The organism is Antarcticimicrobium luteum (assembly GCF_004358185.1).
GTDB classification, from domain to species: Bacteria; Pseudomonadota; Alphaproteobacteria; order Rhodobacterales; family Rhodobacteraceae; genus Antarcticimicrobium; species Antarcticimicrobium luteum.
Genome location: NZ_SMUV01000071.1, coordinates 167,187 through 277,750, shown reverse-complemented (window position 1 = coordinate 277,750; position 110,564 = coordinate 167,187). Strand labels below are relative to the sequence as shown.

General features: G+C 66.7%; 110 protein-coding genes and 1 tRNA gene (1 of these 111 only partly in view). 67 read left to right on the top strand and 44 right to left on the bottom strand.

Features of this window, described 5'->3' with window-relative positions; translation table 11 throughout:
• On the top strand, positions 1 to 215 hold a 215-nt coding region (locus E1832_RS17120), incomplete at its 5' end, for a tyrosine-type recombinase/integrase (RefSeq protein WP_165978919.1).
• A 71-nt stretch (positions 216 to 286) separates the two neighbouring features.
• On the opposite strand, the gene E1832_RS17115 is transcribed toward E1832_RS17120, so the two are convergent.
• A tRNA-Pro gene (locus E1832_RS17115) sits at positions 287 to 363 on the bottom strand.
• A gap of 125 nt (positions 364 to 488) precedes the next feature.
• Here E1832_RS17115 and E1832_RS17110 point away from each other — a divergent pair.
• Positions 489 to 2,084, top strand: coding sequence for a Na/Pi cotransporter family protein (locus E1832_RS17110; RefSeq protein WP_133360981.1), 1,596 nt, complete (start codon positions 489 to 491; stop codon positions 2,082 to 2,084).
• 134 nt (positions 2,085 to 2,218) lie between these two features.
• On the opposite strand, the gene leuB is transcribed toward E1832_RS17110, so the two are convergent.
• Positions 2,219 to 3,322 carry a 3-isopropylmalate dehydrogenase gene (leuB, locus tag E1832_RS17105; protein WP_133360980.1) on the bottom strand — a complete coding sequence of 368 codons (1,104 nt, stop codon included), beginning with the start codon at positions 3,320 to 3,322 and terminating at the stop codon, positions 2,219 to 2,221.
• 188 nt (positions 3,323 to 3,510) lie between these two features.
• A complete protein-coding gene (locus E1832_RS17100) occupies positions 3,511 to 4,392 on the bottom strand; it encodes a LysR family transcriptional regulator (RefSeq protein ID WP_133360979.1) in 882 nt (293 codons plus the stop codon).
• A 105-nt stretch (positions 4,393 to 4,497) separates the two neighbouring features.
• On the opposite strand from E1832_RS17100, the gene E1832_RS17095 reads away from it, so the two are divergent.
• Positions 4,498 to 5,460: an NAD-dependent epimerase/dehydratase family protein gene (locus E1832_RS17095; RefSeq protein WP_206021072.1), complete on the top strand. Its 963-nt coding sequence runs from the start codon at positions 4,498 to 4,500 to the stop codon at positions 5,458 to 5,460.
• Here the strand turns inward: E1832_RS17095 and E1832_RS17090 are convergent.
• The 4 genes from E1832_RS17090 to leuC all read right to left on the bottom strand — a co-directional run bounded on the left by E1832_RS17090 (position 5,344) and on the right by leuC (position 9,671).
• Positions 5,344 to 6,432, bottom strand: a complete 1,089-nt coding sequence (locus E1832_RS17090; RefSeq protein WP_133360978.1) for an endonuclease/exonuclease/phosphatase family protein — start codon at positions 6,430 to 6,432, stop codon at positions 5,344 to 5,346. The genes E1832_RS17095 and E1832_RS17090 overlap by 117 nt on opposite strands.
• A complete protein-coding gene (locus E1832_RS17085) occupies positions 6,429 to 7,268 on the bottom strand; it encodes a hypothetical protein (RefSeq protein ID WP_133360977.1) in 840 nt (279 codons plus the stop codon). Before E1832_RS17085 ends, E1832_RS17090 begins: the two co-directional genes overlap by 4 nt.
• A gap of 310 nt (positions 7,269 to 7,578) precedes the next feature.
• Positions 7,579 to 8,184, bottom strand: coding sequence for a 3-isopropylmalate dehydratase small subunit (gene leuD / locus E1832_RS17080; protein WP_133360976.1), 606 nt, complete (start codon positions 8,182 to 8,184; stop codon positions 7,579 to 7,581).
• An 83-nt stretch (positions 8,185 to 8,267) separates the two neighbouring features.
• Positions 8,268 to 9,671: a 3-isopropylmalate dehydratase large subunit gene (leuC, locus tag E1832_RS17075; RefSeq protein WP_133360975.1), complete on the bottom strand. Its 1,404-nt coding sequence runs from the start codon at positions 9,669 to 9,671 to the stop codon at positions 8,268 to 8,270.
• A 277-nt stretch (positions 9,672 to 9,948) separates the two neighbouring features.
• On the opposite strand from leuC, the gene E1832_RS17070 reads away from it, so the two are divergent.
• From E1832_RS17070 to rlmH, 3 genes are all read left to right on the top strand, one after another.
• Entirely contained in the window at positions 9,949 to 11,325 is a 1,377-nt protein-coding gene (locus E1832_RS17070) for a mechanosensitive ion channel family protein (RefSeq protein ID WP_133360974.1), read from the top strand.
• Between the two features lie 177 nt (positions 11,326 to 11,502).
• Positions 11,503 to 11,859, top strand: a complete 357-nt coding sequence (gene rsfS / locus E1832_RS17065) for a ribosome silencing factor (protein WP_133360973.1) — start codon at positions 11,503 to 11,505, stop codon at positions 11,857 to 11,859.
• Positions 11,860 to 11,906: 47 nt separating this feature from the next.
• Positions 11,907 to 12,377, top strand: a complete 471-nt coding sequence (gene rlmH, locus E1832_RS17060; protein WP_133360972.1) for a 23S rRNA (pseudouridine(1915)-N(3))-methyltransferase RlmH — start codon at positions 11,907 to 11,909, stop codon at positions 12,375 to 12,377.
• 38 nt (positions 12,378 to 12,415) lie between these two features.
• On the opposite strand, the gene E1832_RS17055 is transcribed toward rlmH, so the two are convergent.
• Positions 12,416 to 12,781: a hypothetical protein gene (locus E1832_RS17055; RefSeq protein ID WP_133360971.1), complete on the bottom strand. Its 366-nt coding sequence runs from the start codon at positions 12,779 to 12,781 to the stop codon at positions 12,416 to 12,418.
• Positions 12,782 to 12,817: 36 nt separating this feature from the next.
• Positions 12,818 to 13,528: a DUF599 domain-containing protein gene (locus E1832_RS17050; RefSeq protein ID WP_133360970.1), complete on the bottom strand. Its 711-nt coding sequence runs from the start codon at positions 13,526 to 13,528 to the stop codon at positions 12,818 to 12,820.
• Positions 13,529 to 13,611: 83 nt separating this feature from the next.
• Between E1832_RS17050 and E1832_RS17045 the strand changes: the two genes are divergently transcribed.
• The 6 genes from E1832_RS17045 (at position 13,612) to E1832_RS17020 (ending at position 19,668) form a co-directional block, all read left to right on the top strand.
• A complete protein-coding gene (locus tag E1832_RS17045; RefSeq protein ID WP_133360969.1) occupies positions 13,612 to 15,060 on the top strand; it encodes an FAD-linked oxidase C-terminal domain-containing protein in 1,449 nt (482 codons plus the stop codon).
• A 49-nt stretch (positions 15,061 to 15,109) separates the two neighbouring features.
• Positions 15,110 to 16,219 carry a glycolate oxidase subunit GlcE gene (gene glcE / locus E1832_RS17040; RefSeq protein ID WP_133360968.1) on the top strand — a complete coding sequence of 370 codons (1,110 nt, stop codon included), beginning with the start codon at positions 15,110 to 15,112 and terminating at the stop codon, positions 16,217 to 16,219.
• A complete protein-coding gene (gene glcF / locus E1832_RS17035; RefSeq protein ID WP_133360967.1) occupies positions 16,219 to 17,538 on the top strand; it encodes a glycolate oxidase subunit GlcF in 1,320 nt (439 codons plus the stop codon). The genes glcE and glcF overlap by 1 nt, the downstream gene beginning before the upstream one ends.
• Before the next feature lie 115 nt (positions 17,539 to 17,653).
• On the top strand, positions 17,654 to 18,445 hold the full coding sequence (locus E1832_RS17030; protein WP_133360993.1) for a trypsin-like serine peptidase: 792 nt from the start codon (positions 17,654 to 17,656) through the stop codon (positions 18,443 to 18,445).
• Between the two features lie 167 nt (positions 18,446 to 18,612).
• Complete coding sequence (locus E1832_RS17025; RefSeq protein WP_133360966.1) at positions 18,613 to 19,092, top strand: Hsp20 family protein; 480 nt, start codon at positions 18,613 to 18,615, stop codon at positions 19,090 to 19,092.
• Positions 19,093 to 19,272: 180 nt separating this feature from the next.
• On the top strand, positions 19,273 to 19,668 hold the full coding sequence (locus E1832_RS17020; protein ID WP_133360965.1) for a globin: 396 nt from the start codon (positions 19,273 to 19,275) through the stop codon (positions 19,666 to 19,668).
• On the opposite strand, the gene E1832_RS17015 is transcribed toward E1832_RS17020, so the two are convergent.
• Complete coding sequence (locus E1832_RS17015; protein WP_133360964.1) at positions 19,665 to 21,140, bottom strand: NAD-dependent succinate-semialdehyde dehydrogenase; 1,476 nt, start codon at positions 21,138 to 21,140, stop codon at positions 19,665 to 19,667. The genes E1832_RS17020 and E1832_RS17015 overlap by 4 nt on opposite strands.
• Positions 21,141 to 21,409: 269 nt before the next feature.
• Between E1832_RS17015 and E1832_RS17010 the strand changes: the two genes are divergently transcribed.
• Complete coding sequence (locus tag E1832_RS17010; RefSeq protein WP_133360963.1) at positions 21,410 to 22,630, top strand: aminopeptidase P family protein; 1,221 nt, start codon at positions 21,410 to 21,412, stop codon at positions 22,628 to 22,630.
• A 316-nt stretch (positions 22,631 to 22,946) separates the two neighbouring features.
• On the opposite strand, the gene E1832_RS17005 is transcribed toward E1832_RS17010, so the two are convergent.
• Positions 22,947 to 23,378: a MarR family winged helix-turn-helix transcriptional regulator gene (locus E1832_RS17005; RefSeq protein ID WP_133360962.1), complete on the bottom strand. Its 432-nt coding sequence runs from the start codon at positions 23,376 to 23,378 to the stop codon at positions 22,947 to 22,949.
• Between the two features lie 106 nt (positions 23,379 to 23,484).
• Between E1832_RS17005 and E1832_RS17000 the strand changes: the two genes are divergently transcribed.
• The 5 genes from E1832_RS17000 (at position 23,485) to E1832_RS16980 (ending at position 30,276) form a co-directional block, all read left to right on the top strand.
• The gene (locus E1832_RS17000) at positions 23,485 to 24,342 is read left to right on the top strand and encodes an FAD binding domain-containing protein (RefSeq protein ID WP_133360961.1); all 858 of its coding nucleotides are present in this window, start codon (positions 23,485 to 23,487) and stop codon (positions 24,340 to 24,342) included.
• On the top strand, positions 24,339 to 27,071 hold the full coding sequence (locus E1832_RS16995; RefSeq protein ID WP_206021071.1) for a molybdopterin-dependent oxidoreductase: 2,733 nt from the start codon (positions 24,339 to 24,341) through the stop codon (positions 27,069 to 27,071). Before E1832_RS17000 ends, E1832_RS16995 begins: the two co-directional genes overlap by 4 nt.
• A gap of 337 nt (positions 27,072 to 27,408) precedes the next feature.
• Positions 27,409 to 28,857, top strand: a complete 1,449-nt coding sequence (locus tag E1832_RS16990; protein WP_133360960.1) for a 6-hydroxynicotinate reductase — start codon at positions 27,409 to 27,411, stop codon at positions 28,855 to 28,857.
• A 2-nt stretch (positions 28,858 to 28,859) separates the two neighbouring features.
• The gene (locus E1832_RS16985) at positions 28,860 to 29,702 is read left to right on the top strand and encodes a UPF0280 family protein (protein WP_133360959.1); all 843 of its coding nucleotides are present in this window, start codon (positions 28,860 to 28,862) and stop codon (positions 29,700 to 29,702) included.
• Complete coding sequence (locus tag E1832_RS16980; protein WP_133360958.1) at positions 29,695 to 30,276, top strand: amino acid synthesis family protein; 582 nt, start codon at positions 29,695 to 29,697, stop codon at positions 30,274 to 30,276. Before E1832_RS16985 ends, E1832_RS16980 begins: the two co-directional genes overlap by 8 nt.
• Positions 30,277 to 30,422: 146 nt before the next feature.
• On the opposite strand, the gene E1832_RS16975 is transcribed toward E1832_RS16980, so the two are convergent.
• The 4 genes from E1832_RS16975 to E1832_RS16960 all read right to left on the bottom strand — a co-directional run bounded on the left by E1832_RS16975 (position 30,423) and on the right by E1832_RS16960 (position 34,513).
• Positions 30,423 to 31,370 carry a fatty acid desaturase family protein gene (locus tag E1832_RS16975; RefSeq protein WP_133360957.1) on the bottom strand — a complete coding sequence of 316 codons (948 nt, stop codon included), beginning with the start codon at positions 31,368 to 31,370 and terminating at the stop codon, positions 30,423 to 30,425.
• A gap of 73 nt (positions 31,371 to 31,443) precedes the next feature.
• On the bottom strand, positions 31,444 to 32,403 hold the full coding sequence (hemC, locus tag E1832_RS16970) for a hydroxymethylbilane synthase (protein WP_133360956.1): 960 nt from the start codon (positions 32,401 to 32,403) through the stop codon (positions 31,444 to 31,446).
• A gap of 422 nt (positions 32,404 to 32,825) precedes the next feature.
• On the bottom strand, positions 32,826 to 34,148 hold the full coding sequence (locus E1832_RS16965) for an ammonium transporter (RefSeq protein ID WP_133360955.1): 1,323 nt from the start codon (positions 34,146 to 34,148) through the stop codon (positions 32,826 to 32,828).
• Positions 34,149 to 34,174: 26 nt separating this feature from the next.
• A complete protein-coding gene (locus E1832_RS16960) occupies positions 34,175 to 34,513 on the bottom strand; it encodes a P-II family nitrogen regulator (RefSeq protein ID WP_133360954.1) in 339 nt (112 codons plus the stop codon).
• A gap of 255 nt (positions 34,514 to 34,768) precedes the next feature.
• On the opposite strand from E1832_RS16960, the gene E1832_RS16955 reads away from it, so the two are divergent.
• Positions 34,769 to 36,964, top strand: coding sequence for a transglycosylase domain-containing protein (locus E1832_RS16955; protein WP_133360953.1), 2,196 nt, complete (start codon positions 34,769 to 34,771; stop codon positions 36,962 to 36,964).
• 78 nt (positions 36,965 to 37,042) lie between these two features.
• Here E1832_RS16955 and E1832_RS16950 read toward each other — a convergent pair whose 3' ends face one another.
• Together E1832_RS16950 and E1832_RS16945 are read right to left on the bottom strand one after the other, a co-directional pair.
• Positions 37,043 to 37,648: an MlaC/ttg2D family ABC transporter substrate-binding protein gene (locus E1832_RS16950; RefSeq protein WP_133360952.1), complete on the bottom strand. Its 606-nt coding sequence runs from the start codon at positions 37,646 to 37,648 to the stop codon at positions 37,043 to 37,045.
• Positions 37,649 to 38,410: an MlaA family lipoprotein gene (locus E1832_RS16945; RefSeq protein ID WP_133360991.1), complete on the bottom strand. Its 762-nt coding sequence runs from the start codon at positions 38,408 to 38,410 to the stop codon at positions 37,649 to 37,651.
• 190 nt (positions 38,411 to 38,600) lie between these two features.
• Between E1832_RS16945 and E1832_RS16940 the strand changes: the two genes are divergently transcribed.
• The 6 genes from E1832_RS16940 (at position 38,601) to E1832_RS16915 (ending at position 44,614) form a co-directional block, all read left to right on the top strand.
• Positions 38,601 to 40,349 (top strand): type I secretion system permease/ATPase, encoded by a 1,749-nt coding sequence (locus E1832_RS16940; protein ID WP_133360951.1) that lies wholly within the window; start codon positions 38,601 to 38,603, stop codon positions 40,347 to 40,349.
• A 179-nt stretch (positions 40,350 to 40,528) separates the two neighbouring features.
• Complete coding sequence (locus E1832_RS16935; protein ID WP_133360990.1) at positions 40,529 to 41,785, top strand: HlyD family type I secretion periplasmic adaptor subunit; 1,257 nt, start codon at positions 40,529 to 40,531, stop codon at positions 41,783 to 41,785.
• A 71-nt stretch (positions 41,786 to 41,856) separates the two neighbouring features.
• Positions 41,857 to 42,318: a RidA family protein gene (locus E1832_RS16930; RefSeq protein ID WP_133360950.1), complete on the top strand. Its 462-nt coding sequence runs from the start codon at positions 41,857 to 41,859 to the stop codon at positions 42,316 to 42,318.
• Complete coding sequence (locus tag E1832_RS16925; RefSeq protein WP_133360949.1) at positions 42,315 to 43,091, top strand: glycerophosphodiester phosphodiesterase family protein; 777 nt, start codon at positions 42,315 to 42,317, stop codon at positions 43,089 to 43,091. Before E1832_RS16930 ends, E1832_RS16925 begins: the two co-directional genes overlap by 4 nt.
• A gap of 45 nt (positions 43,092 to 43,136) precedes the next feature.
• A complete protein-coding gene (locus tag E1832_RS16920) occupies positions 43,137 to 44,324 on the top strand; it encodes a GNAT family N-acetyltransferase (RefSeq protein ID WP_133360948.1) in 1,188 nt (395 codons plus the stop codon).
• A complete protein-coding gene (locus E1832_RS16915; protein ID WP_133360947.1) occupies positions 44,321 to 44,614 on the top strand; it encodes a 4a-hydroxytetrahydrobiopterin dehydratase in 294 nt (97 codons plus the stop codon). The genes E1832_RS16920 and E1832_RS16915 overlap by 4 nt, the downstream gene beginning before the upstream one ends.
• Positions 44,615 to 44,651: 37 nt before the next feature.
• On the opposite strand, the gene E1832_RS16910 is transcribed toward E1832_RS16915, so the two are convergent.
• Positions 44,652 to 45,140, bottom strand: a complete 489-nt coding sequence (locus tag E1832_RS16910) for a peroxiredoxin (protein ID WP_133360946.1) — start codon at positions 45,138 to 45,140, stop codon at positions 44,652 to 44,654.
• 93 nt (positions 45,141 to 45,233) lie between these two features.
• Here E1832_RS16910 and E1832_RS16905 point away from each other — a divergent pair, with 93 nt between their 5' ends.
• From E1832_RS16905 to E1832_RS22585, 3 genes are all read left to right on the top strand, one after another.
• The gene (locus tag E1832_RS16905; RefSeq protein ID WP_133360945.1) at positions 45,234 to 46,445 is read left to right on the top strand and encodes an NAD(P)/FAD-dependent oxidoreductase; all 1,212 of its coding nucleotides are present in this window, start codon (positions 45,234 to 45,236) and stop codon (positions 46,443 to 46,445) included.
• Positions 46,442 to 47,002 (top strand): 16S rRNA (guanine(966)-N(2))-methyltransferase RsmD, encoded by a 561-nt coding sequence (gene rsmD, locus E1832_RS16900; protein WP_133360944.1) that lies wholly within the window; start codon positions 46,442 to 46,444, stop codon positions 47,000 to 47,002. The genes E1832_RS16905 and rsmD overlap by 4 nt, the downstream gene beginning before the upstream one ends.
• Before the next feature lie 172 nt (positions 47,003 to 47,174).
• Positions 47,175 to 47,336: a hypothetical protein gene (locus tag E1832_RS22585; protein ID WP_165978917.1), complete on the top strand. Its 162-nt coding sequence runs from the start codon at positions 47,175 to 47,177 to the stop codon at positions 47,334 to 47,336.
• 73 nt (positions 47,337 to 47,409) lie between these two features.
• Here the strand turns inward: E1832_RS22585 and map are convergent, their stop codons facing one another.
• Both map and sfsA read right to left on the bottom strand, forming a co-directional pair.
• Entirely contained in the window at positions 47,410 to 48,222 is an 813-nt protein-coding gene (map, locus tag E1832_RS16895) for a type I methionyl aminopeptidase (protein WP_245514022.1), read from the bottom strand.
• 78 nt (positions 48,223 to 48,300) lie between these two features.
• Entirely contained in the window at positions 48,301 to 48,993 is a 693-nt protein-coding gene (sfsA, locus tag E1832_RS16890; protein WP_133360942.1) for a DNA/RNA nuclease SfsA, read from the bottom strand.
• A gap of 62 nt (positions 48,994 to 49,055) precedes the next feature.
• Between sfsA and E1832_RS16885 the strand changes: the two genes are divergently transcribed.
• From E1832_RS16885 to E1832_RS16870, 4 genes are read left to right on the top strand one after another with little or no spacing between them, the layout of a single operon-like run.
• A complete protein-coding gene (locus E1832_RS16885; RefSeq protein WP_133360941.1) occupies positions 49,056 to 49,778 on the top strand; it encodes a competence/damage-inducible protein A in 723 nt (240 codons plus the stop codon).
• On the top strand, positions 49,775 to 50,515 hold the full coding sequence (locus E1832_RS16880) for a GNAT family N-acetyltransferase (protein WP_133360940.1): 741 nt from the start codon (positions 49,775 to 49,777) through the stop codon (positions 50,513 to 50,515). Before E1832_RS16885 ends, E1832_RS16880 begins: the two co-directional genes overlap by 4 nt.
• Positions 50,512 to 51,084, top strand: coding sequence for a peroxidase-related enzyme (locus E1832_RS16875; RefSeq protein ID WP_133360939.1), 573 nt, complete (start codon positions 50,512 to 50,514; stop codon positions 51,082 to 51,084). Before E1832_RS16880 ends, E1832_RS16875 begins: the two co-directional genes overlap by 4 nt.
• Positions 51,081 to 52,037 (top strand): OmpA family protein, encoded by a 957-nt coding sequence (locus tag E1832_RS16870; protein WP_133360938.1) that lies wholly within the window; start codon positions 51,081 to 51,083, stop codon positions 52,035 to 52,037. Before E1832_RS16875 ends, E1832_RS16870 begins: the two co-directional genes overlap by 4 nt.
• Before the next feature lie 61 nt (positions 52,038 to 52,098).
• Here the strand turns inward: E1832_RS16870 and E1832_RS16865 are convergent, their stop codons facing one another.
• Positions 52,099 to 53,004 carry a LysR family transcriptional regulator gene (locus tag E1832_RS16865; protein ID WP_133360937.1) on the bottom strand — a complete coding sequence of 302 codons (906 nt, stop codon included), beginning with the start codon at positions 53,002 to 53,004 and terminating at the stop codon, positions 52,099 to 52,101.
• A 201-nt stretch (positions 53,005 to 53,205) separates the two neighbouring features.
• Between E1832_RS16865 and E1832_RS16860 the strand changes: the two genes are divergently transcribed.
• On the top strand, positions 53,206 to 53,553 hold the full coding sequence (locus tag E1832_RS16860; protein ID WP_133360936.1) for an antibiotic biosynthesis monooxygenase family protein: 348 nt from the start codon (positions 53,206 to 53,208) through the stop codon (positions 53,551 to 53,553).
• A 79-nt stretch (positions 53,554 to 53,632) separates the two neighbouring features.
• Here the strand turns inward: E1832_RS16860 and E1832_RS16855 are convergent, their stop codons facing one another.
• The gene (locus E1832_RS16855) at positions 53,633 to 55,657 is read right to left on the bottom strand and encodes an NADPH-dependent 2,4-dienoyl-CoA reductase (RefSeq protein ID WP_133360935.1); all 2,025 of its coding nucleotides are present in this window, start codon (positions 55,655 to 55,657) and stop codon (positions 53,633 to 53,635) included.
• Between the two features lie 128 nt (positions 55,658 to 55,785).
• Between E1832_RS16855 and E1832_RS16850 the strand changes: the two genes are divergently transcribed.
• Both E1832_RS16850 and E1832_RS16845 read left to right on the top strand, forming a co-directional pair.
• Complete coding sequence (locus E1832_RS16850) at positions 55,786 to 56,271, top strand: RNA pyrophosphohydrolase (protein WP_133360934.1); 486 nt, start codon at positions 55,786 to 55,788, stop codon at positions 56,269 to 56,271.
• Positions 56,272 to 56,343: 72 nt separating this feature from the next.
• Entirely contained in the window at positions 56,344 to 56,538 is a 195-nt protein-coding gene (locus E1832_RS16845) for a hypothetical protein (RefSeq protein ID WP_133360933.1), read from the top strand.
• Between the two features lie 25 nt (positions 56,539 to 56,563).
• Here E1832_RS16845 and E1832_RS16840 read toward each other — a convergent pair whose 3' ends face one another.
• From E1832_RS16840 to nth, 3 genes are read right to left on the bottom strand one after another with little or no spacing between them, the layout of a single operon-like run.
• Entirely contained in the window at positions 56,564 to 57,166 is a 603-nt protein-coding gene (locus E1832_RS16840; protein WP_133360932.1) for a GNAT family N-acetyltransferase, read from the bottom strand.
• Positions 57,166 to 58,155: an adenosine kinase gene (locus E1832_RS16835; protein WP_133360931.1), complete on the bottom strand. Its 990-nt coding sequence runs from the start codon at positions 58,153 to 58,155 to the stop codon at positions 57,166 to 57,168. Before E1832_RS16835 ends, E1832_RS16840 begins: the two co-directional genes overlap by 1 nt.
• On the bottom strand, positions 58,152 to 58,796 hold the full coding sequence (nth, locus tag E1832_RS16830) for an endonuclease III (protein ID WP_133360930.1): 645 nt from the start codon (positions 58,794 to 58,796) through the stop codon (positions 58,152 to 58,154). The genes E1832_RS16835 and nth overlap by 4 nt, the downstream gene beginning before the upstream one ends.
• A 156-nt stretch (positions 58,797 to 58,952) precedes the next feature.
• On the opposite strand from nth, the gene E1832_RS16825 reads away from it, so the two are divergent.
• The 3 genes from E1832_RS16825 (at position 58,953) to E1832_RS16815 (ending at position 61,269) form a co-directional block, all read left to right on the top strand.
• A complete protein-coding gene (locus E1832_RS16825) occupies positions 58,953 to 59,828 on the top strand; it encodes a methylated-DNA--[protein]-cysteine S-methyltransferase (RefSeq protein ID WP_133360929.1) in 876 nt (291 codons plus the stop codon).
• 165 nt (positions 59,829 to 59,993) lie between these two features.
• Positions 59,994 to 60,656, top strand: coding sequence for a YiaD family glycine zipper/OmpA-like lipoprotein (locus E1832_RS16820; RefSeq protein ID WP_133360928.1), 663 nt, complete (start codon positions 59,994 to 59,996; stop codon positions 60,654 to 60,656).
• 70 nt (positions 60,657 to 60,726) lie between these two features.
• Entirely contained in the window at positions 60,727 to 61,269 is a 543-nt protein-coding gene (locus E1832_RS16815; protein ID WP_133360927.1) for an NADPH-dependent FMN reductase, read from the top strand.
• 12 nt (positions 61,270 to 61,281) lie between these two features.
• On the opposite strand, the gene E1832_RS16810 is transcribed toward E1832_RS16815, so the two are convergent.
• Complete coding sequence (locus E1832_RS16810; protein WP_425358984.1) at positions 61,282 to 61,689, bottom strand: VOC family protein; 408 nt, start codon at positions 61,687 to 61,689, stop codon at positions 61,282 to 61,284.
• A 13-nt stretch (positions 61,690 to 61,702) separates the two neighbouring features.
• The gene (locus tag E1832_RS16805; protein ID WP_133360925.1) at positions 61,703 to 62,746 is read right to left on the bottom strand and encodes an NAD(P)/FAD-dependent oxidoreductase; all 1,044 of its coding nucleotides are present in this window, start codon (positions 62,744 to 62,746) and stop codon (positions 61,703 to 61,705) included.
• Between the two features lie 55 nt (positions 62,747 to 62,801).
• Here E1832_RS16805 and mnmC2 point away from each other — a divergent pair, with 55 nt between their 5' ends.
• Both mnmC2 and E1832_RS16795 read left to right on the top strand, forming a co-directional pair.
• A complete protein-coding gene (gene mnmC2 / locus E1832_RS16800) occupies positions 62,802 to 63,473 on the top strand; it encodes a tRNA (5-methylaminomethyl-2-thiouridine)(34)-methyltransferase MnmC2 (RefSeq protein WP_133360924.1) in 672 nt (223 codons plus the stop codon).
• Complete coding sequence (locus E1832_RS16795) at positions 63,470 to 64,345, top strand: DMT family transporter (RefSeq protein WP_133360923.1); 876 nt, start codon at positions 63,470 to 63,472, stop codon at positions 64,343 to 64,345. Before mnmC2 ends, E1832_RS16795 begins: the two co-directional genes overlap by 4 nt.
• On the opposite strand, the gene E1832_RS16790 is transcribed toward E1832_RS16795, so the two are convergent.
• Positions 64,319 to 66,310, bottom strand: a complete 1,992-nt coding sequence (locus E1832_RS16790) for a lytic transglycosylase domain-containing protein (protein WP_425358983.1) — start codon at positions 66,308 to 66,310, stop codon at positions 64,319 to 64,321. The two genes, E1832_RS16795 and E1832_RS16790, sit on opposite strands and share 27 nt — an antisense overlap.
• A gap of 139 nt (positions 66,311 to 66,449) precedes the next feature.
• On the opposite strand from E1832_RS16790, the gene dapA reads away from it, so the two are divergent.
• Positions 66,450 to 67,322: a 4-hydroxy-tetrahydrodipicolinate synthase gene (gene dapA, locus E1832_RS16785; protein WP_133360921.1), complete on the top strand. Its 873-nt coding sequence runs from the start codon at positions 66,450 to 66,452 to the stop codon at positions 67,320 to 67,322.
• A gap of 99 nt (positions 67,323 to 67,421) precedes the next feature.
• On the opposite strand, the gene E1832_RS16780 is transcribed toward dapA, so the two are convergent.
• From E1832_RS16780 to E1832_RS16765, 4 genes are all read right to left on the bottom strand, one after another.
• Entirely contained in the window at positions 67,422 to 68,291 is an 870-nt protein-coding gene (locus tag E1832_RS16780; RefSeq protein WP_133360920.1) for a dimethyl sulfoxide reductase anchor subunit family protein, read from the bottom strand.
• A 1-nt stretch (position 68,292) separates the two neighbouring features.
• On the bottom strand, positions 68,293 to 69,048 hold the full coding sequence (locus E1832_RS16775; RefSeq protein WP_133360919.1) for a 4Fe-4S dicluster domain-containing protein: 756 nt from the start codon (positions 69,046 to 69,048) through the stop codon (positions 68,293 to 68,295).
• 87 nt (positions 69,049 to 69,135) lie between these two features.
• Entirely contained in the window at positions 69,136 to 71,964 is a 2,829-nt protein-coding gene (locus E1832_RS16770) for a molybdopterin oxidoreductase family protein (protein WP_133360918.1), read from the bottom strand.
• 121 nt (positions 71,965 to 72,085) lie between these two features.
• The gene (locus tag E1832_RS16765) at positions 72,086 to 73,219 is read right to left on the bottom strand and encodes a citrate/2-methylcitrate synthase (RefSeq protein WP_133360917.1); all 1,134 of its coding nucleotides are present in this window, start codon (positions 73,217 to 73,219) and stop codon (positions 72,086 to 72,088) included.
• A 33-nt stretch (positions 73,220 to 73,252) separates the two neighbouring features.
• Here E1832_RS16765 and E1832_RS16760 point away from each other — a divergent pair, with 33 nt between their 5' ends.
• Complete coding sequence (locus E1832_RS16760) at positions 73,253 to 74,107, top strand: phosphate acyltransferase (protein WP_133360916.1); 855 nt, start codon at positions 73,253 to 73,255, stop codon at positions 74,105 to 74,107.
• 78 nt (positions 74,108 to 74,185) lie between these two features.
• Here the strand turns inward: E1832_RS16760 and xsc are convergent, their stop codons facing one another.
• From xsc to E1832_RS16745, 3 genes are all read right to left on the bottom strand, one after another.
• Positions 74,186 to 75,961 carry a sulfoacetaldehyde acetyltransferase gene (gene xsc, locus E1832_RS16755; RefSeq protein WP_133360915.1) on the bottom strand — a complete coding sequence of 592 codons (1,776 nt, stop codon included), beginning with the start codon at positions 75,959 to 75,961 and terminating at the stop codon, positions 74,186 to 74,188.
• A 110-nt stretch (positions 75,962 to 76,071) separates the two neighbouring features.
• Positions 76,072 to 77,577, bottom strand: coding sequence for a MocR-like pyridoxine biosynthesis transcription factor PdxR (gene pdxR / locus E1832_RS16750; protein ID WP_133360914.1), 1,506 nt, complete (start codon positions 77,575 to 77,577; stop codon positions 76,072 to 76,074).
• 321 nt (positions 77,578 to 77,898) lie between these two features.
• A complete protein-coding gene (locus tag E1832_RS16745; protein ID WP_133360913.1) occupies positions 77,899 to 78,861 on the bottom strand; it encodes a class I SAM-dependent methyltransferase in 963 nt (320 codons plus the stop codon).
• Positions 78,862 to 79,049: 188 nt separating this feature from the next.
• Between E1832_RS16745 and E1832_RS16740 the strand changes: the two genes are divergently transcribed.
• Together E1832_RS16740 and E1832_RS16735 are read left to right on the top strand one after the other, a co-directional pair.
• Positions 79,050 to 79,358 (top strand): ArsR/SmtB family transcription factor, encoded by a 309-nt coding sequence (locus E1832_RS16740; protein ID WP_133360989.1) that lies wholly within the window; start codon positions 79,050 to 79,052, stop codon positions 79,356 to 79,358.
• Positions 79,351 to 80,418: a permease gene (locus tag E1832_RS16735; protein ID WP_133360912.1), complete on the top strand. Its 1,068-nt coding sequence runs from the start codon at positions 79,351 to 79,353 to the stop codon at positions 80,416 to 80,418. The genes E1832_RS16740 and E1832_RS16735 overlap by 8 nt, the downstream gene beginning before the upstream one ends.
• Before the next feature lie 103 nt (positions 80,419 to 80,521).
• Here E1832_RS16735 and E1832_RS16730 read toward each other — a convergent pair whose 3' ends face one another.
• Positions 80,522 to 81,907, bottom strand: a complete 1,386-nt coding sequence (locus tag E1832_RS16730) for an aminotransferase family protein (RefSeq protein ID WP_133360911.1) — start codon at positions 81,905 to 81,907, stop codon at positions 80,522 to 80,524.
• 425 nt (positions 81,908 to 82,332) lie between these two features.
• Between E1832_RS16730 and E1832_RS16725 the strand changes: the two genes are divergently transcribed.
• From E1832_RS16725 to rplQ, 13 genes are all read left to right on the top strand, one after another.
• Positions 82,333 to 83,331 carry a taurine ABC transporter substrate-binding protein gene (locus E1832_RS16725; protein ID WP_133360910.1) on the top strand — a complete coding sequence of 333 codons (999 nt, stop codon included), beginning with the start codon at positions 82,333 to 82,335 and terminating at the stop codon, positions 83,329 to 83,331.
• Positions 83,332 to 83,455: 124 nt separating this feature from the next.
• Positions 83,456 to 84,262: a taurine ABC transporter ATP-binding protein gene (locus E1832_RS16720; protein ID WP_133360909.1), complete on the top strand. Its 807-nt coding sequence runs from the start codon at positions 83,456 to 83,458 to the stop codon at positions 84,260 to 84,262.
• A complete protein-coding gene (locus tag E1832_RS16715) occupies positions 84,259 to 85,527 on the top strand; it encodes an ABC transporter permease (RefSeq protein WP_133360908.1) in 1,269 nt (422 codons plus the stop codon). Before E1832_RS16720 ends, E1832_RS16715 begins: the two co-directional genes overlap by 4 nt.
• A gap of 130 nt (positions 85,528 to 85,657) precedes the next feature.
• Positions 85,658 to 86,362 (top strand): TetR/AcrR family transcriptional regulator, encoded by a 705-nt coding sequence (locus E1832_RS16710; RefSeq protein WP_133360907.1) that lies wholly within the window; start codon positions 85,658 to 85,660, stop codon positions 86,360 to 86,362.
• Positions 86,359 to 87,669: a phenylacetate--CoA ligase family protein gene (locus tag E1832_RS16705; RefSeq protein ID WP_245514021.1), complete on the top strand. Its 1,311-nt coding sequence runs from the start codon at positions 86,359 to 86,361 to the stop codon at positions 87,667 to 87,669. Before E1832_RS16710 ends, E1832_RS16705 begins: the two co-directional genes overlap by 4 nt.
• A gap of 2 nt (positions 87,670 to 87,671) precedes the next feature.
• Positions 87,672 to 88,433: an enoyl-CoA hydratase/isomerase family protein gene (locus E1832_RS16700; protein ID WP_133360906.1), complete on the top strand. Its 762-nt coding sequence runs from the start codon at positions 87,672 to 87,674 to the stop codon at positions 88,431 to 88,433.
• Positions 88,434 to 88,590: 157 nt separating this feature from the next.
• The gene (rplO, locus tag E1832_RS16695; protein WP_133360905.1) at positions 88,591 to 89,064 is read left to right on the top strand and encodes a 50S ribosomal protein L15; all 474 of its coding nucleotides are present in this window, start codon (positions 88,591 to 88,593) and stop codon (positions 89,062 to 89,064) included.
• 108 nt (positions 89,065 to 89,172) lie between these two features.
• Complete coding sequence (gene secY, locus E1832_RS16690; RefSeq protein ID WP_133360904.1) at positions 89,173 to 90,549, top strand: preprotein translocase subunit SecY; 1,377 nt, start codon at positions 89,173 to 89,175, stop codon at positions 90,547 to 90,549.
• A complete protein-coding gene (locus E1832_RS16685; RefSeq protein ID WP_133360903.1) occupies positions 90,546 to 91,190 on the top strand; it encodes an adenylate kinase in 645 nt (214 codons plus the stop codon). The genes secY and E1832_RS16685 overlap by 4 nt, the downstream gene beginning before the upstream one ends.
• Positions 91,191 to 91,386: 196 nt before the next feature.
• A complete protein-coding gene (rpsM, locus tag E1832_RS16680; protein ID WP_133360902.1) occupies positions 91,387 to 91,755 on the top strand; it encodes a 30S ribosomal protein S13 in 369 nt (122 codons plus the stop codon).
• Positions 91,756 to 91,770: 15 nt separating this feature from the next.
• Positions 91,771 to 92,160 (top strand): 30S ribosomal protein S11, encoded by a 390-nt coding sequence (gene rpsK, locus E1832_RS16675; RefSeq protein WP_133360901.1) that lies wholly within the window; start codon positions 91,771 to 91,773, stop codon positions 92,158 to 92,160.
• Positions 92,161 to 92,274: 114 nt separating this feature from the next.
• Positions 92,275 to 93,291, top strand: coding sequence for a DNA-directed RNA polymerase subunit alpha (locus E1832_RS16670; RefSeq protein ID WP_133360900.1), 1,017 nt, complete (start codon positions 92,275 to 92,277; stop codon positions 93,289 to 93,291).
• Between the two features lie 144 nt (positions 93,292 to 93,435).
• Positions 93,436 to 93,855, top strand: coding sequence for a 50S ribosomal protein L17 (gene rplQ / locus E1832_RS16665; protein ID WP_133360899.1), 420 nt, complete (start codon positions 93,436 to 93,438; stop codon positions 93,853 to 93,855).
• Between the two features lie 67 nt (positions 93,856 to 93,922).
• Here rplQ and E1832_RS16660 read toward each other — a convergent pair whose 3' ends face one another.
• Positions 93,923 to 94,369, bottom strand: coding sequence for a host attachment family protein (locus tag E1832_RS16660; protein WP_133360898.1), 447 nt, complete (start codon positions 94,367 to 94,369; stop codon positions 93,923 to 93,925).
• Positions 94,370 to 94,516: 147 nt separating this feature from the next.
• On the opposite strand from E1832_RS16660, the gene E1832_RS16655 reads away from it, so the two are divergent.
• The 10 genes from E1832_RS16655 to E1832_RS16610 all read left to right on the top strand — a co-directional run bounded on the left by E1832_RS16655 (position 94,517) and on the right by E1832_RS16610 (position 105,093).
• Complete coding sequence (locus E1832_RS16655) at positions 94,517 to 95,911, top strand: trypsin-like peptidase domain-containing protein (RefSeq protein WP_133360897.1); 1,395 nt, start codon at positions 94,517 to 94,519, stop codon at positions 95,909 to 95,911.
• Between the two features lie 3 nt (positions 95,912 to 95,914).
• Positions 95,915 to 97,249, top strand: coding sequence for a replication-associated recombination protein A (locus E1832_RS16650; RefSeq protein ID WP_133360896.1), 1,335 nt, complete (start codon positions 95,915 to 95,917; stop codon positions 97,247 to 97,249).
• Positions 97,250 to 97,558: 309 nt separating this feature from the next.
• Positions 97,559 to 97,939, top strand: coding sequence for a fluoride efflux transporter CrcB (gene crcB / locus E1832_RS16645; protein WP_133360895.1), 381 nt, complete (start codon positions 97,559 to 97,561; stop codon positions 97,937 to 97,939).
• The gene (locus tag E1832_RS16640) at positions 97,936 to 98,979 is read left to right on the top strand and encodes an RluA family pseudouridine synthase (protein WP_133360894.1); all 1,044 of its coding nucleotides are present in this window, start codon (positions 97,936 to 97,938) and stop codon (positions 98,977 to 98,979) included. Before crcB ends, E1832_RS16640 begins: the two co-directional genes overlap by 4 nt.
• A complete protein-coding gene (locus E1832_RS16635; protein ID WP_133360893.1) occupies positions 98,976 to 99,650 on the top strand; it encodes an HAD-IA family hydrolase in 675 nt (224 codons plus the stop codon). Before E1832_RS16640 ends, E1832_RS16635 begins: the two co-directional genes overlap by 4 nt.
• On the top strand, positions 99,647 to 100,351 hold the full coding sequence (locus E1832_RS16630) for an ATP12 family chaperone protein (protein ID WP_133360892.1): 705 nt from the start codon (positions 99,647 to 99,649) through the stop codon (positions 100,349 to 100,351). The genes E1832_RS16635 and E1832_RS16630 overlap by 4 nt, the downstream gene beginning before the upstream one ends.
• A 206-nt stretch (positions 100,352 to 100,557) precedes the next feature.
• Positions 100,558 to 101,574, top strand: a complete 1,017-nt coding sequence (locus tag E1832_RS16625; protein WP_133360891.1) for an amino acid ABC transporter substrate-binding protein — start codon at positions 100,558 to 100,560, stop codon at positions 101,572 to 101,574.
• A gap of 137 nt (positions 101,575 to 101,711) precedes the next feature.
• The gene (locus E1832_RS16620) at positions 101,712 to 102,980 is read left to right on the top strand and encodes an amino acid ABC transporter permease (RefSeq protein ID WP_133360890.1); all 1,269 of its coding nucleotides are present in this window, start codon (positions 101,712 to 101,714) and stop codon (positions 102,978 to 102,980) included.
• Position 102,981: 1 nt separating this feature from the next.
• Entirely contained in the window at positions 102,982 to 104,289 is a 1,308-nt protein-coding gene (locus E1832_RS16615; protein WP_133360889.1) for an amino acid ABC transporter permease, read from the top strand.
• A 12-nt stretch (positions 104,290 to 104,301) separates the two neighbouring features.
• On the top strand, positions 104,302 to 105,093 hold the full coding sequence (locus E1832_RS16610; protein WP_133360888.1) for an amino acid ABC transporter ATP-binding protein: 792 nt from the start codon (positions 104,302 to 104,304) through the stop codon (positions 105,091 to 105,093).
• Positions 105,094 to 105,167: 74 nt separating this feature from the next.
• Here E1832_RS16610 and E1832_RS16605 read toward each other — a convergent pair whose 3' ends face one another.
• The 7 genes from E1832_RS16605 to yidC all read right to left on the bottom strand — a co-directional run.
• Entirely contained in the window at positions 105,168 to 105,677 is a 510-nt protein-coding gene (locus E1832_RS16605) for a SixA phosphatase family protein (protein ID WP_133360887.1), read from the bottom strand.
• A complete protein-coding gene (locus E1832_RS16600; protein ID WP_133360886.1) occupies positions 105,674 to 106,327 on the bottom strand; it encodes a ferredoxin in 654 nt (217 codons plus the stop codon). The genes E1832_RS16605 and E1832_RS16600 overlap by 4 nt, the downstream gene beginning before the upstream one ends.
• Complete coding sequence (locus E1832_RS16595; protein WP_133360885.1) at positions 106,324 to 107,118, bottom strand: sterol desaturase family protein; 795 nt, start codon at positions 107,116 to 107,118, stop codon at positions 106,324 to 106,326. Before E1832_RS16595 ends, E1832_RS16600 begins: the two co-directional genes overlap by 4 nt.
• 100 nt (positions 107,119 to 107,218) lie before the next feature.
• Positions 107,219 to 108,082: an acetylglutamate kinase gene (gene argB, locus E1832_RS16590; RefSeq protein WP_133360884.1), complete on the bottom strand. Its 864-nt coding sequence runs from the start codon at positions 108,080 to 108,082 to the stop codon at positions 107,219 to 107,221.
• Between the two features lie 50 nt (positions 108,083 to 108,132).
• On the bottom strand, positions 108,133 to 108,789 hold the full coding sequence (gene yihA, locus E1832_RS16585) for a ribosome biogenesis GTP-binding protein YihA/YsxC (RefSeq protein WP_133360883.1): 657 nt from the start codon (positions 108,787 to 108,789) through the stop codon (positions 108,133 to 108,135).
• Positions 108,789 to 109,550 (bottom strand): MOSC domain-containing protein, encoded by a 762-nt coding sequence (locus E1832_RS16580; protein WP_133360882.1) that lies wholly within the window; start codon positions 109,548 to 109,550, stop codon positions 108,789 to 108,791. The genes yihA and E1832_RS16580 overlap by 1 nt, the downstream gene beginning before the upstream one ends.
• Positions 109,547 to 110,564, bottom strand: partial view of a membrane protein insertase YidC gene (yidC, locus tag E1832_RS16575; RefSeq protein ID WP_133360881.1) — the 3' portion only. Its footprint extends 824 nt past the window's final position; the window shows 1,018 of its 1,842 coding nt (coding positions 825-1,842); the start codon falls outside the window, past its right edge — the gene reads right to left on this strand; the stop codon is at positions 109,547 to 109,549. Before yidC ends, E1832_RS16580 begins: the two co-directional genes overlap by 4 nt.

The following is a 110,564-nucleotide window of genomic DNA, read 5'->3' as shown; positions in this document are numbered from 1 at the left end:
GCTTCAAGGCGGCCGCAGTTGATGCCGGGCTGTCCAACGTATCGCCCCACGTGCTGCGCCACACGGCAGCGGTCCACATGGCCGAGGCTGGCATCTCGATGGACGAGATCGCCCAGTATCTCGGCCACTCGGATTCGCGGATCACGGCCTCCACCTACGCGCGCTACAGCCCGGAACACCTGCGTAAGGCCGCCAGCGCGTTGGAGTTCGGCTAGTGCTCAGGTTCAATGAACCTAGGAGCACTGTCCTGAAAATAAAAAAGGCGCCCTGAGGCGCCTTGTTTTATTGGTCGGAGTGAGAGGATTCGAACCTCCGGCCCCTGCCTCCCGAAGACAGTGCTCTACCAGGCTGAGCTACACTCCGACCGTGCGGGCGGGGTTAAACCTGTCCCGGAAGTTTTGCAAGGGCATTATCGCTGAATTCGCGCGATCGCGCGGCTTGTCAGACAGGGGGGGGCGGGGCATTCTGCCTTGCCGGGAGTATGGCGCATGAATTCGGATATTTTCCTATTGGTCGGCGGGGTCGGCATGTTCCTGATGGGCATGGATGTGATGACCCGTGCGCTCAAGGATATCGCCGGCTCCAACCTGCGGGGGATTCTCGCGCGGTTCACCACCACGCCCTTGCGCGGGGTGCTGACCGGGGCGGCGGCGACCGCGCTGATCCAGTCCTCCAGCGCCACAACGGTTATGACGGTGGGCTTTGTCGGGGCCGGGTTGATGAGCCTGCCGCAGGCGCTGGGAATCATTTACGGGGCCAATATCGGCACCACCGCCACCGGCTGGCTGGTTTCGCTGCTGGGCTTCAAGCTGCAGCTCGAAACGGTGGCGATGGTCACGCTATTGCCGGCCAGCCTGATCAACCTGCTCGGCCGTGGCGGACTGGCGCGGGCGGGGCAGGTGGTGGCGGGGCTCTGCCTGCTGCTGATCGGGCTGGAGCTGATGCAGAATGCCATGGCGGGGGCCACCGGCCTGCTGCGCCCCGAGGCGCTGCCGCAGGGCGGGCTATGGGGCATGTTGGCGCTGGCGGTCGCGGGGCTGGCGCTGACTGTCCTGATCCAGTCCTCCAGCGCCACGGTGGCGCTGGCGCTGGTGATGCTGCAGGGGGGATCGATCAACCTGATGCAGGCCGCGGCGCTGGTGGTGGGGATGAATATCGGCACCACCTTTACCGCGCTCTTGGCCTCGGTCGGGGGCGCGCGGGTGATGCGGCAGGCGGCGGTCGCCAACCTGGCCTTCAACGTTATCACCTCGACCATCGCCTTTCCGCTGCTGCTGGTCTTGGGGCCGGGGCTGGAGCGGCTGGCGGCCGCCACCGGCCCGCTGACCGCGCTCTTGATGTTCCATACCGGGTTCAACCTGGCCGGCACCACCTTGTTCCTGCCGATGACCGGCCGGTTCACCGCGCTGGTGGCCCGGCTGGTGCCCGCGCGGGATGAGGGCGGGCTTGCCCTTGGGCTGGACCGGGCGCTCCTGTCGGATGCGCGGGCGGCGCTGACCGCCGCGCGCGGCGCCTCGGCGCTGCTCGCCACGCGGATGTTCGCCGCGCTCAGCGCGGCGCTGCAGGACCAGCCGGACTACCGGAGGCTCTCGGCGCTGGAGCCGGAGATGGCCAAGGCGATAGATGAGCTGGCGCAATTCCTTGCCAACCTCCGCCTGCCCGCCGATCTGCCGGCCGAGGAAGAGGTCTATTCCGCCCTGCTGCACGAGGCCGACCACCTGCGCCGCCTGCTGCACCGCGCCGGGCAGAAGGACCGGATCCAGTCGTTGGTAGAGGATCGCATCCTGCGCCGCCCGGCCGTTCTGATGGGGGGGATTCTGGCGCGGGCGGCCTCGGAGAGCGGCCGGTATCTGGAGTCCGACCGCCTGGCGCGGCTGGAGACGCTGATCCGGCATCGCACCGGGCGGCACCGCCGCGGGCTGCTTCTGGGCGAACATGCGGGGCTCTACACGCTGACAGAGGTGTTCGCCCATACCGATGCGATGCGCTGGCTGCAGCGCGTCGTGCATCATACGGAACGGATCGGCTATTACGACCGCACCGCTCTGCGGGGGTTGCAGCAGGAGGCCCCGCCGGCGGCCTGACGCCCAGTTACGCCACCGATCTGATTGGCCTCCGAGGCAAGTCCTCCCTGCGCGGCTTGCTCCTGTGGTACGGGCAGAAAAAAGGGGGCATCGCTGCCCCCTCGCTTCAGATATTCAGAACGCCGCTCCGGCGATCAGAGGCTGGCGTCCAGCGCCGCGACCACGGCGTCGCCCATCTGGCTGGTCGAGACCGGCTGCACGCCCTCTTCGCCCAGCAGGTCGGCGGTGCGCAACCCGTCGGCCAGCACCTTTTCCACCGCCGCTTCCACCCGGTCGGCCTCGGCGCCCTGGTCGAAGCTGTAGCGCAGCGCCATCGCAAAGCTGAGGATGCAGGCGATCGGGTTCGCCTTGCCCTGACCCGCAATATCGGGGGCCGAACCGTGCACCGGCTCATACAGCGCCTTGGGCCGGCCATTGGCCATCGGCGCCCCGAGGCTGGCCGAGGGCAGCATCCCGAGCGAGCCGGTCAGCATCGCTGCGGCATCCGACAGCAGATCGCCGAACAGGTTGTCGGTGACAATCACATCGAACTGCTTGGGCGCGCGCACCAGCTGCATGGCGCCGGCGTCGGCATACATGTGGCTCAGCGCCACCTCGGGATAATCCTCGCCGACCTTGGTGACCACTTCGCGCCACAGGATGCCCGATTCCATCACGTTGGCCTTTTCCATCGAGCACAGCTTCTTGCCGCGCTTCATGGCCAGCTCGAACGCGGCGCGCGCGACGCGGTCGATCTCGCTCTCGGTATAGCGCTGGGTGTTGATGCCGACGCGCTCGTTGCCCTCCTCGAAGATGCCGCGCGGCTCGCCGAAATAGATTCCGCTCGTCAGTTCGCGCACGATCATGATGTCGAGGCCGGCGACGATATCCTTTTTCAGCGACGAGAAATCGGCCAGCGCGTCAAAGCACTGGGCCGGGCGCAGGTTGGCGAAAAGATCCATCTCCTTGCGCAGGCGCAGCAGGCCGCGCTCGGGCTTTACGGAAAAGTCCAGGTTGTCGTATTTCGGCCCGCCGACGGCGCCCAGCAGAACGGCGTCCACCTCCTGCGCCTTGGCCATGGTCGCGTCGGCCAGCGGCACACCGTGCTTGTCATAGGCGCAGCCGCCGACCAGATCCTCGGTCACGTCGAAGGTCAGGCCGCCCTTGGCGCCGTACCAGTCGATGATCTTGCGGACTTCGGCCATCACCTCGGGGCCAATCCCGTCGCCGGGCAGGATGAGAAGCGAAGGGTTGGACATGGGGGCACTCCTTTATCTGGGTTGCGCAGGGCGTAGCGCGGCCTTTCCCCACCGTCAATATTGCCGGGCTGTAACGGCGCGGAAAATACGGAGGAGACAAGTGAGAAGGGCGGCGCCCGCCGGGGGGAGGGCGGGCGCTGCCCGGCCTGCGGCCGGGCGAAACGCTGGAATGACGACGTCCTAGCCCCTCACAGCCGCCGCAACCCCGCCGCCAGCCGGTCCCAGACCAGCCTGATGCGCGGGCTGTGGCGCAGCGCGGCGGGGGCGGCCAGCCAGACCGGCAGGGTCGGCAGATCCATCTTGGACAGCACCCGTTCCACCCCGGGCTCGTCGTCTCCGATCGCCGCCTGCATGCCGCCGATGCCGCAGCCGGCCCGGACCAGCTGCCAATAGGCCGCCTGATCGTCGCAGCGCACCCCGAAAAACCCGCGCCCCACCTCCAGCCCGGCCTCGCGCATGAAGCGGATGATCGTGTCATTGGCGTCGAAGCCGACGAAATCGAGCTTCAGCAACTCGTCCACCGTCCGCGGCCGCCCGACCCGGTCCAGAAACCCGGTCGCGGCGTAAAGGCCCATCTCCAGGTCGGTGACATGGGCGGCGACCAGATCCAGCTGCGTCGGCCGGTACATCCGCAGCGCGATGTCGGCCTCGCGGAACAGCAGGTTCTCCGAGCTGTCTGCCGGGACCAGCTCGATCTGGATCTCCGGGTGCGCGCGGCGGATCGCGGCGAGGATCGGCGGCAGGATGAAATGCGACACCACGGTCGAGGCGGTCACCCGCACCGTGCCCGCCAGCCCGGTCTCCTGCCCTTCGGCGGCAAGCCGCAGCCGCGCCGCGGCCTGCCGCATCTGGTCCGCCGGTCCGATCAGCCCGCGCGCCGCCTCGGTCGGGATCAACCCCTTGGGCCCCCGCGTGAACAGCTCGACCCCCAGCGCCGCCTCCAGCGCTCGGATGTGCCGGCCCAGCGTCGGCTGACTCTGCCCCAGCTTACGGGCCGCCGCCGACAGCGATCCGGTTTCCGCCACGGCGGAGAAGCTCTGCAACAGGGTCCAGTCCAGCGGTGCGATCATTTAATTATGAATATCATATCGTCGATTTTTGGCAATTCCTAAACGCATCTGTCTGGGCCACCTTTGTACCAGACACATCGGATAGACAAGCAAAGGAGCGATCCCATGACCAAGACTGTTCTCATCCTCGGCGCTTCCGGCAAGATCGGCCGCCACGCTGCCGCCGCCTTCCGGGCGGCCGGCTGGCAGGTGCGCCTTTTCGACCGCGCCCGCGACGACATGACCAGGGCCGCGATGGGCTGTGAGGTGATCGTCAACGGGCTGAACCCGCCCAACTATCACAACTGGGCCGGGATCATTCCCGCCATCACCGCGCAGGTCATCGCCGCCGCCCGCGCCTCGGGCGCGATGGTGGTCATTCCCGGCAATGTGTACAACTTCGGGCACGTTTCAGAGGATATCGCCGAAGACACACCCCAGACCCCCTGTTCGCGCAAGGGCAAGATCCGGGTCGAGATGGAGCGCGCCTATCGGGACAGCGGCGTGAAAACCCTGATCCTGCGCGCCGGCAACTTCGTCGACCCCGAGCGCAACGGCGACGTGATGAGCATGCTGATTCTCAGCGCGATCAAGCGCGGCCGCATCACCGCCATGGGCGACCCGGCCGCGATGCAGCCCTATGCCTACATGCCCGACTGGGCGCGTGCCGTGGTTTCGCTGGTCGAAATGCGTGACCGTCTGGCGACCTTCGAGGACGTGCCCTTTCCCGGCCACAGCTTCACCCTGAACGAGCTGCGCGCGCGGCTGGAGGTCGATCTGCGCCGCCCGCTGCGCATCTCGCGCTTTCCCTGGTGGGCGATGCGCCTCGCCTCGCCGGTCTGGGAACTGGCAAGGGAGCTGCTGGAAATGCGCTATCTCTGGGATATGCCGCACCGGCTGTCGGGCACCAAATTCAACCGTTTGTTGCCCGGCTTCGAATTCAGCGATCCGCGCGAGGTGATGCTGGCGGCGCTACCGCCCAAGATCCACCCAGACCAGCCGGTGACGACTGGCGCGCAGGGCGGCGTCCCGACCGGGGTCGCCGGGGCCGGGCCAGTGCACACTGGCGCCCTCAACCGTCCAGTCTGAGGACGGCAGGACGTAATCCACCCGCAACCGTCCCGGACCGTCCCAGTCCACGGTATCGAGGCGGTCCGGGCCCGCATGGCCCTGATCCCCGGCCCGCGCCCCGCCTTCGCTGGCCGGGCGCGGGTCTGTCACGCGCGGATCGGCCAGCAGCGCCCGGATCGCCTGATGCCGCCCGGCGCCGTCCTGCGGGTCCAGATTGGCCCCGCCGGCGAGGATGAAACGGTCCGGTGGGGCAGGGCCGAACGCCCCGTCGAGATAGAGTTTCCAGAAAACGATCTCATCGTGATTGCGCCGCCCGTTGCGATCCTCCGGCCCGTCGAACACCGGCGGCCCCGCCTGAAACGTCAGCAGCGTCAGTGTTGTGCCATCTGGCAGGGCGATGGGCACCGCCCAATGCCCGGTGGAGGACAACCGCTGGATCGCCTGCGCCTGCTGCGACGGAAACGGCGACCCGTCCGGATAGGCGGGCAACAGCGCGCCGGGCATATCGCGCCACAGAGTGCCGCTGAAATCCCGCACCGCGTCGGCGACGATCGGAAACCGGGACAGCACCGCGATCCCGCCCTGACCGGTGAAATGCCCGAACCCCTGCGAATCCCCGGGTCCGCCCGGGACGCCGTCGCCGTCCAGATCCCCCCCCGAGGCCATCCCGCTGTTGGGGCGCAGCGCCAGCCGGTGGGGATAGGGCGCCCCGGCTGCGTCCAGCCGCGCGGTCAGCGCCGTCAGCGCCCGCCCCTCGTGGTCCCAGTCGATCCCCTGCAGCGCCAGAATATCCGCGCCCGCCCGCGCGATCACCGCGACCACGGCGGCGACCCGATCGTCCTCGCCCCGCTCGATGTCGCGCAGCAGCAGGCCCGGCCCCTCGCGCTGCAATTCGGTGTTGAAGCTGGCCACGCGGACGGGCTCCGCAGGCAGCGGCGCGGCAGTCAGACACAGAAAGAGGAAACACGAAAGGGCGCCAGCCCGGCTCATGCGGTCTGCACGGCCTCGCCGTCGGCGTCGGTATAGGCGCGGCGGCGCTTTTGCTGGATCAGCTCGGCGATCCGCAGCATCGCCACCCCGCGCATCACCATGCTGGCGGGCAGAAAGGCCCAGGCGCTCATCGCCCAGATCAGCGTCTGCGGATCGTCCAGCGTCACCGGACGGAACATTTCCGATCCCAGCTTGACCAGCGCCGGGATCGCAAAGGGCAGGAGCAGCCCGATCATCACGTTGATATGCCCGTCCCGCTGCAGCCGGTGCACCACGTCGCCGCCCGCCGTCGGATCGAACAGCGGCAGGTTGATCCAGACGTTGAACGACCCGTTCATCACCGGCCAGCCCAGCACGCGCACCGCAAAGAAAAAGGCGCCAACTGCCGTCAGCGCGATCAGATAGGACACGCCGGCGGCGATCCGCACCGCGTCCAGCAGCTCCGGCGGCGCCGTGGCCGGCAGCATCAGCGCGGCCAGCCGCACCGGCGAATAGGGAAAATCGGTCAGCCCGCCGACCAGTCGCCCCACCCCGGCAAGCAGCGCGGTCAGATTGGTCGGTTCGACCTGATGCTTGGCGATCAGCGACAGCGACAGAAGCATCGCCGTCAGCGCGGCAAAGCGCATCCGGTTCAGCGGCGGTGCGCCGCGAAATTCCACGATGCTGGGATAGTTGGAATTGTATTCGGCAAAGGTCAGCAGCGCTGCCAGCAGCGCCAGAAGGGTGACGATCTCCGCCCCGCCCGAGCCCGTTCCGGGCAAAAGCAGCGATGGAATCGCCACGACCACAGCCACCAGGACTGCCCGCAATGCCGCGCCTGCGATGCGTGCAAACACTGTTCGATCCCTTCAAACTGGACAGGCCGATACGTTGCCGCGCCTTTGTTCCAACTTGACCCCGCCCAACCGGGCGGATTGCCTCATTTCGGTCATATTTGTGCCGTCTTTCGGCCGTGAGCTCAAGCTGCCCCCTGACAAAAGGCTGAATTTACGGCAAAATCATGAAGAAACTGGTGCGTCTTTGCATCAATTTAACAAGGTGACCCGCCCCCGGTCAGGGGCGGATCTAGGGTCAGCAACCCATATCTTGTGGGCGTCGGCCGGTCCTGTACAGGCACCGAACCGGCGGTCGACGGCCCCGCGGCGCTCAGACCCAGGGGCGCGACACCGCGGCCTGCGCCTCAAAGCTCTGGATCGCGGGCGCCTTTTCCAGCGTCAGCGCGATGTCGTCGAGCCCCTCCAGCAGACAGTGCTTCTTGAAGGCGTCGACCTCGAAGGGGAACGTCTCGCCGTCCGAGGTCGTCACCGTCTGCGCCTCCAGGTCCACGGTCATGCGGGCGTTCTCGCCCTTTTCCGCGTCCTTCATCAGCATGTCGATCTGCTCCTGCGGCAGGGTGATCGGCAGGATGCCGTTCTTGAAGCAGTTGTTGAAGAAGATGTCGGCAAAGCTGGGCGCGATGACGCAGCGGATGCCGAAATCCTTGATCGCCCAGGGCGCGTGTTCCCGCGACGAGCCGCAGCCGAAGTTGTCGCCGGCGATCAGGATCTCGGCGCTGCGGTAGGCGGGCTTGTTCAGCACGAAATCGGGGTTCTCGCTGCCGTCGTCCTGATAGCGCATCTCGTCGAACAGGTTCACGCCCAGACCCGAGCGCTTGATGGTCTTGAGGAACTGCTTGGGGATGATCATGTCGGTATCGACGTTGATCAGCGGCAGCGGCGCCGCGACCCCGGTGATCTTGGTGAATTTATCCATCGGTTGTTCTCCTTGGAACGGGTGGCGGACCTCGGTCCGCCCTACATCTGCGGTAGGCCGGGCGCGTGGCCCGGCACACCGTTTCACATCACCTCGCGCACATCCGTCAGCCGGCCGGTGATCGCGGCGGCGGCGGCCATCGCCGGGCTCAGCAGGTGGGTACGCCCGCCGCGGCCCTGACGGCCCTCGAAGTTGCGGTTCGAGGTGGCCGCGCAGCGCTCGCCGGGCGACAGCTGATCGGGGTTCATCGCCAGGCACATGGAACAACCCGCCAGACGCCATTCGAAACCCGCTTCGAGGAAGATGTCGGCCAGACCCTCTTCCTCGGCCTGGGCGCGGACCAAGCCCGAGCCGGGCACGATCATGGCGCGCATGCCGTCCTTGACCTTCTTGCCCTTCACGATCTCGGCGACGGCGCGCAGATCCTCGATCCGGCCGTTGGTGCACGACCCGATAAAGACCGTGTCGATCTCGATATCGGTCAGCTTCATGCCGGGCTTCAGCCCCATGTACTCCAGCGCGCGGCGCACGGCGTCGACCTTGCCGCCGGAGAAATCCTCGGGCGCCGGCACCGTCGCGGTGATCGGCAGAACGTCCTCGGGGCTGGTGCCCCAGGTGACCACCGGCGCGATCTCGCCCGCGTCCAGCGTGATCACCTTGTCCCAATGGGCGTCGTCGTCGGAGTAAAGCGTCTTCCACCACGCCAGCGCGGCCTCCCACTGGGCGCCCTTGGGGGCATGCGGCCGGCCCTTGATGTACTCGAAGGTGGTCTCGTCCGGCGCGATCAGACCGGCGCGCGCGCCGCCCTCGATCGCCATGTTGCAGACGGTCATCCGCCCTTCCATCGACAGATCGCGGATCGCCTCGCCGCAATATTCGATCACATGGCCGGTGCCGCCGGCGGTGCCGGTCCTGCCGATCACGCTCAGGGTGATGTCCTTGGCGGTCACGCCCGGGTGCAGCTTGCCGGTGATCTCGACCTTCATGTTCTTCGATTTGGTCTGGATCAGCGTCTGGGTCGCCAGCACATGCTCGACCTCGCTCGTGCCGATGCCGTGCGCCAGCGCGCCAAAGGCGCCATGGGTGGCGGTGTGGCTGTCGCCGCAGACAACCGTCATCCCCGGCAGGGTCCAGCCCTGTTCGGGGCCGACGATATGCACGATGCCCTGGCGGATGTCGTCCACCGGGTAATAGTTGATGCCGAAATCGCGCGCATTCTTGTCCAGCGCATCGACCTGAATGCGGCTTTCCTCGTTCTCGATGCCGTTCACCCGGTCCGGCGTGGTCGGCACGTTGTGGTCGGGCACCGCGATGGTCTTGTCCGGCGCATGCACATCGCGCCCCGACATGCGCAGCCCCTCGAAGGCCTGCGGGCTGGTCACCTCGTGAACCAGGTGGCGGTCGATATACAGCAGGCTGGTGCCGTCCTCGGTCGTGTCGACCAGGTGGGCGTCCCAGATTTTGTCATAAAGTGTCTTGGGGGACATCTGTCCTCTCCCGTTCTTGCATGAAAATGGCGGTCTTGGGCTGGCGGGCGGATTATAGCCGGGCCAGAACGGAACGGGCAGCCCCGAAGAACCGCTCGCGCAGCCGCGCGCGGTCCTGCAGATCGCAATCGAAATCGGGGGCGGTTTCCGGGCTCATGCGGTTTCAGATACAGCCGTCCCCGCCTTCGATCAAGGTGCGAAACCGCCGGGCGCCGGCGCCGGGGCGGCTTGTCAGCGCGCCCGATCCGTTCCACCCTGCCGACAAGGAGCGGACCATATGGACCAAGAAACCCCGGCCCCGGGCCTGACCGAACAGATCGTGGCGCTGCTCGATCAGGGGCGCGAGCTGTTGCAGATGTTCCTGACGCCGGGCTGGCGTCAGAATCAGATCCTGATCGTTCTGGGGCTGATCGCCCTGGCCTGGCTGATGCGCCTGCTGACCGAGGCGCGGGTGCAGGACTGGACCCGTGCGCGCGACGGCTGGCCGAAGTACCGGCTGCGGATGCTGGTGCAGGTCCGCCAGCGTCTGGCGCTGATCTATTTCGTGGCCGGCGCCTGGGTCGTCTATGCGGTGATGCGGCAGGTGACCTGGCCCTCGCGCAGCTATCTGATCGGAATCGCGGCCACGCTGGCCACCGCCTGGGTGGTCATCGCCTTCCTGTCGCGGCTGGTGCAGAACCGCACCCTGCGCCGGCTGCTGACCTGGGGGCTGTGGATCTACGCCACGCTCTACGCGCTGGAACTGATCGACGATGTCACGGCATTCCTCGATTCGGTCGCCTTCCGCTCGGGCGAGCTGAACATCTCCCTGCTGGCGGTGCTCAAGGCGCTGCTGCTGGTGATCACGCTTCTGGTGCTGGCGCGGATCACCACCCAGGCGGCCGGCCGCAGCCTGAACCGCAACGAGGACATGTCCCCCTCGATGCGGGTTCTGGCGATCAAGGCGGTGCAGGTGCTGATGTACGGCTTTGTCATCATCACCGGCATCCGGGCGCTGGGCTTCGATCTGACCGGGCTGGCGCTGCTGTCAGGCGCGGTGGGCGTCGGCATCGGCTTCGGGCTGCAAAAGGTGGTGTCCAACCTGGTCTCGGGCATCATCATCCTGCTTGACCGCTCGATCAAGCCGGGCGACGTGATCAGCCTGGGCGATACCTTCGGCTGGATCGATTCGCTGGGCGCGCGCTATGTCTCGGTGGTCACCCGCGACGGCAAGGAATACCTGATCCCGAACGAGGATCTGATCACCTCCCAGGTGGTCAACTGGTCCTATACCAACAAGTTCGTCCGCCTCGACATCAATTTCGGCACCTCCTATGGCGACGATCCGCACGAGGTGCGCAGGGTGGCGGTCGCGGCCGCCAGATCGGTGAACCGCGTCCTCGGCCATCCGACCCCGCCGGTCTGCCATATCACCGGCTTCGGCGACAGCAGCGTTGATTACATCCTGCGGTTCTGGATCACCGACCCGTCGGACGGGCTGACCAATATCAAGGGCAACGTGTTTCTGGCGCTCTGGGACGCGTTCAGGGAAAACGGCATTTCCATCCCCTTTCCCCAGCGCGAGGTGCGCCATCTCAACGACCCGGCGCGCACCGGCGGAGGCGACGGCGCGGACAAGGCGGCCGGTGCGGAAAAAACGACCGGTGGGGCCTAGAGCGGCCATTCGCCGCCACTGGCCCCTCTGTCATCGCGGTTTCATTGAAATCCCGCCGCCGGCTTGCTACCTTGCAACTACCCCGCGCCGGGGGTCATGCCGGCGTGCTAGAAGGAGGACATTGTCCTGGCAACCCATGCAGAAGCGGCCTTGCCCGCTGATGGCCGGGCCGGCGTGATGGCGGCCCAACCCCTGCCGAGCAGCGAAACGCTGCTTGAGCGGATTCTTTCCTCGCTCGAATCAGACAAGGCCGAAGATGTCGTGCAGATCGATCTGCGCGGCCGAACCGCCTTTGGCGACTACATGGTGATCGGCTCCGGGCGCTCCTCGCGCCAGGTCTCGGCGATCGCCGAAAAGCTGGTCGACCGGCTCAAGCAGGACTTCGGCATCATCGCCAAGGTCGAAGGCAAGGATGCCGGCGACTGGGTGCTGATCGACACCGGCGACGTGATCGTGCATCTCTTCCGCCCGGAAGTGCGCGACTTTTACCAACTGGAAAAGATGTGGCTGCCCCAGGGCGCCGCCAACGGCTGAGGCAAACCCGGCCCGCGATCCCGCGCGGGCCCCGGACTGGACGTTGAATGCGCATCCGAATTTGCGCGGTCGGCCGCTTGCGGGCCGGACCCGAGAAATCCCTGATCGACGATTACCTGAAACGGTTTGACCGGACCGGCCGCGCGCTGGGCCTCGGCCCGGCCGAGGTGATCGAGGTCGACGACCGCAAGAACGCCGGCATGGCGGCCGAGGGCGCGCTGCTGCGCCGTGCCGTTCCCGAGGGCGCTGTGATCTGCACGCTGGACGAGCGCGGCAAGTTGATCTCGTCGCCCGATTTCGCCGAAAGACTCGCCGGCTGGCGCGATCAGGGCCGGGGCGATCTGGCGCTGGTGATCGGCGGCGCCGACGGCATCGACCCGGCCCTGCGGGCCGAGGCCGATTTCAGCCTGTCGTTCGGCAGGATGGTCTGGCCGCACATGCTGGCGCGCGTGATGCTGACCGAACAGCTCTACCGCGCCGCCACCATCCTGGCCGGCTCTCCCTACCACCGGACCTGACTCACCGGACCTTGGCGCGGCAGGGAACCGCACCCGGATCAGGGCAGGGCGATCACCCTGGTCGCCGCGTTCCAGCCCTCCACAAGGCACCGCGCCTGAACCTGCACCTGGGTGGTCCCCTCGGGGATCGCCACGCCGGACAGCGAGCGGGTGAAGGGCTGTTCGCTCACATGCGGATGCGCCAACACCCGCAGGCCCAGCACGTTTCCGCCCATGTCGAGCACCCGCCAGCCATCTGCGTAGTGATCCCAGCCGGTGTCCGGGTGCGACAGGGTCACGTCGAATCGCCAGGTCGCGCCGTCGCGCTGGGCGTGGACCGCCTCGATCGCCGGCGGCTCGGCGCGAACGGGCAGGGCGGCCAGGAGGGCGCAAAGCGCCAGCGCGGAGAAGGGCAGGGGTCTCATGGCGTCAGCCTATCCGCCACCCCGGCGGGGCAGAAATCACGACCCTGTGTCCGGCGGCACCTTCAGCAGCACCGCCCGCGAGGCCGAGCTGAATTCGCGCCGGTAGATCATCGCCAGCGTCAGCAGCACCGCCGCGATCAGCGCCCCGGGCCCCAGCAGCCAGGTCGCCGAGGCCAGCCCGAAATAGGTGGTCCTGAGCCCGCGGTTGAAACTGCGCGCGGCGGTGATGTTGATCTCGGCCGCCTGATCCGCACGCGCCAGGGCAAGCGGATCCTCGGGATCGTTGGGCACCGCCCCCATCACGACCGAGCAATAGCCGAACAGCCGGTTCGCCCAGACGAATTTCAGGAACGCGCTGGTCAGGAACAGCAGCGTCACCAGCAGCTTGATCTCCCAGACGACATCGGGATGCAGGCTCAGCGCCAGATCGCTGGCCAGCGCCGCCACCGGCTCTGGATTGCGGATCAGCGCCAGTCCGCCCCCCAGCGCGATCATCGTGGCCGAGGCGAAAAAGGCCGTGCTCTGCCGCAGATTGCCGATCAGGCTGGAGTCGAAGATGCGCGGCTGCCGCGTCACCATCTGCCGCATCCAGTCGCGGCGGAACCCGCCCATGATCTCGGCGACCGAGGGGCGCCCGGCTGGCGGGTGCTCGATCAGCCAGCCAATTCCGGCCCAGACCAGAACCAGCAGGGCGAGCGCGGTGTAATCCAGCGGCGCGAACATATATAGACGGTCGACCCAAGTCATGGAATCACCCTAGGCCCGATCTATTCGGGTTGTCAGTAGGTCAAATTGGTAATAACATTTTACCAAAAGAAGGAGGGGTGACCATGCAGATGCCACAGCCCGACGCCAGCGTGCTGGCGCGCAAGGACCGGCTGGTCGCGCGCCTGTCGCAGGTGCTGGCGCCCGATGCACTGATCCACGACCCGGCCGAAACCCGCGCCTATGAGTGCGACGCGCTGACCGCCTATAAATGCGCGCCGATGCTTGCGGTGCTGCCGCGCTCGACGCGCGAGGTCGCGGACGTGCTGCGCATCTGCCATGAAGAGGGGGTGCCGGTGGTTCCCCGCGGCTCCGGCACCTCGCTGGCGGGTGGCGCGCTGCCCACCGCCGACAGCGTGATCCTTGGCGTGGCGCGGATGAACGCGGTGCTGGAAACCGATTTCGACAACCGCATCATCCGGGTGCAGACCGGGCGCACCAACCTCTCGGTCACCGGCGCGGTCGAGGAGGAGGATTTCTTTTACGCCCCCGACCCCTCCAGTCAGCTCGCCTGTGCCATCGCCGGCAATATCGGCATGAACTCCGGCGGCGCGCATTGCCTCAAATACGGGGTCACCACCAACAACCTGATGGGCGTCACCCTGGTGCTGATGGACGGCACCGTGCTCGAGATCGGCGGCGCCCATCTGGATGCCGGCGGGCTCGACCTGCTGGGGGTGATCTGCGGCTCCGAGGGGCAGCTGGGCGTGGTGACCGAGGCGACCCTGCGAATCCTGCGCAAGCCCGAGGGCGCGCGCCCCGTGCTGATGGGGTTCGACGATTCCGAGGTGGCCGGCGCCTGCGTCTCCGACATCATCAAGGCGGGCGTCCTGCCGGTGGCGATCGAATTCATGGACCGCCCCTGCATCCGCGCGACCGAGGCCTTTGCCCATGCCGGGTATCCCGATTGCGAGGCACTGCTGATCATCGAGGTCGAGGGCTCGGATCCCGAGATCGCGCATCAGCTCACCCTGATCAAGGAAATCGCCGCCCGCCACGACCCGGTCGAGTTTCGCGAGGCGGCCGATGCGGACGAGGCCGGGCGCATCTGGCTGGGCCGCAAATCCGCCTTTGGCGCCATGGGACAGATCAACGACTACATGTGCCTCGACGGGACCATTCCGGTCTCGTCGCTGCCGATGGTTCTGCGCCGCATCGGCGAGATGTCAAAGGACTTCGGCCTCGACGTGGCCAATGTGTTCCACGCCGGCGACGGCAACATGCACCCGCTGATCCTGTTCGACGCCAACAAGCCCGGCGATCTGGAAACCTGCGAGGCCTTCGGGGCCGAGATCCTCAAGCTCTGCGTCGAGGCGGGCGGCTGCCTGACCGGCGAGCATGGGGTCGGCGTCGAAAAGCGCGATCTGATGCTGCACCAGTACGATCCGGTCGATCTGGAGGCGCAGCTGACGGTCAAGGACGTCTTCGACCCCGCCTGGCTGCTCAATCCCGCCAAGGTCTTCCCGTTGCAGGTGACCGAGGCGCGCCGCGCCCGGCCGCTGGCCGCCGAGTGACGGGGGCTTTGCCCCCCTGATCCCCAGTATTTTGTCAGAGAAGAAGATGATGACACCGAAAGATGAGGCCGAGCTGGGCGAAGCCGTCCGGCAGGCAAAGGCACCGCTGGCGATCCGCGGCGGCGGCACCCGGCTGACCGGGCTGGCGGGCGAGGCGCTGAGCGTTTCGGGCCTCAGCGGTATCACCCTCTATGAGCCGGGCGCGCTGACCATGGTGGCCCAGGCCGGCACGCCGCTGGCCGAGGTCGAGGCGGCGCTGGCCGCCGAGAACCAGCGCCTGGCCTTCGAACCGATGGACCACCGTGGCCTCCTCGGCACTGAAGGTGTCCCCACCATCGGCGGCGTCTTTGCCGCCAATGTCTCCGGCCCGCGCCGGGTGCAGGCGGGGGCGGCGCGCGATTTCCTGCTCGGCGTGCGCTATATCGACGGCATGGGGCAGGCGATCAAGAACGGCGGCCGGGTGATGAAGAACGTCACCGGTTATGATCTGGTCAAGCTGATGGCCGGCAGCTGGGGCACACTGGGGGTGCTGTCCGAGGTTTCCTTCAAGGTGCTGCCGCGCCCCGAGACCGAGGCGACCCTACGCGTCGCCGTGGACGGGGCGGCGGCAGCGGTGCGCGCGCTATCCGTGGCGCTGGGTTCGCCCTTCGAGGTCAGCGGCGCCGCCTACGATCCCGATCAGGGCGCGGCGCTGCTCCGGATCGAGGGGTTCGCCCCTTCGGTTTCCTACCGCGCCGGGAGGCTCTCCGCGCTGCTCGGTGCATCGGGCGCTGTCGAACTGGTGGAGGACGCCGCGACCTCTGCCGCGCTCTGGGCCGCGCTCCGCGACGTGGCACCGTTCCGGGGGCAATCGGGCGATGTCTGGCGGCTGTCCTGCAAACCCTCCCAGGCGCCGGAACTCGCCGCGCGGCTGAAGGCCGAGGCGCTGCTGTTCGACTGGGGCGGCGGGCTGATCTGGGCGCGGGTGCCCGAGGGCACCGACCTGCGCGCCCGCGCCGGCAGCTATGACGGCCACGCCACGCTGATGCGCGCGGCACCTGAAACCCGCGCGCGTCTGGGCATGTTCCAGCCGCAGCCGGCGCCGCTGGCGGCGATCGCGGCGGGGCTGCGCGCGAAATTCGATCCACGCGGCATTTTCAATCCGGGGCTGATGGGCTGATGAAAACCGAATTCACCGAGGCGCAACTCTCCGACCCCGGCACCGCGCGTGCCAACGAGATCCTGCGCGCCTGCGTGCATTGCGGCTTCTGCACCGCGACCTGCCCGACCTATCAGGTGCTGGGCGACGAGCTGGACAGCCCGCGCGGCCGCATCTACCTGATCAAGGACATGCTGGAGAACGCGCGCGTGCCGGACGAAAAGACCGTCCGCCATGTCGACCGCTGCCTGTCCTGCCTGGCCTGCATGACCACCTGCCCCTCGGGGGTGCACTACATGCACCTCGTCGACCACGCCCGTGCCTATATCGAGAAAAACTATACCCGGCCCTGGCACGACCGCGCCCTGCGCTGGCTGCTGGCGCGCATCCTGCCCTATCCGGGCCGGTTCCGGCTGGCGCTGCTGGGGGCGAAAATCGCGCGCCCCTTCCGCCGCCTGATCCCCGACGCGCGGCTGCGCGCCATGCTCGACATGGCGCCGAAAACCATCCCGCCGGTCAGCCGCAACGACAGCCCGCAAAGCTTTGCCCCCAAGGCCGAGAAAAAGATGCGCGTGGCGCTGATGACCGGCTGCGCGCAAAAGGCGCTGAACACCGACATCAACGACGCCACCATCCGCCTGCTGCGCCGCCTGGGCTGCGAGGTGGTGGTTGCGAACGGCGCCGGCTGCTGCGGCGCGCTGACCCACCACATGGGCAAGGCGGACGAAAGCCACGCCAGCGCGGCGAAGAACATCCGTGCCTGGACGCGCGAGATCGAGGGCGAGGGGCTGGACGCCATCGTCATCAACACCTCCGGCTGCGGCACCACGGTCAAGGATTACGGCCATATGTTCGCGCAGGATGCGCTGGCCGGGGATGCCGCAAGGGTCGCCGGGCTGGCGATGGATGTCAGCGAGCTTCTGATGAAACTCGATCTGCCCGAGGCCGCCGCCCCGCGCGACATGACCGTCGCCTATCACGCCGCCTGCTCGCTCCAGCATGGCCAACAGATCAAGACCCACCCCAAGACCCTGCTGAAACGCGCCGGCTTCACCGTGGTCGAACCCGCCGACAGCCACCTGTGCTGCGGCTCGGCCGGCACCTACAACCTGATGCAGCCCGAGATTTCCGGCCAGCTCAAGGCGCGCAAGATCCGTACGCTTGAGGCGAAACGCCCGGACGTCATCGCCGCCGGCAATATCGGCTGCATGATGCAGATCGGCTCGGGCACCGGTGTGCCGGTGGTGCATACCGTGGAGCTGCTCGACTGGGCGACCGGGGGGCCGACGCCGCCGGCGATGGCCGGACGCGACCCCCAGGTTCCGGATCTGCGCGGGTAATTGCCCGCCCCGCGCCCTATTTTCGCCCAACGGCCCGACTAGACCGGAGCCAGGAACAGGCCGAACGGGACAAAAGACGGAGGGGCGCGTGCGACACTGGTTTGCGGCATTGGCGATGGCGGTACTGCCCGCACTGGCGCATGCCGGCGATTCCCGCCTGCAAAAACTCGACAGCCTCGACGCGGGCCGCGCCTGGCAGGCGGTCGGGCGGCTCGACATCGGCGGGCTGGGCTTTTGCACCGGCACACTGATCGCGCCGGATCTGGTGCTGACCGCGGCGCATTGCCTGTTCGACAAGGCCAGCAAGAAACGCATCGACCCCGAGCGGATCGAGTTTCTGGCAGGCTGGCGCAACGGCCGCGCCTCGGCCTATCGGCAGGTCCGCCGGGCGGTCGTGCATCCCGACTACATCTATGACAGTGCCGTCTCGCCCGAACGGGTGCGCCGCGACCTGGCGCTGTTGCAGCTTCAGCACCCGATCCGCAACACCACCGTGGTGCCCTTCGATACCGCCGCCCGCCCCGCCACCGGCGACGAGGTCGGCGTCGTCTCCTACGCGCGCGACCGCTCCGAGGCGCCCGCGCTGCAGGAGGTCTGCGGCGTCATGGCCCGCCAGGAGGGGATCCTGGTGATGTCCTGCGACGTCGATTTCGGCTCGTCCGGGGCACCGATCTTTTCCTTTGACGCCGGCGCGCCGCGCATCGTCTCGGTGGTCTCGGCCAAGGCCGAGGTCCGTGGCGGCCGCGTCGCGCTGGGCACCGAACTGGGCGAGCCGCTGGCGCTGCTGCGCGCGATCATGAAGGCCGGGCGCGGCTATGCGCTGGCGCCCGCGCCGGACAGCAACCGCGTGGTTGTGGGCGGCGCGCGGCGCGACACCGGCGCGAAATTCATCCGTCCCGGCGGCTGAGACCGTCCCCCGGGGCGGCGCAGGGCCCGGTTCAGGGTCTTGAAACCGCCCGCGCCGCTTCCCACCTTTTCCCTGCCCGGATCGCCTGCATGGGGTCCGGGTCTGTTCCCGCCCGTCCTTACCGGAGGGCTTATCGTGAATCGCTCGAACCAAGAGGATGACGACATATGCGTACGTTTGATTTTGCACCGCTGCACCGGGCCACTGTCGGCTTTGACCAGATTGCGGACCTGATGGACCGGATCATGGCCAATGACGTGGGCCAGCCCAGCTATCCCCCCTACAACATCGAAAAGACCGCCGCGGATGCCTATCGCATCTCCATCGCGGTGGCCGGCTTTGCCGAAAACGACCTCTCGGTCGAGGTGAAGGAGCATCAGCTCGTCGTGTCGGCCCGCAAGGCCGAGGACGAGGGCGAGCGCACCTATCTGCACCGCGGCATCGCCACCCGCGCGTTCGAGCGCCGCTTTACCCTTGCCGATCATGTCCGCGTCACCGGCGCGACCCATGAAAACGGTATGCTGCACATCGATCTGAAGCGCGAGGTGCCCGATGCGCTGAAACCCCGCCGGATCGAAATCGCCTCGACCAGATCCACCACCCGCGAGGTGCTGGAGGCCGAGGTCGACACCGCCCCGGTGAACTGAGCCGCCCCGCGGCCCGTTCCCGCCTCCGTCCCCCCTCCCGGGGACGGGGGCTTTTTCTTGTCCGGCGCCGGCCGGCGTGCGGGCTGGCGCACCAGCGGCTGTGCCGCGACCCGGGATTTACGTTTTGTTACCGCGTTTCTGTCTTGTCTGTCAGGGGGCGGGAGGATTGCGGGTGGCGGTATGCTGACAAACGACCTGTGCGAGACGCTGCCGCTGGTGTTCCAGAACAAGGCCCGGATCGCTGATCGGTTCTACCAGGCGATGTTCCGTCTGGCGCCGGAAACCCGCGCCCATTTCGGGGGCGGTTTCGGCGAGCAGAAATCCGTCTTTGCCATGCTGATCGTCAAGATCGCCCAAAGCGCCGGCAACCCCGACGCGCTGGAGCAGATCGCCCGCCATATGGTCGAGGTGCATCGCCGCCACGGGATCAGCGCGGCGGACTTCCGGATTGCCGGCCGCGCACTGAGGGAGGCGCTGGAGAGCAGCCTCTCAGAGGGTCTCACGGTCCGGCAGCTTGCGCGCTGGACAAGGGTGGCCGACACCCTCATCCAGCGCATGATCGCGCTGTCGGATTAGACCGACATGCAGACGTATTTCATCTCGAGGAACTCCTCGATGCCGTGATGGCTGCCCTCGCGGCCAAGGCCGGATTGCTTGACCCCGCCAAACGGGGCCACCTCGGTCGAGATGATGCCGGTGTTGACGCCGACGATGCCGTATTCCAGCGCCTCGGCCACCTTGTAGACGCGGCTCAGATCCTTGGCATAGAAATAGGCGGCCAGACCAAAGATGGTGTCATTGGCCATCTCGATCACCTCGTCCACATCCTCGAACTTGAACAGCGGCGCCAGCGGCCCAAAGGTTTCCTCCTTGGCCACCTTCATCGCCTGGGTCACGCCGGTGACGATGGTGGGCTCGAAAAAGGTGGCGCCCAGGTTCGACCGGTGCCCGCCGGTCAGGATCGCGCCGCCCTTTTCGGTGACGTCGCCCAGATGCTCCAGCACCTTCTCGACCGCCTCCTGATTGATCAGCGGCCCGGTGGTGACGCCCTCGGCCAGCCCGTCGCCGACGTTCAGCTTCTCCACCGCAGCCTTCAGCTTTTCGGCAAAGGCGTCATAGACCCCGGCCTGCACATAGATTCGGTTGGCACAGACGCAGGTCTGGCCGTTGTTGCGGAACTTGCACATCATCGCGCCCTCGACGGCGGCATCCAGATCGGCGTCGTCGAACACGATAAAGGGCGCGTTGCCGCCCAGCTCCATGCTGCATTTCATCACCTGATCGGCCGCCTGCCGCAGCAGGATGCGCCCCACCTCGGTGGAACCGGTGAAGGTCAGCTTGCGCACCTTCTCGTTCTCGCAGAACTCCTTGCCGATCTCGCTCGACCGCGACGAGGGCAGCACGTTGAAGACCCCAGCCGGAATGCCGGCGCGCTCGGCCAGAACCCCCAGCACAAGCGCCGACAGCGGCGTCTCGGCGGCGGGGCGGGCGACAAAGGAACAGCCGGCGGCCAGCGCCGGCGCCGCCTTGCGGGTGATCATCGCGTTGGGAAAGTTCCACGGCGTGATCGAGGCGGCCACCCCGATCGGCTGCTTCATCACCGTGATCCGCTTGTCGCGCTGGTGGCCCGGGATGGTCTCGCCGTAAACCCGCTTGGCCTCTTCGCCGAAGAATTCGACAAAAGAGGCGCCATAGACGATCTCGCCCTTGGCCTCGGCATGCGGCTTGCCCTGTTCGGCGGTCAGGATGGTGGCCAGATCGTCGGCGTTCTCGATCATCAGATCGAACCATTTGCGCAGCACCGCCGCGCGTTCCTTGCCGGTCCAGGCGGCCCAGTCCTTCTGCGCCGCATAGGCGCTGTCGATGGCGCCGGCCACCTGGGCGCGGCTCAGGTCGGCCACCTCGGCGATCACGTCGCCGCGGGCCGGGTTGGTCACCCCAAAGGTGCCGCTGTCGCCCTTCACCCATTGGCCGTCGATATAGGCGTCGGTCGCCAGCAGGCTCGGATCCTTGAGCAGGGATTTCAGGTTGGTCGGTGCGTCCAGCATGGCGGGGTTCCTCCGGTTGTCATGAACATGTGCAGTAAACCCGGCGCAGCGGGTTGTCCATCTTTCCCCCTAGGTAGTGCAGAGCGTGCCCGGCTGCAAAGCCTGCGTTGACCACCCCCATGTCGCAAATGGGCTTGAGCGGGACAGACGTCCGGGTCTAACTGCCCTCGGGCCCGGCGATGGCGTCGCCGCCTTCCCCCATGCACGACGGGGAAGCGCCCGTTTCTCCGTCCTGCACGCCGGGACCTTTCTGCAAAGGAGGGTCTGTGATGACCGCACGCCCCGAGCATTTCCGTTTCCACACTGACAAGAAGGCGGGCGAAAAGGCCCCGCTGCCCTTCGCCGATACCGAATACCAGGCTCGCCTCAAGGGCCTCCGCGCCGCGATGGATGAGATCGGGGCGCAGGCCGCCGTGCTCACCTCGATGCAAAATGTCGCCTATTACTCGGGCTTTCTCTACTGCTCCTTCGGCCGCCCCTACGCGCTGGTGGTGACCGGCGACAGCGCGGTGACCATCTCTGCCGGCATCGACGCCGGCCAGCCCTGGCGGCGCAGCTTCTGCGACAACATCACCTATACCGACTGGACCCGCGACAATTTCTGGCGCGCGGTGCTCTCGGTCACCGGCCAGAACCGCGTCGTCGGCTACGAGGGCGATCACCTGACGCTGACCCAGCGCGACAAGCTCGAGGATTTCCTCGCGCCCGTCACCATGGTCGATCTGGCCCCCGCCACCATGCGCCAGCGGATGCACAAATCCCCCGCCGAGATCGCGCTGATCCGCGCCGGCGCGCAGGTCGCCGACGTCGGCGGCTACGCCATCCGCGATGCGATCCGGGCCGGCACGCGCGAGATCGACGTGGCCATGGCCGGGCGCGATGCGATGGAACTTGAGATCGCCAAACGCTTTCCCGATGCCGAATACCGCGACACCTGGGTCTGGTTCCAGTCCGGCATCAACACCGACGGCGCCCACAACCCGGTCACCGCCCGCCGGCTGGAGCGGGGCGATATCCTGTCGCTCAACACCTTCCCGATGATCTCCGGCTATTACACCGCGCTGGAGCGCACGATGTTCGTGGGCGAGGTCGACGCCGAGAGCCTGAAGATATGGCAGGCCAATGTCGCCGCCCATGAATACGGCATGTCGCTGCTGCAACCGGGCATAAGCTGCGCCGAGGTGACCCAGGCGATCAACGCCTTTTTCGCCGAACGGGATTTGCTGCAATACCGCAGCTTCGGCTACGGCCACTCCTTCGGCCTGCTGTCGCATTACTACGGCCGCGAGGCCGGGCTGGAACTGCGCGAGGATATCGACACCGTGCTGGAGCCCGGCATGGTGATCTCGATGGAGCCGATGCTCACGATCCCCCAGGGCCAGCCGGGCGCCGGCGGTTTCCGTGAACATGACATTCTGGTGATCACCGAGGACGGCAACGAGAACATCACCGGCTATCCCTTCGGGCCCGAGTTCAACGTGGTGGGGTGAACGCCGTCTCGGAAACGGTCCGGTGGACCGTTTCAGGCGCGAACGGGCGGAGCCCCGGGGCGGCCGCCCTGATCGGAGGCGGCGTTGATCGCACCTGACCCGAGGTGCGATCAACACTCTCGCCTGCACAGGCACAACAGAGGGCAGCTCCCGACCGCGCTCCGCGCCTTTGTTCCGGGCTGAGTGGCGCCCTCTTTCAGAGCTATATGCAGCGACCGGTCGTTTCGGGTCCAATTCGGCCGGTATACCCCTCTCAAACTTCGAAATGTCCCGCATTGCAGACCTTCGCCATGAGGCAAGCGCTGACGCCTCCCCTTCAGGTCAGCTTCTCCAGCAGCCGCAGGAACACCTCCCGTTCCTCCGGCGCCAGCGGCGCCAGCGTTTCCGCCGTCACCGTATGGGCCGCCCCGATCACCGAGGCATAGAGCGTCCGCCCCGCCTCGGTCGGGGTCAGGAACACCCGCCGCTGGTCCTCCCGGTCCGGGGCAGAGGCCACCAGATCACGCCGTCGCAGCCGGTCCACCACTCCCTTGATCGTCGCCGCATCCATCGCCGTCGCCCGCCCCAGCGCGTTCTGGCTGGCCTGGCCCAGCTCGCACAGCTTGGACAGCGCCGCGAACTGAGTCGGCGTCAGGTCGGGGATGGCCTGCGCGAACAGCGCCAGATGCCGCTGGTTGGCCCGCCGCATCAGAAACCCCACCTGCACGTCCAGCCTGTACGCGGGCTCGTTATTCGTCTCTTCGCTCATCCCCGTCCGTCCTTCCTGTCTGGAATGTTGACAGGGCCGGGGCGCTGTCTCACACTCTGCTTGTATACTAACAATAAACCCCATCCAACAGCGCGAGGGTCCGGCCATGAGCCTGTATCTCCGCCCCGGCAATCTGCAAGAGGCGCTCGACGGTCTTTCGCGCGCCCCTGCCGTCATCGCCGCCGGCTGCACCGATCTCTTTCCCGCCACCGAGCGTCCGGCGCTCGGCGGGCCGGTGCTCGACATCACCGCCATCGCCGCGCTGCGCGGGATCGCGGAAACCGCAGACGGCTGGCGCATCGGCGCCACCACCACCTGGACCGACATCGCCCGCGCCGATCTGCCGCCCGGCTTCGACATGCTCAAACAGGCCGCGCGCGAGGTGGGCTCGACCCAGATCCAGAACGCCGGCACCCTTGCGGGCAACCTCTGCAACGCCTCGCCCGCCGCCGACGGGGTGCCGCCGCTCCTGGCGCTGGATGCGGCGGTCGAGATGGCCTGCGCCACCGGCAGCCGCCGGATGCCGCTCTCCGATTTCATCACCGGCCCTCGCGCCACCGCGCTGCGGCCGGGCGAGCTGCTCACCGCCGTCCACATCCCGCAGGCGGCGGGTCAGGGCGCCAGCCGCTTTCTCAAGCTCGGGGCGCGCAAATACCTGGTGATCTCCATCGCCATGGTCGCCGCCCGCATCGTCGTGGACGACGGCGGGCGCGCCGCCCATGTCGCCCTCGCCGTCGGCGCCTGCGGCCCGGTTGCCACCCGGCTGCCGGGGGTCGAACGCGCGCTCACCGGGCTGCCGCTCCGCGATCTGACCGGCGCCATCGACGCGGATGCCGTCGCCGCCGCCCTCTCGCCGATCGACGATCTGCGCGCCGACGCCGCCTATCGCCGCCACGCCGCCGCCGAACTCCTGCGCCGCGCCGTATCCGGGGCCGTATCTGAACCCGAGGAGGCCCTGCGATGAAGGACATGCCGATGATCGCCCTCACCGTGAACGGTGCCGCAGCGCAGCTCGACGCCGCCCCCGGTCGCCGGCTGTCCGAGGCGCTGCGCGACGGCCTCGGCCTGACCGGCACCAAGGTGGGCTGCGACGCCGGCGATTGCGGCGCCTGCACCGTGCTGCTGGACGGCGAGCCGGTCTGCGCCTGCCTCACCCCCGTCATCCGCGCCGAAGGCGCGGAGGTCACCACCGTCGAGGGGCTGGGCGCCCCGATGGCGCGGCTCAAGACCGCCTTCCTGCGCCATGGCGCGGCGCAATGCGGCATCTGCACCCCCGGCATGCTGATCGCCGCCGCCGCCCTGCTGTCCCGCCCCGGCACCCCGGACCGTAGCGAGGTCGAGGCGGCGCTGGGCGGCGTCCTCTGCCGCTGCACCGGATATGCCAAGATCATTGACGCGGTGCTCGATGCCGCAGGCAGTACGCCGCAAACCGAGGCCCCCGCCGCCCCCGTCAGCGGCGCTGCGGTCGGCGCCCGGATCGAACGGCTCGATGGCGCGCCCAAGGTCGAGGGCACCGAGATCTACGGCGCCGACTACGCCCCCCGGGGCGCGCTCTGGGTCCGCGCCATTCGCAGCCCGCATTTCGCCGCCCGCTTCAGCTTTGGCGATCTGGATGCCTTCGCCGCCGAAACCGGCCTGCAGGTCTTCACAGCGGCCGACATCCCCGGCCAGAACATCTATGGCACCATTCCGCCCTTTGCCGATCAGCCGGCGCTGGGCGTCGATGTCGTGCGGATGCGCGGCGAGGCGGTGGCGCTGGTCGCCGGCGACAAACCCGCCGTCGAGGCCCTCGACCCCGACAGCTTCCCCGTCACCTGGCACTCCGCGCCGGAGCTGCTGGACACCCCCGCCGCCCGCGCCCCCGACGCGCCCCGCCTGCATGAGGCACGGCAGGACAACATCCTGATCGCCGGCCTCGTCCACCACGGCGACCCGGCCGCGGGCTTCGCCGCCGCCGCCCATGTCGCGGAAGGCGAGGCCGAAACCCCATACGTCGAACATGCCTATATCGAGCCCGAGGCCGGCGCCGCCTGGCTCGACGGCGACACGCTGGTGATCCAGGCCTGCACCCAGGCCCCGGTGATGGACCGCGACGACACCGCCCGCATCCTCGGCCTGCCGCCCGAGCGGGTGCGCATCATCCCCTCGGCCACCGGCGGCGGCTTCGGCTCGAAACTCGACCTCTCGGTGCAGCCGCTGATCGGGCTGGTGGTGCTGAAAACCGGGCAACCCGCGCGGATGACCTATTCCCGCCGCGAAAGCATGACCTCGACCACCAAACGCCACCCGGCCCGTATGCGCGCCCGCATCGCGGCGGATGCGGGCGGCCGCCTCACCGCGATGGAATTCGACGGCGATTTCAACACCGGCGCCTATGCCAGCTGGGGCCCCACCGTCGCCGTCCGCGTCCCGGTCCACGCCTCCGGCCCCTACAGCATCCCCCACTACCATGCCGAGGCCCGCGCCGTGCATACCAACGGCCCGGTCTCCGGTGCCTTCCGCGGCTTCGGCGTGCCGCAGGCGGCGATCTTGCAGGAGACGCTGTTCGACGAGCTCGCCCTCAAATCGGGCCTCGACCGCCTCGCCTTCCGCCGCCTCAACGCCCTGCCCGAGGGCGGCACCAGCGTCTGCGGACAGGAGTTGCACGGCGTCGGCATCGGCCCCTGCCTCGACGCGCTGAAACCCCGTTGGGACGCGGCGCTGGCCGAGGCCGCCGCCTTCAACGCCGCGCATCAGGGCCGCAAACGCGGCGTCGGCGTCGCCTCCTGCTGGTATGGTTGCGGCAATACCGCCCTGCCCAACCCCTCGACCATCCGCTTGGGGCTGACGCCGCAGGGGCGGCTCATGCTGCATCAGGGCGCCACCGACATCGGCCAGGGGTCCAACACCGTGATCACCCAGATCTGCGCCGACGCGCTGGGTCTGCCGGTCGATGCCTTCGAACTGGTCGGCCCCGACACCGCGCTGACCCTCGATTGCGGCAAGACATCGGCCTCGCGCCAGACCGTGGTGACCGGCAACGCCGCGCTGCTGGCGGGCCGCGCCCTGCGCGCCCGCATCCTCGCCCTGACCAACATGGGCGAGGGGGCGCGGATCGCGCTGGCCCCCGGCGCGGTCACCGTCACCGACGGCACCCAGACGCGGCGCATCGATCTGGCAGAGCTTGCGGCGGATGCCCGCGGCTATGCGCTCGCCGTCGAGGAGACCTATGATCCCCCGACCGAGACGCTGGACGAGAACGGGCAGGGCATCCCCTATGCCGTCTACGGCTATGGCGCCCATCTGGCCGAGGTGGAGGTGGACCTCGCCCTCGGCACCGTCCGGGTGCATCGCCTGACCGCCGCCCATGATCTCGGCCGCGTCATCAACCCGCTGCTGGCCGAGGGCCAGATCGAGGGCGGCGTGGCGCAGGGGTTGGGCCTCGCGCTGATGGAGGAATATATTCCCGGCCGCACCGAGAACCTGCACGACTATCTGATCCCCACCGTGGGGGACATGCCGCGCATCGACACCCTCCTGATCGAAACGCCCGACCCCGAGGGGCCCTTCGGCGCCAAGGGGCTTGGCGAACACGCGCTGATCCCCACCGCGCCGGCGATCCTCAACGCGATCAGGGATGCCTGCGGGGCCAGGGTCACCAAGCTGCCCGCCCTGCCGCACCGGGTGCTGGCGGCGATGAGGGAGGCGGGATGATGGGAATGCGCTGCAACGGCAGCTGCAAATTGAAGAGGGCTGCGCCTGCCCGTGGCGGGCGCGGTAGCGCCCGCGTCGTGCCGGAGGCACGCCTTGGGCGCCTTGGGCGCGATGGGGGCGGGCGGGCGCTGCCGGGCGTGAACGCCGGCCGGGACAAATGTTCAGCGGTCGCCTTGAAACAAATCCAGGCGCGGCACCGACAGTTCAATATCGAGAAGGGCAGCGCCCGCCTGGGCTGGCGCGAATGCGCCTGCCGAGGGGCAGGCAGGCGCAGCCCGGCGTGCTGCCGGGCGAAACAGGTGTTCAGCGCGCAACCGAACATCCGGGAGGGCCGCCCATGACCGCCCCCCGCCCCCGCGAAGAGAAAATCCGCTGCGACGCCTGCCCGGTGATGTGCTACATCGCCGAGGGCCGCATCGGCGCCTGCGACCGCTACGCCAATCAGGGCGGCCGCATCATCCGCTGCGACCCGCTCACCATCCTCGACCGCCGCATCGAAAAAGGCGGCGAAATCAAACCCTTCCTCACAGCCGACTGGGACGGCAGCCTGACGGATGACAGCCTCTTTGTCACCGCCGTGGGCGCCGGCACCACCTACCCCGACTACAAACCGGCCCCCTTCATCGTCTCCCGCGAGGTCGACGGCGCCGATTTCGTCACCGTGGTGACCGAGGCGATCTTTTCCTACTGCGGCGTCAAGGTGAAGATCGACACCGACCGCCACCTCGGCCATGAGGGCGCCACCATCCGCGCCCAGGGCGAGGCGGTGGGCCTGATGATCACCTCCGAATACGGCTCGCAGATGATGTCCCTCGGCGGCGTCGACCACCTCACCGGCGGCTCCAAGCCCGAGGGCCGCATCACCTGCGACACCCTCATGCGCCTGTGCAACCGCGAGGCGGTGGAGCTTTCCGTCGACGGCGGCGCCACGGTGACCGTGCAGGCGGGCCAGCCCCCGATCGTCGACGGCCACCGCGAGGAGCGTATGCGCGTCGGCTGCGGCTCGGCCACCATCGGCATGTTCGCAAGCCAATGGCAGGGGCTGGTGGACGAGGTGGTTGTGGTCGACGACCATATCACCGGCGTGGTCAGCGAACATCAGGCGGGCAAGGTGCTGGGCTGGCCCGACACCGGTATCCGCATCCTCGGCCGCCGCTCCACCCCGGGGCGCTATTTCCAGGTCGCCGCGCCCGGGCTGGGCTGGGGCGGCACCGACATCACCGATCCGCTGACCATCCTCGGCGACTGGAACCCGAAAAAGGGCGCACGCCCCGGCCTGACCCTGCTGATGGTCTCCACCACCGGCGAGCAATACGGCTATTACGTCCTCGACGCCGATCTCAAACCGCAGAAACGGGAGTTGCCAGCGGCGCTCCGCCCCTCCGTCGATCTGATCGCCGAGAACTGCGAGCCGGCGCACTGCACCGTGCTGTTCATGGGCGGGGCAGGCGGCTCGCTCCGCTCCGGCGTGACCAAGAACCCGGTGCGCCTCACCCGCTCGGTGCAGCAGGAAAAGACCCGCGTCACCGTTGGCGGCGCTCCGGCTTACGTCTGGCCCGGCGGCGGCATCACCATCATGGCCGATGTGACGCAGATGCCCGACAACGCCTTCGGCTATGTCCCCACCCCCGCCATCGTCGCACCGCTGGAATTCACCCTGCGCCGCGATGACTACCGTGCGCTCGGCGGCCATGACGACAAGGCCCGCGCGGTCGGGGACATCCTCGAAAACGGCGGCGAGTACGGCGCCGAGACGCGCGCCGTCGCCCCCGCCGACAAGGGCTGAGCATGCACCCGCCGCAGATCGCCTTTCTCCCCGATGCACGCCGGTTGCACCTGCACCACGGCCCGATCGACCTGATTATCGACGCCGAAGGCCCGGGCCGAAACGCCGCCCTCCGCGCCGCCGCCACCCGTTTCGAGACCGTGCTGGAGGAGTTGGTCGCCGAACTCCCGCTGCTGCGCGCGCCCACCGGCCCGCAGCCCGAAGGCGCCATCGCCCAGACCATGCACGCCGTCACCGCGCCCTACCGGCCAACGTTCATCACCCCGATGGCCGCCGTCGCCGGAGCGGTGGCCGACACCATCCTCGCCGCCATGACCGAGGCCGGAGACCTGACCCGCGCCTATGTCAACAACGGCGGCGACATCGCCCTCCATCTTGTCCCCGGCCAAAGCTTCACCGCCGCCATCGCGGGCGGCACGACGGGCCGCGCCACCATCCCCGCCGACAGCCCTGCACGCGGCATCGCCACCTCCGGCCGCCATGGCCGCAGCCACTCGCTCGGCATCGCCGACAGCGTCACCGTGCTGGCCGCAACGGCGGCTCAGGCCGACGCCGCCGCCACCCTGATCGCCAACGCCACCGACCTGCCCGGCAACCCCAAGGTCACCCGCACTCCGGCCCGGGATCTCGCCCCCGACAGCGACCTCGGCGACCGCCCGGTGACCACCGCCCTCGCCCCGCTGACCGGGGCGGAAACCGAAACCGCCCTCACCCGCGGCCTTGCCTTCGCGCGCGCATGCCGCGCCCGCGGGGTGATCCACGCCGCCCTGCTGACGCTCTCGGGACAGACCCGTATGCTCGGCGCCGCCGACCTCATCGCGATCAAGGAGCCGACTCATGCCTGACTTCCCCCTCCGCAAGACGATGATCCTCATCGAGGACATCCACCACGAAGGCGGCCCGCCCCCCGCGCTGCCGCGCCGCCGCGCCGCCATCCTCGCGGTGGTCAAGAACCCCTTCGCCGGCACCTACACCGAGGATCTGCAATCGGCGATGGACGATCTCAAACCGCTCGGCCTGATGATGACCGATCGGCTGATCGAGGCGATGGGCGGGATCAAAGGGATCGACGGTTACGGCAAGGCCGGGCTGGCGGGCGAGGGCGGAGAGCTGGAACACACCGCGCTCTGGCACGTCCCCGGCGGCTATGCCATGCGCGAACGCCTGGGCGCGGCCAGGGCCATCGTCCCCTCGGCGATGAAGGTCGGCGGCCCTGGCACCCGCATCGACGTGCCGCTCGGCCATATCAACGCCGCCTATGTCCGCAGCCATTTCGACGCGATGGAGGTCGGCATCCCCGACGGCCCCCGCGCCGGTGAGCTGCTCTTCGCGCTCGCCATGAGCCGCGGCGGCCGCATCCATCACCGCATGGGCGGCCTCGCCGTGGAAGACGTGAAGGGCGAAGACGGTCTGCGCTGAATGAGCCTGTCACCCCCGCGCAGGCGGGGGCCTCCCAACGCAGCCGCTTAGGTCAGGAGATCCCCCCTGCGCGGGGGGGGGCAAGCCCCGGCCCGGCTTGCGGCTGGGCGAAACAGAAATTCGGTGGTGCTTCAGGGGGGTAGGCTTCAAGCCGGCCGTTTCCACCCGGCCTCGCCCAAAGCCTGCCAGTAACTCCGCGCCACCCGCATCCTCGGCCCCAGCCCGCGCGCGACCAGCAGCCTGTGCATCCGCTTCAGCCGCCAGCAGGGCACATGCATTACCATGTGATGCTCCAGATGGAAATTCACCCAATAGGGCGCCACCAGCAGCCGCGCGACGGGTCCGGCCAGAGTGGTGCGCACGTTTTGCAGCGGGTTCTCCGATTCCTCGGTCGCGCCATGCTCGGCGATATTGCGCACCCGCAGAACGAACTGGAACCAGGTCAGGTACGGCAGCAGCCAGAACGCCAGCCCCCACCACCACTCGCCCGCCAGCCCCATCGCCACCATGACGGCGACGAACACCGGCAGCGCGGTCCAGAGCTGGCGCGCCTTGAACGCCTGCGCGAAATCCGAGGCGGCGGCGGCCTTGGCATCCTCGTCGCCCGCCAGCCGCAGCGACAGGGCAATCTGCCCCGCCAGTTGCTTGATCCCGGTCCGCCCGGTCAGATCGCGCAGGAACTTGCGCTTCAGCGAGGCGCGCGAGGTCGGGAATTTCGACGACAGCACAAGGTCGGGGTCCTTGTCGGTCTGGGTGAACCGGTGATGGGTCAGGTGGTAATGGCGATAGGCCGGCAGGTCGGCCAGGATCGGCCGGGCGCAGAGCCATTCGCCCACCAGATCGTTCAGCCGCCGCGACCGGAACAGCGCATTATGCGCCGCCTCATGCATCAGGATCGCCAGCCCCAATTGCCGCGATCCGATCACCATCACCGCAAGGATAAACGTCAGCGGATTGGGCCAGAGCCCGAACAGCGCCAGCGCCAGCGCGATGGTCCCCAAGCAATGCGCCACCAGCCAGATGCCCATCGCGTCCGAGCGTTCCGCCAGCCCCCTGATCTCGTCCCGCGTCAGATATGTCGTTCCCGCTGTCATGTCCGTTCCTCCCTGCGCCAAAGGCTGGCCGGGAGAGGCAATGGCTGTCAAACGGAGCGTGGCGTCAGGGGCCTCAGCCGCGCCAGTCAAAGAAATTCGGCCCCGCCTGCTGCAACAGCTTCAGCGCCATTTCGTGGCCCAGCTTGGCGCCATCCTCGACGGCACAGGTGGCGTCGTCGGAAATCGCCTCCGACCCGTCCGGGCGCAGCACTTCGCCGCGCAGCCGCAGGGTGGAACCGTCAAGCTCGGCCAGCCCGGCAATCGGTGTCTCGCAGGAGCCATCCAAAGCGGCCAGAAACGCCCGTTCGGCCACCAGCCGCTGCGCGGTGACCGCGTCATGGATCGCCGCCAGCATATCCGCCACGCGGCTATCGCTGCCTCGCCGCTCGATCCCGATCGCGCCCTGCGCCACGGCGGGCAGCATCGCCTCGGGCTCCACCGGCGTCGCCGGCACGTCGCTGCGCCCCAGCCGGTTCAGCCCGGCCATGGCGAGAAAGGTGCAATCGGCGACCCCGTCCGCCAGCTTCTTCAGCCGGGTCTGCACGTTGCCGCGGAACTCCACCACCTTCAGATCGGGCCGCCGGTTCAGCAATTGCGCCCGCCGCCGCAGGCTGGAGGTGCCGGCGACGGCCCCCTGCGGCAGCTCGGCCCAGCCGGACAGCCCGGGCGAGACGAACCCGTCGCGCACATCCTCGCGCGGCAGGTAACAGTCGAGCACCAGGCCCCCCGGCTGCGCCACCGGCATGTCCTTCATCGAATGCACCGCGATGTCGATGCCGCCCGACGACAACTGCTCCTCGATCTCCTTGGTGAACAGGCCCTTGCCGCCCAGATCCTTGAGCGGCCGGTCCTTGGCGATCAGGGCGGCGTCGTCGCCGGTGGTCCTGATCACCACCACCTCAAAGGCCTCGGCGGGCAGGTCAAAGGCGGCGGCCAGACGGTCGCGCGTCTCATGCGCCTGCGCCAGCGCGAGGGGCGAGCCACGGGTGCCAATCTTCAGCGGCGAAGCGGGGGAGGGAAGCGATGCGGTCATGGGGGACTCCTTTAGTGCCCGGGCCGGGCGCTGACAACAGCGCGCTGCCGATTCGGGGTCGGCGGCGGGCGGCCGCCGCGCCACCGCGGAGGGCGCGCAAGAAATCTTGCGGCGCCGGCGCGATTTTCGGACGTGTTAACCGCGAATCCGTCTAAATCGCGCCGGTGCGGGCGGAATGTACAAAACCGGCCTGAAACTCCCCAACCGTGCCGCGCGGGGCGCGGACGCCCCTGGCGAGAGTGTACAGAACGGCCCCGAAATGCCCCGTTTCGCGCCCGGATGGCCAAGCGCGACTCGCTTTTCCCGGTGGTGCGGGGCCGGGTTCGCGCGGCGCGCGCCGGGGTCACGAACCGGCCGGGCCGAATCGAAAAAGCCCGGGCGTTGCCGCCCGGGCCAGTCATTCAGGCTGAGGGGAAGGAAACTCAGCCCTTCGAGAACTCGGGATAGGCTTCCATGCCAAGCTCGGCCATGTCGAGACCGTTGATCTCTTCTTCCTCGCTCACCCGGATGCCCATGATCATCTTCAGCGCGAACCAGACCACACCCGAGACCACGAAGACGAAGAGGCCGACAACCACGATCGAGTAGAGCTGCGTGCCCAGGCTCGCGTCGGAGTTGGTCAGGACCACAGCGATGGTGCCCCAGATGCCTGCGAACAGGTGCACCGGGATGGCGCCGACCACGTCGTCGATCTTCAGCTTGTCCAGGAAGGGGACGGCGAAGACCACGATGATACCGCCCACGGCCCCGATCAGGGTGGCAGCCCCGAGGCCCGGGGTCAGCGGTTCGGCGGTGATCGAGACGAGGCCCGCCAGCGCACCGTTCAGAACCATGGTCAGGTCGACCTTCTTGTACAGAAGCTGCGTCAGGATCAGCGCGGCGACGGCGCCACCGGCGGCTGCGGTGTTGGTGTTGGCAAAGATGCGGCTGATGTCGGCCACGTTACCGGCGGTGTCCATGTACAGCTGCGAGCCGCCATTGAACCCGAACCAGCCCAGCCACAGGATGAACGTGCCCAGCGTCGCCAGCGGCAGGTTCGAGCCCAGCATCGGATGCACGGCGCCGTTCTTGTACTTGCCCAGACGCGGACCCAGGATCAGCGCCCCGGCCAGAGCCGCCCAGCCACCGACCGAGTGCACCACGGTCGAACCGGCGAAATCGAGGAACCCACCGGCATCGAGGAAGCCGCCGCCCCATTTCCAGCTGGCCTGGATCGGGTAGATCAGGCCGGTCAGCACGACAACGAAGATCAGGAACGGCCACAGCTTGATTCGCTCGGCCAGGGTGCCCGACACGATCGACGCGGTGGTCGCGCAGAACATCAGCTGGAAGTAGAAGTCCGATCCGACAGAGGCATAGGTCAGGTCGGTCTCGGTCCCGGCCAGACCCACCGGTTCCATCACCGCCATCGAGAAGGCGCCGATCACGCCGCTGATGGTCCAGCCGTCGCCCGGATACATCAGGTTATAGCCGATCAGGTAGTACATCAGCGCCGCAATCGAGAACAACGCGATGTTCTTGGTCAGCTGCATGGTCACGTTCTTCTGGCGGACCAGACCGGCCTCCAGCATGGTGAAACCGGCAGCCATCCACATCACCAGAAAGCCGGTGACCAGGAACATGAAGGTGGTGAAGATATAGCCGATTTCCTCGTTCGGCGGGGTGACGTCTGCCTCCTGCGCCAGGCCCAGCGTGGGCAGCGCAATCAGCGCCGCGGCGGCGGCAAATGCATTGAGTCGTTTCATAGCTCCGTTTCCCTTGGTTGCACGCCTCAAAGCGCGTCTTCGTTGGTTTCGCCCGTGCGCACGCGGATCGCCTGCTCCACGTCCAGAACGAAGATCTTGCCGTCTCCGATCTTGCCGGTCTTGGCGGTCTTCGTGATGGTCTCGACCACCTGGTCGGCCATTCCGGCGCTGACCACGATCTCGAGTTTCACCTTCGGCACGAAATTCACGGCGTATTCGGCGCCGCGGTAGATTTCGGTATGGCCGGACTGCGATCCGAACCCTTTGATTTCTGTCACCATCATGCCGCGTACACCGGCTTCGGTCAGCGCCTCGCGGACCTCCTCCAGCTTGAACGGTTTGATTGTCGCAATGATCAGTTTCACGATCGTCCCCTTCATTCGGCAGGTCGCCCTGCAAGTCGCCCCGCAAGCAAGGCGATTGAGGGGCTTTAAGGGAACGCCGATGCCCGAAAAATCCGCAGTGGCCCTGTCAAATTTGCACAATTTTTGCACAAACTCCGGCGAATGCCTGTTTATTGGGCGGAAAGGAGTCGGAATCTGCCGGTGCCACGGCCCCTCTACAAATCATCCGCGGCACTGTATTCTGCGCGCAGAACAAAAGATCGGGCAGGATCGGGCATGGCCAAACAGACACGTCGTACACCGCTGGTGGCCGATAAACGCTACCCCTCGGGCGGCGGCGGCAAATCCGCGGCCAAGACGCCGCGGCGCGGCGGCAAGGCCGCGGCCAAGGCAAAGCCAAAGACCAAAGCGCGCAAATCCGCCCCGCGCAAAAGCAATGGCGGAGGCGGCGGGTTCTTCGGCGCGATCCGGGCCTTGATCCGCTGGATCTTCGGGCTGATCTGGGGGTTCTCCTGGCGCATGGGCATGGTGATCGCGCTGCTGATCGCCGCCGGCGTCGGTTATCACTATACCAAGCTGCCGGAGATGGCGACGCTGCTGGACGGGCGCGCGCGCGGTTCGGTCACGCTGCTGGACCGCGCCGGCAACGTGTTTGCCTGGCGCGGCGACCAGTTCGGCGGGGTGGTCACCTCCGACACCGTTTCGCCCAATCTCAAGAACGCGATCATCGCCACCGAGGACAAGCGGTTCTACCGCCATTTCGGGATCAGCCCGCGCGGCATCGCCAGCGCCGTGAGCATCAACCTGAGCGAGGGGCGCGGACCGCTTTCCGGTCATGGCGGTTCGACCATCACCCAGCAGACGGCCAAGCTGCTGTGCCTGGGCGAACCGTTCGACCCGAGTTCCGGCCAGACCGAGGCGGAATACGAGGCCAATTGCCGTCAGGGCACACTGTGGCGCAAGGTCAAGGAGGCAATCTATGCCATGGCGATGGAGGTCAAGTACTCCAAGGACGAGATCCTGACCATCTACATGAACCGCGCCTTTCTGGGGGCCGGCGCCCGCGGCTTCGAGGCGGCCAGCCAGCGCTATTTCGGCAAATCGGCGGCCGAGGTTAGCCCGTCTGAGGCGGCGATGCTGGCCGGTCTTCTGGCGGCACCGACGCGCTATGCGCCCACCAACAGCCTGACCCGTGCGCAGAACCGGGCCGGGGTCATCGTCGGGCTGATGGAGGATCAGGGTTATCTGACCACGGCAGAGGCGGACCAGGCGCGCAGGCAACCGGCCGAACTGTCCGAGGCGGCAGCGGCCCGCGCCGGCGGCTATTTCGCCGATTGGGTGATGGACGAGACGCCGGAGTTCTTCGGCGACAAGACCACCGAGGACGTGATCATCAAGACCACGCTGGACCAGAACATCCAGGCCGCGGCCGAAGAGGCGATGAAATTCGTGTTCCAGGAGCGGGTGAGCGACGGGTCCAAGGCGCAGGCGGCGATCGTGGTGATGAGCGCCGACGGCGCCGTGCGCGCCATGGTGGGCGGGCGCAAGACGCGGGTCTCGGGGGTGTTCAACCGCGCCTCCCAGGCCAAGCGGCAGACCGGCTCGGCGTTCAAGCCATTCGTCTATGCCACCGCGCTGGATCTGGGGGCCTCGCCGCTGGACACGGTGGTGGATGAGCCATTCTGCATGACCATTCCCGGCTCGGGCCAGTGGTGCCCCGAGAACTATACCCACAAGCATTATGGCCGGGTCACGCTGACCGAGGCGCTGAAAAAGTCACTGAACATTCCGGCGGTGAAAACCTCGGAGAAATACGGGCGCGACAAGGTGCGCATCGTCGCCAGCGAGTTCGGCATCGACAGCGATCTGGCGGCCGGTCCGGCGCTGGCGCTGGGGGCCTCGGAAAGCACGCTGATCGAGATGACGGGCGCCTATGCGGGAATCCTGAACGGCGGCTCGTCGGTGACCCCCTTCGGCCTTACCGAACTGCGGCTGCTGGGCGATGACACGCCGCTGTTCGGCGCCGCCGGCGGCATCGGCGAGCGGGTGATCCGCACCGAGGCCGCCGAACAACTGATCTGGATGCTGGAAAAGGTCGTCACCGAGGGCACCGGCAGCCGGGCGCAGATCCCCGGATGGCAGGTGGCGGGCAAGACCGGCACCTCGCAACAGGCGCGCGATGCCTGGTTCATCGGATTTTCCGCCGACTATGTTGCCGGGGTCTGGATGGGGTATGACGACAATACCCCGCTCAAGGGCGTCACCGGCAGCGGGCTGCCCGCGGAAATCTGGCACGAGACCATGGTTCGCGTGCATGAGGGGCGCACGCCCAGGCCGCTGCCGATGCGCGAGCCGATCCCACCGCACCGGCCGGACGGCGAGGCGACCGGCGGCGGTGCCGAAGGCGGGGTCGGCGGCGCGGTCAACCAGCTCCTGCGCGACATCTTCGGGCGCGGCGCTGCCAATCGCTGATGCCGTCATCGCCCCGGAACGGCAAGGGCCGCGATGCGGAACATCGCGGCCCGGGTTCTGACGGCTTGTCCGCGCGGGTCAGCCGGTGTGTTTGAGATCCGCGATCAGCCGGTCGATATCGCCCCGGCGCGCATCGAGCATCGCACCGATTTCGGTCCGCTCGGTCAGCAGCATGTTCACGCCTTCGATATAGATGTTGAAGAACAACTCGCGCCCGGTGCGGTCGGAGACGTGGAAGGCCACCTCAAAGGGCGACTCGCCGCGCAGATAGGCGGTGGTGCGCACCTCGAGGAAATTCTTGACCTGGCGCACGTCCTCGACCACCAGCTTGCCGCCGATGAATTCGCGGAATCGCTTGCCGTACTTGCGCGAGATGTAGCCGGTGAAGGCCGCGGTAAAGGCACGCTTCTGGCTGCTGGAGGCGCGGCGCCCGTCCACTCCCAGCGCATAGGCGGCGATATAGGAGGTGTCGGAATAATCTTTGAAGATACTCTCGAAATCCCGATACATCGACGCTTCGGACTTGCCGCTGTCGATCACCCGGTTGATCTCGGCAACCAGCTTGTCGACCATGCTGCGGGCCAGACCCGGGTTCAGGGCCAATGCTGCCCCCGGCAGGGCGGCCAGGCCGGCCGCTGCGGAAATGGACCCGATGATGTGGCGCCGCGTAACAAAAACAGTCATTCAGAAACCCTCGGTGCTTATCTCGTCAGGAGTAATGTAGAGGTCGGTATTCTCGCCTTCCAGATCGAAGCGGCGATTTTGGAGGTAAAGCGTCCGGAGTTGAGCGTAGCTGTCCGCGCTTTCGTACAGCATCGCATCGACGGTGTCCGAATAGCGGCCCCGGTCGCCCATCCGGCGCACAACCTCGCTATACAGGCCCAGATTGTCGGCGGGACGGGGATCGGTGTAGTCGAGCGGATTGGTGAACAGATTGACCACGACGCCCACCGCATCGCGCGTCGTGGACGGCCCATACAGCGGCAATTCGACATAGGCGCCCTCGTCAAAGCCCCAGACATAGAGCGTCTCGCCGAAATCGGTGTCGACCTCCGGAATGTCGAAGTCCGAGGCCGGATCGGCCAGCCCGGCAAAGCCCACGGTGGAGTTGATGACAAAACGCGCAAGCGCGATCCCGGCCTGCTTGATCCTGCCCTGCAGGAGCGAGTCAACCATCATGCCCGGCATCGAGAGATTCTGCGCGAAATGGTTGAAACTGTCGACCATCGGTTCGGGCACGATGGTGACATAGCTCTTGGAGGCGGGGCGGAAGACGGCCTTGTCAACGCCCAGGTTGAAGGCGTGTATCGAACGATTGGTGCGCTCGTAGGGGTCGAAGATTTCGCCGCTTGCCTTCTGCTCGGGCGTCCGGATCACGCAAGCCGACAGCAGACCTGCGGAAAGGATCGCAAAGAAAAGGGTCAAGGCACGAGGGGAAAATTTCATATCCGTATGACAATCCGTTGATGCTTGCAGTTGGTGGGCAACTTCTGAAAATGTAGGCTCGTACATGACCAGCAAAAGTGGTACTCGCTCCAATAATGGATGTGTGACCGTATTGAAACAGAGTCGGACGCAAAAAGCGCGATGACGCCGAAATTATGGCCGCTTGAGGCCGCAAATATACTGGAAGAATATGTCCGCCCCCTATCGTAGCAGCGGTTCCAACTGGGATGGGTTCGTCGAACTCGTCGAGGCCCGGAAACAGAGCCGCCCATTGTTCTGGGCCGTCGGCCTTTTCAGCTTTTTCGCGAACCTGCTGATGCTGACCGGGCCGCTCTACATGCTGCAGGTCTATGACCGGGTGCTGGGCAGCCGGTCAGAGGAAACGCTGGTCGCCCTATCGCTGCTGGTGGCTTTCCTCTACGGCACGATGGGGATCCTGGACTTCTCCCGAGGCCGGATCATGGCGCGGGTCGGCGCACGCTTTCAGGGGGCGCTGGACCGGCGCGTGTTCGAGGCGATGCTGAAACGTTCGGCCGTGGCCAACGATCCGGTTGCGCAGACCGGACTGAGCGATCTCGAAGCGGTGCAGCGGCTGTATGCCTCACCCCCGTTCATGTCGCTGTTCGATCTGCCCTGGACACCGTTTTTCCTGTTCGGCATCTCGCTGTTCCACCCCTGGCTGGGCATCCTCGCGGTGTCGGGCGGCGGGCTTTTGGTGCTGATCACCATCCTGAACCAGATCTTTTCGCGCAAGCCGGTGCAGCAGGCCAACGTCACCTCGCATCGCGCCGGGCTGATGGCCGAAGAGATTCGCCACGAGGCCGAGACGATCCAGTCTATGGGCATGCGCGGCGCCGCCTTCGACCGCTGGAACCACACCCGCGATGAATCGCTGGTGGAATCGGTGCTCGCCAATGACGTGAGCGGCAGTTTCTCGTCGTTGACCAAGACGCTGCGGATGTTCCTGCAATCGGCGATGCTGGGTCTGGGCGCCTACCTGGTGCTTCAGGGCGAGGTGACGGCGGGCGTGATGATCGCTGCGTCGATCCTGCTGGGCCGGGCGCTGGCGCCGATCGAACAGCTTGTCGGCCATTGGCCGAACATCCAGCGTGCCCGCAAAGGGTGGCTGCAACTGGGCGAGCTGCTGAGCAAGGTGCCCCCGGATCAGACGCGCACCGCCCTGCCGCAACCCAAGGCGCGGCTGGAGGCACATGCGCTGACCGTGGTGCCGCCGGGCGACAGCCGGGCGAAATTGAAAACCGTGAGCTTCAAGGTCGAGCCGGGCCAGGCCATGGGGGTGATCGGTCCCTCCGGGTCGGGCAAGACGACCCTGGCGCGTACCCTGACCGGGTTCTGGAAACCGGCGGGCGGCACCGTGCGGCTGGACGGCGCCGCGCTGGACCAATATGCCCCTGACGTTCTGGGCCAGCATATCGGCTACCTGCCGCAGCGGGTGCAGCTGTTCGACGGCACGATCGCCGAGAATATTGCCCGCATGGCGCCCGAGCCGGACAGCGAAAAGGTCGTCGCGGCGGCCAGGATGGCGGCGGCGCATGATCTGATCGTGTCCTTGCCCGACGGCTACGACACGCGCGTGACGGCGGGCGGCGGGCGGCTTTCTGGTGGCCAGATGCAGCGCGTGGCGCTGGCCCGCGCGCTTTATGACAATCCGGTGATCCTGATTCTGGACGAGCCGAACTCGAATCTCGACAACGAAGGGTCGATGGCGCTGAACAATGCGATCAAGGCGATGAAGGCGGCCGGGAAATCGGTGCTGATCATGGCGCACCGGCCCTCGGCGATCCAGGAATGCGATATGTTGATGGTCCTCGACGACGGCCACCGGACGGCCTTCGGGCCCAAGGAACAGGTGTTGCGTGAAATGGTCTCGAACCACCAGCAATTGCTGAAATCGGCCGGAATGGGCGGCATGAAATGACCGGGAAAGAGCTGAGCAAGATCGCGCCGAAGAAAGTGACGCGGAGCGAGGTGGACAAGACGACCAAGGCGGTGCTGGCGAAGAAGAGCGGCACCGCCCCGGTCGCACGGCCCGCCCCGGCCACGCCGAAGAAACCCGCCGCGCGCGGCTGGTCGGCGAGAAAGCCGCTGATTGTCGGCATGTTGGGCCTGCTGACGCTGGTCGGCGGTTTCGGCAGCTGGGCGGCCCTGTCGACCATTGCCGGTGCGGTGGTGGTCAGCGGGCGGATCGAGGTGGACCAGAACCGCCAGGTGGTTCAGCATCTCGACGGCGGCGTGGTCGCCGAGATCTATGTCGACGAGGGCGATCTCGTCGAAAAGGGTCAGACCCTGATCCGGCTGGATTCGCGGGACATGTCCTCGCAACTGGTGATCATCGAGGGGCAGCTTTTTGAATTGATGGCCCGGCGCGGCCGCCTTGAGGCCGAGCGCGACGAGACGTCCGCGGTTGAGTTCGACCCCGAAGTGCTGGAGGTGGCCAAGGACCGTCCGGAAGTGGCGGAACTGGTCGAGGGGCAGCGGCGGCTGTTCCACGCACGCACCGATTCCGAGAACCGCGAGATCGAGCAACTGGAAAAGCGCCGCAACCAGATCCGCAGCCAGATCGAAGGGATCGAGGCGCAACAGGACTCGCTCAAGATCCAGCTCGAACTGATCCAGGAGGAGCTGGCCAATCAGCAATCGCTGCTGGACCGCGGGCTGGCGCAGGCCTCCACCGTGCTGAACCTGCGCCGCACGTCGGCCAATCTGGACGGCACGCTGGGCGAACTGAAGGCCTCCAAGGCGCAGGCCGAGGGCCGGATTACCGAGATCGAGATCGAAACGCTCAAGCTTGGCACCGGCCGGCGCGAAGAGGCGATCACGCGCCTGCGCGACCTGCGCTATCAGGAACTGGAACTGGCCGAGCAGCGCCGCTCGCTCAAGGACCGGCTGGCCCGGCTGGAGATCACGGCGCCGGTCTCGGGCGTGGTCTATGGGATGCGCGTGCACACGCCGCGTTCGGTGATCGGACCGGCCGACCCGGTCCTTTTCCTGGTGCCGCAGGATCGCCCGCTGGTGATTGCCGGGCGGGTCGACCCGATCCATGTGGACGAGATTTACATCGGCCAGCCGGTGCACCTGCGCCTGGCCTCGCTGGATCAGCGTCAGACGCCCGAACTGCTCGGCTCGGTGACCAAGATTTCCGCCGACGCCTTCCAGGACGAGGCGAGCGGGCTGTCGTTCTACCGCGCCGAGATCGTTCTGGACGAGGGGCAGATGGACAAGCTGCCAGAGGGCACCGTGCTGATCCCCGGGATGCCGGTCGAGGCCTTTGTGCGCACGACCGACCGGTCGCCGCTGGCCTATCTGGTCAAACCGCTTGCGGATTATTTCACCAAGGCGTTCCGCGAAACCTGAGGAGGGTCGGACCCCAAGGGCCGGAACATTGCGGCGACGGGACTGGCTGAACGAAGAACAGGAGAGAGACGATGAGCATTCAAGGCAAACTGGACGAGATGGGCGTGACCCTGCCCGCCGCGCCGGCCCCGGCGGCAAACTATGTACCCTACGTGCGGGTGGGCGACACGTTGTACGTTTCGGGCCAGATTTCGATCGATGAGGGCGGCAATCTGATCACCGGCAAGCTTGGCGACACCATGGATGTCGAGGCCGGTGCGGCCGCCGCTAAACGCTGTGCGCTGGGCCTTCTGGCCCAGGTGCGGGCGGCCTGTGGCGGTGATCTGGATCAACTGGTGCGGGTGATCAAGCTGACCGGCTTCGTCAACTCGACCGGCGATTTCACCCAGCAGCCGCAGGTGGTCAACGGCGCCTCGGATTTCCTGGTCGAGGCGCTGGGCGAGGCCGGGCGGCATTCGCGCTCGGCGGTGTCGGCGGCGTCGCTGCCGCTGGGCGTCGCGGTCGAGATCGAAGGGATATTCCAGCTGCGATGACCGGATTGCCCGTCCTGCCCGACGCCCTTTTGCGCCTGCCGGTGGCGCACCGGGCCTATCATGACATCGCCAGCGGGCGCCCCGAAAACAGCCGCGCGGCGATCCGCGCGGCGATCGCGGCGGGCTACGGGATCGAGATCGACCTGCAGCTCACCGCCGACGGCGCGGCGATGGTGTTCCACGACTACGACCTTGGCCGGCTGACCGGGCAGGCCGGCCCGCTGCGCCGGCGCAGCGCGGCAGAGGCCTCGGCGATCCCGCTGCTCAACGGCGACGGCGAGACCATCCCGCGGTTCGAGGAAATCCTCGATCTGGTGGCGGGCCGGGTGCCGCTGCTGGTCGAACTGAAGGATCAGGACGGCGCCATGGGCCCCGATGTCGGCTCGCTGGAGGCCGCCACCGCGCGGGCGCTGTCGGGCTATGCCGGGCCGGTCGCGGTGATGTCCTTCAACCCGCACAGCATGGCCGAGTTGGCGCGCCTGGCGCCTGAACTGCCGCGTGGGCTGACCACCTGCAGCTATGATCCCGCCGACTGGCCGCTGACGGTCGAAACCTGTGAAAGGCTGCGCGCGATCCCCGATTTCGAGCGCGTTGGCGCCGGTTTCATCAGCCATCAGGCCGGGGATCTGTCCCGTCCCCGCGTGCGTGCGCTGCATTCCGATGGGGTGCCGGTGCTGTGCTGGACCATCCGGTCGCCCGAAGCAGAGGCAGAGGCGCGCAAACTTGCCGACAATATCACCTTCGAGGGCTACGCCGCCGCGATCCCGGCTTGAACCGCATCCCGGGGGCCACAAATAGGGAACAGGCCCGGAGGGATCATGGATCAGGCGCAGATCGAAATTCAGGTGCTGCCGTCGCTGTCGCAGATCGCGGCACAGGAGTGGGATGCCTGCGCCTGCCCCGAGGCGGCCCGGGGTGGCCGCCCCGATGATCCTTTCACCACACACCGGTTTCTCAGGGCGCTGGAGGACAGCGGCTCGGTCGGGCGCGGCACCGGCTGGCAGCCCCAGTATCTGACCGCCTGGCTCGACGGTCAACTGATCGCGGTGGCGCCGATGTACGCCAAGTCGCACAGTCAGGGTGAATATATCTTCGACCATAGCTGGGCCCATGCCTATGAGCGTGCCGGCGGGCGCTATTACCCCAAGTTGCAGATCGCGGTGCCCTTTACCCCGGCGACGGGGCGGCGGTTTCTGGTGCGCCCCGGATACGAAGAGATCGGGCAGGCGGCGCTGGTGCAGGGGGCGGTGCAACTGGCCGCCGACAACGGCATCTCGTCGCTGCATGTCACCTTCTGCACCGAAGCGGAGGCCGCGGCGGGCGAGGCGATGGGGCTGATGGCGCGTTCCAGTCAGCAGTTTCACTGGCTGAACGACAGCTACGCGGATTTCGACGCCTTTCTGGCGAGTCTCTCCTCGCGCAAGCGCAAGGCCATCCGCAAGGAACGGCGCGAGGCAAATGCGTTCGGCGGCACGATTCACCGGTTTACCGGCGACGATCTGAAGCCCGAGCATTGGGAGGCGTTCTGGACGTTCTACCAAGACACCGGCGCGCGCAAATGGGGCTCGCCCTATCTGACCCGCGCGTTCTTTGATCTGGCGCAGGCGCATCTGCGGGACGACATCCTGCTGCTGCTGGCCGAGCGTGACGGGCGTTGGATCGCCGGCGCGATGAACCTGATCGGTCGGGATACACTCTACGGCCGCTATTGGGGCTGTAGTGAGCAACACCCGTTTCTGCATTTTGAACTGTGCTATTATCGTGCCATCGACGAGGCCATTGCCCGTGGGCTGGCCCGGGTCGAGGCCGGCGCGCAGGGCGAGCACAAGCTGGCGCGCGGCTACCTGCCGAGCCAGACCCACAGCCTGCACTGGATTGCCGATCCGGGTTTTGCCGAGGCGGTCAGGCAATTCCTTGTGGCCGAGCGGGCGGCGGTGGACGAGGAAATCGAAATCCTGACGGACTACGGGCCGTTCAAAAAGACCAATGTGGAGGAGAAGGAATGAGCGAGCGACTGTCCGAGGAAACCCGCGGCCCGCTGCTGGACCCGCTGTTGAAGAACGGCTGGCAGATGGTCGAGGGACGCGATGCCATCGCCAAGACCTTCACCTTTGAGACCTTCGTCGATGCCTTTGGCTGGATGACCCGGGTGGCGATCTGGGCCGAGAAGTGGAACCACCACCCGGAATGGCGCAATGTCTACAACCGGGTGGAGGTGGTGCTGACCACCCATGACGTTGGCGGTCTGAGCGCGCTGGACGCCAAGCTCGCCCGCAAGCTGGACGGGCTGGTCTGAGCCGGGGATTGCCGGGCGGGGTCCGCCCGGCGGCGGCTTACAGCGCGGAGAGCAGCGTTTCGCCTGTGGTCAGATCGCAGGCGCCGGGCGCGACCTCTTCCTGCAGGTGGGTGATGACGCCGTCCTCGGCCACCAGCGCGAAGCGCTTGGAACGCGAGAAGAAGCCGATGGCGGGCACCGTCAGCTCCTGGCCCAGGGCCTTGGTCAGTTCGCTGGCGTGATCGGCCAGCAGGGTGACGCCCGCTGCGCCTGCACCGGTGGCCTTGTCCCAGGCATCCATCACCCAGGCGTCGTTGACCGCGATGCAGATGATCTCGTCCACACCCTTGTCTTTGAACGCCTGCGCCGTGCGCATGAAGCTGGGCAGGTGCGACGTGCTGCAGGTGCCGGTGAACGGGCCCGGCAGGCCGAAGATCACCACTTTGCGTCCTGTCGTAAGATCGGACAGCTTCACCGGATCGGGGCCGTTCGCGCTCAGCCGGGTCAGGGTCGCCTCGGGCAGGCGGTCGCCTGGTTTGATGCTCATGCGTGTTCCTTTCGCGAGAGATTGTGTTTTTCCCGGGCCTGCATGTAGTGTCCTGCCGGAGATTGACCACAGCCAGCGGAAAAGGATTTTCACATGGGCCATATCGTTGTGATCGGGGCCGGGCAGGCCGGGGCCTCTGTGGTGGCAAAGCTGCGCAAGGACGGGTACGACGGCAAGATAACCCTGATCGGGGCCGAGCCGGTGCCGCCCTATCAGCGGCCGCCGCTGTCCAAGGCCTATCTGCTGGGCGACATGGCACTGGAGCGGCTCTATCTGCGGCCAGAAAGCTTTTACGCCGAGAACGACATCACCCTTCGTCTGGGGCAGAAGGTGACCGGGATCGACCCGGTGGCACAGACGGTGACGGTCGGGGGCGAGACGATCGCCTATGACGATCTGGTGCTGACCACGGGGTCTGACCCGCGGCGTCTTCCGGCGGCGATCGGCGGCGATCTGGAGGGGGTCTTTACCGTGCGCACGCTGGCCGATGTGGACGCGATGGCGCCCGCGGTGACCGAGGGCGCGCGGGCGCTGATCGTCGGCGGCGGATATATCGGGCTGGAGGCGGCGGCGGTCTGCGCCAAACGCGGCGTCAAGGTGACGCTGGTCGAGATGGCCGACCGCATCCTGCAACGGGTGGCCGCGCCCGAGACCAGCGATTATTTCCGCGCTCTGCATAGCGGTCACGGCGTCGACATCCGCGAGGGCGTCGGGCTGGAGCGGCTGCTGGGCGGGGACGGCCGCGTGACCGGCGCGCGTTTCACGGATGGCACCGAACTGGCGGCGGATTTCGTCGTCGTCGGCGTCGGCATCGCGCCGACCACCGTGCTGGCTGAGGCGGCGGGGCTGGAGATCGACAACGGCATCAAGTTGGACGGCCGCTGCCGCAGCTCCGATCCGCATATCTGGGCGGCGGGGGATTGTGCTTCCTTCCCGTATCAAGGGGGGCGCATCCGGCTGGAGAGCGTGCCCAACGCGATCGACATGGCCGAATGCGTGGCGGGCAATATCCTCGGCGACGGGGAGGAATATGTGCCCAAGCCCTGGTTCTGGTCGGATCAATACGATGTAAAACTGCAGATCGCCGGGCTGAACGCCGGCTATGACCGCATTGTGACGCGGCAGGGCGCGGGGCAGTCGGCCTCGTTCTGGTATTTCAGGGGGGCGCAGCTTCTGGCGGTGGACGCGATGAACGATCCGCGCGCCTATATGGTCGGCAAGCGGCTGATCGACGGCGGCAAGACCGCCAACCCCGACCAGGTGGGCGACCCGGAGTTCGACATCAAGGCGCTGATGCGGGCGTGAGGGTCATCGCCGGACAGTTTCGCGGCCGCACGCTCGCCTCGGTCGGCAAGGGGGACGCGGGCGCACATCTGCGCCCCACCACCGACCGTGTGCGCGAGAGCCTGTTTTCGGTGCTGACCCATTATGGCGTGATTCCCGGCGCACGGGTGCTGGACCTGTTCGCCGGCACCGGCGCACTGGGGCTGGAGGCGCTGTCGCGCGGCGCGGCGCATGTCACCTTTGTCGAAAGCGGCCGGGTGGCGCAGGGGCTGATCGGCCGGAATGTCGAGATCACCCGCAGCGGGGCAGAGACCCGCCTGATCCGGCGCGACGCCACCAAACCGGCGAAATGTGATACAGACCCCTTCGATCTGGTCTTTCTGGACCCGCCCTATGGCAAGGGCATGGGACAAAAGGCACTGATGGCTGCGCTGGCGGGCGGCTGGCTCGCCCCCGGTGCGCTGATCGTCTGGGAAGAAAGCGCACCGATGGAGCCGCCGGCCGGCTTTGCCCTGCTTGAGCGGCGCCGATATGGCGAAACCCATGTGACTCTGCTTGAGGTCGGGGACGCGGGGTAGGGCGCGGCGGGGCTGGCCACGATCGCTTCGATCTTGCCGATAGTAACGGATTTGTGACGCGACGACAGGCGGATCTTCCTGTGCTGCCCCCTCGTATCCCGGGCGAAAGATGCCTATCTCGGCGGTCCGATCAAAAAATAACCGAATAACAAAAACAAAACGAGCGAGAAAAATGACTGGTTTGCGTGTGTCTCTGCTGGGCGCGATCGCCCTTACCGCCCTCTTCGCCGGCGCCGTGGCGCTCTATGCCTCCGATGCGGGGCAGAAGAACGAGGCGCGGTTTTCCGCCGCCCCTTACCACGTGCAAAAGGCGATGACGCTGACGATCCAGTGACCGGACTCATCCGCCGGACACACAAAAGGCAGGCGCAAGGCCTGCCTTTTCCTTTTCCGGGGTCCTGCGCGGCTCAGCCGTAGGTCGGGTGAAACCGTCCTGCCGGCGACAGGGTGAAGATTTCGACGCCATCCGCAGTCACCCCCACCGAATGTTCGAACTGCGCCGAGAGTGATTTGTCACGCGTCACCGCTGTCCAGTCGTCGGCCAGCGTCTTGGTCTCGGGGCGGCCGAGGTTCACCATCGGCTCGATGGTGAAGAACATGCCTTCCTCCAGCACCGCGCCGGTGCCCGGGCGGCCGTAATGCAGCACGTTCGGCTTGCTGTGGAACACCTGGCCCAGACCGTGACCGCAGAAATCGCGCACAACGCTCATCCGCTGGCTTTCCACATAGACCTGGATCGCGTGGCCGATGTCGCCAAAGGTGTTGCCGGGCCTGACCGACTCGATCCCGATCATCAGCGAGTCGTGGGTGACCTGGATCAGGCGCTCCGCCTTGCGGCTGAGCTTGCCGGCCACATACATCCGGCTGGTATCACCGAACCAGCCATCGACGATCACGGTCACGTCGATGTTCAGGATGTCGCCGTCCTTCAGCTTCTTGTCGCCGGGGATGCCATGGCAGACCACGTGATTGACGCTGATGCAACTGGCGTGCTTGTACCCCTTGTAGCCGATCGTGGCCGATGTCGCCCCAGCCGCATTCACCTTGTCCTCGATGATGCGGTCGATCTCTCCGGTGGTCTGGCCGGGAAACACGTGCTCGGCGATTTCGTCCAGGATCTGTGCGGCCAGATGCCCGGCCTTGTGCATCCCCGCAAAATCGGCCTGATCGTGTATCCGGATGCCGTCCCTGGTCAGACGGCCACGAAATTCGTTGTTCAATGAAGGCTCCATTTTCTGCCGTTGCACAATATTTTAATGCCTTTGCAGCAGAGTTGCCAGAGGGGCTGAGTCCGGCGCCTAAAGCGCGTGATCCAGCGTGATGTCCTGCGGGGTGATCCGGGTGGTATAAACCAGCCTTTCCACCCCCGCCGCCTGCGCCCGGTCGAACGCCGCGCCATAGGCGGGGTCGATGTCGCGGGCCAGTTCGAAGCGGTCGCAATCGGTGCGCTGTATCAGATAGAGCATCAGCGCCCGGTGACCCGCGCGCACCATGTCCGAAAGCTCGTCCAGATGCTTGGCGCCGCGCGCGGTACGGCTGTCGGGAAACTCCGCCAGCCCCGGCGCGCGGGACAGAGTCACCGATTTCACCTCGACATAGGCATCCGGCAAACCCGGCTCGTTGAGCAGAAAGTCGATGCGGCTGGACTGGCCGTATTTGACCTCCGGCCGCACCGTGCCGTAGGCGGCCAGCGGTGCTATCTGCTGCGCCTCAAGCGCGGCGCGCAGGGCGCGGTTGGGAACCGAAGTGTCGACGCCGGTGAAATGGCCGTTTTCATGATCGACCAGCCGCCAGCCGAATTTCAGCTTTTTCTTCGGGTCGTCGTTGGGCTCCAGCCAGATCTTCATCTCTGGATCGGCCAGACCCATCATCGAGCCGGGGTTGGCGCAATGGGCCGTCACCTCGCGCCCGTCCTCCAGCCGGCAGTCGGCCAGGAACCGCTTGTAACGTCTGATCAGCCGGGCCGGGACAAGTGGGGTTTGAAAGCGCATGAAACCCGGCCTATACCTGCCGGCGCGGCCCTTCAAGACCGCGACCTGAGGGAAGGGGCACCATGACCAATCCAACCGCCGCCATGCTTGTGATCGGGGACGAGATCCTGTCCGGGCGCACACGCGATTCCAATATGTATTACCTCGCGGGCGAGCTCACCAAACACGGGATCGCCCTGCAGGAGGTTCGCGTGGTCAGCGACGACGCGCAGGCGATCACCGGCGCGGTGCGCGCATTGTCGTCGCGCTTTGATCACGTCTTTACCAGCGGCGGCATCGGCCCCACCCATGACGATATCACCGCCGATTGCATCGCCGCGGCCTTTGACGCGCATATCGACGTGCGCGACGACGCCCGCGCGCTGCTTGAGGCGCACTACAAGACCACGGGGCTGGAGCTGAACGCGGCCCGGCTGCGGATGGCGCGCATCCCCGATGGGGCGGCGCTGATCGACAACCCGGTTTCCACGGCGCCCGGTTTCACTCTCGAGAACGTCCATGTGATGGCCGGCGTCCCGGCGGTGTTCGAGGCGATGGTGGCCAGCCTTCTGCCGACGCTCACCGGGGGGGCGCCGCTGTTATCGCAAAGTCTGCGGGTGATGCGCGGCGAGGGCGAGATCGCGGCGACGCTGGGGGCGCTGGCGGCCGAGTTTTCCGACCTCTCCATCGGCTGCTACCCGTTCCAGAAGGACGGCGTGTTCGGCGCCAATATCGTGGTGCGCGGCAGCGACGGGGCGCGGGTGGACGCCGCCGTGACCCGTCTTTCCCGGGATCTGGAGGGATGAGCGAGCCGACCGCCCCCTGGCTATTCGATGTGATCGACGGGACATGGCCGGCGGCCCGCTATGTCAGGCAGGGCCCCTGGATATTGCGCGAGGGGCAGGGCGGCGGCAGCCGGGTCTCGGCGGCTTCGGCCGCGGGGCCCGCGACCGCCGGCGACATCGCCGGGGCGGAACAGGCGATGCGCGCCATGGGCCAGACCCCGCTGTTCATGATCCGCCCGGGCGACGGGGATCTCGACGCCCTGCTGGAGGCGCGCGGCTATGCGGTGAAGGATCCGGTGTCGGCCTATGCCTGCCCGATTGGCCAGTTGACCGATATACCGATCCCCCGCGTCACCGTGCTGCAGGTCTGGGAGCCGCTGGCAATCATGCGCGAGATCTGGGCCGAGGCCGGGATCGGCCCGGCGCGTCTGGCGGTGATGGCCCGTGCCGAGGGACCCAAGACCGGGCTGTTGGCGCGTTTCAACGACAAGCCGGGCGGCACCGCCTTTGTCGCCATACATGACGGCGTGGCGATGCTGCATGCGCTGGAGATCCTGCCGCATCAGCGCAAGCAGGGGCTTGGACAGTGGATGATGCGCGGCGCGGCGCACTGGGCGGAAAAACAGGGCGCCCATACCCTCGCCGTGGTCTGCACCCGCGAAAATGACGGGGCGAATGCCTTGTATTCCAGGCTCGGCATGTCTGTAGTGGGACAGTATCACTACCGAATATGGCAAGGGGAGGAAACCCGCCGATGACCGACCGAAAACCGCCCACCGCGCTCGACCTGTCTATGGTCGATCCGCTGCCCGAGGCGACGCAGAAATATTTCGACATCTGCACCGAAAAGCTCGGGCTGATCCCCAACGTGCTCAGGGCCAACGCCTTCGACGTCGACAAGCTGAACGCCTTTACCGGCATCTACAACGATCTGATGCTTGCCCACAGCGGGCTGAGCAAGCTGGAGCGCGAGATGATCGCGGTGGTGGTCTCGTCGATCAACCGCTGTTTCTACTGCATTGTGGCCCATGGCGCGGCAGTTCGGCAGTTGTCGGGCGATCCGATGCTGGGCGAGATGCTGGCGATCAACTACCGGGTGGCCGATCTGGACGCACGCCAGCGCGCAATGCTGGATTTCGCCGCCAAGATGACCACCGAAAGCTATACGATCGAGGAAGATGATCGTCAGGCGCTGCGCGAGGCGGGTTTTTCCGACCGCGATATCTGGGACATCGCCAATGTCGCCGGGTTCTTCAACATGACCAACCGCGTTGCCAGCGCCACGGCCATGTGGCCCAACGACGAGTATCACGCGCAGTTCAGATGATCCGGGCGGCCGCCTTTTGTGCCCTATTGGCGGCTGCTTCGGCTCCGGCGCTTGCGCTGGACATGCCGTTCGGCGCGCGTCTCCTGTCCGAACGGATCGTGCCGCTGGACAGCTATGCGCTGCCGCTTGCGCCCTTTGACGGAACGACGGTGCCGGCGCAGGTCTATGAGGGGCAGGTGGAGCGCCGCACCTGGCGCCTGGACGGCGGCGTGTCCACGCCGCTGCAGATTCTGGCGCCGCTGCGCGATCAACTGGTAACTGGCGGATACGAGGTCGTGTTCGAATGCAAGGCCAGCGCCTGCGGCGGCTTCGATTTCCGCTTTGGGACCGAGGTCGCCCTGGCCCCGCAGATGCATGTGGATATCGGGGATTTCAGGTTTCTTTCGGCCGTCCGCACCGGAGACGAGGTGCTGAGCCTGCTGGTCAGCCGCAGCGGCTCCAGCGCCTATGTCCAGGAAATCCACCTCCTGCCGGTGGCGCCCGGGGTTCACGAGACGCCCGCCGAAGTTCCGCAATCCCCGGAGCCGGAGCCGAGGCCGGAGTCGGAACCGGGGTCGGAACCGGGACCGGTGACACCGCCCCTGATCGGCGCGCTGATGACCGAGGGCCATGTCATCCTGGGCGATCTGGATTTCCGCACCGGCGCCAACGCGCTGGGGCCGGGCCCCTTTGAGTCGCTTTCGCGCATCGCCGTTTTTCTCGCCGCCAACCCGGATTATCGGGTGGTTCTGGTCGGCCATACCGACAGCACCGGTGCGCTGGAGGCCAATATCTCGCTGTCGAAACGCCGGGCCGGGACCGTGCGCGATCGGCTGGTCAACACCTATGGCGTGTCGCCCGAGCGGGTGGCGGCCGAGGGGATGGGCTATCTCGCGCCGGTCGCCTCGAACCTGACCCGCGAAGGGCGCGAGAAGAATCGCCGGGTCGAGGCGCTGTTGTTGCCGGTGGAATAAAAAAGCCCCCGTGCGGAACACGGGGGCAGGCGGGTTGCCAAGGGAAGCAACATGAAACTCGTTACCACTCGGTCGGGCCCTTGTCGGCAAAGGCGTGGACCAGGAAATCGATAAAAGCGCGCACCTTGGGTTGGGTGAAACGGCCAGGCGGATAGACCGCATAGACGCCCAGCGTCTCGACCGGGAGCGAGGGCATCGCATCCTCGACCAGCCCCTCCTGCATCGCCTGAGCGTAGAGGTAGCTGGGCAGATAGGCGATCCCGAGCCCGGAAATCGCGGCGTTGAGCAACGATTGCCCGTCATTGACGCTGAGCCAGCCGGTGGTGCGCACCTGCCGCTTTTCGCCGGAGGAGGCGGTCAGTTTCCAGACATTGCCACTGGACTGGTTGGAGTAATGCAGCAGCTTGTGCTCGTTCAGATCGTCGATCTTCTGCGGACGGCCGAATTTCTGGATATAGGCCGGGCTGGCGATCAGCCGCTTTGTGGTTTCGGTCAGCTTGCGGGCACGAAGCGAGCTGTCCTCAAGTTCGCCGATGCGGATCGCCATGTCGAACCCCTCAGAGATCAGTTCGACAAAACGGTTGTTCAGAACCATGTTCACGGTGATTTCGGGGAAATCCGACAGGAAGTCCGACAGCACCGGCGACAGCAGATTGACGCCGAAATCGGTGGCCACGGAAATCCTCAGCAACCCCGAGGGCGCCGACTGCATCGAGGTGACCAGCGCGTCGGCCTCGCCGGCGTCGTTCAGCACCCTGCGGGCGCGGTCGTAATAGGCCAGGCCGATCTCGGTCGGGCTTACACGGCGGGTGGTGCGATTGAGAAGGCGGGCGCCCAGCCGCGCCTCGAGGCTGGAGACATGCTTGGACACCGCCGATTTGGAGATGCCCATCTTCTTGGCCGCGTCGGTGAATCCGCCCTGATCCACCACATTGGCAAAGGCTTCCATTTCGGTCAGTCGGTCCATGCCATCATCCTCGGTTTCGGTGTCTTGCAGGCTCCGTTATCCGGCTCAATCTGGGCAAGATCGCGGCGGCGATGGGATAATATCGCGGTTTTCACAGGGATCGTTCCGGTCGTGGAAACAGGCCGCGATGATCCGGGGGCCGGTTGCACGCGCCCCTCGGCGGAGCGAAAGTGGGCCGCATGCTCAAATGGAGAAGACCCGATGATCGCCATCATATTCGAAGTAGAACCGGCCGATGGGCGTCAGCCCGACTATCTCGATATCGCCGCCGAGATGCGCCCGCTGGCCGAGCAGATCGAGGGATTCATCTCGGTCGAACGGTTCGAGAGCCTGACCCGGCCGGGCAAACTGCTGTCGATCTCCTTCTGGGAGGACGAGGCGGCGGTGGCACGTTGGCGCAAGCTCTCCGCGCATCGCGCGGCACAGGCCAAAGGGCGCGGCGGGTTGTTCGCGGACTACCGTCTGCGGGTGGCGCATGTGCTGCGTGACTACGGGATGAACGACCGCGCCGAGGCGCCGCAGGACAGCCGCGCCGCGCACGAGGGGTGACAGGCGGCTCTGGCGCCTCAGCCCGGACACCGCCTCTCTCTCGAGCCGAGGAGAGGCGGGACCGGGGCGGATCGTCCCCTTACAGCGTGGCGGCCAGCCGCGTGCCTTGGTTGATCGCGCGTTTGGCGTCGAGTTCGGCGGCGACGTCGGCGCCACCGATCACATGGGTGGTGATGCCTTTGGCCTCCAGCGCGTCGGCCAGGCTACGCTCGGGTAGCTGTCCGGCGCAGAGCACGATGGTCTCGGCGGGGATCACTGTCGGGGTCTCACGCGCCTCGCCGAAACTGACGTGCAGCCCGTCGTCGTCGATCCTCTCGTAATTCACGCCGCCGACGAATTCGACGCCCTTCATCTTCAGGGTGGCGCGGTGGATCCAGCCGGTGGTCTTTCCCAGCCCCTTGCCATGCGCCTGTTTCTTGCGCTGCAGCAGCGTCACGTGGCGCGCCGGCGCCTCCGGCTGCGGACCCTCTGGGGCGAGGCCGGCGCGGTGCTGTTCGGGGTCGGTCACGCCCCATTCCCGCATCCAGAGGGGCAGGTCTGTTGTCGGGCTGTGTTCCTCCAGCAGGAATTCCGAGACATCGAAGCCGATGCCGCCGGCGCCGATCACCGCGACGCTCTTGCCAACGGGGGCCTTGTCGCGCAGCACGTCGATGTAGCTGAGCACATTGTCGCGCTCTTCGCCCGGAATGCCGGGATCGCGCGGCAGGACGCCGGTGGCGATCACCACCTCGTCATAGCCGGTCAGATCGTCGGCGGTGACCTCGCGGCGCAGCGCGACGGTAACCCCGGCCTCGGCCAGCATGGTCCCGTACCAGTCCACCAGCCCCCAGAACTCTTCCTTGCCGGGCACCTGTTTGGCCATGTTGAGCTGGCCGCCGATCTCTGCCGCCCTGTCGAACAGCGTGACCCTGTGCCCCCGTTCGGCGGCCGCCAGCGCGGTGGAGAGGCCGGCGGGACCGGCGCCGACGATGGCGACGGTTTTCGGCGCGGCGGCCTTGCCCAGCACCAGTTCGGTTTCATGGCAGGCGCGCGGGTTGACCAGACACGAGGTGAGCTTGCCGCCGAAGGTATGGTCGAGACAGGCCTGGTTGCAGGCGATGCAGGGGGCGATGGTCGCCGCCCGCCCGGCCTGCGCCTTGGCGACGAAATGCGCGTCCGCCAGCATCGGCCGGGCGAGCGAGACCATGTCGGCGCAGCCCTCGGCCAGCACCTCTTCGGCCACGTCGGCCGTGTTGATCCGGTTCGAGGTGATCAGCGGGATACCGACCCTGCCCATCAGCTTTTTCGTCACCCAGGCAAAGGCCCGGCGCGGCACGCTGGTGGCGATGGTCGGCACCCGCGCCTCATGCCAGCCGATGCCGGTGTTGATGATGGTGGCGCCGGCCTTCTCGATCTCCTGCGCCAGCTGCACCACTTCCTCATGGGTGGAGCCATTGGGCACCAGGTCGATCATCGACAGCCGATAGATGATGATGAAATCGGGACCCACCGCCTCCCGCGTGCGCCGCACCACCTCGATGGGGAGTTTCATGCGGTTTTCGTACGCCCCGCCCCAGCCGTCGGTCCGCTTGTTGGTGTGGGTCACCAGAAACTGGTTGAGGAAATAGCCCTCCGAGCCCATGATCTCGACCCCGTCATAGCCGGCCTGACGCGCCAGCACGGCGGCGTTGACGATGTCCGAGATCTGTTTCTCGATCCCCTCCTCGTCCAGCTCGTTGGGCGGGAAGGGGGAGATCGGCGATTTCACCGGGCTCGGTGCCACGCATTTCGGCCCATAGGCATAGCGCCCCGCATGCAGGATCTGCATGGCGATCTTGCCGCCCGCCTGATGCACGCGATCGGTCACGATGGAATGGTTCGCCACGTCCTTGTCCGTGGTCATCATCGCCGCCCCGGGCAGGACCGAACCTTCCAGATTCGGCCCGATGCCCCCGGTGACCATCAGCCCGACGCCGCCGCGGGCACGTTCGGCATAGAACTCGGCCACCCGGTTCCAGTCGCCGGTCTCCTCCAGCCCGGTGTGCATGGAGCCCATCAGCACGCGGTTCTTCAAGGTGGTAAAGCCCAGATCCAGCGGCGCCAGAAGATTTGGGTACTCGGTCATATCGCCCTCCCTCATGTCGGGGGCAGAATTGCCCCAATGCGGGCGTCTGTCACCCCCAACCCTGCGTCACCCGCTTGCACCGCGCGGAACAGGCGCTAGACAGGGCGGGCAAGTGAGGAGCCGCCCGGATGACCCCTGATGAAATCGCCAAGCTGCCCTATCGCCCCTGTGTGGGCGTGATGTTGATGAACGCCGAAGGCCATGTCTTTGTCGGTCAGCGCCGCGACCGCTACGAGGAGGCCTGGCAAATGCCCCAGGGCGGGGTGGACAAGGGTGAGGCCCCGCAGGAGGCGGCGCTGCGCGAGCTGTGGGAAGAGACCGGGGTGACCGCCGATCTGGTCGAGATCGTGGCGGAGAGCGCCCAGTGGCTGCCCTATGAACTGCCGCAGGATCTGGTGCCGCATATCTGGAAGGGCCGCTATCGCGGGCAAAAACAGAAATGGTTTCTGATGCGGTTCACTGGCCGCGACGATCAGGTGAACATCGAAACCGAACACCCGGAATTCAGCACCTGGCGATGGCAGGAGCCGGCGCATCTGGTGGAGCGGATCGTCCCGTTCAAGCGTGCGGTCTACGAAAAGGTGGTCGAGGAATTCGCGCCTTATCTGGGGTAGACCGGCCGGTCATTTCCCTTTGTCGGCGGCAGCCGCCACGTTATCGTTGGGGAGGTTGCCGGAGGTGTACCGATGCCAATCCGATCGATTCTGCTGATTGTGGCGGCCCTGCTGTTGACCGGGTGCGAAGAGTGCAAGCAACCCGTCGATGTGAACCTTGGGGTCGGTGTCGGGACCGCCGGTCCAAGGGGGCGTATGTCGGTGGGGCAGGGCTGCGGTCCGGTCCGCGTCACCGTCGGAACCGCCCTGTTGCGTCTGGGCGGCTGAGGGCGCGGGGGGCGACCGGCCCGGCTCAGCCTTCGAAGATTGGGATATGCGGCCCGGCCTCGCGCGGCAGGTTGCCGTTCAGCCGCGGGTCCGGGGCGATCTCCACCTGCTGGCGGATCGGTGTAAAGCCGCTGCGGCGATAGAACCCCAGCGCGCCGGGGCTGTCGAGCGTACAGGTGTGCACGTGAAAGCGGGTGATCGGCCGCGCCCAGGCCGTTTCGATTGCCGCGTTCATCATGAACCGTCCGGCGCCGGAACCGATCAGCGCCGGCGTCACTCCGAAAAAGGCCAGCTCGCAGGCGCCCTCTTCGCGGAAATCCAGCTCCAGCAGCCCCTCGGCGCGGTCGTCCTTTTCCAGTGCCCAGACGTCAACGCCGGGATCGCAGAGGATGCTCGAGAGCCCGGCGTCATCGAGCCCGAGGCGCGAGAACCACAGCCAGTCCTGGCCGCCCACCCGGGTGAAGAGGTCGCGGTACCAGCCGGGCGCAGGTGCCGCGATCCGGGTCAGGCTGACGCCCTCGGGCGTCGGCACCGGGCGCGGCGCGGCCGGGGCGCGCATCTCCAGATGGGTCACCACCGTTGCCACCATGCCCGCAGGCACGTCGTAGAACCCGGGCTCCAGCGTCATCACACCAGCCCGGCCTCGCGCAGAAGCTCGGTGACATTGGTTTCCGGGCGCGGGCCGATATGGCTGATCACCTCGCGGGCACAGATGTTGCCGATCCGGGCGCAGGTCTCCAGATCGCGGCCGGTGGCCATGCCATAGAGGAAGCCGGCGGCGAATTGATCGCCGGCGCCGGTGGCATCGACCGGCGTGATCTTGTCGACCGGAATATCGATGCGGCTGGTGCCCTCCATCACCGTCACCCCGTCGCCCGAGCGGGTGCAGACCACCAGCGGGCAGAGCGCGGCGGTCATCACCAGCGCGTCGTCCAGGTGATCGGTCTGGAACAGCGACTGGATCTCGGCCTCGTTGCCGATCACGAAATCCATCTGGTGCTCGATCAGCGACAGGAAATCGCCGCGGTGCCGGTCGACGCAGAACGGGTCGGAAATGGCGATGCCGATCTTGCCGCCGCCCGTGTGGCAGTCGCGGGCGGCCTCCAGGAACGCCTCTTTCCCCTTGTCCTTGTCGAAAAGGTAGCCTTCGAGGAACATCAGCTCGGCCTTGCCGGCAACTTCGGACGGCACGTCGTCCGAGCTGAGATCCGAGGAAATCCCCAGATAGGTGTTCATCGAGCGTTCGCCGTCCGGCGAGACGAAGATCATCGAGCGCGAGGTCGGCAACTCGCCGCCCGCCACCGGCGGGTTGACGAAATCCACCCCGTCCTCGTTCATCGCATCGGCATAGAACCGGCCCAGATCGTCGTCGCGCACCCGTCCGATAAAGGCGGTGTTCAGCCCCAGCGCACCGGCGCCGGCGATGGTGTTGGCGACCGAGCCGCCCGGGGTCTGAAGCCGGTTGGTCATCGCGCCGTAAAGCTGTTCGGCACGGTCCTGCTCGATCAGTTGCATGATGCCCTTTTCGATCGCATTTTCGATCAGAAAGGCATCCTCGTTCTGGCTGATGACATCGACGACGGCATTGCCGATGCCGACGAGCTGGTAGGTTTTCATAGAGTCTTGTCCTCGAATTGGCACAGGTCGCGGATCAGGCAGGTTCCGCACAGCGGTTTGCGCGCCTTGCAATGGTATCTTCCGTGCAGGATCAGCCAGTGATGCGCGTGTTGCTGGAAATCCACCGGCACGTTGTCCTCGATGGCGCGCTCGACCGCATCCACGTCCTTGCCCGGGCAGATGCCGCTGCGGTTGCCGACCCGAAATATATGGGTGTCGACCGCCTGCGCGGGGTAATGCCACCACATATTCAGCACCACATTGGCGGTCTTGCGCCCCACCCCCGGCAGCGATTGCAGCGCGGCGCGGGAATTGGGGACGATGCCGTCGTATTCCTCGACGAGGATCTTCGACAGCTTCATCACGTTCTTGGCCTTGTTGCGGAACAGGCCGATGGTCTTGATATGCTCGATCAGCCGTTCTTCGCCCAGATCCAGCATCTTCTGCGGGGTGTCGGCGATCTGGAACAGCGCGCGTGTGGCCCTGTTCACGCCCGCGTCGGTCGCCTGCGCGCTGAGCGCCACGGCAACCACCAGCGTATAGGCGTTGACATGCTCCAGCTCTCCCCTTGGTTCGGGTTCGCGCGCCTGGAAGCGGGTAAAGATCTCGCGGATCGTGTGATAATCGAGCTGCTTTGCCATCCGCGCCTTAATGCCGTGCCGGGACGGGCCGTGCAACGCGAAAGCGCAGGCCGTGGCGGCGGCAAACACTGCGGGGCGGCGGCATTTGCGCAGCTTTCGGGTCGCGTCGCGCCGGTCCGGCGCGCTATGGTCAGGAGGCAGGACGGGAGAGCCGGAATGAATGTCGAAACCCGTGAGGGAAGCTATCACTACAACGTCATGCGCCGGGCGATCGAGCTGATCGACCGGGGCGACGAGACCCTGACGCTGGAGGATCTGGCGGCGAGAATGGATATGAGTGCCGCGCATTTCCAGCGCCTGTTTTCGGCTTGGGTCGGCGTCTCGCCCAAGCGGTATCAGCAATATTTGACGCTGGGCCACGCCAAGGCGCTGCTGCGCGAGCGGTTCACCACGCTGGAGTCGGCCCATGCGGCCGGCCTGTCGGGCGGCGGGCGCCTGCATGATCTGTTCCTGCGCTGGGAGGCGATGAGCCCGGGCGAATTCGCCCGGGGCGGGGCCGGACTGACCATTTATTGGGGCTGGTTCGAAAGCCCGTTTGGACCGGCGCTGGTGATGGGCACCGACAAGGGCATCTGCGGCATCGGCTTTGCCGCCGAAACCGGCGAAGAGGCCGCGATGGAGGATCTGGTCGGCCGCTGGCCCGGGGCCCGGTTCGTCGAGGATGTGATGCGGCTGCGGCCTTGGGTGCTCAATGCTTTCGGCGCGGCGAGCGACCGGCTGGAGCTGACCCCGCTCTATCTCATCGGCGCGCCGTTTCAGATCAAGGTCTGGGAGGCGCTGCTGCGGATCCCCTCGGGCCATGTGACCACCTATTCGGAAATCGCTCAGGCGATCGGATCCCCCCGGGCCGTGCGCGCGGTCGGCACGGCCGTGGGGCGCAACCCGATCAGCTGGCTGATCCCTTGCCACCGCGCCCTGCGCAAATCCGGCGGGCTCGGCGGCTATCACTGGGGGCTGCCGGTGAAACGGGCGCTGCTGGCCTATGAATCTGCGCGGGTCGAGGGCCGGGAGGAAGAGGTCGCGGCCCTTTGATCTGCACGCGGCACGATCGGGGCACGGGATGCGCGGCAATCCGCCGAGTCCGGTGGTCATTTGCTTGAGTGACGGCGGCCCCGCCCCGATATAATATCTCAAACTCAAACCGCGTCAGGAACCGGACTGGCCGGCGCGCGCGGAACCAGAGCATGAGGCAACCCGATGAAGCTTGTGAAACTTACCACCGCGACCGCAATCAGCGCCGTCTTTCTGCTCGGCGCCTGCACCGATCCGGCTCGGATCGATCCGGGTGACCCGAACCGCAAGACCAAGCAGGGCGCGCTGATCGGCGGGCTTCTTGGCGCGGGGATCGGTGCCGTTTCGGGGTCGCCGCACAAGACCACGGCGGTGCTGGGCGGCGCGACGCTTGGTGCGATCGTCGGCGCAGGGATCGGCGAAAGCCTCGACCGGCAGGAGGCCGAGCTGCGCCGCGATCTGTCCAGCGACGGCATCACCATCACCAATACAGGCGACCGGCTGATCGTATCGCTGCCCAATGACATCACCTTCGCCACTGACAGTTTCGAGGTGCGCCCGGCTCTGCGTTCCGATCTGAACAGGGTCGCCGCGCATCTGCAACGCTACCCGGACATGACGGTGCGGGTGGTCGGCCACACCGACAGCGACGGCGACGCCGCCTATAACATCGGTCTGTCGAAGCGCCGCGCCAACGCGGTGGCCGACATCCTTCAGGCCAACGGTGTGTCCTATGCCCGTCTGTCCACCATCGGACGCGGCGAGGAAGAGCCGATCGCCTCGAACCTGACCGAGGAGGGCAAGGCGCGGAACCGCCGGGTCGAAATCGTGATGATCCCCTCCGGGTAGGGCGTCGGGTGGTCCCCGCCGTCGGGCTGTCCTATGTCAGGACATGACCCACAACCGGAGGTGACCCGATATGTCCGATCCCGCCCTTCTGGGCCTGTCCGGCGCGCTGCGCCGGGCGTCCGCCAACCGCAAGCTGATCCGCGAGGCGGCCCGCCTGTTCGGGGCCGCCACGTTTACCGAGGCGGATCTGGACCTGCCACTCTATCACGGGGACGTCGAGGAGGCCGAGGGCATCCCCGCCCCGGTGCAGCGGCTGGCCGAGCAGATCGCGCAGGCCGACGCGGTGGTGATCTCGACCCCGGAGTACAACAAGGGGCCCTCGGGCGTGCTCAAGAACGCGCTCGACTGGGTCAGCCGCACCGAGGGCAAACCCTGGGCCGACAAGCCGGTGGCGGTGATGTCGGCGGCGGCGGGCCGCGCGGGGGGCGAGCGGGCGCAGATGGTTCTGCGCGGCTTCATGGTGCCGTTCCAGCCGCGTCTGCTGTCGGAGCCTGAGTTGCATCTGGCGGATTGCCGCAACCAGTTCGACGCCGACGGCCGGCTGATCAGCGAACAGTACACCAGGACGCTTCAGGCGCTGATGAACAAGCTGCGCGCCGAAATCGGGCGCTGAGCCCGCGCGCCCTCAGATCCTGTCCGCCCGGGTGCTGATCTCGATCAGGTTGCCGTCCGGATCGCGGATATAGAGCGACAGGATCGGCCCGGTGGCGCCGGTGCGGGGCACCGGGCCTTCCTCGACCGCGACGCCGCAGGCGGCAAGATGCGCCTGCCAGTCGGCCAGCGGGGTGCCGGTCAGAAAACACAGATCGGCGGTGCCGGGGCCGGGATGCGCCGCCTTGGGATCGAAGGGGGCCGTCGCCGGGTGCAGGTTGATCTTTTGCGCGCCGAAGCTCAGCGCGTGGCGACTGGAGCCGTCGGCGGGGCGGAAGGTTTCGGCCCGCATCCCCATCACCTGCGTGTAGAACCGCAGGGTGGCGTCGATGTCGGCGACGGTCAGCACCAGATGGTCAAGCGCGGCTACGGTGGGGGGCATTGTCATCCTCCTGTCAGAGCGAGGCCTCGGGGTGGAACCCCTCCGGGATCGCATCGCGTCCTTCCAGCACCAGATCGGCCATCACCCCGGCGACCCTGGGGGCCATGCCAAAGCCGATCTTGAAGCCGCCATTGGCGATGAACTGGCCCGGATAAAGGGGATGGGCGCCCAGCATCGGCGCCCGCGATTTCGCCCGCGGCCGCAGCCCTGCCCAACGCTCGATCACCGCCGCACCATGCAGGACCGGCATGGCGTTCACGGCGCGTTCGATCACCGCGTCGAGCTGCGCATCGGTGGCCTTGGGGTCATCGAAGTCCCGTTCGCTGGTCGATCCGATGGCGAGCGTGCCGTCGGCGTGCGGCACGATATGCACCGCATCGGCAAAGATCTGCGGCGCCTCCGGCCCGGCATCGAAGCGCAGCAGCGCGCCCTGTCCCTTGACGGCGCCGCCCACCACCTTGCCGAAATGTGCGTTGAGCTCCTCCAGCCCGGCCACGCCGGTGGCGTGGACCACAACGCCGCGATCCGGGCCCTCGGCGGCGATCTCCACCCCCAGCGCGCGCAGCGCGGCGGCCAGCGCGGCGCAGGCGCGACGCGGGTGCATCCGGGCGCTGAGCGTATCGTGGATGACATGCCCGGTGGCGCTGGGCGGAACCCACGGGCCAAGCTCTGCCGCCGGCCGCACCTGCCAGCGCGCCTTGCCCTGCCAGAGATCCGCCGCCGTCGCCTCGCGGGCGCGGGCCAGTTCAAGCGCGCGATCGTCGGTGATCGGTTGCAGCCTCCCGGTACGGCCATAGCCCGGTGAGACGCCGCCGGTCTGCTCCACATCCGCCCAGAACCCTTCGGCCATGATGAGGCTGTCGAACTGGAACGCCTTCTTGGCATTCCAGTTTTCCGGCACATGCGGGGCCAGCGCGCCGACCAGCCCGCCACTGGCGCCGGCGCCGGGACCATGGGGGTCGATCAGCTGCACCCGGGCGCCGCGCCGGGCGCAAACCCAGGCTATCGAGAGGCCGAAAATCCCCGCCCCGCGTACCGTCACATCCGCCATTGCCATTCCCGCCGCCTTTCTCCAATGTCGCGCCGCTCACCACCTTGTACGGAAAACGACGATGGCCGACCAGCGGGCGGAACTCACCTGGCGCGAAGAGGGGGTCCCGGTCTCGTCCCGGTTCGACGATCCCTATTTCTCGCTCCAGAACGGGCTCGAGGAGACCCGGCACGTGTTTCTGGCGGGCAATGACCTGCCGGCGCGGTTTCGCCCCGGGTTTCACATCGCCGAGCTGGGGTTCGGCACCGGGCTGAACCTGCTCGCCGCCTGGGCGGCATGGGAAGAGAGCGGGCAGGAAGGGCCGCTGCGCTTTACCACCTTCGAGGCCTATCCGATGGCGCCCGCCGACATGGCCCGCGCGCTCGCGGCGTTTCCCGAGCTCGCCCCCTGGGCGGCGCGGTTCCTGGTGGTCTGGACCGGGACCGGCGCCTGCGACCTCGGCACGCTGCGGTTCGAGATGATCGCGGGCGACGCGCGCGAGACACTGCCGGGCTGGCAGGGCCAGGCCGACGCCTGGTTCCTCGACGGGTTCGCGCCGGCCAAGAATCCCGAGCTTTGGGGCGATGAGCTGTTGGCGCAGGTCGCCCGCCATAGCGCCCCCGGCGGCATGGCGGCCACCTATACCGCGGCCGGCTTCGTGCGCCGGGGACTGGCTGCGGCGGGCTTTGCCGTCGAGCGCATCCCCGGTTACGGGCGCAAACGCCACATGACATGCGCAAGGATGCCGCAATGACCGAGCCGCAACGCAACTCCGTACCGCTGGGCATCGTCCTGATGGTCGCGGCGACCATCGTCTTCGCCCTGCAGGACGGCATCTCGCGTCACCTGGCGGGGACTTACAACACCTGGATGGTGGTGATGATCCGCTACTGGTTCTTCTCGGCCTTCGTGATCGCCCTGGCCGCGCGCGCGCCGGGCGGGTTGCGCCGGGCGGCCAGGACCGAGCAGCGGCTGTTGCAGATCTTTCGCGGGCTGCTGCTGGCGGGCGAGGTTTGCGTGGCGATCTACGGGTTCACCCTGCTGGGTCTGATCCAGAGCCAGGCGGTGTTCATCTGCTATCCGCTGTTGGTCGCCGCCCTCTCCGGCCCGGTGCTGGGCGAGAGCGTCGGCTGGCGGCGCTGGGCGGCGATCGGCGTCGGTCTGATCGGCGTGCTGATCATTCTGCAACCGGGCATGGGCGTGTTCGACCCCGCTGCCGTGATCCCGTTGATCTCGGCGCTGATGTTCGCGCTTTACGGGCTGCTGACCCGCTATGTGGCGCGGCGCGACCGGACCGAGACCAGCTTTTTCTATACCGGCACCGCGGGCGCGGTGATGATGACCGCCATCGGCATCTGGTTCTGGGAGCCGATGACCGGCCCTGACTGGGCCTGGATGGCGGTGCTCTGCGTCACCGGCGCCTCGGGCCACTGGCTGCTGATCAAGTGCTACGAGGTGGCCGAGGCCGGCGCGGTGCAGCCCTTTGCCTATTTCCACCTGATCTGGGCGTCGATCCTGGGTATGGCGATCTTTGGCGAGGTGCTGCGCGACAACGTGATCATCGGGGCGACGCTGATCGTCGCCGCCGGCCTTTTCACCCTATGGCGCGAACGCGCGCAGGGTTGAGCCGGCCAGCTCCCGCGAGAACGGAATCGGCAGTGGCGGTTTGCCCAGCCGTGCGCGGTAGATCGGCAGGCTCTCGGTCACCCGCATGACATAGTTGCGGGTCTCGTTGAACGGGATGTGTTCGATCCAGTCGACGATGTCCACCGCGCCGCCGCGCGGGTCGCCGTAACGCTGCAACCACTGCTGCGGCCGCCGTGGCCCGGCGTTATAGCCGGCCGCCATCATCACCACGTTGCCATCGAATTCGCCCGCCAGCCCGGCGAGATAATTCGCGCCCAGCTTGGCGTTGTAGTCCGGATCGGAGAGTAGCCGGTCGGTGCTGTGCCCGCCGAGGATGCCCAGCTGTCCCGCGACCAGCCGCGCGGTCGAGGGCATCACCTGCATCAGACCGCGCGCACCGGCGCCGCTGACCACGCGGTGATCGAACTCGCTCTCGCGCCGGGCGATGGCGAGCGTCATTTCCTTGGCCATCGGCAATTCCAGATCGGCCACCGGATGCAGCGGGTAATAGGCCCCGTTCAGCACCTGGCCCCGCCGCGCCGCGCGCTTGGCGATCATCACCGCAAGGTGCGGGCGGCCCATTTCGACCGCCATCGCGCCCATCTGCAGCGCCTGCTGCTCGTCGAGCGACTCGACCAGATGGGTGAGGAACCGTTCGGCCAGGACCGGCTCGTCCGCGTTGAGCAGCATGAGCCCGGCCTCGGCCACGCTGGAGCGCAGGAACGGCGCCGTGCGCCAGGGCGGCGGCGGCGGCGGAGTGGCAAGCTCGGGGTCGAACGGGCGGCCGATCCGCTCGGCGGCCAGCAGGCCATAGAACGCGGTCTGATACTCTGCCGCCATCGCATAGGCCGCGTGGGCGGCGTCGGCATTGCCCAGTGCCTCCTGCGCGCGGCCCAGCCAATAGCCTGCCCGCGCCTTGGAGATCGGCGTTTCCACCGCGGCGTCGAAGGTTTGGAAGTGGCGCAATGCGGCGGCCGGATCGCCCAGTTTGCTCAACGCGACATAACCCGCGATCCATTCCAGGTCGGCATAGTCATACCCGGCCTCGGGGGTCAGCTGGTGGCTGGCCGCGATGCGATAGGCCAGCGCGGCATCGCCGTCGCGCATCGTGTCTCGCGCCAGCGACCGGCGGCGGGTGGCCCAGTGCTCCGGCTCGCCCAGATCGGCGGCGCTGCCGCTATGGGCCAGCATAAGGTCGATTGCGTCGCCGTTACGCCCTTTGCGGTGGCGCCAGACAAAGCGCGCATGGGCCAAGCCGGGATCCTCCGAGAGCGCGGCCGGCACCCGCGCGATCAACCCGTCCACCCCCGGCGCCAGATCCAGCAGTGCGATCCGCGCCTCGGCCAGTGCCCTGTCGCTGTCGCCCACCAGCGGCAGCATCGCCCGCGCGCTGGTCAGATGCCCGTCCCAGATCATCCGGTCCAGCCGGGCGGCGTGATGCGGACGCAGCAGCGCGCCGTGGCGCGACAGGAAGAGATCCATCAGCCCCTTGCCCATCGGCATGGTGCGCCAGGCCAGCACCAGCCCCGCCCGCGCATCGCCGCCCAGACCCTTTTTCTCCAGCGCAGCGGCATGGATCAGCGCGCCCTCGGCGGTCTGTGGCGGCTGTTCGGAGAAGAATTTCAGAACCCGGTCAGGCACCTCACTGGTAAAGACCGGTTCGCTCTTGCGGCGCAGCCAGTCCAGCCCGGGCCAGTCCGGTCGGCGACCCAGAAACACCGTCACGTCGCCCGCCGTCCCCTTGCCGGCGCGCAGCCAGTGCCAGACGATCACGTCGCGCGACACCGATCCGCGCGTTCCCGAGACGCTCAGCGCGCGCTCCCAGTCGCCGTCTCGCATCGCCGCGAGCCCGCTGGCGAGATCCTCGGTCGATCCGGCACCGGCCCGCAGCGGCAGGCTCAGCAGCAGGCACAGCAGCAGATTCAATACAGGCCAGTTCGGCACGAGGGCCCGAATACGCGTCATCCCTTGCATTTCTCACCTAACCATGGCTAGAGCCATTGACGATAATCCGTGGCCTGCCCGGATCAACACACAATCGCGGATGGCGCCCCGGTTCGGCACCGCGCCGCCCGCGCAGGACGCAGTATAAGGGAGTGTTTCCATGTTCAAAGGCTCAATGCCGGCCCTCGTCACCCCGTTCCGAAACGGCGAGCTGGACCTGGATACGCTCAAACGTCTTGTGGAATGGCAGATCGGCGAAGGCTCTACCGGGATCGTGCCCGTGGGCACCACGGGCGAGAGTCCAACGCTGTCCCATGAAGAGCACGAAACCGTGATCGCCGAGGTGGTCAGGGCCGCCGCCGGGCGCGTGCCGGTGATCGCCGGCGCCGGGTCGAACAACACCGTCGAGGCGATTCGCTTTGTCGAATTCGCCGCCCGCATCGGCGCCGATGCGGCGCTGGTCGTGACCCCCTATTACAACAAGCCGACCCAGCGCGGCATGATCGCCCACTTCACCGCGCTGCACGATTGCGCCGATATCCCGATCATCATCTACAATATCCCCGGCCGCTCGGTGGTCGACATGACGCCCGCCACCATGGGCCAGCTCGCGAAACTGCCGCGCATCGTCGGCGTCAAGGACGCCACCGGCAAGCTGGAGCGGGTCAGCCAGCAGCGCATGAGCTGCGGGCCGGAGTTCATCCAGCTCTCGGGCGAGGATGCCACCGCGTTGGGCTTCAACGCCCATGGCGGTGTCGGCTGCATCTCGGTCACCGCCAACGTGGCGCCGAAGCTTTGCGCCGAATTCCAGGCGGCGACGCTGGCCGGCGACTATGCACTGGCGCTGGAGTATCAGGACAGGCTGATGCCGTTGCACGAGGCGATCTTTATCGAGCCGGGGCTGGTCGGCGCCAAATACGCGCTGTCGAAACTGGGGCTGTGCGGCGAAGAGGTCCGCTCGCCGCTGACCGGGCTGGAGGACAGCACCAAAGCGGTGATCGACGCGGCGATGAAACACGCCGGGCTTCTCTGATATCGTGTTTGGCGGCGTCCTCCGGGGCGCCGCCCTTCCGGTCTTTTTCCGGCCGGAAATATCCCGGGGGCGCCGCCTCCGTCTCCCGCCGACAGCGCCTCAACGCTGGCCGTAGTACAGCCCCACCACATGCTCGGCCTCGGCAAAGAACAGCCAGCGCGAGACCATGACGCCGGCCAGATGGCTCAGTACCGCCAGCGCCGCCAGCAGGTGCGAGAACGGCAGGATCAGGCAGATCACCGGCACGGCAACCATCAGCAGCAGCGCGATCACCCGCAGCCTGGCCGCGTGCTTGCGCCCGACAACGTAGACCATTTCGCGCAGCAGGTAGTTGGGGCCGGTGTGCGGCGGCTCGAAAGCGCGCACCGCGCCGCCCCTGAGCCCGGTGGCGCTGGTCATCGTCGTACCGGATCGTGCCAGCGCCGCGTCGCCGCGGATCCAGTGGGCGATCTGGATGATGCCGGCGAAGATCAGCAAAGGTACGGCCCAGCGGGTCTGTCCGGCCAGCAGCGCGCCGCCGGCCAGCGACAGGACAAGGAACAGTGCCGGTGTCAGCCGCGAATGCCAGCGCGGCACCGATCTGAGCTGGGTGTAGATCATCGAGGTGGTCAGGACGGTGCCAAGGCTGAGCGTGCTGCCGAGCCAGCCAAGAAGGCTCCAGCGACTGTCCAGGAACACCAGACCGGCGCCATAGATGGCCATGACGATCAATGTGGTGACCGAGGCCCAGCCCTCGCGGCTCAGCCAGCTTGTACGCCACTGAGTGAACGCCTTGAGCCCGCGTTCAGGGTGGCCGAGGTGGAAGGCAGAGGCGATCAGCCCGCCCACCGCCAGCAGGTAGGCGAGGACGAAAAAGACGAAAGCCACCCAGCCGGTGACGGCAGGCAGGCCGAAGCCCAGCCAGATCAGCAGGCCGAAGCCAAGGCCGGAGAGCGTGGTGAACAGGATGACCGAGCGCGCGGGATGCATATCAGTGCCTCCCGCCCGGAAGGCGGTCCAGCGCCCGATCGAGCCAGCCGAGGAAGCCGCCGGGTTCCTCCGTCACCGGGGCGAGCGGCGCGGCGCCCGCCTGCTCCAGCCGGTCCTTGGGACGCGGCGGCAGGTACTTGTTGACCGGCTTCGTGCCCTGTTCCGGCATCAGGTCGAAGCCGCCGCGCGCATCCACCAGCCGGCTCACATCGCTGTCCGGATCGCCCAGATCGCCGAAATGCCGCGCGCCGGCCGGGCAGGTGCGCACGCAGGCGGGCACCCGGTCCTCCTCCGGCAGATTGTTGTTATAGATCCGGTCGACGCAAAGCGTGCATTTCTTCATCACCCCCTCTGCCGCATCGAGCTCCCGCGCGCCATAGGGGCAGGCCCAGGCGCAGAGGCCGCAGCCGATGCAATCGCTTTCGTTGACCAGCACGATACCGTCCTCCACCCGCTTGTAGCTGGCGCCGGTGGGGCAGACGGTGACGCAGGGCGCATCCTCGCAATGCAGGCAGGATTTGGGGAAATGCACCAGTTGTGCCAGCCCGTCCTCCGGCTGCACCTCATAGGAGTGCACACGGTTGAGGAAGGTGCCCGACGGATCGGCGCCATAGGGCGACTGATCGCTGAGCGGAGCGCCATAATTCTCGGTGTTCCAGCCCTTGCAGGAGATCACGCAGGCATGGCAGCCGACGCAGGTGTCCAGATCGATCACCAGACCCATCTTGCGGTCGGTTTCGGTGGGAAGTTGGGTCATTCGGTCAGCCCTTGGCGCTGGGTGCGTCGACGGGACCGGGGCGCTGCCCCGGACCCCGGGATATTTCCGGTGAGAGGAGGATGGCAGTCATTTTCCAACCTTCCATTTCAGGACATCCGGCCCGGTGCGCACCGGCGATGCAATCGGCGCAAATGCTGGCTGGCTTTCCGCCGGCGGCGCCACTTTCTCGATCTTCACCTTCAGGTCGAACCAGGCCGCCTGGCCGGTGATCGGATCGGAATTGGCCCAGCGCAGCCCGTCGCCCCGGGGCGGCAGCAACTCATGGATCAGATGGTTGAGCAGGAAGCCCCTGGTCGCCTCCGACGCGTCCGGCTCCAGGGCCCAGGCGCCCTTGCGTTTGCCGATGGCGTTCCAGGTCCAGACGGTGTTGTCGTTCAGCGCCGCCATCTCCATCACCGGAACGGTGATTTGCCCATGCGGCGAGGAAACCCGCACCCAGTCGCCGTCGCGCAGCCCGTGGTCCCGCATCAATTTCGTCGGGACATAAAGCGGGTTGTGCCCGTGCAATTGCCGCAGCCAGGCGTTTTGGCTGCCCCAGCTATGATACATCGCCATCGGCCGCTGGGTCAGCGCGTTGACGGTATAGCCCTCGTTGCCCTGTTGGTCGGTCTCGTACCAGATCGGCAGCGGGTCCATCGTGGCCTTGATCCGCGCGCGCAGGTGCTCCGGCGGTTGCCGCTCGCCATGCCCCTCGGCGGCCAATTGGAACCGGCGCAGCGGTTCGACGTAAAGCTGGAACAGATAGGGCTGCGGGCTGTCATAAAGGCCCATCCCCACCGCCCAGTCCTGATAGGCCGCGTTCCAGGGTTTGTAATAGGCAGCCTCCTCGGGGATATGGCTGACGAAGAACCCGCCGTTCTCGATATAGCGATCGAGCTGCCCCGGGTTCGGTACGCCTCGCCCGGCCCCTGTTCCGTCACCGCGCCAACCGGCCAGCGGGCCGATCCCCGGCTTGCGCTGGTGGTTGACGATGTAATCGGCGTAATCGGCGTAGATCGCCTTGCCGTCCGCGTCGACCAAGCCCGGCAGGCCCAGCCGCACGCCGAGGTCGATCAGCACCGACTGAAACCCGCGCACGTCGCGATCCGGCTCCACCACCGGCCAGCGGATCGCATCCGCCGCCGCATCCGCCTCGCAGATCGGCCGGTCGAGCAGGGAAATGCAGTCGTGCCGCTCCAGATAGGTGGTGTCGGGCAGCACCAGATCGGCATAGGCCACCATCTCGGAACTATAGGCATCCGAATAGATGATGCGCGGGATCACATACTCGCCGCTCTCGTCGGTGTCAGTCAGCATCTCCATCACACCCTTGGTGTTCATGGAGGAGTTCCACGCCATGTTCGCCATGTACATGAACAGCGTGTCGATCTTGTAGGGATCGCCCGCATGCGCATTGGAGATCACCATATGCATGAGGCCATGGGCGCTCATCGGGTTGTCCCAGGTAAAGGCCTTGTCGATCCGCGCGGGGCTGCCGTCCGGCTTTAGCGCCAGATCCTCCGGGCCTTGGACAAAGCCCAGGTGCGGCCCGTCGAGCGGCGCGCCGGGGGTCGCCTTGCAATGCGGCTTGGGGTGGATCTCCGAGGGCTTCGGATAGGGCGGTTTGAAGCGAAAGCCGCCGGGCACCTCGACCGTGCCCAGCAGGATCTGCAACACATGCAGCGCGCGGGCCGTCTGAAACCCGTTGGCATGGGCTGAAATCCCGCGCATGGCATGGAAACTGACCGGCCGCCCGATCATCCTGGCGTGTTTCTCGCCGCGGAAATCGGTCCATTCGCGGTCCAGCTCGATGGCCTCGTCAAAGGCGACGCGGGCGATCTCGGCGGCCACCGCGCGGATTTTCTGCGCCGGGATGCCGCAGCGTTCCGCCACCACCTCGGGGGCGTACTCGTCCGACAGGTATCGCTCCGCCATCAGGTGCAGCACCGGGCGATAGGTCACGCCGTCCTGTTCATGCGTGGCCGAGAGATCGGGCCGCGCACCCGGCTGGTCGAAAGGGGTCAGCGTGCCGCTCGCCCGGTCGATCACCAACGGTTTGCCGTCCCCGTCGCGCAGCAGCAGCCCGTCCTGATCCGTGCCCGGCGCCTGCGCCACCAGGCAGGGCGCGTTGGTATAGCGGGCGAGGTAATCAAGGTCGATCTTGCCCGACTTCATCAGCACATGGATCAGCGACAGGATCAGGAGGCCATCGGTGCCCGGCGTGATCCCCACCCAGTCGTCGGCCACCGCGTTGTAGCCGGTGCGCACCGGGTTCACCCCGATCACCCGCGCGCCGCGCGCCTTGATCCTGCCGATCCCCATCTTGATCGGGTTGCTGTCATGGTCCTCGGCCACGCCGAACAGGATGAAAAGCTTGGTATGATCCCAGTCCGGCTGGCCGAATTCCCAGAACGCGCCGCCCATGGTGTAGATGCCGGCGGTGGCCATGTTGACCGAGCAGAAGCCGCCGTGGGCGGCATAGTTGGGGGTGCCGTACTGTTGCGCCCACCAGCCGGTGAAGCTTTGCGATTGATCCCGCCCGGTGAAGAAGGCCAGCTTTTCCGGCGCCTCGTCGCGCAGCGGTTTCAGCCAGCCGGTGGCGATCTCCAGCGCCTCCTCCCAGCTGATTTCCTCGAACGCGCCCGATCCGCGCGGCCCCACCCGTTTGAGCGGTGCGCGCAGGCGTGACGGCGAGTTGACCTGCATGATCCCGGCCGAACCTTTGGCGCAGAGTACCCCCTTGTTCACCGGATGATCGCGGTTGCCCTCGATATAGGCGACCTGTTCTTTTCCGTCCGGGCCGGCCTTCATATGCACGTTGATGCCACAGCGGCAGGCGCACATGTAGCAGGTGGTCTTGCGGACCTCGTCCGAGACCTTCGGCGAAAGCTCCAGATCCGGCTGGCGGTGGCTCATGTCTCGTCTTCCCCGTTTTCCCGGAACGCTAGAGCAGATTGCCGGGCCTTGCGACGATTTTCCGAATTGCTGCGGAAACGCGAAACCCTGTCCTTGAGATTGGCCAGTTTCCGGACCGGCGTCACCGTGCCGCGATGGGCAGATAGGCGCGCGGCTCCGGCCCGTTATAGAGGGTGAGCGGGCGGATCAGGATGTTGCCGCGCTGCTGTTCGATGCACTGGATGACCCAGCCGGGCATCCGCCCGATGGCGAAGATCGGCACATAGAGGTCCATCGGGATGCCGTGCAGCTGGTAGATCACGCCGGAATAGAAATCGACGTTCACGTTCAGCCCGTGGCGGGCATAGGGTTTCATCGCCTCGACCACCGCCTGCAGGATCTCGTACCACTCCGGCGCGCCCATCTCCTCGCCCAGTTTGCGCACGCCTTCCCGCATGTGCCGCGCCCGCGGATCCTCCTTGCGATAGACCCGGTGGCCAAAGCCGGTGACGGCCTCTTTCGCCGCGCGCTTGGCCTTGACGTAGGCCGCCGCATTTTCCGGCTTGCCGATCTCATGCACCATCTTCATTACGTCCTCGGCCGCGCCGCCATGGGCCGGGCCGGCGAGAGTGGACAGCGCGGTGACAATGCCGCCGTGCAGGTTGGTCTCGGTGCCGATGGTCACCCGGGCGGCGAAGCTGGAGGCGTTGGCGCCATGTTCGGCATGCAGGATGAAATCCACATCGGCCAGCCGGGCGGCATCCTCTGACGGCTTTTTGCCTTTCAGCATCCACAGCCAGTTGGCGGCATGGCCGAGGCTGTCGTCAGCGGCAACCGGGTCGCGCCCGTTGCGGATCGCCTCATGGGCGGCAATGATCATCGGCACCTGGCTGGTCAGGCGGATGCCGTTCTCGATAAACGCCTCTTCGCCCACCTCGCGCGCGGCGGGCTCCAGCGCGGCCAGCGCCGACACGGCGGTGCGCAGCACGTCCATCGGATGCCCCGCCCCGCACGCCGCGATGATGTCATAGACCGCATCGGGCAGCACGCGCGCGGCCTTCAGCCTGGCGTCGAATGCGGCCAGTTCTTCCGTCGTCGGCAATTCCCCGAAGATCAGCAGATAGCAGACCTCTTCGAAACTCGATCTGGTCGCCAGGTCGTGGATCGAATAGCCGCGATAGCTCAGCTCGCCCCTGGCGCCGTCGATGTCGCTGACGCCGCAGCGTTCGAAATAGACGCCCTTGAGGCCCCGGTTGATCTTGACGTTCTCGCTCATGACTGGCTCCTTCGGATCGAAAGGGAGGGTGGAATGTCGGCTCTGGACAAGGCGTTTGAGACGGCCCGCGCGCGACGGGCCCGGGTGGTGTTCCCCGAAATGGGGCAGGACACCCGCATCGACGCGGCGGCGCAGCGGCTGCGCGAAGAGGGGCTGGCGGAGCCGGTGCCGGTCTCCGATATAACGGAGGCGCAGATCGATATTCTGGTTGAAGCGCGCGGCGTGAAAGAGGCGTTGGCGCGGCGGATGCTGGGTCGCCCGCTGATCCGCGCCGCCGCCATGGTCGCGGCTGGCGAGGCCGACGCGATGGTCGCCGGTGCCGTCACCCCCACAAAAAAGGTGATCGAGGCGGCCAGCATCGCCATCGGTCCGGCAGAGGGGGTGTCGACAGCATCGTCGTTTTTCCTGATGCGGTTCCCCGACGGGCGCGAATTGATCTTTGCCGATTGTGGGCTGAACGTGGACCCGGACGCGGCGCAACTGGCCGACATCGCCCGCGCCTCGGCGGCCACCGGCGCCGCGTTGCTGGGCGCGGCGCCGGTGGCGCTGCTGTCCTTCTCCACCGGCTCCAGCGGCGTTGGCCCCAGCGTCGACAAGGTGCGCGCGGCGGCCGAGGCCACCGGCTTCACCGGTCCGCTGCAGGGGGACGCGGCGCTCAATCCACGGGTGGCCGAGGCCAAGGGGCTGGGGCAGGGCGATGCCAATGTTCTTGTCTTCCCCGATCTGGATGCGGGCAATATCGCTTACAAACTGGCGCAGGAACTGGCTGGCGCGCAGGCGCTGGGGCCGATCCTGCAGGGGTTCCGCCGCCCCGTCTGCGATCTGAGCCGCGGGGCGACGGTCGAGGATATCGTGGCCGCCACCGTGGTGACGCTGGCGCTGGCCTGAGGGGGCGGAATTTTCGAAAATTCCGCATAAATTCCTTCGAAGGAATTTGCGGCCAACGGCCCCCTCTGACTTCTTCGATCAGACCTGCTGCGGCCGCATGTCGGCGGCATTGATCCCGGCAACCTCAACCGGCTTGGTCATCGCGTCGCGGCGGAACGGCTCGCCCAGTTCCTGGTTGATCAGCGCCTCGATCAGCGTCGTCTTGCCTTGCTCCATCTGGTCGGTGATCGCCTGTTTCAGCGCCGCCGAAAGCTCCTCCATGGTGCGCGCGATCACGCCCTGCAGCCCGCAGGCGTTGGCGATGCCGGCATAGGAGACCTGGGTGTCCAGCTCGGTGCCGACGAAGTTGTCGTCATACCACAGGGTCGAGTTCCGCTTTTCCGCGCCCCATTGATAGTTGCGGAAGACAACTTGCGTGATCGCCGGCCATTCGCCCCGCCCGATGGCGGTGAGTTCCGTCACCGCGATGCCAAAGGCGCCGTCGCCGGAGAAGCCGACAACCGGCACATCCGGGCAGCCGATCTTGGCCCCGACGATCGAGGGCAACCCGTAGCCGCAGGGGCCGAACAGGCCGGGTGCGAGGTATTTCCGCCCCGCCTCGAACGACGGATAGGCGTTGCCGATGGCGCAGTTGTTGCCGATGTCGGAGCTGATGATCGCCTCGCGCGGCAGCGCGCTCTGGATCGCGCGCCAGGCCATGCGGGGGGACATCCAGTCGGGCTTGTCGTCGCGGGCGCGCTGGTTCCATGTCGTGCCGGGATCGTCGTCCTCGTGATCCATCGAGGCCAGCTGCTGCGCCCAGGCGGATTTGGTCTGCGCGATCATCGCCTTGCGCGCCTCGCGGCCCTCGTCGCCGGCGCTGCCGGACAGCTTGTCGAGCAGCGACCCCGCCACCTGCTTGGCGTCGCCGACGATGCCCACGGTCACTTTCTTGGTCAGCCCGATCCGGTCGGGGTTGATGTCGACCTGGATGATCTTGGCCTGCTGCGGCCAGTAATCGATGCCGTAGCCGGGCAGGGTCGAGAACGGGTTCAGACGGGTGCCGAGGCACAGCACCACATCGGCCTTGGCGATCAGCTCCATCCCCGCCTTCGAGCCGTTATAGCCCAGCGGCCCGGCGAACAGCGGATGCGAGCCGGGGAAGGCGTCGTTGTGCTGATAGCCCACGCAGACCGGCGCATCGAGCCGTTCGGCCAGCGCCATCGAGGCCGGGATCGCACCTCCCAGCACCACGCCGGCGCCGTTCAGGATCACCGGGAATTTCGCCCCGGAGAGCAGCGCCGCCGCCTCATCCAGCGCGGCCTCGCCACCGGCGGGGCGCTCGAACTCGACAATCTCGGGCAGCTCGATGTCGATAACCTTGGTCCAGAAGTCGCGCGGCATGTTGATCTGAGCCGGCGCGCTGGCGCGCTTGGCCTGGATGATCACCCGGTTCAACACCTCGGCCACGCGGGTGGGATCGCGCACCTCTTCCTGATAGGCGACCATGTCCTTGAAGGCGGCCATCTGCTCGACCTCCTGAAAGCCGCCCTGACCCATGGTCCTGTTGGCGGCCTGCGGCGTGACCAGCAGCAGCGGCGAGTGGTTCCAATAGGCGGTTTTCACGGCGGTGACGAAATTGGTGATGCCCGGGCCGTTCTGGGCGATCATCATGCTCATCTTGCCGGTGGCGCGGGTATAGCCGTCGGCCATCATGCCGCCGGAGCCCTCGTGCGCGCAGTCCCAGAAGGCGATCCCGGCCTTGGGAAACAGATCGGAAATCGGCATGAAGGCCGAGCCGATGATGCCGAAGGCATGTTCGATCCCATGCTGCTGCAGCACTTTCACAAAGGCTTCTTCGGTGGTCATTTTCATGGGCAGAGACTCCGGGAATTTTGAAATTCGATTTTAGGTCTGGATTTGTTTAGGCGCTTGTCACCAGGACGGTTAGGGCCAGTCGGCGCGGCGAAATAGGTCCACTTAGGTCAGCTATGCTGCATTGCTTGCGGCGCGGGCCTGTCGGTCGCGCCCGGTGCGTCGCGCAGCGCCGCAGCGATGCGCGCAATTCCCTCTCCGATCCGGGATGTGGGGATCGAGGAATACCCCAGCCGGTAAAACCGCGCCGGCCGCTCCGGCCCGGCGAAAAAGGGGGCGCCGGGTTCGATGAACACGCCGTCGGCTTGCAGACGGGTGGCCAGCTCGGCGCTGTCGGTGCCCTCCGGCGCCTGCATCCACAGGGACGAGCCGCCATAAACGCCGCGTCCCGCGATGGTCAGCCCGTGCTCCGCGATTGCCGCCTCCGCCGCGCGGCGGCGGTCGTGCAGCGCCGCCCCCATGCGCCTGATCTGGCTGTCATAATGGCCCAGCGACAGGAAATAGGCGGCGGTGCGCTGCATGTGGCCGGGCGGGTGGCGCAGCATGGTGGCGCGCAGCGCGCGGGCCTCGCGGATGAAGGGTTCGGAACCGACCATGTAGCCCAGCCGCAGGCCGGGGAAGAGCGATTTGGAGAAGCTGCCGACGTAGATCACGCGGCCGTCCTCATCGAGCGATTTCAGCGCCGGGGACGGGGCGGCGAGGAAGGCCATCTCGAATTCATAATCGTCCTCGACCACCAGCGCGTCGAGTTCGCGGGCGCGCTCCAGCAGGGCGTGGCGGCGATGCAGCGGCATGGTGGCGGTGGTCGGGCACTGGTGGCTGGGGGTGGTGAAGATCACGTCGGTGCCCGGCGGGATCGCGTCCGGCGGCAGCCCGTCGGCATCCACCCGCACCGGGGTCAGCCGGCAGCCGGCATGGGTCAGCAGGTCGCGCTGGGCGTGATAGCAGGGATCCTCGATCACCGCGCGACGGCGGCGGTTGAGCAGGACGCGGGCGGCGATCCACAGCGCGTTCTGCGCCCCCAGCGTGATCAGGATTTCCTCGGGCCGGGCCGAAATACCGCGTCGGGGCAGGGTGTGGCGGGCGATGTATTCGACCAGCAGGGGATCGTCGCGATCATAGTAATCGTCTGTTAATGATGCGAAATCCTTCTGTCCCAGTGCGCGCAGGGCACATTGGCGCCAGTTGGCGTGGTCAAACAGCGTGGGGTCGGCCTGACCGTAGATGAAGGGATAGCGGAAGTCGCGCCAGTCGCCGGGTTTGCGGGGGGTATCGCCGCCGGTGAAACGCTGGGCGATGGCGCGGGTCCAGTCCACGGTATCGGCGGCGCGCGGGCGCGGCGAATAGGTGGGCGGCACCGGCGCGTTCTCGGACACGTAATAGCCCGAGCGGCCCTGCGCGCTGAGATAATCGTTTGCCACCAACTCGGTATAGGCCAGCGTCACGGTGATCCGGCTGACGCCGAGATGGGCGGCGAGCCTGCGCGAGGAGGGCAGCTTTTCGCCGGTGTGAAACCGGCCCGACAGGATGCCCTCGGCGATCATCTGCTGCACCTGCGCCTGGAGCGTGCCGGGCGCGTCGGGGTTGAGAAAGAAGGTATCGACGGCGATGGACATGGCGGCAGAATAGGTTGGACTTATCCGGCTTGTAAACTGGATGTAACGGGAGGGGCGACGCGCGGGGCGTTAACCGGGCGCTTGGGGGTGGGAATCGGGGGGCCGCCGGGGTGTTTGCTGGTGGGTATCGGGGAGTTTCATCGCGGTTTTGTACGGTTTGGGGCGCGGTGCCGGTGCCGGTTGCGGGCGGATTGGGGAGTTTTCGCGGCGTTTCGTACAATCCGGCGGGGGACCGGGGGCATCGGCCCGGACCGCGGTTAACGGGGGGCGGCATCTCACGGTGTATTGAACCCTTCGCGCCGCTGCGGCCCGTCTGCGGCGTCAGCGGGCCTTGCGCCAAATCTCGCCCGCGCCCTCCATCGGGATCAGCGCGGGGTACTGTTCGAGGTCGAGCGGCATCGGCGCGATCAGATAGGCGCCGGGGCGCATGTCCTCGGCCAGCCGCGCCTCGAGCCGGGCCTGAAGATCGAAGGAGGAGAACGGGCGGAAGGAATAGATCACGTCGGCCCGGGAATAGTCGTAGTCCAGCGCGTCGGCCACCTCGATCGCGGTGCCGAGGTCAAAGGCGGCGCGGCCCGTGGCGATGGCCAGCGGATTGATGTCGAAGCCGCTGCACTCGGAAAACAGGCAGAGCCCGGCGCTGCGGGCCAGTTCGAGATTATGCCCCGGCCCGCAGCCGATTTCGAGCAAAGAGACCGGCCGGTAGCGCGCGCCGTCCACGGCAAGGGCCGGATCCTGGCTGAGGCAGAGGTCGAGCCGTGCGAGCAGGTCGAGCAGGCGGCCGATGCCGATGGCGATGTAATCGTAGGAGCCGTCGGGGAGGTCGAAGCCGTTGGCGGGGATGTCCGGCACCGCCTGGCACTGGCGATGGAGCTGTCGCTCCAGCGTGCGCTGGAGCGCGGCGTTCTTGCGGGCCTGCGTTTCGAGCCCGGACCCAAGGCCGGCGATCAGCGCGGCATGGCGCGAGAGCGCGTCGCGCCCGTCGGTCAGCGCGGCGCGGTAGGCGGCCCGTTCGGCGGAGAGCGTCCGTTGTGCCCTCTCCAGCTGTTTTTCGCAGGACTGGGCGCGGAGCATCAGGGTCTTGAGGCGTCCGGCGCGGTCGGCTGAGGCGGGGGCGGCGGGATCGGCCAGGGCGGCGATGCGGGCCGAAAGCTCGGTCATGGACCGCAGCAGCCGGGCCTGATCGCCGACCGCCCGGTCGAGCCCGGACAGCGCGTCGTCGAGCGCGAGGGTGGTTCGCAGCAGGGTCAGGGGCGGCACCGTCTCGGGGCTGTCGTCGTGCATCGGGCCGGCCTTTCCGCTGGGGTGGGGGGAAGTGTGCCCCGGGTGGCGGAATTTCTCAATGATTTGGGCGGGCGGCCCGGTGGCGGGCAAGCGCCGGACCGGGGGCTGGCGGTGGGGCGGGTTCCGTTGATCTTGACATCGCCTCATGATTCGAAATAACTAGGTTTATAGTTTTGATGGAGGCGCGGATGTGGGAAGAGACGGCACAGGGCTTTGCCGCGATGGGATCGGAGTCCCGGCTGAGGGTGCTCAAGACGCTGGTGCGCGCCGGCGAGGTCGGATTGACGGTGGGCGAGATCCAGGAGCGGACCGGCATCGCGCCCTCGACCCTGGCGCACCATCTGAAATTCCTCGCCGCCGGCGGGCTGGTGGAGCAGGAAAAGGCGGGCCGCACGGTCATCAACCGGGCCCGCTATGACAGATTGAAAGAGCTGGCGGCCTTTATCCTGGATGAATGCTGCATCGACACGCAGAGAAAGGCGGCGAACGATGGCTGACACGACGCAAGTGAACTCCGGCGGGACGCAGCCTGTCGGGACCGGGCGCGGGATTTCCCGGGCGCTGAAACAGGCGCTGAAGACCCCCTGGGCGGTGATCGTGGCGATCCTGCTGGCGGTGGCGGTGCTGGATCCGGGCAATCTGCGCGATACGGTGGTCTTTGCGGCGCGCGCGCTGGCCCATACCGGGCAGTATATCCTGTTCGCGGTGCTGCTGCTGGCCTATCTCAAGGCCACCGGCGCCGAGGCGATGGTGGCGCGCGCCTTTGTCGGACGCGAGATGCGGATGATCGTCTTTGCCGCGCTTCTGGGCGGGCTGGCGCCGTTCTGTTCCTGCGAGGTGATCCCGTTCATCGCCGGGCTGCTGGCGCTGGGCGCGCCGCTGTCGGCGGTGATGGCCTTCTGGCTGTCCTCGCCGCTGATCGACCCGCCGACGCTGCTCATCACCGCAGGTGCGCTGGGCTGGCCGTTCGCGGTCGGCAAGGCGGTGGCGGCGGTGGCGCTGGGGCTGTTCGGCGGTTTCGCGGTCAAGGCGCTGATGCGCGGCGGCGCCTTTGCCAGCCCGCTGAGGCAGGTGCAGCGCAGCGGCTGCTGCGGCTGCGGCGGACCCAAGCTGGACGCCAGGCCGGTCTGGCGGTTCTGGGGCGCGGCGGAGCGGCGGGCGACGTTCCGGGCGGAATTCGTCTCCAACGGGCTGTTCCTGCTGAAATGGCTGGCGCTGGCCTATGTGCTGGAGGCGCTGCTGGTGCATTACGTGCCCGCCGATCTGATCGCGCAGGTCGTCGGCGGCGACGGTGTCGGCGCGATCGGGATCGCGGCGCTGGTGGGGATGCCGGCCTATCTGAACTCCTATGTCGCGCCGCCGCTGCTGGCCGGGCTGATGGAGCAGGGGATGAGCGCGGGCGCCGCGATGGCCTTCATGATCGCCGGCGCGGTCAGCTCGATCCCGGCGATGGCGGCGGTCTGGTCGCTGGTGAAACCGCGGGTGTTCGCGGTCTATCTGGGGCTGGGGGTGCTGGGCGCGGTGATCGCGGGGATGCTGTTCCAGCTGGCGGTGTGAGGGGGGGGCTGCCCCGGCGCGCGGTGGCGCGCCTCCCCCGGGATATTTCGGGTGACAGGAAGATGGGGGCGGGGCGCGATGAGGGGCGCCCCGCCCTTTTGCGTCAGCCGAAGACCTTGGTCAGCGCCCGGTCGACGGTGTCGGTGATCTGGTCGATGTCGTCGGCGGTGGCGATCAGCGCCGGCGAGAAGCACAGCACGTTATTGAGCCCCGGCACCGAGCGGTTCGAGGCGCCGATGATAACCCCCTGCGCGCCGCATTCGGCGGAGACCTGGGCGATTTCCTTTTCGCTCACCGGCTCCTTGCTGGCGCGGTCGGCGACCAGTTCGGCGCCCAGGAACAGGCCCTTGCCGCGCACATCGCCGATGACCTTGTGCTTGTCCATCAGCGCCTGGAGGTTGCCCATCATCCGCTCGCCCATGTTGACGGTGTTTTCGAGCAGGTTCTCGTCCTCGATGATGCGCATGTTCTCCAGCGCCGCCGCCGGGCCGGCGGTGCAGCCGCCGAAGGTGGAGATGTCGCGGAAGTAGTTCATCGGATCGCTGGCGTCGTCCTTGAACATCTCGAACACCTCTTCGGTGGTCACGCAGCAGGCGATTGCCGCGTAGCCCGAGGCGACGCCCTTGGCCATGGTCACGAAGTCGGGCTTGATGCCGTATTGCTGGTAGCCGAACCAGGTGCCGGTGCGGCCGATGCCGCAGACGACCTCATCGATGTGCAGCAGGACGTCGTACTTCTTGCAGATCTCCTGCACCCGCTCCCAGTAGCCCGGGGGCGGGGTGATGACGCCGCCGCCGGCGGTCACCGGTTCGAGGCAGAGGCCGCCGACGGTATCGGGGCCCTCGGCCAGGATCACCTCTTCGATGGCGTCGGCGGCGCGCTGGCCGTATTCCTCACCGCTCAGATCCCACTGGGCGCGGTATTCCATGCAGTGGGGGACGCGCACGAAGCCCGGCGCGAGGGGGCCGTATTGCATCACCCGCTCGTCCTGACCGCCGGCCGACATGGTGGCCAGCGTACCGCCGTGGTAGTCGCGGTCGCGGTAAAGGATCTTGTGCTTCTTGCCGTCGTATTTCTTGTGGGCGATCTGGCGGATCATCTTGAACGCCTTCTCGTTCGCCTCGGAGCCGGAGTTGGTGTAGTACACCCGGCTCATCCCCGGCATTTTCGAGATCAGTTTCTCCGAGAACAGCGAGCCGGGGATCGAGCCGGCCGACTGGGCGAAATAGCACAGTTTCATCAGCTGGTCATAGACCGCCTTGGCGATGCTTTCGCGGCCATAGCCGACGTTCACGGTCCAGACCCCGCCGGAGACGGCGTCGAGGTATTCCTTGCCGTTCTGGTCCCAGACGCGCATGCCCTTGCCTTCGAGGATGATGCGCGGATCGTTGGTTTCGAACGCCTTGTGCTGGATCAGGTGATGCCAGACATGGGCCTTGTCGGCCTCGACGATGCGGCTGATGTCGTTTTCATTGAACGTGCCGTCCATAGCCTGTCCTTTCGATTTATTCAGGAATCCGGGGGCGCCAAAGGCCCCGCGTGCGGGGTGTGGCATCTGTTTCATGACAAACGCCAAATTTGCAGTGTTCCGTAGGTCCAGATGCGATTTTGCAATGAGTCCAACGCGGCGCCGATGCCCGGTCCGGGGCGTCGCTGCCCATCGGGTAGGCACCCGGAATCCGGCGGAAATCGGCAGATTTACGAAAGCGGAAGACATATTTCGATTTCTGCTACAGTCCGGATCGCGCCGGAAAAAAAGTTTGATCGCGCCCGGAAATTGGGCTCGGATCGGGGGGGCGGCGGCGGCCGGAGGCGGCGCGCCCGGTGTGACGATGTGACGATGTGAAAAGACGTGGCGGCAAACCGCCCGCGAAAACTGGGTCCGCCCGCAGGCGGACGAACAGGGAGATGACGATGACAGCAAAGAGCAAACTGATGGGCGCGGTGGCCGGTCTGGCCCTGCTGGCCGGGGCGACGGCGGCCAGCGCCGAGGAGGTCACGGTGGGCTATTTCCTCGAATGGCCGATGCCGTTCGAATACGCCAAGGTGATGGGCACCTATGACGAGGAGATGGGCGTCACGGTGAACTGGGTCAGCTTCGATACCGGCACCGCGATGAGCGCGGCGATGGCGAGCGGAGACGTGCAGCTGTCGGTCAGTCAGGGGGTGCCGCCCTTCGTGGTGGCGACCAGCGCCGGGCAGGATCTGCAGATCCTCGACGTGGCGGTGAGCTATTCGGACAACGACAACTGCGTGGTGCGCTCGGATCTGGAGATCGACAAGATGTCCGCCGGCGAACTGGCGGGCAGGAAGGTCGCCGTGCCGCTGGGCACCGCGGCGCATTACGGTTTCCTCAAGCAGATGAATCATTTCGGCGTCGATCTCGGAAGCATGGAGATTGTCGACATGGCGCCGCCCGATGGCGCCGCGGCGATCGCGCAGGGCGCGGTGGACATGGCCTGCGGCTGGGGCGGCAGCCTGCGCCGGATGAAGGAGCATGGCAACGTGTTGCTGACCGGGGCGGAAAAGGAAGAGCTGGGCATTCTGGTGTTCGACGTGACCTCGGGGCCGGCCGGCTGGGTCGCGGAGAACAGCGATCTGGTGGCCAAGTTCCTCAAGGTGACGGGCGAGGCCAACGCGATGTGGAACTCCGGTGCGCATAAGGCTGAGATGCTGCCGGTGATCGCCAAGGATGCCGGCATGGATCTGGAGGCGACCGAGGCCACGATCAGCACCTTCATCTTTCCCTCGGTGACCGATCAGCTGGGGCCGAAATGGCTGGGTGGGGGCGCGCAGACCTTCATGAAGGGGGTGGCGGATGTGTTCGTGCAGGCGGGCAGTATCGACGCGGCGCTGGACAGCTATGAGAACGCGGTCAACATCGCGCCGTTGCAGGCCGCCAGCGGCATGTGACGGGCGGTCAGGCGGGGCGGCCGTGCGGGTGCGGTACGCCCGGCTGCCGGCCTGCATCGGGGCGGTGAGGCGGGCTTTCCCGCCCTGCCGGCCCGCGGCGCATATCTGACAGACAGGGGGGGCCATGTCCGGACTGGCGATCGAAAACCTCTCGATGCGGTTCGACCTGCCGGGCGGCACGTCGGTGCAGGCGTTGCAGGACGTCTCGCTGCATCTGAAAGAGGGCGAGTTGTTGAGTGTGCTGGGCCCGTCGGGCTGCGGCAAGACCACGTTGCTGAACATCCTCGCGGGGTTCCTCGCACCGACCGAGGGGCAGGTGGTGATGAACGGGCACCGGGTCACCGGGCCGGACGCCGAGCGCGGCATGGTGTTCCAGCAGGGCGCGCTGTTCGAGTGGATGAACGTGCGCGACAACGTCAGTTTCGGGCCGCGCATGAAGGGCATGGGCCGGGCCGAGATGGCCGGGATCGTCGATCACCTGCTGGAGGTCGTGGGGCTGAGGGATTTCAAGGACAAGGCGGTCTATGAGCTGTCGGGCGGCATGCAGCAGCGGGTGGCGCTGGCGCGGTGCCTGGCAAACGATCCCGACGTGATCCTGATGGACGAGCCGCTGGGCGCGCTGGATGCGCTGACCCGGGAGAAGATGCAGAGCCTGGTTCTGAAGCTGTGGAAGGAGACCGGCAAGACCATCATCCTGATCACCCATTCGGTGGAGGAGGCGCTGCTTTTGGGCGAGCGTCTGCTGGTGATGGCGCCGCGGCCGGGGCGGATTCACAAGGAATACCGGCTGCCGTTCGCCGACATGGGGGTGGGGGCCGATCTGCGCGAGGTCAAGAAACATCCCGATTATGCGCCGACGCGGGAGGAGATCCTGAACATGATCTGGAACATGGAAGAAGAGATCATGGGCCGGGTGGAGGCGGGCGCATGATCCCGCTGCTGATCTATGCCGCGATCTTTGTCGCCTCGTTCCTGATCGTCAGCCGGGTGGTGCGCCGGGCGGCGCGGCGCGATTTCACCGCGCTCAAGACGGTGACCTTCGGCGACGAGAGCGCGGTGGTCTCGGACCGCTGGGCCAGCGTGATCTCGATCGTCACCATCTTCGTGCTCTGGGGGATGTTCACCGGCTCGGCGCTGTTGCCCGGGTTCCTGCATGCGCCGGGGCCGTTCGAGGGGGTGGCGACCTTTGACTATACCGCGCAGACGCCGGACGGGGAGCGCGACGACGCCACGGTGACGGTGCTGGTGCATCCGGTCGATCAGAAGGTCGAGGCGCCGGAGGTCGATCCCGGCGACGGCTGGGCCAGGAACGACAGCGCCACGGTGGGGATGTGGCGCAGCGGGCTGATCCGGGTCGACCGCAACGACGAGTTGGGCCGCGCCGAGGGCGCCGAGGTGGTCGCCGTCAACGGTGAGCCGATCGCGCCCGGCGGCTCGGTCGGGACCGAGTTCGGCCGCGTCGGCATGTCGCCCAAGGGCACGTTGAATTTCGAGCCCGACAAGGGTTGGCAGATGGAGCCGATCTGGCTGCCTTCGCCGGAGGCGGTGGTGGTCAGGATGGGCGAGATTGCCGGCGAGGGCTTTCGCGGATCGACCCTGTGGGAGCATCTGGGCTATTCGCTGTTCCGGGTCGTCGTCGGCTTCTTCTTCGGGGCGCTGCTGGGCATTCCGCTGGGCTATGCGATGGGGCTGAGCAACTGGTTCCGGGGCTGGTTCGACCCGATTGTCGAGTTCATGCGGCCGGTGCCGCCGCTGGCGCTGATCCCGCTGGTGATCATCTGGGCAGGAATCGGCGAGACCGGCAAGATCATCCTGCTGTTCCTGGCGGCGCTGTGGATCATGGCGATCGCGGCGCGCTCGGGCGTGTCGGGCGTGGCGATCTCCAAGGTGCATGCGGCCTATTCGCTGGGGGCGAGCAAATGGCAGATCATGCGCCATGTGATCATGCCCAATTCGCTGCCGGAAATCTTTACCGGCGCACGGGTGGCGATGGGGGTGTGCTGGGGGACGGTGGTGGCCGCCGAACTGGTCGCCGCGGAAAAGGGGGCGGGCATGATGATCATGGTCGCCTCGAAATTCCAGAACACCGATATTGTGATCATGGGGATCATCCTGATCGGGGTGATCGGGTTCGGCATCGACATGCTGATGCGCTGGGCGGAGCGGGTGATGGTGCCGTGGAAGGGCAAGGTCTGAGCACGGCCTGAGATGGCGCCGCGCCGAGGGGCGCGGCGGGCGCTGTCGCGCCGGTGGGCAGAAAATCCTTGCAAAGGGGGGCATCTGGCGACAGAAATGAAAATGACTTCATTTTCATTTCGAGGGTGCGATGACCGCTGACGCCGCAAGATCCGATCCCGATCCCGGTCAGATCCCGAATCCCACTCTGGCCGGATCCTCCTATGCCGCCGCGCTGGTGGCGCAGGCGGCGGACCGGCCCAAGGGCGAGCGCAGCCGCGCGCAACTGCTGCGGGCGGTGTGTGAGCTGCTGGAGGGGCAGCCGCCGCAGGATCTGACCATCGCGGCGATCTGCGGCCGGGCGGGGCTGTCGAACGGGGCGTTCTATGTCTATTTCAGCGACCGCGGGCTGCTGCTGGACGAGCTGCTGACCGGATTTGTCGGCTTTGCCCAGGCGGCGATGCGGGCGGCGAGCCGGGTGCGCCCCGACGATCCGGTGCGGGCGGCGACGCGGGCCTATGTGGCGCTGTTCCGCGAGAACCGGGGGCTGATGCGCTGTCTGGTGCACCATCTGGAGGGGTTTCCCGAGGCGCGCGCGGCGTTCCACCGGTTCAACCGCGACTGGCTGGAAGGCGTGGCCGCGGCCGTGGAGCGGGATCTGGCGCGGCAAGGGCGGGCCGGGGCGATTGCGCGGGACGAGCTGCTGCGGCGGGCCTATGCGCTGGGTGGAATGGTGGACCAGTACCTGTCCAGCCTGTTGCTGTCGGAGGATCCGGCGCTGATGGCGGTCTCGGGCGACGAGGCGGCGGTGCTGGACACGCTGGATTTGATCTGGGACCGGGGGATGCAGCCATGACAGCGGGCAACGGGATGATCGAGGGCGCCGAGCGGATGAGCCGGGCCGAGCTGGCACCGCATATCCAGGCGCTCTGGCAGGAGCAGGCGGCCTATGTGGAGGCGCATTCGGATTTCTACCACACGCTCTGGGACGGCAGGCAGCCGCCGGCGCGGCTGGAGGATCTGGCCGAGCTGCCGCTGTCGGACAAGGCGATGCTGCGCCAGTCGCAGGCGGCGCATCCGCCGTTCGGCGATTACCTCGCCTCGGCGCGGGCCGCGGCGAACCGGCTGCACCGCACCTCGGGCACCACGGGACAGGCGATGAACCTGGCGCTGTCGGCGCGGGATGCGGCGATCACCCAGGCCGTGGGCGGGCGCTGTCATTCGGCGGCGGGGCTGGGGCCGGAGGATACCGTTGTGCATTGCCTGAACTACCAGATGTGGATGGGCGGGCTGACCGACCACATGACGCTGGAGGCGACCGGCGCGCTGGTGGTGCCCTTCGGTGTCGGCGCGACCGAGTTGCTGGTGCACACCATTCAGGAGGTGGGGATCACCGCGATCTCCTGCACGCCCTCCTATCCGGCGGTGCTGGAGCGGGTGATCGCGGAGAAATTCCCGGGGTTGACCCCCCGCGATCTGGGGCTGCGGCTGGGCCTGTTCGGCGGTGAGCCGGGGCTGGACGATCCGGCGTTCCGCGCGCGGCTGCGCGAGACCTGGGGAATGGAGCCGCGCAATGCCAACTACGGCGTGTCGGATGTGTTTTCCAACTTCGCGGCGCAATGCGAGGACGACAGCCACCTGCATTTCATGGCGGCCGATGTGCTGCACCCCGAGCTGATCGACCCGGATACGGCCGCGCCGCTGCCGCTGGAGGCGGGGCAGGAGGGCGAGCTGGTGCTGACCCACCTGCTGCGCGATTGTCAGCCGCTGGTGCGGTTCCGAACCGGCGACATCATCCGCATCGAGGCGACCGACCCCTGTTCCTGCGGGCGCAGCGGGTTCCGGTTCGCCGTTGTCGGGCGGTCCGACGATATGGTGGTGGTGCGGGGGCTGAACATGTTCCCCTCGATGGTGGCCGCGGTGGTGATGGAGTTTGCCGAGCTGTCCGGCGAATACCGGATCGAGCTGTCGGGGCTGCCGCCCTATGATGTGCTGCCGGTGGCGGTGGAACTGGCCGGGGGCGTGGACGAGGCACCCGATCTGGCGGCACGGGTGGTGGCCGAGATCAAGCGACGGCTGGGGACGACGGCGCATGTCATGGTGCGGGCGGCGGGCAGCTTTCCCCGCACCGAGGGTAAGACGAAACGGGTGATACGGGGATAGAAATGAGCGATTTTAGTTATGAGACCGTGCTGAGCACGCTGGGCGAAAACGGGGTGCGGACCATTGCGCTGAACCGGCCCGGCAGCCTGAACGCGATGAACCGGCAGCTGATCGACGATGTGGCGCGGGCGTTCGACGACGCCAATGCGGATCCCGCGACGCGGGCGATCGTGTTCACCGGCACGGGCAAGGCGTTCTGCGCCGGCGACGACCGGCACGAACATGTGCATCCCGAGACCGAGGAACAGGCGCGCGCGGCGGTGAACGCGATCCAGCGGGCGACGCAGGCGATTACGCTGGGGGCCAAGCCGGTGGTGGGCGCGATCAACGGCTGGGCTGTCGGCGGCGGCTTTGAGTGGGCGATCAACTGTGATTTCCCGATCTGGGGTGAGAGCGCGAAAGGCTTCTTTCCCGAGGTGTCGCTGAACCTGTTCGTCACCGGGGCGGTAACCTCGCTGTTGCCGGCGCTGGTGGGGATGAACAGGGCGCGCGAGATGCTGATGCTGGGCGACAGATACGACGCCGCCGCGCTGAAGGAGATGGGGGTCGCCTGGCGGGTGGCGCCGGATGACGAGTTGATGGGGCAGGCGGTGGAGGTGGCCGGGCGGCTGGCGGCGCTGCCGCCCTTGTCGGTGCGGGCGATGAAGCGGGTGCTGAACGCGGCCGGCCTCACCGATCTGAACCGGGCGCTGGCGCTGGAGACCGAGGCGACCGTGGCGGGGTTCATGGACCCGGAGACCACGAGGTTGTTGAAGGATTTCTGAGCGCATCGGGGCAGGAAGCGCCCGCGCCCCGGTCTTGCATCGTCACGTCCTTGCGGCTATACGCGCCCGGTGGTCCCTCGGGGCCCGACTCACACGCAAAGAAACGCCGTGGTCGTCCTGTTCGCTTCGGGGGCGCATCCGGCAATGGAGAAGCGATATGAAACTGCACGAACTGCGCGACAATGCGGGCGCGACGAAATCCCGCAAACGCGTCGGCCGCGGCCCTGGCTCGGGCAAGGGCAAGACCGCCGGCCGGGGTATCAAGGGTCAGAAATCCCGTTCGGGTGTGGCCATCAACGGTTATGAGGGCGGCCAGATGCCGCTCTATCAGCGTCTGCCCAAGCGCGGCTTCAACAAGCCGAACCGCAAATCCTATGCGGTGGTGAACCTGGGGCTGATCCAGAAATTCATCGACGCCGGCAAGATCGACGCCGGTCAGGCCATCACCGAGGACGCGCTGATCGCCTCGGGTCTGGTGCGCCGCAAGCTGGACGGCGTCCGCATCCTGGCCAAGGGCGAGTTCAGCGCCAAGGCGACGATCGAAGTCACCGGCGCCTCGAAATCGGCTGTTGCCGCCGTCGAGGCCGCGGGCGGCGCGCTGAAGGTCACAACTGCGGGCGCTGACGCCTAAGCGGTTGTGGGCGGCGCGCCAGCCGCTTACATAGACCTCAGTTTTCCATGACGCCGCCCGAGCCGGAAAACGGCTCCGGGCGGCGCAATCATAAGAGAGACCTCTTTCATGGTATCAGCAGCAGAACAAATGGCGGCGAACACCAGCTGGGCCGCCCTGGGCAAGGCCACAGATCTGCGCAACCGCATCCTGTTTACGCTGGGCCTGCTGATTGTCTATCGGCTGGGCACCTTCATTCCGGTTCCGGGCATCGACGGCGCGGCTCTGCGCGAGTTCATGCAGCAGGCGGGGCAGGGCATCGGCGGCATGGTGTCGATGTTCACCGGCGGCGCGCTGGGTCGGATGGGCATCTTTGCGCTGGGCATCATGCCCTATATCTCGGCCTCGATCATCGTGCAGTTGCTGACCGCCATGGTTCCCTCGCTCGAACAGCTCAAGAAAGAGGGCGAGCAGGGCCGCAAGAAGATGAACCAGTATACCCGCTATGGCACGGTGGCGCTGGCCACGGTGCAGGCCTATGGCCTGGCGGTGTCGCTGGAAACCGGCGATCTGGCCACCGATCCGGGGCTGTATTTCCGCTTCTCCACCATGGTCACGCTGGTCGGCGGCACCATGTTCCTGATGTGGCTGGGTGAGCAGATCACCTCGCGCGGGCTGGGCAACGGCATCTCTTTGATCATTTTCGTCGGCATCATCGCCGAGGTTCCCGCAGCGATCGCGCAGTTCTTTGCCTCCGGCCGCTCGGGCGCGCTGAGCCCGGCCGTGATCATCGCGGTGATCCTGATGGTGATCGCGGTGATCACCTTTGTGGTGTTCATGGAGCGGGCGCTGCGCAAGATCCACATCCAGTATCCGCGCCGTCAGGTGGGGATGAAGGTCTATGACGGCGGCTCGTCGCACCTGCCGGTCAAGGTGAACCCGGCGGGCGTGATCCCGGCGATCTTCGCCAGCTCGCTGCTGCTGCTGCCGGTGACCATCTCGACCTTTTCGGCCAATGCGGCCAGCGGGCCGGTGATGTCCTGGCTGCTGGCGAATTTCGGGCCGGGCCAGCCGCTCTATCTGCTGTTCTTCGTCTCGATGATCGTGTTCTTCGCCTATTTCTATACCTTCAACGTCTCGTTCAAACCCGATGACGTGGCCGACAACCTGAAGAACCAGAACGGCTTTGTTCCCGGCATCCGTCCGGGCAAGAAAACGGCCGAGTATCTGGAGTATGTGGTCAACCGCATCCTGGTGCTGGGGTCCGGCTATCTTGCGCTGGTCTGCCTGATGCCGGAGATCCTGCGCGGCCAGTTCGCGGTTCCGTTCTATTTCGGCGGCACCTCGGTGCTGATCATCGTGTCGGTGACCATGGACACGATCCAGCAGGCGCAAAGTCATCTTCTGGCCCATCAGTACGAGGGGCTGATCGAGAAATCGCAGTTGCGCGGACGCGGCAAGGGCGCCACCAAGAAACGCACCAAACGGGGGCCGGCACGGCGATGAACATCATACTTCTGGGGCCGCCCGGCGCGGGCAAGGGAACACAGGCGCGCTATCTGGTCGAGGACCGCGGCATGGTGCAGCTGAGCACCGGCGACATGCTGCGCGAGGCCAAGGACAGCGGCACCGAGATGGGCAACATCGTTGCCGAGGTGATGGCCAAGGGCCAGCTGGTGACCGACGAGATCGTGATCGGGCTGATCCGCGAGAAGCTGGAGACGGTGAAGGCCAACGGGTTCATCTTTGACGGCTTTCCGCGCACGCTGGCCCAGGCCGACGCGCTGGGCGAGCTGCTGGAGGCCGAGGGCCAGAGCCTTGACGCGGTGATCGAGATGGAAGTCGACGACGAGGCCCTGGTCAGCCGCATCACCGCGCGCTCGACCTGCGGCACCTGCGGCGAGGTCTACAACGACATCACCAAGCCGATTCCGGCCGATGGCAAATGCGCCAAATGCGGCGGCACCACCTTCAACCGCCGCGCCGACGACAACGAGGACAGCCTGCGCACCCGGCTGATGGAATACTACAAGAAGACCTCACCGCTGATCGGCTACTACTATGCCAAGGGCAAGCTGAGCAGGATCGACGGGCTGGGCGAGATCGACGCGGTCCGCGCCGCGATCGCCGGCGCGCTGGACAGCTGAGGTCGGGGGTTGACCGCACGCGCAAAACCCCATATCGACCCCCATCCCGAGAGGGAATCAACCGCGGGGTGCGGGATTCGTCCGCGCCGCGCGCTCACCTCATGAACTGCTGGCCCGCTGGCACCCACTGCCATGGTCGAGCGTTGTGAAAAAAGGTTCTGGAGCTACGGAACCGCAACGAAAAGGAAAGTGACACGTGGCACGTATTGCCGGCGTAAACATCCCGACTGCAAAGCGGGTCCCCATCGCCCTCACCTATATCACCGGAATCGGAAACGCCTCGGCCAAGGCGATCTGTGACGCCGTCGGCATCGACCATGCCCGCCGGGTCAACGAACTGAGCGACGCCGAGGTTCTGCAGATCCGCGAGCATATCGACGCCAATTTCACCGTCGAAGGCGACCTTCGCCGCGAGACGCAGATGAACATCAAGCGTCTGATGGACCTGGGCTGCTATCGCGGTCTGCGTCATCGCCGCAACCTGCCGGTTCGCGGTCAGCGCACCCACACCAACGCTCGTACCCGCAAAGGCCCCGCAAAGGCCATTGCCGGCAAGAAGAAGTAAGGGAGGGTTCGATCAATGGCACGCGATAAGACTCGTACCAAGAAAAAAGAGCGCAAGAACATTGCCGCCGGCGTGGCGCATGTGAACAGCTCGTTCAACAACACCAAGATCCTGATCTCGGACGTGCAGGGCAATGCGATCGCATGGTCGTCTGCCGGCACCATGGGCTTCAAGGGATCGCGGAAATCGACCCCTTACGCCGCCCAGATGGCTGCCGAGGACGCCGGCAAGAAAGCCCAGGATCACGGCGTGAAAACGCTGGAAGTCGAAGTTCAGGGCCCCGGTTCGGGCCGTGAATCGGCACTGCGCGCGCTGGCCGCCGTCGGGTTCAACATCACCTCGATCCGCGATGTGACCCCGATCGCCCACAACGGCTGCCGCCCTCCGAAACGCCGCCGCGTCTAAGGGCAGAGACAGTATTGACGGGGCCGTGTCACAGCACGGCCCCGGTACGTCATTTTAAACCTCGGGCGTCTGCGCTTTTCGGACATGGAGCACGGACAGGAATGGAGGGACCGCATGATCCATAAAAACTGGGCAGAACTGATCAAGCCGACGCAGCTTGAGGTGAAGCCGGGCAACGATCCCGCACGGCAGGCCACCGTCGTGGCCGAACCGCTGGAGCGCGGCTTTGGTCTGACCCTGGGCAATGCCCTGCGCCGTATCCTGATGTCGTCGCTTCAGGGCGCCGCCATCACCAGCGTGCAGATCGACAACGTGCTGCACGAATTTTCCAGCGTGGCCGGCGTCCGCGAGGATGTCACCGACATCATCCTGAACCTCAAGGGGGTGTCGCTGCGCATGGAGGTCGAAGGCCCCAAGCGTCTGTCGATCAGCGCCAAAGGCCCGGCCGTGGTCACCGCCGGCGACATCAGCGAAAGCGCCGGGATCGAGATCCTGAACCGCGATCACGTGATCTGTCACCTGGACGACGGTGCCGACCTGTTCATCGAACTGACGGTCAATACCGGCAAGGGCTATGTTTCCGCCGACAAGAACAGGCCCGAGGATGCGCCCATCGGCCTGATCCCGATCGACGCGATCTATTCGCCGATCAAGCGGGTCAGCTATGACGTCCAGCCCACCCGTGAGGGCCAGGTTCTGGATTACGACAAGCTGACCATGAAGGTGGAAACCGACGGCTCGCTGACCCCCGACGATGCGGTGGCCTATGCCGCCCGCATCCTGCAGGACCAGCTGTCGATCTTCGTCAACTTCGACGAGCCCGAAGCGGCCGGCCGCGAGTCCGAGGACGACGGTCTGGAGTTCAACCCGCTTCTGCTGAAGAAGGTGGACGAGCTGGAACTGTCGGTGCGGTCCGCCAACTGCCTGAAAAACGACAACATCGTCTATATCGGCGATCTGATCCAGAAGACCGAAGCCGAGATGCTGCGCACCCCGAACTTCGGCCGCAAGTCGCTGAACGAGATCAAGGAAGTGCTCTCGGGCATGGGCCTGCACCTGGGCATGGATGTCGAGGACTGGCCGCCGGACAACATCGAGGATCTGGCGAAGAAGTTCGAAGACACGTTCTAGGCCTCGGCCTGAAATTTCGGTTCGGGCGGGATTTTCCCGGCCGGCCGGCCCCCGGGCATCCCCGCCCCAAGGAGAGTGGCTGACACGCATCGGCTGCCGGACAAAGCAAAACCGCCCGTAGAGGGCAAAGATGGAGATTAGAAAATGCGTCACGCACGTGGTTACCGCCGCCTGAACCGCACCCATGAGCACCGCAAGGCGCTGTTCGCCAACATGGCCGGGTCGCTGATCGAGCACGAACAGATCAAGACCACCCTGCCCAAGGCGAAGGAACTTCGCCCGATCGTCGAAAAGCTGATCACGCTGGCCAAGCGCGGCGATCTGCATGCCCGCCGCCAGGCCGCGGCGCGGCTGAAGCAGGACCAGCATGTTGCCAAGCTGTTCGAGATTCTGGGCCCGCGCTACAAGGACCGCCAGGGTGGGTACATCCGGGTTCTGAAGGCCGGCTTCCGCTATGGCGACATGGCGCCGATGGCGATCATCGAATTCGTCGACCGGGACGCTGACGCCAAGGGTGCGTCGGACAAGGCCCGTGTCGCCGCCGAGGAGGCCGCCGAGGAGTAATCCCGGCCCGTCGGCTGACAGTTTCGGGGGCGCTGCCTGATCGGGCGGCGCCCCTTTTCCGTGGCGGTTACACCGCGTCCAGGTCGGCCTTGATCAGCCGTTCGAGGTCGCGGATGGTGTGGTTGGCCAAGTTCTTGGGGATTTCGGCCACAACCTTGCTCTGCACCTCCGGGTGCAGCTCGTCGCGCAGTTTGCCCAGCAGCTTGGGATCGGCTGCGATCACCAGCTGCTCATAGGCGCCCTTGTGCGCGTGGCTGTAGAGGATCGCGGCCAGTTCCTTGGCGAACTTGTCGCGCGCCAGAACGTGCCAGTCGGACTGCTCCATCGCCGAGATCTGGCCGGCGCCGCTGTTGACAAGGCGGCCGGGGCGGTCGGCGTTGTCGGAAACCTCCGGCTGTTCCTCGCGGGCGATGACCTCGAAATTGGGGTCGGCGTGATCGGTCAGGTTGCGCATCAGGAGCGCCTTTTCGCTGTCCGCCACAACGATCCAGGTTCCATTGGTCAGTTCGGTCATTTGCCTCTCCTTCTGTCTTTCCGGTCGAGTGTATCTGTGGCCGGGCTTACGGGTAAAGCGCCGATATGCCTCCTGCGGCCCTTTGCGCGGCGGCTTGCAATCGTGGCCGCCCGGGCGCATATCGGCCACAACCGAAAGGAGGCCTGAATGTTCCGCTTTCTGGTGATCGCAGTGGCCCTGATCCTGTCGGCCCCGCTGGCCGTCCCGGCCGGGGCCGAGACGCGCGTGCCGCAATCGCAGACCGAGATTTCACTGGGCTTCGCGCCGTTGGTGAAACAGGCCGCGCCGGCGGTGGTCAATATCTATGCACGGATCGTCACCCAGGGGCAGGCGAGCCCGTTTGCCGGCGATCCGTTCTTTGAGGATTTCTTTCGCGGCTTCGGCACCCCGCGTCCGCGGGTGCAGAACTCGCTCGGGTCGGGTGTGATCCTGTCGGCGGACGGGATCGTGGTGTCGAATTACCACGTGGTCGGGCAGGCGACCGATATCCGGGTGGTCACCAACGACCGCCATGAATACGAGGCCCGGGTCGTCCTGGCCGACAAGGAGGCCGACCTGGCGATCCTGCAGCTTGAGGGCGCGCAGGGGCTGCCCTACCTGCCGTTGCGCGACTCCGACCATGTCGAGGTGGGTGAGCTGGTGCTGGCGATCGGCAACCCCTTTGGGGTGGGGCAGACGGTGAGCAGCGGAATCGTGTCAGGGCTGGCACGCTCGGGCGCGGCGACCGGCAATGCGCGCGGCTATTTCATCCAGACCGACGCGCCGATCAACCCGGGCAACTCGGGCGGGGCTCTGATCGACGTGAACGGGGCGCTGATCGGCATCAACAGCCGCATTCTCAGCCGCTCGGGCGGCTCGAACGGCATCGGATTCGCCATTCCCGCCAATCTTGTGGCGCAGTTCGTCGAGCAGGCGCAGGAGGGCAACATCGTGTTCGAGCGGCCCTGGGCCGGCATGGCCGGGCAGCCGGTGGACGCGGATCTGGCGCAATCGCTGGGGCTGGAGCTGCCGGAGGGGATCGTGATTTCCGATCTGCATCCGCAAAGTCCGTTCCGCAAGGCTGGATTCGAGGTGGGCGACGTGATCGCCCGGGTCGACGGTCAGCCGGTCAATTCGCCCTCGGAAATGGTGTTCCGCATGTCCGTTCGGGGGATCGGGGCAAAGGCGCAGGTGACCCGCGCGCGCCGGGGCGCGACCGACGAGATCGAGGTGGCGCTGATCGCCGCCCCCGACGATCCGCCCGCCGAGCCGGTGACGCTGGACGAAAAGACCGTGGTGCCGGGGCTGTCGGTGGCGCGCGCCAACCCGGCGGTGATTGCGCGGCTGGGCCTGCCGCTGACGACCGAGGGGGTCGTGGTGACCGATCCCGGTCCCTATGGCGCGCGGGCGGGGCTGAAACAGGGCGATGTGATCGGCGCGATCAACGACGAGGCGGTGGCGCGCCCGCGCGACGTGCGCCGCGCGCTCAGCGATCCGGGCCGATGGCTGAAGATGGATCTGTCGCGCCGCGGTCAGCGGGTGCGCCTGCGGTTCCGGCTGTAGCGGATGGCGGATCTGTTCGATACCGGGCCAGAGAGCGGGCCTGCGGGCGGCGCGGAACCCGCCCCGGTCAGACCCCGGCCGCTGGCCGACCGGCTGCGGCCGCAGTCGCTGGCCGAGGTGATCGGACAGGAGCAGATCCTGGGGCCGGACGGGCCGCTGGGGGCGATGCTGGCCGCCGGATCGTTGTCGTCGCTGATCCTCTGGGGGCCGCCGGGGGTGGGCAAGACCACCATCGCGCGGCTGCTGGCGGCGGAGAGCGATCTTCATTTCGTGCAGATCAGCGCCATTTTCAGCGGCGTTCAGGATCTGAAAAAGGTGTTCGAGGCGGCACGGATCCGGCGGAGCAACGGGCAGGGCACGCTGCTGTTCGTGGATGAGATTCACCGGTTCAACAAGGCGCAGCAGGACGGGTTCCTGCCGCATATGGAGGATGGCACCATCCTGCTGATCGGGGCCACCACCGAGAACCCGTCGTTCGAGTTGAACGCGGCGCTCTTGTCGCGCTCGCAGGTGCTGGTGCTGGAGCGGCTGAGCCTGGCGGAACTGGAGCGGCTGACCCAGCGCGCGGAAAAGGAGCTGGGCCGCCCGCTGCCGCTGACCGGCGAGGCGCGCGAGGCGCTGCTGGAGATGGCCGATGGCGACGGGCGCGCGGCGCTGAACCTGATCGAGCAGGTGATGGCCTGGAAGGTCGAGGGCAAGCTGTCCCCCGACCAGCTCGCCACCCGGCTGATGCGGCGGGCGGCGAAATACGACAAGTCGGGGGACGAGCATTACAACCTGATCTCGGCGCTGCACAAATCGGTGCGCGGATCGGACCCGGACGCGGCGCTGTACTGGTATTCGCGGATGCTGGAGGGGGGCGAGGATCCGCGCTATCTGGCCCGCCGCATCACCCGGATGGCGGTCGAGGATATTGGCCTGGCCGATCCGCAGGCGCAGACCCATTGCCTGCACGCATGGGAAACCTATGAGCGGCTGGGCAGCCCCGAGGGCGAGCTGGCGCTGGCCCAGGCGGTGATCTATCTGGCTTTGGCGCCGAAATCGAACGCCGGCTACATGGCCTATAAGATGGCGCGGCAACTGGCCAGAAAGACCGGCAGCGCGCCGCCGCCCAAGCATATCCTGAACGCGCCGACCGGGCTGATGAAGGAGCAGGGGTATGGCGCCGGCTATGCCTATGACCACGATGCCGAGGATGCGTTCTCGGGGCAGAACTATTTCCCCGAGGATGTGAAGCGGCCGGTGATGTACAGCCCGGTCGAGCGCGGCTTCGAGCGCGAGCTGAAAAAGCGGCTGGACTATTTCACCCGGCTGCGGCTGCAGCGGCAGGGTGATTAGCGGAGCGGTGGGACGACCCTCCGCAACGGACCTCCGAGCTAATCCCCCAGCGCGGAACAAGCCCGCGGGGCGCCGCGCAAGCGCCGGACCGTCCCGGCGGGCTGGCGCTTGGTCCACGTGAGCGCGCCGATCGGATCTCGTCCTGATTTAGCGACCATAAAGCGCGCCGATCAGAGGGTGCTGCGCCAGCTCACGGTCCGGCACTTGCGCGGCTCGCTCTTTTGGTCCGGAGGTTGATTTTGTGGATGAAATTCAGGCGAAAACCAACCCCCGCTTGACTCTGTGCCCCTGCCGCGCGACAGACCGGCCATGATGCAAACGGTAACATTCGTGGCACTGGGCGGCGCGATCGGCGCCTCTCTGCGCTATCTCGCGGGGCTGGGAATCGTGCGGCTGATCGGGCACACCGGCTTTCCGGTGGCGATCCTGACCGTCAACGTTCTGGGCTCGTTCCTGATGGGGGTTTTCGTGGTGGCGGCGGCGCACAAGGGGCTGACCCACCTGAGCCCGCTGGTGGTGACCGGGATGCTGGGCGGCTTTACCACCTTTTCGACCTTTTCGCTGGAGGCGGTGAACCTGATCGAACGCGGCGACCTGGGGTCGGCGGCGCTTTATGTGGGGCTGTCGGTGGCGGTCTCGATCCTGGCGCTGGCGCTGGGGATGATTTTGACGCGCGGGGTACTGGCATGAGCGGAGTGCAGACGATCACGGTGGAAGAGGGCGACGGCGATCAGCGGCTGGACCGCTGGCTGCGGCGCCTGTTCCCGCATGTCAGCCAGGGCCGCATCGAGAAGATGTGCCGCAAGGGCGAGCTGCGCGTCGATGGCGGGCGGGTCAAGCCCGCGACCCGGCTTGAGGCCGGTCAGCAGGTGCGGGTGCCGCCGCTGCCGGAGGCCGATCACCGGCCGCCGCCGCCGCGGTCGCGCATCTCGGACGCCGATGCAAAGATGATCCAGGACTGCGTGATCTACCGCGACGACCATATCATCGCGCTGAACAAGCCGCCGGGGCTGGCGGTGCAGGGCGGCAGCGGCACGACAAAACATGTTGACGGGCTGAGCGAGGCGCTGCGCTTTGGCTATGACGAGAAGCCGCGGCTGGTGCACCGGCTGGACAAGGACACCTCGGGCGTGCTGGTGCTGGCGCGCACGCGCGAGGCGGCGGCGGGGATGACGGCGGCGTTCCGGCACCGAGCCACGCGCAAGATCTATTGGGCGCTGGTCGCCGGTGTGCCGACCCCCTATCTGGGCGAGATCAAGGCCGGGCTGGTCAAGGCGGCCGGCCATGGCAAGGGCGGCGAGGGCGAGAAGATGATCGCCGTGCATCCGCGCGACATCGACAGCACGCCGGGGGCGAAACGGGCGCATACGCTTTATGCGACGCTTTACCGGGTGGCCGGGCGCGCGGCCTGGGTGGCGCTGGAGCCGCTGACCGGGCGCACCCACCAGCTGCGTGCGCATATGGCCGAGATGGGGCATCCGATCATCGGCGATGGCAAATACGGCGGCTCGGGGCAGGAGAACATGGGCGACGGCTGGGGCGCGCAACTGGGCGGCATCATCAGCAAGAAGCTGCACCTGCACGCCCGCAGCCTGAGTTTCGAGCATCCGGTGACGAAAAAGCCGGTCACCATTGTCGCAGAGTTGCCCGAGCATATGAAACAGAGCTGGGACACCTTCGGCTGGTCCGAGGATCTGGCCGATGACGACCCGTTCGAGGCGATCCGGTGAGCCAGCGGCTGGTCATTTTCGACGTCGACGGCACGCTGGTGGACAGCCAGGTCAGCATCATCGCGGCGATGACGGCGGCCTTTGGCGCCGAGGGGCTGGCGGTGCCGGCGCGGGCGGCGGTCCTGGCGATCGTCGGGTTGTCGCTGGATCATGCCATGCTGCGGCTGGCGCCCGGGGCCGCGGCGGACAGCCGCGCGCGTCTGGTCGAGGGCTACAAGGCGGCCTATCACGCGCACCGGCTGGAACAGGGGGCGGCGCATTCGCCGCTGTTCCCGGGTACGGCGGAGATGCTGGAGGATCTGGCGGCGCAGCCCGGAATCCTGATCGGCGTGGCCACGGGCAAATCGCGTCGCGGGCTGGACGCGCTGATCGAGGCGCATGGGCTGGGGCGCTATTTCGTCACCACCCAGGTGGCCGACGATCACCCGTCGAAACCGCACCCGGCGATGATCGAGGCGGCGCTGGCCGAGACCGGCGTTTCGGCCGCAGATGCGGTGATGGTGGGCGATACCAGCTATGACATGGACATGGCCAGGGCCGCAGGCGTTGCCGGGCTGGGCGTGAGCTGGGGGTATCACGCCCCCGAGGCACTGAAAAACGCGCGGTCGGTGATCGACCGGATCGAGGATCTGCCGCCCGCGTTGGATCGGATCTGGGAAAAGACAGCATGAGCGAATGGAAGCAGAAACGCTTTTGGACCGATGTGAGCGTAGAGAAGGATGAGGACGGGTATTCCGTCGCGCTGGACGGGCGGCGGATCAAGACGCCGGCCAAGGCGCCGCTGATCCTGCCCGCTCGGCCGATGGCCGAGGCGGTGGCGGACGAATGGGCGGCGCAGGAGGGGGAAATCGATCCGCGCAGGATGCCCTTCACTCGCTCGGCCAACGCGGCGATCGACAAGGTGCGCACGCAGCATGGCGAGGTGGCGGACTTGCTGGCCGACTACGGCGATTCCGATCTTCTGTGTTATCGCGCCGACAGGCCGCAGGAACTGGTGGAGCGTCAGGCCGAGGCCTGGGGTCCGGCGCTGGACTGGGCGGAACAGGCGCTGGGTGTGCGGCTGGAGCCGCGTAGCGGCGTGATCCACCGGCCGCAGGACCCCGAGGCGCTGGCCCGGTTGCGGGCGCAGGTTCATGCGCTCGATGCGTTCCGGCTGGCGGCGTTTCATGATCTTGTGAGTCTGACCGGCTCGCTCATCCTTGGCTTTGCGGCGGCCCGTGACTGGCGCCCGGTCGATGCCCTGTGGGCGCTTTCGCGCCTCGACGAGCATTGGCAGGAGGAGCAATGGGGCGCCGATGACGAAGCGGCAGCGATCGAGGCGCTGAAGCGGGACGCCTTTCTGCATGCCAAGGCGTTCTATGATTTTGCATGATTGATCAGGGTCCGGGCGTTGCCGTTGCGTCAGGCATTGGCGGCGCGGGCACTGATCTAATTGTCTGATCCTACCCTTGACGTCAGTTGATGAATCCGCCCAAACTTGCTCGTGCCTAGGGGGAGTACCCGTTTGGTATATGAACCGGCGTCAGTTGTTGCCGGACAACCGCCCATCATGAGGCGGCAAATCAGGAAGAGGTGAAAATGAAGAAATCCGTATTTTTTGGCGCGTTGACCGTAGCCGGCCTAGCCGCCGGCGCGGCTGCAGCGGGCACCATGGACGACGTCAAGGCACGCGGTAAGCTGAACTGCGGTGTGACGACAGGCCTGGTCGGTTTTGCTGCACCGGACGCGAACGGGGAATGGAACGGGTTCGACGTGGCGGTGTGCCGTGCCGTTGCCGCGGCTGTGCTGGGCGACCAGAACGCTGTGGAATTCGTGCCGACCACCGGCAAGACCCGCTTTACCGCGCTCGCCTCGGGCGAGATCGACATGCTGGCCCGCAACACCACCTGGACCTTCTCGCGCGATGTCGACCTGAAGTTCGAATTCGTCGGCGTGAACTACTATGACGGTCAGGGCTTCATGGTTCCCAAGAGCCTGGGCGTGTCCTCGGCCAAGGAACTGGACGGCGCCACCGTCTGCATCCAGACCGGCACCACCACCGAGCTGAACCTGGCGGACTTCTTCCGCTCGAACAACATCAGCTACGAGCCGGTGCCGATCGAGACCAACGCCGAGGCGCAGCAACAATATCTGGCTGGTGCCTGTGACGTCTACACCACCGACGCCTCCGGCCTGGCCGCGACCCGCGCCACCTTCGAGACCCCCGGCGATCACGTGATCCTGCCGGAAATCATCTCGAAAGAGCCGCTGGGCCCGCTGGTGCGCCACGGCGACAACGAGTGGGGCGACATTGCACGCTGGAGCCTCAACGCACTGATCGCGGCTGAGGAATACGGCGTCACCTCGGCCAATATCGAAGAGCTGGCCAAGGGCACCAACAACCCGGAAATCAACCGTTTGCTGGGCACTGAGGGCACCCTGGGTGAAATGCTGGGCCTGGACAAGGAATGGGCCAAGCGGGCGATTGCCGCGAACGGCAACTATGGTGAGATCTTTGCCAAGAACATCGGCGAGAACACCCCGGTCGGTCTGGCGCGCGGCCTGAACGCGCAGTGGACCAACGGCGGGCTGCTGTACGCACCGCCGTTCCGCTAAGACTCATGGCGATCAGGGCGCGGGATCATCCCGCGCCCTTTTGCATTGTTAACGATAACAAATAATCCGGTCTTCACGGAACGGGGGGAAACTCCGTCGGAGGAAAAGACCGGGTTGCCTCGGGGATTCAATCGGTCATGACAACACTTTCTGACCCAGCCAAGGAGCAGTTCCGGCTGTCCATGCTCCTTTACGACACACGCTACCGATCGGCCACGATCCAGGTGATCGCGCTGATCTTTTTCATGCTTCTGGCAGCCTGGCTGATCAACAACACTGCGCAGAACCTGGCCGAGCTGGGAAAGCCGATCGATTTCGGGTTCTTCAGCGAGCCGGCCAGCTATGACATCAATCAGCGTCTGCTGGACTACAATTCGCGCGATACCCATCTGCGGGCGGCGCTGATCGGGCTGCTCAATACGCTGGTCGTTGCCGTTCTGGGCTGCGCCACCGCGACGATCCTGGGGGTCATAATCGGCGTTCTGCGACTGTCGCACAACTGGCTGATCGGCCGGCTGATGACGGTCTATGTGGAGATGTTCCGCAACGTGCCGGTGCTGCTGTGGATCGTGTTCATCATGGCGATCCTGATCGAGACGCTGCCGGCGCCACGGGCGTTCCGGGGCGAGGATCCGGCCGCGAGCATGCTGCTGGGCGATACTGTGGCGCTGACCAATCGCGGGGTCTACATCCCCGAGCCGCTGTTCTCGCGCAGTCTGGGCGACGTTCACATGCTGGGCGGCTCTGGTCTGCGCTTTGACATCAGCCTGGATCTGATCCTGCTTCTGGTGGTGCTGGGCGGCGGTCTCTGGGTGTCGCGCCGGATCAAGCGGCGGGCGGACCGGATTCAGGAATCCACCGGCGTGCGGCCGACCACCTGGTATCTGCGCCTGGGCGTGATCGTGGTGCCGCTGGCGATCGTTCTGACGGTGCTGGGCTTTCACCTGGGGTATCCGGCGCTGAAAGGCTTCAACTTTCAGGGGGGCACGCACCTTCGCAATTCGCTGATCGCCCTGTGGCTGGCGCTGTCGCTCTATACCGCGGCCTTCGTGGCCGAGATTGTGCGATCGGGGATCATGGCGATTTCCAAGGGCCAGACCGAGGCGGCGTCGGCGCTGGGGCTGCGGTCCAACCGGATCATGAGCCTGGTAATCCTGCCGCAGGCGCTGCGGGTGATCGTACCGCCGCTGATCTCGCAATACCTGAACCTGACCAAGAACTCGTCGCTGGCGATCGCGGTGGGCTACATGGACATCACCGGCACGCTGGGCGGGATCACCATGAACCAGACCGGGCGCGAGCTGGAATGCGTTCTGCTGCTGATGCTGGTCTATCTGGTCATCAGCCTGAGCATTTCGACGGTGATGAACTGGTACAACGAATCCGTGAAGCTGAAGGAGCGCTGAGATGTCCGATGTTTCTTTTGTCCGAACGGAAATGCTGCCGGAAAAGGCCCCGCCGGTCACATCCGCCGGCGCCATCGGCTGGATGCGGGAGAACCTGTTTTCCGGCTGGTTCAACACGGCGCTGACGCTGGTCTCGCTCGTGGTCATCCTCTATGTGCTCTCGGCGATCGTGCCGTGGGTTCTGTCGCCGACCTGGTCGGGCACCTCGCTGAACGAATGCCGTGAAATGCTGGCCGCGGCCGGCCACAACGGCGGACATGGCGGCGCCTGCTGGGGGGTGATCCGGGAACGCTGGATCCAGCTGTTGTTCGGATTTTATCCGAGCGAACTGTATTGGCGGCCCATCGCGGCCTTCATCCTGCTGGCGGTGGCGCTGGCGCCGATCCTGTTTTCCGACAAGGTTCCGGGCAAACTGATCTGGTTCTCGGCCGCCTACCCGTTCATCTTCCCCTGGCTATTGTGGGGCGGTACCGTCTGGGGCCCGATCGCGGCCGCGGCGGGGTTCGGGATCGGTTTTGTGGTCTATCGCATCCTGAGCGACGCGGTGAGCAGCCTGGCCGGCATGATCGGCGGCCTGGTCGCGGCCCTGATCTGGTGGCTGGCCCTGTCGGGGCTGGCGGTCTCGGCGCTGGAAAGCATCCTGCCGATCGGCATCGAGGCGGTGGAAAGCCGCAAGTTCGGCGGCTTCATGCTGTCGATCACCATCGGCATCGTGGCCATCGCCTGTTCGCTGCCCCTCGGCGTCGTGCTGGCGCTGGGGCGGCAATCGGACCTGCTGATCGTGAAGTATCTCTGCGTGGGCTTCATCGAGTTCATCAGGGGCGTGCCGCTGATCACGCTGCTGTTCGTGGCCTCGACGCTGCTGAACATCTTCATGCCGCCGGGGACCAATTTCGACATCATCCTGCGGGTTCTGATCATGGTGACGCTGTTCGCCTCGGCCTATATGGCCGAAGTGATCCGCGGCGGGCTCGCCGCGCTGCCCAAGGGGCAGTACGAGGGCGCCGATTCGCTGGGGCTGGACTATTGGCAGTCGCAGCGGCTGATCATCATGCCGCAGGCGCTGAAGATCTCGATCCCGGGGATCGTCTCGACCTTCATCGGGGTGTTCAAGGACACCACGCTGGTCTCGATCATCGGGCTTCTCGATCCGCTGGGCTTGTCGAACGCCATCCGTGCCGACGCCAACTGGAACGGCATCGTGTGGGAGCTTTACGGCTTTATCGCGCTGCTGTTCTTCGTCTTCTGCTTCGGCATGTCCCGTTACTCCATGTATCTGGAGCGCAAGCTTCAGACCGGCCACAGATAAGGAAGTCACACAATGTCTGCATTGGCTATCGACCGTGAAATCGACCGCTCCAAGATGAAAGTCTCGGACGAGGTCGCCATTGAAATCCTCAACATGAACAAGTGGTTCGGGACATTCCACGTGCTGCGCGACATCAACCTGACGGTCAACGCCGGCGAACGGATCGTCATCGCCGGCCCGTCGGGGTCGGGTAAATCGACCCTGATCCGCTGCATCAACGCGCTGGAGGAACACCAGCAGGGCAAGATCGTCGTCGACGGGACCGAGCTTTCGAACGATCTGAAGAACATCGACAAGATCCGCTCCGAGGTCGGGATGGTGTTCCAGCATTTCAACCTGTTTCCGCACCTGACGATCCTGGAGAACTGCACGCTGGCGCCGATCTGGGTGCGCAAGACGCCGCGCAAGGAGGCGGTGGAGCGGGCGATGCATTTCCTGGAAAAGGTGAAGATCCCCGAGCAGGCCGACAAATATCCCGGACAGCTGTCGGGCGGTCAGCAGCAGCGGGTGGCGATCGCGCGCAGCCTTTGCATGATGCCGCGGATCATGCTGTTCGACGAGCCGACATCGGCGCTGGACCCTGAGATGATCAAGGAGGTGCTCGATACCATGATCGAGCTCGCCGAAGAGGGGATGACCATGCTCTGCGTGACGCATGAGATGGGCTTTGCCCGCCAGGTGGCGAACCGGGTCATCTTCATGGACCAGGGCCAGATCGTCGAGCAGAACGAGCCGGAAGAGTTCTTCAACAACCCGCAGAGCGACCGGACCAAGCTGTTCCTCAGCCAGATCCTGGGCCATTGAGGGCCACGCGACCGGGCCGCTGAAACGGCCGCAGAGAGAGATTGGCAAAGGCCGGGCATCGCGCCCGGCCTTTTTCACTCTTCGGTCTGCTCGCCCAGCAATTCGCGCGGGACAACGAAATCCACCACCGCGCCGCCGCGCCAGGCCAGTTTTTCCCAGCTATCGATGTCAAAGCGGGCGATCAGCGTCGCGCCGGTGGGATAGGCGTCGAACTTCGGATGATCGGGCGGCTCGCCCAGGATCTCGGCGGCGAACTGGCCGATGCCGGGGCTGTGGCCCAGCAGCAGGACGGTGTCGCCGGTGGCCTCCGACAGTTCGCGCAGGATCTGGTTGGCGGTCACCAGATAGAGGGTGTCGGTGACCTCTGCGGGCGTGTCGAAGCCCATCCGCTCATAGGTTTCCCGCGTGCGTCGCGCCGAGGAGCAGAGTACCTGGTCGGGCACCAGCCCCTTGGCGCGCAGCCATTGTCCGATCGCCACGGCCGAGCGGCGCCCGCGCGCATTCAGTGGCCGGTCGTGATCGGGCATGCCGGCGGTGTCCCAGCTGGATTTTGCATGGCGGGTCAGGATCAGGGTTCGGGTCATGGGTGGAAAGACCTCATGTGAAGGGCGGATTGCGCGGGCCGCCGGCCGGCGCCCCGGCTGAACGGGCAGGCGCGGCGCACCGCGCACCCCTGCATCATACAGGATTGCCCGGCGGGGCTGTCCAGATAATCGTGGCAGCGGGGCACATCATAGGGACGGTCGGCGCCAAGCGCCCCGACCGGGCAGGCGGTGAGGCAGGGTTTTTCGACGCAGATGTCGCAGGGCGAGGCGGCGGTCGCGGCGGGCAGGGCGAAGGGATCGGCGAAATGCAGCGCACCGCGATAGGAGATCATCATCCCGACGGTGTCATGCACCAGCATGCCCGTTGGGCTGGAAAAGGCGCGCCCCGATTTCAGCGCCCAGTCGATGAAGGGGGTGTAGGGCGGGCCGCCGAAGGGGAAATGCGCCGTCGCGCCGAGCTTGGCGGCCAGCCCGCCGATCACGCGCGCGGACCAGCGGTCGACCGGATCGGGCGCGCCGTCCTGCGCCTCGGGCGAGGCGGTGAAGGCGGGCCAGAAGGCCGGACCGGCGCCGAGCAGGATCAGGCTGCCGCCGGTGAGGCCCCTGGCCCCGGTCGCCGCCACGTCCAGCGCGCCCATGACGATCAGCCCATCCGCCTCGGCGGCGGCGCGGAGGCGGGCGTAGGTCATTTGCGGAAAAACGGCAGGCGCAGGCTCCAGCCCAGGCGGGCCGGGCGGTCGTCCTGCCAGCGCAGGCCCACGGTCATCGCCTCGTGCCCATCGGTGGGCTGGGCGACGTAGGTGCCGAACAGCCGGTCCCAGATCGACAGCGAAAAGCCGTAGTTGCTGTCATGCTCGTGCCGATGCACCGAGTGATGCACGCGGTGCATGTCCGGGGTGACCAGCATCAGCCGGAGGGCGCGGTCCAGCGGCAGCGGCAGGCGAAGATTGGCGTGGTTGAACATGGCGGTTCCGTTCAGGATGATCTCGAAGAGGACGACGGCGAGCGCCGCCGGCCCCAGGAGATAGACCAACCCGATCTTGAGCCCCATGGAAAGGGCGATTTCGACCGGGTGGAAGCGGATCGCGGTAGTCACGTCCATGTCGCGGTCGGCGTGATGGACCCGGTGCAGCCGCCACAGGGGGGGCACCTTGTGGGTGATCAGGTGTTGCGCCCAGATCGCGAAATCAAGGATCAGGATCGCCAGCGCCACCTCGACCCAGACGGGCCAGGCGAGCGCGTTGAAAAGGCCCCAGCCCCCGCGGGCGGCATCGAGGGCCGCGCCCACCGCCAGCAGCGGCAGCAGCAGGGCCATCAGGCGCAGGGTGGCGGTGTTGATCACCGTCAGGCCCCAGTTGGTCAGCCAGCGCCGCGATCGCGGAACCCGCCGCGCCCGCCGGGGCAGGGCGGCCTCGGTCAGCGCAAGCAGGGCGAACAGCCCCAGAAAGACCGACAGTCGGATCAGTGCCTCGTTTTCCATATATGCAGAGTTATGCATGTAACGACACAAGGCAAGGCCGCGCGGAAATATTCCGCTGACATCCGTCCCGATGTCCTGCCCCGATGTCCCGCCCCGGATGTCAGCCCTTGCGGATCAGCGAGCCTGCGCCGTGTTCGGTGAACAGCTCGAGCAGAACCGCATTGGGCGCGCGTCCGTCCAGGATCGCCACAGCCCGCACACCGCCCTCGATGGCGGCCAGCGCGGTTTCGGTCTTGGGGATCATGCCGCCGGCGATGACGCCGTCGCGGGTCATCTCGCGGATATGTTCGGCGGTCAGTTCGGTCACCACTTCGCCGGCGGCGTTCTTGACGCCGGGCACATCGGTCAGCAGCAGCAGGCGGTCGGCCTTGAGCGCGGCGGCGATGGCGCCGGCGGCGGTGTCGCCGTTGACGTTGTAGGTCTCGCCGTTGCGGCCGGCGCCGATCGGGGCGATCACCGGGATGATCTCATGCGCGAAGAGGTCGGTCAGCAGCTTGGGGTTCATCTGCGACGGGGTGCCGACAAAGCCCAGCGCCGGATCGGTCTGGTCGCAGATCATCAGGTTGGCATCCTTGCCCGAGAGGCCCACGGCAGTGCCGCCCTGGCGGTTGACCGCCTGCACGATCCGCTTGTTGACCAGGCCGGAGAGCACCATCTCGACCACCTCGACGGTGATTTTGTCGGTTACCCGCTTGCCGTTGACGAATTCGGATTTCACGCCAAGCTTTTCCAGCATGGCGTTGATCATCGGACCGCCGCCGTGAACGATCACCGGGTTCACGCCGACCTGCCGCATCAGCACCACGTCGCGGGCGAAACTGTCCATCGCTTCGTCGCTGCCCATGGCGTGGCCGCCGAGCTTGATCACGATGATGGCCTCGTCGTAGCGCTGCAGGTAGGGCAGCGCGTGCGACAGGGTTTCGGCGGTGGCGATCCAGTTGCGGTTCATGTCCTGTGTCTTCATCGGAAACTCCGTTCGGGGCGAAATCTCATGAAAGGAGCGCGCGGTGCAAGCTATTCCTGCAACAGCCCGGCGATGATGGCGCGCAGGGTTGCAATCCCGTCGCCCTTTTCGCTGGAGGTCAGGACAATCTCGGGATAGGCGGCGGTGTGTTTGGCCAGCGCGCCGCGCACCTGGGTCAGCACCTTGTCGCGCTCGGCCGCCTTGATCTTGTCGAGTTTGGTCAGCACGCACTGGAAGGTCACCGCGCTGGTGTCGAGCAGCGACATGATCTCTTCGTCCACCGGTTTCACCCCGTGGCGGGCGTCGACCAGCACGAAGGCGCGGCGCAGGGTCTGGCGGCCCGACAGGTATTGTTTCAGCAGCCGCTGCCATTTCTCGACCACCGGCAGCGGCGCGTTGGCATAGCCATAGCCCGGCAGGTCGACGAGATAGAGGTCGGGGCCCTGCGTGAAAAAGTTGATCTCCTGCGTGCGGCCGGGGGTGTTGGAGGCGCGGGCCAGCCCCTTGGTGCCGGTCAGCGCGTTGATCAGGCTTGATTTTCCGACGTTGGAGCGGCCGGCAAAGCAGATCTCGAGCCGGTCGGCGGGGGGCAGGCCGGACATGGCGACCACGCCCTTGACGAAGATCGACTCGCGCGCGAACAGCAGCCGGCCGGTCTCGGCGTCCTGCGGATCGGGCTCTTCGGCCAGGGGAAAGCGCATCTGCATCAGTTCAGAACCTCGATGGTGTCGCCTTCGGACAGCGGTCCGCCGCGGGTGACGCGGGCATAGACACCGCAATCTTGATGGCCGAAGCCCTCGTTCAGGGCCTTCAGCGTCTCGGCGTCGCGCAGGCCCGTCTCGGGATTGGCGGTGGTGGCCATGCAGCGGCGGATCGGCTCCACCAGCTCCATCTCGACCGCGCCGAGGCGCAGCCGCTTGGCGGGCCAGGCGGTCTCGGCCCAGGGGGCGAACCCGTCGAACAGGATGTTGCCGCGCCAGCGCAACGGCGAGATGGCATGGCCGAGCTGACGCTCGACTTCGGCGTGGCTGGCCATGTTGATGAGCGAGACCGAGGGATAGTCGCTGTCGGTCATTGCCTGCGCGGGCGCGCGGACCAGCCGCGCGGGCTGCGGGCGGTCGGAGTTGGTGATCGCGCTCGCCCAGTCGATAAAGCGCGCCGCGTCGGCGGGATCCTCGGGGGTGATGGTGATGTCGGGCCGGTTCGGGTGGCTGAGCGTCAGCCGGCCTGTCGCCTCGTCGAGCTGCGCCGCGACCGCCTGAAGGGCGGGCGATCCGGCGGCGCGGGTGAATTCGCGGCAGGGCGTCCAGGCGGGCGCGGCATCGTCAAAGCGCGAGGCCTCATGCGCGACCGCCCAACGCCGGTCCCAGGGCAGGGCGGCGCCCTCGGTCAGGGTCACGCTGGCCACCCGCTCACGTCCGTGGGACTTGATCGGGTGGCGCCAGATTTCCCTGACCCGGCCGGTCACTTCTTGTCTCCGGCCGGTTTGCGCTTGAAGGTTTCCTTGATGTTGCCGAACACGTCCGGTTTGTACCCCTGGGTGCGCATGATCAGGTACTGCTGGGTGAAGGTGATGGTGTTGTTGGTGATCCAGTAGACCACCAGCCCGCTGGCAAAGCGGCCCAGCATGAACATGAAGACCCAGGGCATCCAGGCAAAGATCATCTTTTGCGTGGGATCGGTGGGCGCCGGGTTCAGCTTTTGCTGCAGGAACATCGAGATGCCCAGAAGCAGCGGCAGGATGCCGATCATCACCGTGGCCACCATCGAGCCGGGGTCCGGCGCGCCCCAGGGCGCGAGGCCGAAGAAGTTCATGATCGAGGTGGGATCCGGCGCGCTGAGATCCTGGAACGGGCCGAACCAGGCGGTCTGGCGCAACTCGATGGTGACGAAGATCACCTTGTAGAGCGAGAAGAAGATCGGGATCTGCAGCAGGATCGGCAGACAGCCGGCGGCCGGGTTTACCTTTTCCTTCTTGTAAAGCTCCATCATCCCCTGCTGAACCTTGGCGCGGTCGTCGCCGGCGGCCTCTTTCAGCTTTTCCATCTGGGGCTGAAGTTCCTTCATCTTGGCCATCGAGACATAGGATTTGAAGGCCAGCGGGAACAGGATCGCCTTGAGGATCAGGGTGAGGCCGATGATCGACCAGCCCATGTTGCCGAGCAGGTTGTGGATGTTGTGCAGCAGCCAGAAGATCGGCTTGGTCAGGAAAAAGAACCAGCCCCAGTCGATCGAGTCGATGAAACCCTGAATGCCGGCGGTCTCATAGGCGCGGATGGTTTCCCATTCCTTGGCGCCGGCGAACAGCTGGGTGGTGACGCTGGCCGACTGCCCCTCGGCGAGGGTTTCGGTCGGCAGCACCGCCTCGGTCTGGTAGATGTCGCGGCGCTCGTCGTATTTGGCGGCCTGCTTGAAGGCGCTGCCGGGGGCGGGGATCAGGGTCGACATCCAGTAGTGGTCGGTAAAGCCGATCCAGCCGTTT

Bases quoted from the DNA above. Each gene is read 5' to 3' on its own strand.
- E1832_RS17110 (WP_133360981.1), top strand. From the start codon at position 489: ATGAATTCGGATATTTTCCTATTGGTCGGCGGGGTCGGCATGTTCCTG.
- leuB (WP_133360980.1), bottom strand. From the start codon at position 3,322: ATGTCCAACCCTTCGCTTCTCATCCTGCCCGGCGACGGGATTGGCCCC.
- E1832_RS17100 (WP_133360979.1), bottom strand. From the start codon at position 4,392: ATGATCGCACCGCTGGACTGGACCCTGTTGCAGAGCTTCTCCGCCGTG.
- E1832_RS17095 (WP_206021072.1), top strand. From the start codon at position 4,498: ATGACCAAGACTGTTCTCATCCTCGGCGCTTCCGGCAAGATCGGCCGC.
- E1832_RS17090 (WP_133360978.1), bottom strand. From the start codon at position 6,432: ATGAGCCGGGCTGGCGCCCTTTCGTGTTTCCTCTTTCTGTGTCTGACT.
- leuD (WP_133360976.1), bottom strand. From the start codon at position 8,184: ATGGATAAATTCACCAAGATCACCGGGGTCGCGGCGCCGCTGCCGCTG.
- leuC (WP_133360975.1), bottom strand. From the start codon at position 9,671: ATGTCCCCCAAGACACTTTATGACAAAATCTGGGACGCCCACCTGGTC.
- E1832_RS17070 (WP_133360974.1), top strand. From the start codon at position 9,949: ATGGACCAAGAAACCCCGGCCCCGGGCCTGACCGAACAGATCGTGGCG.
- rsfS (WP_133360973.1), top strand. From the start codon at position 11,503: ATGGCGGCCCAACCCCTGCCGAGCAGCGAAACGCTGCTTGAGCGGATT.
- rlmH (WP_133360972.1), top strand. From the start codon at position 11,907: ATGCGCATCCGAATTTGCGCGGTCGGCCGCTTGCGGGCCGGACCCGAG.
- E1832_RS17055 (WP_133360971.1), bottom strand. From the start codon at position 12,781: ATGAGACCCCTGCCCTTCTCCGCGCTGGCGCTTTGCGCCCTCCTGGCC.
- E1832_RS17050 (WP_133360970.1), bottom strand. From the start codon at position 13,528: ATGACTTGGGTCGACCGTCTATATATGTTCGCGCCGCTGGATTACACC.
- E1832_RS17045 (WP_133360969.1), top strand. From the start codon at position 13,612: ATGCAGATGCCACAGCCCGACGCCAGCGTGCTGGCGCGCAAGGACCGG.
- glcE (WP_133360968.1), top strand. From the start codon at position 15,110: ATGACACCGAAAGATGAGGCCGAGCTGGGCGAAGCCGTCCGGCAGGCA.
- glcF (WP_133360967.1), top strand. From the start codon at position 16,219: ATGAAAACCGAATTCACCGAGGCGCAACTCTCCGACCCCGGCACCGCG.
- E1832_RS17030 (WP_133360993.1), top strand. From the start codon at position 17,654: ATGGCGGTACTGCCCGCACTGGCGCATGCCGGCGATTCCCGCCTGCAA.
- E1832_RS17025 (WP_133360966.1), top strand. From the start codon at position 18,613: ATGCGTACGTTTGATTTTGCACCGCTGCACCGGGCCACTGTCGGCTTT.
- E1832_RS17020 (WP_133360965.1), top strand. From the start codon at position 19,273: ATGCTGACAAACGACCTGTGCGAGACGCTGCCGCTGGTGTTCCAGAAC.
- E1832_RS17015 (WP_133360964.1), bottom strand. From the start codon at position 21,140: ATGCTGGACGCACCGACCAACCTGAAATCCCTGCTCAAGGATCCGAGC.
- E1832_RS17010 (WP_133360963.1), top strand. From the start codon at position 21,410: ATGACCGCACGCCCCGAGCATTTCCGTTTCCACACTGACAAGAAGGCG.
- E1832_RS17005 (WP_133360962.1), bottom strand. From the start codon at position 23,378: ATGAGCGAAGAGACGAATAACGAGCCCGCGTACAGGCTGGACGTGCAG.
- E1832_RS17000 (WP_133360961.1), top strand. From the start codon at position 23,485: ATGAGCCTGTATCTCCGCCCCGGCAATCTGCAAGAGGCGCTCGACGGT.
- E1832_RS16995 (WP_206021071.1), top strand. From the start codon at position 24,339: ATGAAGGACATGCCGATGATCGCCCTCACCGTGAACGGTGCCGCAGCG.
- E1832_RS16990 (WP_133360960.1), top strand. From the start codon at position 27,409: ATGACCGCCCCCCGCCCCCGCGAAGAGAAAATCCGCTGCGACGCCTGC.
- E1832_RS16985 (WP_133360959.1), top strand. From the start codon at position 28,860: ATGCACCCGCCGCAGATCGCCTTTCTCCCCGATGCACGCCGGTTGCAC.
- E1832_RS16980 (WP_133360958.1), top strand. From the start codon at position 29,695: ATGCCTGACTTCCCCCTCCGCAAGACGATGATCCTCATCGAGGACATC.
- E1832_RS16975 (WP_133360957.1), bottom strand. From the start codon at position 31,370: ATGACAGCGGGAACGACATATCTGACGCGGGACGAGATCAGGGGGCTG.
- hemC (WP_133360956.1), bottom strand. From the start codon at position 32,403: ATGACCGCATCGCTTCCCTCCCCCGCTTCGCCGCTGAAGATTGGCACC.
- E1832_RS16965 (WP_133360955.1), bottom strand. From the start codon at position 34,148: ATGAAACGACTCAATGCATTTGCCGCCGCCGCGGCGCTGATTGCGCTG.
- E1832_RS16955 (WP_133360953.1), top strand. From the start codon at position 34,769: ATGGCCAAACAGACACGTCGTACACCGCTGGTGGCCGATAAACGCTAC.
- E1832_RS16950 (WP_133360952.1), bottom strand. From the start codon at position 37,648: ATGACTGTTTTTGTTACGCGGCGCCACATCATCGGGTCCATTTCCGCA.
- E1832_RS16945 (WP_133360991.1), bottom strand. From the start codon at position 38,410: ATGAAATTTTCCCCTCGTGCCTTGACCCTTTTCTTTGCGATCCTTTCC.
- E1832_RS16940 (WP_133360951.1), top strand. From the start codon at position 38,601: ATGTCCGCCCCCTATCGTAGCAGCGGTTCCAACTGGGATGGGTTCGTC.
- E1832_RS16935 (WP_133360990.1), top strand. From the start codon at position 40,529: ATGTTGGGCCTGCTGACGCTGGTCGGCGGTTTCGGCAGCTGGGCGGCC.
- E1832_RS16930 (WP_133360950.1), top strand. From the start codon at position 41,857: ATGAGCATTCAAGGCAAACTGGACGAGATGGGCGTGACCCTGCCCGCC.
- E1832_RS16925 (WP_133360949.1), top strand. From the start codon at position 42,315: ATGACCGGATTGCCCGTCCTGCCCGACGCCCTTTTGCGCCTGCCGGTG.
- E1832_RS16920 (WP_133360948.1), top strand. From the start codon at position 43,137: ATGGATCAGGCGCAGATCGAAATTCAGGTGCTGCCGTCGCTGTCGCAG.
- E1832_RS16915 (WP_133360947.1), top strand. From the start codon at position 44,321: ATGAGCGAGCGACTGTCCGAGGAAACCCGCGGCCCGCTGCTGGACCCG.
- E1832_RS16910 (WP_133360946.1), bottom strand. From the start codon at position 45,140: ATGAGCATCAAACCAGGCGACCGCCTGCCCGAGGCGACCCTGACCCGG.
- E1832_RS16905 (WP_133360945.1), top strand. From the start codon at position 45,234: ATGGGCCATATCGTTGTGATCGGGGCCGGGCAGGCCGGGGCCTCTGTG.
- E1832_RS22585 (WP_165978917.1), top strand. From the start codon at position 47,175: ATGACTGGTTTGCGTGTGTCTCTGCTGGGCGCGATCGCCCTTACCGCC.
- sfsA (WP_133360942.1), bottom strand. From the start codon at position 48,993: ATGCGCTTTCAAACCCCACTTGTCCCGGCCCGGCTGATCAGACGTTAC.
- E1832_RS16885 (WP_133360941.1), top strand. From the start codon at position 49,056: ATGACCAATCCAACCGCCGCCATGCTTGTGATCGGGGACGAGATCCTG.
- E1832_RS16880 (WP_133360940.1), top strand. From the start codon at position 49,775: ATGAGCGAGCCGACCGCCCCCTGGCTATTCGATGTGATCGACGGGACA.
- E1832_RS16875 (WP_133360939.1), top strand. From the start codon at position 50,512: ATGACCGACCGAAAACCGCCCACCGCGCTCGACCTGTCTATGGTCGAT.
- E1832_RS16870 (WP_133360938.1), top strand. From the start codon at position 51,081: ATGATCCGGGCGGCCGCCTTTTGTGCCCTATTGGCGGCTGCTTCGGCT.
- E1832_RS16865 (WP_133360937.1), bottom strand. From the start codon at position 53,004: ATGGACCGACTGACCGAAATGGAAGCCTTTGCCAATGTGGTGGATCAG.
- E1832_RS16860 (WP_133360936.1), top strand. From the start codon at position 53,206: ATGATCGCCATCATATTCGAAGTAGAACCGGCCGATGGGCGTCAGCCC.
- E1832_RS16855 (WP_133360935.1), bottom strand. From the start codon at position 55,657: ATGACCGAGTACCCAAATCTTCTGGCGCCGCTGGATCTGGGCTTTACC.
- E1832_RS16850 (WP_133360934.1), top strand. From the start codon at position 55,786: ATGACCCCTGATGAAATCGCCAAGCTGCCCTATCGCCCCTGTGTGGGC.
- E1832_RS16845 (WP_133360933.1), top strand. From the start codon at position 56,344: ATGCCAATCCGATCGATTCTGCTGATTGTGGCGGCCCTGCTGTTGACC.
- E1832_RS16840 (WP_133360932.1), bottom strand. From the start codon at position 57,166: ATGACGCTGGAGCCCGGGTTCTACGACGTGCCTGCGGGCATGGTGGCA.
- E1832_RS16835 (WP_133360931.1), bottom strand. From the start codon at position 58,155: ATGAAAACCTACCAGCTCGTCGGCATCGGCAATGCCGTCGTCGATGTC.
- nth (WP_133360930.1), bottom strand. From the start codon at position 58,796: ATGGCAAAGCAGCTCGATTATCACACGATCCGCGAGATCTTTACCCGC.
- E1832_RS16825 (WP_133360929.1), top strand. From the start codon at position 58,953: ATGAATGTCGAAACCCGTGAGGGAAGCTATCACTACAACGTCATGCGC.
- E1832_RS16820 (WP_133360928.1), top strand. From the start codon at position 59,994: ATGAAGCTTGTGAAACTTACCACCGCGACCGCAATCAGCGCCGTCTTT.
- E1832_RS16815 (WP_133360927.1), top strand. From the start codon at position 60,727: ATGTCCGATCCCGCCCTTCTGGGCCTGTCCGGCGCGCTGCGCCGGGCG.
- E1832_RS16810 (WP_425358984.1), bottom strand. From the start codon at position 61,689: ATGCCCCCCACCGTAGCCGCGCTTGACCATCTGGTGCTGACCGTCGCC.
- E1832_RS16805 (WP_133360925.1), bottom strand. From the start codon at position 62,746: ATGGCAATGGCGGATGTGACGGTACGCGGGGCGGGGATTTTCGGCCTC.
- mnmC2 (WP_133360924.1), top strand. From the start codon at position 62,802: ATGGCCGACCAGCGGGCGGAACTCACCTGGCGCGAAGAGGGGGTCCCG.
- E1832_RS16795 (WP_133360923.1), top strand. From the start codon at position 63,470: ATGACCGAGCCGCAACGCAACTCCGTACCGCTGGGCATCGTCCTGATG.
- E1832_RS16790 (WP_425358983.1), bottom strand. From the start codon at position 66,310: ATGACGCGTATTCGGGCCCTCGTGCCGAACTGGCCTGTATTGAATCTG.
- dapA (WP_133360921.1), top strand. From the start codon at position 66,450: ATGTTCAAAGGCTCAATGCCGGCCCTCGTCACCCCGTTCCGAAACGGC.
- E1832_RS16780 (WP_133360920.1), bottom strand. From the start codon at position 68,291: ATGCATCCCGCGCGCTCGGTCATCCTGTTCACCACGCTCTCCGGCCTT.
- E1832_RS16775 (WP_133360919.1), bottom strand. From the start codon at position 69,048: ATGACCCAACTTCCCACCGAAACCGACCGCAAGATGGGTCTGGTGATC.
- E1832_RS16770 (WP_133360918.1), bottom strand. From the start codon at position 71,964: ATGAGCCACCGCCAGCCGGATCTGGAGCTTTCGCCGAAGGTCTCGGAC.
- E1832_RS16765 (WP_133360917.1), bottom strand. From the start codon at position 73,219: ATGAGCGAGAACGTCAAGATCAACCGGGGCCTCAAGGGCGTCTATTTC.
- E1832_RS16760 (WP_133360916.1), top strand. From the start codon at position 73,253: ATGTCGGCTCTGGACAAGGCGTTTGAGACGGCCCGCGCGCGACGGGCC.
- xsc (WP_133360915.1), bottom strand. From the start codon at position 75,961: ATGAAAATGACCACCGAAGAAGCCTTTGTGAAAGTGCTGCAGCAGCAT.
- pdxR (WP_133360914.1), bottom strand. From the start codon at position 77,577: ATGTCCATCGCCGTCGATACCTTCTTTCTCAACCCCGACGCGCCCGGC.
- E1832_RS16745 (WP_133360913.1), bottom strand. From the start codon at position 78,861: ATGCACGACGACAGCCCCGAGACGGTGCCGCCCCTGACCCTGCTGCGA.
- E1832_RS16740 (WP_133360989.1), top strand. From the start codon at position 79,050: ATGTGGGAAGAGACGGCACAGGGCTTTGCCGCGATGGGATCGGAGTCC.
- E1832_RS16735 (WP_133360912.1), top strand. From the start codon at position 79,351: ATGGCTGACACGACGCAAGTGAACTCCGGCGGGACGCAGCCTGTCGGG.
- E1832_RS16730 (WP_133360911.1), bottom strand. From the start codon at position 81,907: ATGGACGGCACGTTCAATGAAAACGACATCAGCCGCATCGTCGAGGCC.
- E1832_RS16725 (WP_133360910.1), top strand. From the start codon at position 82,333: ATGACAGCAAAGAGCAAACTGATGGGCGCGGTGGCCGGTCTGGCCCTG.
- E1832_RS16720 (WP_133360909.1), top strand. From the start codon at position 83,456: ATGTCCGGACTGGCGATCGAAAACCTCTCGATGCGGTTCGACCTGCCG.
- E1832_RS16715 (WP_133360908.1), top strand. From the start codon at position 84,259: ATGATCCCGCTGCTGATCTATGCCGCGATCTTTGTCGCCTCGTTCCTG.
- E1832_RS16710 (WP_133360907.1), top strand. From the start codon at position 85,658: ATGACCGCTGACGCCGCAAGATCCGATCCCGATCCCGGTCAGATCCCG.
- E1832_RS16705 (WP_245514021.1), top strand. From the start codon at position 86,359: ATGACAGCGGGCAACGGGATGATCGAGGGCGCCGAGCGGATGAGCCGG.
- E1832_RS16700 (WP_133360906.1), top strand. From the start codon at position 87,672: ATGAGCGATTTTAGTTATGAGACCGTGCTGAGCACGCTGGGCGAAAAC.
- rplO (WP_133360905.1), top strand. From the start codon at position 88,591: ATGAAACTGCACGAACTGCGCGACAATGCGGGCGCGACGAAATCCCGC.
- secY (WP_133360904.1), top strand. From the start codon at position 89,173: ATGGTATCAGCAGCAGAACAAATGGCGGCGAACACCAGCTGGGCCGCC.
- E1832_RS16685 (WP_133360903.1), top strand. From the start codon at position 90,546: ATGAACATCATACTTCTGGGGCCGCCCGGCGCGGGCAAGGGAACACAG.
- rpsK (WP_133360901.1), top strand. From the start codon at position 91,771: ATGGCACGCGATAAGACTCGTACCAAGAAAAAAGAGCGCAAGAACATT.
- E1832_RS16670 (WP_133360900.1), top strand. From the start codon at position 92,275: ATGATCCATAAAAACTGGGCAGAACTGATCAAGCCGACGCAGCTTGAG.
- rplQ (WP_133360899.1), top strand. From the start codon at position 93,436: ATGCGTCACGCACGTGGTTACCGCCGCCTGAACCGCACCCATGAGCAC.
- E1832_RS16660 (WP_133360898.1), bottom strand. From the start codon at position 94,369: ATGACCGAACTGACCAATGGAACCTGGATCGTTGTGGCGGACAGCGAA.
- E1832_RS16655 (WP_133360897.1), top strand. From the start codon at position 94,517: ATGTTCCGCTTTCTGGTGATCGCAGTGGCCCTGATCCTGTCGGCCCCG.
- E1832_RS16650 (WP_133360896.1), top strand. From the start codon at position 95,915: ATGGCGGATCTGTTCGATACCGGGCCAGAGAGCGGGCCTGCGGGCGGC.
- crcB (WP_133360895.1), top strand. From the start codon at position 97,559: ATGATGCAAACGGTAACATTCGTGGCACTGGGCGGCGCGATCGGCGCC.
- E1832_RS16640 (WP_133360894.1), top strand. From the start codon at position 97,936: ATGAGCGGAGTGCAGACGATCACGGTGGAAGAGGGCGACGGCGATCAG.
- E1832_RS16630 (WP_133360892.1), top strand. From the start codon at position 99,647: ATGAGCGAATGGAAGCAGAAACGCTTTTGGACCGATGTGAGCGTAGAG.
- E1832_RS16625 (WP_133360891.1), top strand. From the start codon at position 100,558: ATGAAGAAATCCGTATTTTTTGGCGCGTTGACCGTAGCCGGCCTAGCC.
- E1832_RS16620 (WP_133360890.1), top strand. From the start codon at position 101,712: ATGACAACACTTTCTGACCCAGCCAAGGAGCAGTTCCGGCTGTCCATG.
- E1832_RS16615 (WP_133360889.1), top strand. From the start codon at position 102,982: ATGTCCGATGTTTCTTTTGTCCGAACGGAAATGCTGCCGGAAAAGGCC.
- E1832_RS16610 (WP_133360888.1), top strand. From the start codon at position 104,302: ATGTCTGCATTGGCTATCGACCGTGAAATCGACCGCTCCAAGATGAAA.
- E1832_RS16605 (WP_133360887.1), bottom strand. From the start codon at position 105,677: ATGACCCGAACCCTGATCCTGACCCGCCATGCAAAATCCAGCTGGGAC.
- E1832_RS16600 (WP_133360886.1), bottom strand. From the start codon at position 106,327: ATGACCTACGCCCGCCTCCGCGCCGCCGCCGAGGCGGATGGGCTGATC.
- E1832_RS16595 (WP_133360885.1), bottom strand. From the start codon at position 107,118: ATGGAAAACGAGGCACTGATCCGACTGTCGGTCTTTCTGGGGCTGTTC.
- argB (WP_133360884.1), bottom strand. From the start codon at position 108,082: ATGAAGACACAGGACATGAACCGCAACTGGATCGCCACCGCCGAAACC.
- yihA (WP_133360883.1), bottom strand. From the start codon at position 108,789: ATGCAGATGCGCTTTCCCCTGGCCGAAGAGCCCGATCCGCAGGACGCC.